This is a genomic window from Vibrio sp. R78045, assembly GCF_042466085.1.
GTDB classification, from domain to species: Bacteria; Pseudomonadota; Gammaproteobacteria; order Enterobacterales; family Vibrionaceae; genus Vibrio; species Vibrio cyclitrophicus.
In genome coordinates this window covers 57,672-170,750 of the sequence record NZ_JAXHBS010000004.1, presented here as the reverse complement: position 1 = coordinate 170,750, position 113,079 = coordinate 57,672, and the positions used below count along the sequence as shown (strand labels likewise).

At 40.7% G+C, this 113,079-nt stretch carries 135 protein-coding genes (2 of these 135 running past the window's edge); 94 read left to right on the top strand and 41 right to left on the bottom strand.

Translation table 11 applies throughout. The annotated features are described in order from the left end of the window. Positions 1–825 carry the 3' portion of a hypothetical protein gene (locus tag SJY39_RS01500; RefSeq protein ID WP_390241061.1) on the top strand. The gene continues 534 nt to the left of window position 1, outside the view, so only the last 825 of its 1,359 coding nucleotides appear in the window; its start codon lies off the left edge, out of view; the stop codon is at positions 823–825. 194 nt (positions 826–1,019) lie between these two features. Here SJY39_RS01500 and SJY39_RS01495 read toward each other — a convergent pair whose 3' ends face one another. Next, the gene (locus SJY39_RS01495; RefSeq protein WP_390241060.1) at positions 1,020–1,898 is read right to left on the bottom strand and encodes a DUF4942 domain-containing protein; all 879 of its coding nucleotides are present in this window, start codon (positions 1,896–1,898) and stop codon (positions 1,020–1,022) included. Between the two features lie 578 nt (positions 1,899–2,476). Between SJY39_RS01495 and SJY39_RS01490 the strand changes: the two genes are divergently transcribed. Beyond that, positions 2,477–2,989: a GIY-YIG nuclease family protein gene (locus tag SJY39_RS01490; RefSeq protein WP_390241058.1), complete on the top strand. Its 513-nt coding sequence runs from the start codon at positions 2,477–2,479 to the stop codon at positions 2,987–2,989. A gap of 54 nt (positions 2,990–3,043) precedes the next feature. Here SJY39_RS01490 and SJY39_RS01485 read toward each other — a convergent pair whose 3' ends face one another. Both SJY39_RS01485 and SJY39_RS01480 read right to left on the bottom strand, forming a co-directional pair. Continuing rightward, a complete protein-coding gene (locus SJY39_RS01485; protein WP_390241056.1) occupies positions 3,044–4,174 on the bottom strand; it encodes a hypothetical protein in 1,131 nt (376 codons plus the stop codon). Between the two features lie 45 nt (positions 4,175–4,219). Beyond that, positions 4,220–4,690 (bottom strand): hypothetical protein, encoded by a 471-nt coding sequence (locus SJY39_RS01480; protein WP_390241054.1) that lies wholly within the window; start codon positions 4,688–4,690, stop codon positions 4,220–4,222. Between the two features lie 217 nt (positions 4,691–4,907). Between SJY39_RS01480 and SJY39_RS01475 the strand changes: the two genes are divergently transcribed. From SJY39_RS01475 to SJY39_RS01460, 4 genes are all read left to right on the top strand, one after another. Next, on the top strand, positions 4,908–5,339 hold the full coding sequence (locus tag SJY39_RS01475; RefSeq protein WP_390241052.1) for a hypothetical protein: 432 nt from the start codon (positions 4,908–4,910) through the stop codon (positions 5,337–5,339). Positions 5,340–5,635: 296 nt separating this feature from the next. Further along, positions 5,636–6,766: a hypothetical protein gene (locus tag SJY39_RS01470; RefSeq protein ID WP_390241051.1), complete on the top strand. Its 1,131-nt coding sequence runs from the start codon at positions 5,636–5,638 to the stop codon at positions 6,764–6,766. A 106-nt stretch (positions 6,767–6,872) separates the two neighbouring features. Beyond that, the gene (locus SJY39_RS01465) at positions 6,873–7,232 is read left to right on the top strand and encodes a hypothetical protein (RefSeq protein ID WP_390241049.1); all 360 of its coding nucleotides are present in this window, start codon (positions 6,873–6,875) and stop codon (positions 7,230–7,232) included. Positions 7,233–7,362: 130 nt separating this feature from the next. Further along, positions 7,363–8,364 (top strand): tyrosine-type recombinase/integrase, encoded by a 1,002-nt coding sequence (locus tag SJY39_RS01460; protein WP_390241048.1) that lies wholly within the window; start codon positions 7,363–7,365, stop codon positions 8,362–8,364. A 3-nt stretch (positions 8,365–8,367) separates the two neighbouring features. Here the strand turns inward: SJY39_RS01460 and SJY39_RS01455 are convergent, their stop codons facing one another. The 3 genes from SJY39_RS01455 to SJY39_RS01445 form a co-directional block, all read right to left on the bottom strand. Then, complete coding sequence (locus SJY39_RS01455; protein WP_390241046.1) at positions 8,368–8,619, bottom strand: hypothetical protein; 252 nt, start codon at positions 8,617–8,619, stop codon at positions 8,368–8,370. A 207-nt stretch (positions 8,620–8,826) separates the two neighbouring features. Then, a complete protein-coding gene (locus SJY39_RS01450; RefSeq protein ID WP_390241045.1) occupies positions 8,827–9,627 on the bottom strand; it encodes a hypothetical protein in 801 nt (266 codons plus the stop codon). A 240-nt stretch (positions 9,628–9,867) separates the two neighbouring features. After that, positions 9,868–11,085 (bottom strand): gammaproteobacterial enzyme C- transmembrane domain protein, encoded by a 1,218-nt coding sequence (locus tag SJY39_RS01445; protein ID WP_390241043.1) that lies wholly within the window; start codon positions 11,083–11,085, stop codon positions 9,868–9,870. Positions 11,086–12,935: 1,850 nt separating this feature from the next. Between SJY39_RS01445 and SJY39_RS01440 the strand changes: the two genes are divergently transcribed. After that, a complete protein-coding gene (locus tag SJY39_RS01440; protein WP_390241042.1) occupies positions 12,936–14,876 on the top strand; it encodes a replication initiator protein RctB domain-containing protein in 1,941 nt (646 codons plus the stop codon). A gap of 22 nt (positions 14,877–14,898) precedes the next feature. Here SJY39_RS01440 and SJY39_RS01435 read toward each other — a convergent pair whose 3' ends face one another. The 8 genes from SJY39_RS01435 to SJY39_RS01400 form a co-directional block, all read right to left on the bottom strand. Further along, positions 14,899–15,840, bottom strand: a complete 942-nt coding sequence (locus SJY39_RS01435; RefSeq protein ID WP_390241040.1) for a DNA replication terminus site-binding protein — start codon at positions 15,838–15,840, stop codon at positions 14,899–14,901. Positions 15,841–15,844: 4 nt separating this feature from the next. Then, positions 15,845–17,164 carry a hypothetical protein gene (locus SJY39_RS01430; protein WP_390241038.1) on the bottom strand — a complete coding sequence of 440 codons (1,320 nt, stop codon included), beginning with the start codon at positions 17,162–17,164 and terminating at the stop codon, positions 15,845–15,847. Between the two features lie 226 nt (positions 17,165–17,390). Then, entirely contained in the window at positions 17,391–18,323 is a 933-nt protein-coding gene (locus SJY39_RS01425) for a hypothetical protein (protein ID WP_390241036.1), read from the bottom strand. 26 nt (positions 18,324–18,349) lie between these two features. After that, on the bottom strand, positions 18,350–18,856 hold the full coding sequence (locus SJY39_RS01420; protein ID WP_390241034.1) for a hypothetical protein: 507 nt from the start codon (positions 18,854–18,856) through the stop codon (positions 18,350–18,352). Next, a complete protein-coding gene (locus SJY39_RS01415; RefSeq protein ID WP_390241032.1) occupies positions 18,853–19,758 on the bottom strand; it encodes a hypothetical protein in 906 nt (301 codons plus the stop codon). Before SJY39_RS01415 ends, SJY39_RS01420 begins: the two co-directional genes overlap by 4 nt. Before the next feature lie 15 nt (positions 19,759–19,773). Beyond that, positions 19,774–21,339, bottom strand: coding sequence for a UvrD-helicase domain-containing protein (locus SJY39_RS01410; protein ID WP_390241030.1), 1,566 nt, complete (start codon positions 21,337–21,339; stop codon positions 19,774–19,776). A 155-nt stretch (positions 21,340–21,494) separates the two neighbouring features. Continuing rightward, positions 21,495–22,448: a hypothetical protein gene (locus SJY39_RS01405; RefSeq protein WP_390241028.1), complete on the bottom strand. Its 954-nt coding sequence runs from the start codon at positions 22,446–22,448 to the stop codon at positions 21,495–21,497. Further along, positions 22,445–24,346 (bottom strand): PD-(D/E)XK nuclease-like domain-containing protein, encoded by a 1,902-nt coding sequence (locus SJY39_RS01400; protein ID WP_390241026.1) that lies wholly within the window; start codon positions 24,344–24,346, stop codon positions 22,445–22,447. Before SJY39_RS01400 ends, SJY39_RS01405 begins: the two co-directional genes overlap by 4 nt. A 240-nt stretch (positions 24,347–24,586) precedes the next feature. Between SJY39_RS01400 and SJY39_RS01395 the strand changes: the two genes are divergently transcribed. The 3 genes from SJY39_RS01395 to SJY39_RS01385 are packed head-to-tail and all read left to right on the top strand — an operon-like array spanning position 24,587 to position 27,915. Then, positions 24,587–25,993, top strand: coding sequence for a ParA family protein (locus SJY39_RS01395; RefSeq protein ID WP_390241024.1), 1,407 nt, complete (start codon positions 24,587–24,589; stop codon positions 25,991–25,993). A gap of 1 nt (position 25,994) precedes the next feature. Continuing rightward, complete coding sequence (locus SJY39_RS01390) at positions 25,995–27,173, top strand: ParB/RepB/Spo0J family partition protein (protein ID WP_390241022.1); 1,179 nt, start codon at positions 25,995–25,997, stop codon at positions 27,171–27,173. A 10-nt stretch (positions 27,174–27,183) separates the two neighbouring features. Continuing rightward, positions 27,184–27,915, top strand: a complete 732-nt coding sequence (locus tag SJY39_RS01385) for a hypothetical protein (RefSeq protein ID WP_390241020.1) — start codon at positions 27,184–27,186, stop codon at positions 27,913–27,915. A gap of 552 nt (positions 27,916–28,467) precedes the next feature. On the opposite strand, the gene SJY39_RS01380 is transcribed toward SJY39_RS01385, so the two are convergent. The 5 genes from SJY39_RS01380 to SJY39_RS01360 all read right to left on the bottom strand — a co-directional run bounded on the left by SJY39_RS01380 (position 28,468) and on the right by SJY39_RS01360 (position 31,907). Further along, positions 28,468–29,100, bottom strand: a complete 633-nt coding sequence (locus SJY39_RS01380) for a hypothetical protein (protein WP_390241018.1) — start codon at positions 29,098–29,100, stop codon at positions 28,468–28,470. A gap of 29 nt (positions 29,101–29,129) precedes the next feature. Further along, positions 29,130–29,630, bottom strand: coding sequence for a hypothetical protein (locus tag SJY39_RS01375; RefSeq protein ID WP_390241016.1), 501 nt, complete (start codon positions 29,628–29,630; stop codon positions 29,130–29,132). A 55-nt stretch (positions 29,631–29,685) separates the two neighbouring features. Then, the gene (locus tag SJY39_RS01370; RefSeq protein ID WP_390241014.1) at positions 29,686–30,123 is read right to left on the bottom strand and encodes a hypothetical protein; all 438 of its coding nucleotides are present in this window, start codon (positions 30,121–30,123) and stop codon (positions 29,686–29,688) included. 282 nt (positions 30,124–30,405) lie between these two features. Then, complete coding sequence (locus SJY39_RS01365) at positions 30,406–30,711, bottom strand: hypothetical protein (RefSeq protein WP_390241012.1); 306 nt, start codon at positions 30,709–30,711, stop codon at positions 30,406–30,408. An 11-nt stretch (positions 30,712–30,722) separates the two neighbouring features. Then, the gene (locus tag SJY39_RS01360) at positions 30,723–31,907 is read right to left on the bottom strand and encodes a DNA sulfur modification protein DndB (protein WP_390241010.1); all 1,185 of its coding nucleotides are present in this window, start codon (positions 31,905–31,907) and stop codon (positions 30,723–30,725) included. Positions 31,908–32,070: 163 nt separating this feature from the next. Here SJY39_RS01360 and SJY39_RS01355 point away from each other — a divergent pair, with 163 nt between their 5' ends. From SJY39_RS01355 to SJY39_RS01295, 13 genes are all read left to right on the top strand, one after another. After that, positions 32,071–35,508 (top strand): hypothetical protein, encoded by a 3,438-nt coding sequence (locus SJY39_RS01355; RefSeq protein ID WP_390241008.1) that lies wholly within the window; start codon positions 32,071–32,073, stop codon positions 35,506–35,508. Between the two features lie 540 nt (positions 35,509–36,048). After that, positions 36,049–37,119 (top strand): hypothetical protein, encoded by a 1,071-nt coding sequence (locus SJY39_RS01350; protein WP_390241006.1) that lies wholly within the window; start codon positions 36,049–36,051, stop codon positions 37,117–37,119. A gap of 22 nt (positions 37,120–37,141) precedes the next feature. Next, a complete protein-coding gene (locus SJY39_RS01345; protein ID WP_390241004.1) occupies positions 37,142–38,389 on the top strand; it encodes a DUF1173 domain-containing protein in 1,248 nt (415 codons plus the stop codon). A 757-nt stretch (positions 38,390–39,146) separates the two neighbouring features. Further along, entirely contained in the window at positions 39,147–39,395 is a 249-nt protein-coding gene (locus SJY39_RS01340; protein ID WP_390241002.1) for a hypothetical protein, read from the top strand. A 21-nt stretch (positions 39,396–39,416) separates the two neighbouring features. Then, positions 39,417–39,548 carry a hypothetical protein gene (locus SJY39_RS01335; protein ID WP_390241000.1) on the top strand — a complete coding sequence of 44 codons (132 nt, stop codon included), beginning with the start codon at positions 39,417–39,419 and terminating at the stop codon, positions 39,546–39,548. Continuing rightward, entirely contained in the window at positions 39,549–39,794 is a 246-nt protein-coding gene (locus SJY39_RS01330) for a hypothetical protein (RefSeq protein ID WP_390240998.1), read from the top strand. Positions 39,795–39,801: 7 nt separating this feature from the next. After that, positions 39,802–40,041 (top strand): hypothetical protein, encoded by a 240-nt coding sequence (locus SJY39_RS01325; RefSeq protein ID WP_390240996.1) that lies wholly within the window; start codon positions 39,802–39,804, stop codon positions 40,039–40,041. A 254-nt stretch (positions 40,042–40,295) separates the two neighbouring features. Next, complete coding sequence (locus SJY39_RS01320; RefSeq protein ID WP_390240994.1) at positions 40,296–40,499, top strand: hypothetical protein; 204 nt, start codon at positions 40,296–40,298, stop codon at positions 40,497–40,499. 21 nt (positions 40,500–40,520) lie between these two features. Next, the gene (locus SJY39_RS01315; RefSeq protein WP_390240992.1) at positions 40,521–40,679 is read left to right on the top strand and encodes a hypothetical protein; all 159 of its coding nucleotides are present in this window, start codon (positions 40,521–40,523) and stop codon (positions 40,677–40,679) included. 361 nt (positions 40,680–41,040) lie between these two features. Further along, positions 41,041–41,226 (top strand): hypothetical protein, encoded by a 186-nt coding sequence (locus SJY39_RS01310; protein ID WP_390240990.1) that lies wholly within the window; start codon positions 41,041–41,043, stop codon positions 41,224–41,226. Between the two features lie 13 nt (positions 41,227–41,239). Beyond that, positions 41,240–41,440, top strand: coding sequence for a hypothetical protein (locus tag SJY39_RS01305; protein WP_390240988.1), 201 nt, complete (start codon positions 41,240–41,242; stop codon positions 41,438–41,440). A gap of 14 nt (positions 41,441–41,454) precedes the next feature. Continuing rightward, a complete protein-coding gene (locus tag SJY39_RS01300) occupies positions 41,455–41,661 on the top strand; it encodes a hypothetical protein (RefSeq protein ID WP_390240986.1) in 207 nt (68 codons plus the stop codon). Between the two features lie 56 nt (positions 41,662–41,717). Further along, positions 41,718–42,335 carry a hypothetical protein gene (locus tag SJY39_RS01295; RefSeq protein ID WP_390240984.1) on the top strand — a complete coding sequence of 206 codons (618 nt, stop codon included), beginning with the start codon at positions 41,718–41,720 and terminating at the stop codon, positions 42,333–42,335. A 190-nt stretch (positions 42,336–42,525) separates the two neighbouring features. On the opposite strand, the gene SJY39_RS01290 is transcribed toward SJY39_RS01295, so the two are convergent. The 5 genes from SJY39_RS01290 to SJY39_RS01270 form a co-directional block, all read right to left on the bottom strand. After that, a complete protein-coding gene (locus SJY39_RS01290) occupies positions 42,526–42,927 on the bottom strand; it encodes a hypothetical protein (RefSeq protein ID WP_390240982.1) in 402 nt (133 codons plus the stop codon). Then, complete coding sequence (locus SJY39_RS01285; protein ID WP_390240980.1) at positions 42,927–43,646, bottom strand: hypothetical protein; 720 nt, start codon at positions 43,644–43,646, stop codon at positions 42,927–42,929. Before SJY39_RS01285 ends, SJY39_RS01290 begins: the two co-directional genes overlap by 1 nt. Before the next feature lie 280 nt (positions 43,647–43,926). Next, positions 43,927–44,400: a hypothetical protein gene (locus tag SJY39_RS01280; RefSeq protein WP_390240978.1), complete on the bottom strand. Its 474-nt coding sequence runs from the start codon at positions 44,398–44,400 to the stop codon at positions 43,927–43,929. A gap of 44 nt (positions 44,401–44,444) precedes the next feature. Next, on the bottom strand, positions 44,445–44,777 hold the full coding sequence (locus SJY39_RS01275) for a hypothetical protein (protein WP_390240976.1): 333 nt from the start codon (positions 44,775–44,777) through the stop codon (positions 44,445–44,447). Positions 44,778–45,059: 282 nt separating this feature from the next. After that, on the bottom strand, positions 45,060–45,326 hold the full coding sequence (locus SJY39_RS01270; protein ID WP_390240974.1) for a hypothetical protein: 267 nt from the start codon (positions 45,324–45,326) through the stop codon (positions 45,060–45,062). An 88-nt stretch (positions 45,327–45,414) separates the two neighbouring features. Here SJY39_RS01270 and SJY39_RS01265 point away from each other — a divergent pair, with 88 nt between their 5' ends. Beyond that, on the top strand, positions 45,415–45,843 hold the full coding sequence (locus tag SJY39_RS01265) for a hypothetical protein (RefSeq protein ID WP_390240972.1): 429 nt from the start codon (positions 45,415–45,417) through the stop codon (positions 45,841–45,843). A 78-nt stretch (positions 45,844–45,921) separates the two neighbouring features. Next, positions 45,922–46,290 (top strand): hypothetical protein, encoded by a 369-nt coding sequence (locus SJY39_RS01260; RefSeq protein ID WP_390240970.1) that lies wholly within the window; start codon positions 45,922–45,924, stop codon positions 46,288–46,290. 20 nt (positions 46,291–46,310) lie between these two features. Here SJY39_RS01260 and SJY39_RS01255 read toward each other — a convergent pair whose 3' ends face one another. Together SJY39_RS01255 and SJY39_RS01250 are read right to left on the bottom strand one after the other, a co-directional pair. Next, positions 46,311–46,487, bottom strand: a complete 177-nt coding sequence (locus SJY39_RS01255) for a hypothetical protein (RefSeq protein WP_390240968.1) — start codon at positions 46,485–46,487, stop codon at positions 46,311–46,313. Between the two features lie 40 nt (positions 46,488–46,527). Next, positions 46,528–46,713 carry a hypothetical protein gene (locus tag SJY39_RS01250; RefSeq protein ID WP_390240966.1) on the bottom strand — a complete coding sequence of 62 codons (186 nt, stop codon included), beginning with the start codon at positions 46,711–46,713 and terminating at the stop codon, positions 46,528–46,530. A gap of 118 nt (positions 46,714–46,831) precedes the next feature. Here SJY39_RS01250 and SJY39_RS01245 point away from each other — a divergent pair, with 118 nt between their 5' ends. From SJY39_RS01245 to SJY39_RS01225, 5 genes are all read left to right on the top strand, one after another. Beyond that, on the top strand, positions 46,832–47,410 hold the full coding sequence (locus tag SJY39_RS01245) for a hypothetical protein (protein ID WP_390240964.1): 579 nt from the start codon (positions 46,832–46,834) through the stop codon (positions 47,408–47,410). Positions 47,411–47,485: 75 nt separating this feature from the next. Then, positions 47,486–48,184 (top strand): S24 family peptidase, encoded by a 699-nt coding sequence (locus SJY39_RS01240; RefSeq protein ID WP_390240962.1) that lies wholly within the window; start codon positions 47,486–47,488, stop codon positions 48,182–48,184. 257 nt (positions 48,185–48,441) lie between these two features. Further along, entirely contained in the window at positions 48,442–49,359 is a 918-nt protein-coding gene (locus SJY39_RS01235) for a hypothetical protein (RefSeq protein ID WP_390240960.1), read from the top strand. An 8-nt stretch (positions 49,360–49,367) separates the two neighbouring features. Beyond that, entirely contained in the window at positions 49,368–49,664 is a 297-nt protein-coding gene (locus SJY39_RS01230; protein ID WP_390240958.1) for a hypothetical protein, read from the top strand. Positions 49,665–49,676: 12 nt separating this feature from the next. Next, positions 49,677–50,957, top strand: coding sequence for a DUF4113 domain-containing protein (locus SJY39_RS01225; protein WP_390240956.1), 1,281 nt, complete (start codon positions 49,677–49,679; stop codon positions 50,955–50,957). A gap of 247 nt (positions 50,958–51,204) precedes the next feature. Here the strand turns inward: SJY39_RS01225 and SJY39_RS01220 are convergent, their stop codons facing one another. Both SJY39_RS01220 and SJY39_RS01215 read right to left on the bottom strand, forming a co-directional pair. Beyond that, positions 51,205–51,489 carry a hypothetical protein gene (locus SJY39_RS01220; RefSeq protein WP_390240954.1) on the bottom strand — a complete coding sequence of 95 codons (285 nt, stop codon included), beginning with the start codon at positions 51,487–51,489 and terminating at the stop codon, positions 51,205–51,207. Positions 51,490–51,499: 10 nt separating this feature from the next. Next, on the bottom strand, positions 51,500–51,688 hold the full coding sequence (locus tag SJY39_RS01215; RefSeq protein ID WP_390240952.1) for a hypothetical protein: 189 nt from the start codon (positions 51,686–51,688) through the stop codon (positions 51,500–51,502). Positions 51,689–51,951: 263 nt separating this feature from the next. Between SJY39_RS01215 and SJY39_RS01210 the strand changes: the two genes are divergently transcribed. The 3 genes from SJY39_RS01210 (at position 51,952) to SJY39_RS01200 (ending at position 53,012) form a co-directional block, all read left to right on the top strand. Continuing rightward, complete coding sequence (locus SJY39_RS01210; RefSeq protein ID WP_390240950.1) at positions 51,952–52,215, top strand: hypothetical protein; 264 nt, start codon at positions 51,952–51,954, stop codon at positions 52,213–52,215. 118 nt (positions 52,216–52,333) lie between these two features. Further along, positions 52,334–52,582, top strand: coding sequence for a hypothetical protein (locus SJY39_RS01205; protein WP_390240948.1), 249 nt, complete (start codon positions 52,334–52,336; stop codon positions 52,580–52,582). A 67-nt stretch (positions 52,583–52,649) separates the two neighbouring features. Further along, positions 52,650–53,012, top strand: a complete 363-nt coding sequence (locus SJY39_RS01200; RefSeq protein ID WP_390240946.1) for a hypothetical protein — start codon at positions 52,650–52,652, stop codon at positions 53,010–53,012. Here the strand turns inward: SJY39_RS01200 and SJY39_RS01195 are convergent. Continuing rightward, entirely contained in the window at positions 52,977–53,300 is a 324-nt protein-coding gene (locus SJY39_RS01195) for a hypothetical protein (protein ID WP_390240944.1), read from the bottom strand. The genes SJY39_RS01200 and SJY39_RS01195 overlap by 36 nt on opposite strands. Positions 53,301–53,403: 103 nt before the next feature. Between SJY39_RS01195 and SJY39_RS01190 the strand changes: the two genes are divergently transcribed. The 13 genes from SJY39_RS01190 to SJY39_RS01130 all read left to right on the top strand — a co-directional run bounded on the left by SJY39_RS01190 (position 53,404) and on the right by SJY39_RS01130 (position 61,831). After that, positions 53,404–53,871 (top strand): hypothetical protein, encoded by a 468-nt coding sequence (locus SJY39_RS01190; RefSeq protein WP_390240942.1) that lies wholly within the window; start codon positions 53,404–53,406, stop codon positions 53,869–53,871. Between the two features lie 55 nt (positions 53,872–53,926). Then, on the top strand, positions 53,927–54,724 hold the full coding sequence (locus SJY39_RS01185) for a hypothetical protein (RefSeq protein ID WP_390240940.1): 798 nt from the start codon (positions 53,927–53,929) through the stop codon (positions 54,722–54,724). Between the two features lie 40 nt (positions 54,725–54,764). Beyond that, positions 54,765–55,106 (top strand): hypothetical protein, encoded by a 342-nt coding sequence (locus tag SJY39_RS01180; RefSeq protein ID WP_390240938.1) that lies wholly within the window; start codon positions 54,765–54,767, stop codon positions 55,104–55,106. Between the two features lie 119 nt (positions 55,107–55,225). Beyond that, positions 55,226–55,540 (top strand): hypothetical protein, encoded by a 315-nt coding sequence (locus SJY39_RS01175; RefSeq protein ID WP_390240936.1) that lies wholly within the window; start codon positions 55,226–55,228, stop codon positions 55,538–55,540. Positions 55,541–55,681: 141 nt separating this feature from the next. Continuing rightward, positions 55,682–55,966: a hypothetical protein gene (locus SJY39_RS01170; RefSeq protein WP_390240934.1), complete on the top strand. Its 285-nt coding sequence runs from the start codon at positions 55,682–55,684 to the stop codon at positions 55,964–55,966. 45 nt (positions 55,967–56,011) lie between these two features. Next, a complete protein-coding gene (locus SJY39_RS01165; RefSeq protein WP_390240932.1) occupies positions 56,012–56,539 on the top strand; it encodes a hypothetical protein in 528 nt (175 codons plus the stop codon). Between the two features lie 313 nt (positions 56,540–56,852). Further along, positions 56,853–57,254 (top strand): hypothetical protein, encoded by a 402-nt coding sequence (locus SJY39_RS01160; RefSeq protein WP_390240930.1) that lies wholly within the window; start codon positions 56,853–56,855, stop codon positions 57,252–57,254. Positions 57,255–57,268: 14 nt separating this feature from the next. Beyond that, on the top strand, positions 57,269–57,556 hold the full coding sequence (locus SJY39_RS01155; RefSeq protein WP_390240928.1) for a hypothetical protein: 288 nt from the start codon (positions 57,269–57,271) through the stop codon (positions 57,554–57,556). A 19-nt stretch (positions 57,557–57,575) separates the two neighbouring features. Continuing rightward, complete coding sequence (locus SJY39_RS01150) at positions 57,576–57,800, top strand: hypothetical protein (RefSeq protein ID WP_390240926.1); 225 nt, start codon at positions 57,576–57,578, stop codon at positions 57,798–57,800. A gap of 164 nt (positions 57,801–57,964) precedes the next feature. Continuing rightward, complete coding sequence (locus tag SJY39_RS01145; RefSeq protein ID WP_390240924.1) at positions 57,965–58,849, top strand: ParA family protein; 885 nt, start codon at positions 57,965–57,967, stop codon at positions 58,847–58,849. A gap of 2 nt (positions 58,850–58,851) precedes the next feature. Then, positions 58,852–59,223, top strand: a complete 372-nt coding sequence (locus SJY39_RS01140; RefSeq protein ID WP_390240922.1) for a hypothetical protein — start codon at positions 58,852–58,854, stop codon at positions 59,221–59,223. 252 nt (positions 59,224–59,475) lie between these two features. Then, the gene (locus tag SJY39_RS01135) at positions 59,476–61,152 is read left to right on the top strand and encodes a methyl-accepting chemotaxis protein (protein ID WP_390240920.1); all 1,677 of its coding nucleotides are present in this window, start codon (positions 59,476–59,478) and stop codon (positions 61,150–61,152) included. Positions 61,153–61,216: 64 nt separating this feature from the next. After that, positions 61,217–61,831 (top strand): hypothetical protein, encoded by a 615-nt coding sequence (locus tag SJY39_RS01130; protein WP_390240918.1) that lies wholly within the window; start codon positions 61,217–61,219, stop codon positions 61,829–61,831. Between the two features lie 114 nt (positions 61,832–61,945). Here the strand turns inward: SJY39_RS01130 and SJY39_RS01125 are convergent, their stop codons facing one another. From SJY39_RS01125 to SJY39_RS01110, 4 genes are read right to left on the bottom strand one after another with little or no spacing between them, the layout of a single operon-like run. After that, a complete protein-coding gene (locus SJY39_RS01125; RefSeq protein WP_390240916.1) occupies positions 61,946–62,302 on the bottom strand; it encodes a hypothetical protein in 357 nt (118 codons plus the stop codon). A gap of 25 nt (positions 62,303–62,327) precedes the next feature. Then, positions 62,328–62,981 (bottom strand): hypothetical protein, encoded by a 654-nt coding sequence (locus SJY39_RS01120; protein ID WP_390240914.1) that lies wholly within the window; start codon positions 62,979–62,981, stop codon positions 62,328–62,330. After that, entirely contained in the window at positions 62,974–63,285 is a 312-nt protein-coding gene (locus tag SJY39_RS01115; protein ID WP_390240912.1) for a hypothetical protein, read from the bottom strand. The genes SJY39_RS01120 and SJY39_RS01115 overlap by 8 nt, the downstream gene beginning before the upstream one ends. A 53-nt stretch (positions 63,286–63,338) precedes the next feature. Beyond that, on the bottom strand, positions 63,339–64,946 hold the full coding sequence (locus tag SJY39_RS01110) for a DUF4942 domain-containing protein (RefSeq protein ID WP_390240910.1): 1,608 nt from the start codon (positions 64,944–64,946) through the stop codon (positions 63,339–63,341). Between the two features lie 115 nt (positions 64,947–65,061). Here SJY39_RS01110 and SJY39_RS01105 point away from each other — a divergent pair, with 115 nt between their 5' ends. The 42 genes from SJY39_RS01105 (at position 65,062) to SJY39_RS00900 (ending at position 95,334) form a co-directional block, all read left to right on the top strand. Continuing rightward, positions 65,062–65,493 carry a hypothetical protein gene (locus SJY39_RS01105; RefSeq protein WP_390240908.1) on the top strand — a complete coding sequence of 144 codons (432 nt, stop codon included), beginning with the start codon at positions 65,062–65,064 and terminating at the stop codon, positions 65,491–65,493. Positions 65,494–65,497: 4 nt separating this feature from the next. Then, a complete protein-coding gene (locus SJY39_RS01100) occupies positions 65,498–65,743 on the top strand; it encodes a hypothetical protein (protein WP_390240907.1) in 246 nt (81 codons plus the stop codon). A gap of 37 nt (positions 65,744–65,780) precedes the next feature. Then, the gene (locus tag SJY39_RS01095; RefSeq protein WP_390240906.1) at positions 65,781–66,233 is read left to right on the top strand and encodes a hypothetical protein; all 453 of its coding nucleotides are present in this window, start codon (positions 65,781–65,783) and stop codon (positions 66,231–66,233) included. 79 nt (positions 66,234–66,312) lie between these two features. Continuing rightward, positions 66,313–66,723 carry a hypothetical protein gene (locus SJY39_RS01090; RefSeq protein ID WP_390240904.1) on the top strand — a complete coding sequence of 137 codons (411 nt, stop codon included), beginning with the start codon at positions 66,313–66,315 and terminating at the stop codon, positions 66,721–66,723. Between the two features lie 319 nt (positions 66,724–67,042). After that, on the top strand, positions 67,043–67,408 hold the full coding sequence (locus SJY39_RS01085; RefSeq protein WP_390240902.1) for a hypothetical protein: 366 nt from the start codon (positions 67,043–67,045) through the stop codon (positions 67,406–67,408). Positions 67,409–67,478: 70 nt separating this feature from the next. Next, positions 67,479–67,964 carry a hypothetical protein gene (locus tag SJY39_RS01080; RefSeq protein WP_390240900.1) on the top strand — a complete coding sequence of 162 codons (486 nt, stop codon included), beginning with the start codon at positions 67,479–67,481 and terminating at the stop codon, positions 67,962–67,964. An 843-nt stretch (positions 67,965–68,807) separates the two neighbouring features. Beyond that, a complete protein-coding gene (locus SJY39_RS01075; RefSeq protein ID WP_390240898.1) occupies positions 68,808–69,077 on the top strand; it encodes a hypothetical protein in 270 nt (89 codons plus the stop codon). A 10-nt stretch (positions 69,078–69,087) separates the two neighbouring features. After that, positions 69,088–69,435: a hypothetical protein gene (locus SJY39_RS01070; protein ID WP_390240896.1), complete on the top strand. Its 348-nt coding sequence runs from the start codon at positions 69,088–69,090 to the stop codon at positions 69,433–69,435. 70 nt (positions 69,436–69,505) lie between these two features. Further along, positions 69,506–69,901: a hypothetical protein gene (locus tag SJY39_RS01065; RefSeq protein WP_390240894.1), complete on the top strand. Its 396-nt coding sequence runs from the start codon at positions 69,506–69,508 to the stop codon at positions 69,899–69,901. An 899-nt stretch (positions 69,902–70,800) separates the two neighbouring features. Further along, positions 70,801–70,974, top strand: coding sequence for a hypothetical protein (locus SJY39_RS01060; RefSeq protein WP_390240892.1), 174 nt, complete (start codon positions 70,801–70,803; stop codon positions 70,972–70,974). A gap of 212 nt (positions 70,975–71,186) precedes the next feature. After that, complete coding sequence (locus SJY39_RS01055) at positions 71,187–71,801, top strand: hypothetical protein (protein WP_390240890.1); 615 nt, start codon at positions 71,187–71,189, stop codon at positions 71,799–71,801. A 53-nt stretch (positions 71,802–71,854) separates the two neighbouring features. Continuing rightward, positions 71,855–72,058, top strand: coding sequence for a hypothetical protein (locus tag SJY39_RS01050; RefSeq protein ID WP_390240888.1), 204 nt, complete (start codon positions 71,855–71,857; stop codon positions 72,056–72,058). Between the two features lie 8 nt (positions 72,059–72,066). After that, positions 72,067–72,324, top strand: coding sequence for a hypothetical protein (locus SJY39_RS01045; RefSeq protein WP_390240886.1), 258 nt, complete (start codon positions 72,067–72,069; stop codon positions 72,322–72,324). Between the two features lie 251 nt (positions 72,325–72,575). Further along, positions 72,576–72,728, top strand: coding sequence for a hypothetical protein (locus SJY39_RS01040; RefSeq protein WP_390240884.1), 153 nt, complete (start codon positions 72,576–72,578; stop codon positions 72,726–72,728). After that, positions 72,721–72,981: a hypothetical protein gene (locus SJY39_RS01035; protein ID WP_390240882.1), complete on the top strand. Its 261-nt coding sequence runs from the start codon at positions 72,721–72,723 to the stop codon at positions 72,979–72,981. The genes SJY39_RS01040 and SJY39_RS01035 overlap by 8 nt, the downstream gene beginning before the upstream one ends. 375 nt (positions 72,982–73,356) lie before the next feature. Further along, the gene (locus tag SJY39_RS01030; RefSeq protein WP_390240880.1) at positions 73,357–73,992 is read left to right on the top strand and encodes a hypothetical protein; all 636 of its coding nucleotides are present in this window, start codon (positions 73,357–73,359) and stop codon (positions 73,990–73,992) included. 194 nt (positions 73,993–74,186) lie between these two features. Next, complete coding sequence (locus tag SJY39_RS01025) at positions 74,187–74,624, top strand: hypothetical protein (RefSeq protein WP_390240878.1); 438 nt, start codon at positions 74,187–74,189, stop codon at positions 74,622–74,624. A gap of 98 nt (positions 74,625–74,722) precedes the next feature. Next, positions 74,723–74,914 (top strand): hypothetical protein, encoded by a 192-nt coding sequence (locus SJY39_RS01020; RefSeq protein WP_390240876.1) that lies wholly within the window; start codon positions 74,723–74,725, stop codon positions 74,912–74,914. A 4-nt stretch (positions 74,915–74,918) separates the two neighbouring features. Further along, positions 74,919–75,587, top strand: a complete 669-nt coding sequence (locus SJY39_RS01015) for a helix-turn-helix domain-containing protein (RefSeq protein ID WP_390240874.1) — start codon at positions 74,919–74,921, stop codon at positions 75,585–75,587. An 86-nt stretch (positions 75,588–75,673) separates the two neighbouring features. Beyond that, positions 75,674–77,278, top strand: a complete 1,605-nt coding sequence (locus SJY39_RS01010; protein ID WP_390240872.1) for a hypothetical protein — start codon at positions 75,674–75,676, stop codon at positions 77,276–77,278. 220 nt (positions 77,279–77,498) lie between these two features. Beyond that, complete coding sequence (locus SJY39_RS01005) at positions 77,499–78,260, top strand: hypothetical protein (protein ID WP_390240871.1); 762 nt, start codon at positions 77,499–77,501, stop codon at positions 78,258–78,260. A 254-nt stretch (positions 78,261–78,514) separates the two neighbouring features. Continuing rightward, positions 78,515–78,832 (top strand): hypothetical protein, encoded by a 318-nt coding sequence (locus SJY39_RS01000; protein WP_390240869.1) that lies wholly within the window; start codon positions 78,515–78,517, stop codon positions 78,830–78,832. A 57-nt stretch (positions 78,833–78,889) separates the two neighbouring features. Continuing rightward, on the top strand, positions 78,890–79,399 hold the full coding sequence (locus tag SJY39_RS00995) for a hypothetical protein (protein WP_390240867.1): 510 nt from the start codon (positions 78,890–78,892) through the stop codon (positions 79,397–79,399). 65 nt (positions 79,400–79,464) lie between these two features. After that, positions 79,465–80,058, top strand: coding sequence for a hypothetical protein (locus SJY39_RS00990; protein WP_390240865.1), 594 nt, complete (start codon positions 79,465–79,467; stop codon positions 80,056–80,058). Positions 80,059–80,322: 264 nt separating this feature from the next. Beyond that, positions 80,323–81,123: a hypothetical protein gene (locus SJY39_RS00985; RefSeq protein WP_390240863.1), complete on the top strand. Its 801-nt coding sequence runs from the start codon at positions 80,323–80,325 to the stop codon at positions 81,121–81,123. Beyond that, a complete protein-coding gene (locus SJY39_RS00980; protein ID WP_390240862.1) occupies positions 81,123–81,395 on the top strand; it encodes a hypothetical protein in 273 nt (90 codons plus the stop codon). The genes SJY39_RS00985 and SJY39_RS00980 overlap by 1 nt, the downstream gene beginning before the upstream one ends. 5 nt (positions 81,396–81,400) lie before the next feature. Continuing rightward, on the top strand, positions 81,401–81,640 hold the full coding sequence (locus SJY39_RS00975) for a hypothetical protein (RefSeq protein ID WP_390240860.1): 240 nt from the start codon (positions 81,401–81,403) through the stop codon (positions 81,638–81,640). Positions 81,641–81,731: 91 nt separating this feature from the next. After that, complete coding sequence (locus SJY39_RS00970) at positions 81,732–81,866, top strand: hypothetical protein (protein ID WP_390240858.1); 135 nt, start codon at positions 81,732–81,734, stop codon at positions 81,864–81,866. Between the two features lie 278 nt (positions 81,867–82,144). Further along, on the top strand, positions 82,145–82,519 hold the full coding sequence (locus SJY39_RS00965; protein ID WP_390240856.1) for a hypothetical protein: 375 nt from the start codon (positions 82,145–82,147) through the stop codon (positions 82,517–82,519). Positions 82,520–82,581: 62 nt separating this feature from the next. Further along, positions 82,582–83,622 (top strand): hypothetical protein, encoded by a 1,041-nt coding sequence (locus SJY39_RS00960; protein ID WP_390240854.1) that lies wholly within the window; start codon positions 82,582–82,584, stop codon positions 83,620–83,622. 52 nt (positions 83,623–83,674) lie between these two features. Further along, the gene (locus SJY39_RS00955) at positions 83,675–83,929 is read left to right on the top strand and encodes a hypothetical protein (protein ID WP_390240852.1); all 255 of its coding nucleotides are present in this window, start codon (positions 83,675–83,677) and stop codon (positions 83,927–83,929) included. Between the two features lie 190 nt (positions 83,930–84,119). Then, positions 84,120–84,662, top strand: a complete 543-nt coding sequence (locus tag SJY39_RS00950; protein ID WP_390240851.1) for a hypothetical protein — start codon at positions 84,120–84,122, stop codon at positions 84,660–84,662. Positions 84,663–84,725: 63 nt separating this feature from the next. Next, complete coding sequence (locus SJY39_RS00945) at positions 84,726–85,001, top strand: hypothetical protein (protein ID WP_390240849.1); 276 nt, start codon at positions 84,726–84,728, stop codon at positions 84,999–85,001. 208 nt (positions 85,002–85,209) lie between these two features. Further along, positions 85,210–85,998, top strand: a complete 789-nt coding sequence (locus SJY39_RS00940) for a hypothetical protein (RefSeq protein WP_390240847.1) — start codon at positions 85,210–85,212, stop codon at positions 85,996–85,998. Between the two features lie 93 nt (positions 85,999–86,091). Further along, positions 86,092–86,739, top strand: a complete 648-nt coding sequence (locus SJY39_RS00935) for a hypothetical protein (RefSeq protein ID WP_390240845.1) — start codon at positions 86,092–86,094, stop codon at positions 86,737–86,739. Positions 86,740–86,749: 10 nt separating this feature from the next. After that, the gene (locus tag SJY39_RS00930; RefSeq protein WP_390240843.1) at positions 86,750–86,983 is read left to right on the top strand and encodes a hypothetical protein; all 234 of its coding nucleotides are present in this window, start codon (positions 86,750–86,752) and stop codon (positions 86,981–86,983) included. A gap of 245 nt (positions 86,984–87,228) precedes the next feature. Then, a complete protein-coding gene (locus tag SJY39_RS00925) occupies positions 87,229–88,182 on the top strand; it encodes a hypothetical protein (RefSeq protein ID WP_390240841.1) in 954 nt (317 codons plus the stop codon). 247 nt (positions 88,183–88,429) lie between these two features. Continuing rightward, on the top strand, positions 88,430–89,623 hold the full coding sequence (locus SJY39_RS00920) for an LPD29 domain-containing protein (RefSeq protein ID WP_390240839.1): 1,194 nt from the start codon (positions 88,430–88,432) through the stop codon (positions 89,621–89,623). Between the two features lie 329 nt (positions 89,624–89,952). Beyond that, on the top strand, positions 89,953–90,288 hold the full coding sequence (locus SJY39_RS00915) for a hypothetical protein (protein WP_390240837.1): 336 nt from the start codon (positions 89,953–89,955) through the stop codon (positions 90,286–90,288). A gap of 227 nt (positions 90,289–90,515) precedes the next feature. Beyond that, a complete protein-coding gene (locus SJY39_RS00910; protein ID WP_390240836.1) occupies positions 90,516–91,496 on the top strand; it encodes a DUF932 domain-containing protein in 981 nt (326 codons plus the stop codon). A gap of 321 nt (positions 91,497–91,817) precedes the next feature. After that, a complete protein-coding gene (locus SJY39_RS00905; RefSeq protein ID WP_390240834.1) occupies positions 91,818–92,888 on the top strand; it encodes a hypothetical protein in 1,071 nt (356 codons plus the stop codon). Between the two features lie 427 nt (positions 92,889–93,315). After that, the gene (locus tag SJY39_RS00900; RefSeq protein WP_390240832.1) at positions 93,316–95,334 is read left to right on the top strand and encodes a hypothetical protein; all 2,019 of its coding nucleotides are present in this window, start codon (positions 93,316–93,318) and stop codon (positions 95,332–95,334) included. A 43-nt stretch (positions 95,335–95,377) separates the two neighbouring features. On the opposite strand, the gene SJY39_RS00895 is transcribed toward SJY39_RS00900, so the two are convergent. The 5 genes from SJY39_RS00895 to SJY39_RS00875 are packed head-to-tail and all read right to left on the bottom strand — an operon-like array spanning position 95,378 to position 105,911. Continuing rightward, a complete protein-coding gene (locus SJY39_RS00895) occupies positions 95,378–101,821 on the bottom strand; it encodes a hypothetical protein (protein ID WP_390240830.1) in 6,444 nt (2,147 codons plus the stop codon). A 14-nt stretch (positions 101,822–101,835) separates the two neighbouring features. After that, positions 101,836–103,200 carry a hypothetical protein gene (locus tag SJY39_RS00890; protein ID WP_390240828.1) on the bottom strand — a complete coding sequence of 455 codons (1,365 nt, stop codon included), beginning with the start codon at positions 103,198–103,200 and terminating at the stop codon, positions 101,836–101,838. A 15-nt stretch (positions 103,201–103,215) separates the two neighbouring features. Then, entirely contained in the window at positions 103,216–104,337 is a 1,122-nt protein-coding gene (locus SJY39_RS00885) for a hypothetical protein (RefSeq protein WP_390240826.1), read from the bottom strand. Then, positions 104,330–105,349, bottom strand: coding sequence for a hypothetical protein (locus SJY39_RS00880; protein WP_390240824.1), 1,020 nt, complete (start codon positions 105,347–105,349; stop codon positions 104,330–104,332). Before SJY39_RS00880 ends, SJY39_RS00885 begins: the two co-directional genes overlap by 8 nt. Continuing rightward, positions 105,330–105,911: a hypothetical protein gene (locus SJY39_RS00875; RefSeq protein ID WP_390240822.1), complete on the bottom strand. Its 582-nt coding sequence runs from the start codon at positions 105,909–105,911 to the stop codon at positions 105,330–105,332. The genes SJY39_RS00880 and SJY39_RS00875 overlap by 20 nt, the downstream gene beginning before the upstream one ends. 60 nt (positions 105,912–105,971) lie before the next feature. Between SJY39_RS00875 and SJY39_RS00870 the strand changes: the two genes are divergently transcribed. Then, complete coding sequence (locus SJY39_RS00870) at positions 105,972–106,493, top strand: hypothetical protein (RefSeq protein ID WP_390240820.1); 522 nt, start codon at positions 105,972–105,974, stop codon at positions 106,491–106,493. Between the two features lie 157 nt (positions 106,494–106,650). Continuing rightward, a complete protein-coding gene (locus SJY39_RS00865) occupies positions 106,651–107,919 on the top strand; it encodes a hypothetical protein (protein ID WP_390240819.1) in 1,269 nt (422 codons plus the stop codon). A gap of 3 nt (positions 107,920–107,922) precedes the next feature. On the opposite strand, the gene SJY39_RS00860 is transcribed toward SJY39_RS00865, so the two are convergent. From SJY39_RS00860 to SJY39_RS00850, 3 genes are read right to left on the bottom strand one after another with little or no spacing between them, the layout of a single operon-like run. Then, positions 107,923–109,293: a toprim domain-containing protein gene (locus tag SJY39_RS00860; RefSeq protein ID WP_390240817.1), complete on the bottom strand. Its 1,371-nt coding sequence runs from the start codon at positions 109,291–109,293 to the stop codon at positions 107,923–107,925. After that, complete coding sequence (locus SJY39_RS00855) at positions 109,247–110,353, bottom strand: hypothetical protein (RefSeq protein WP_390240815.1); 1,107 nt, start codon at positions 110,351–110,353, stop codon at positions 109,247–109,249. The genes SJY39_RS00860 and SJY39_RS00855 overlap by 47 nt, the downstream gene beginning before the upstream one ends. Next, a complete protein-coding gene (locus SJY39_RS00850; protein ID WP_390240813.1) occupies positions 110,350–110,799 on the bottom strand; it encodes a hypothetical protein in 450 nt (149 codons plus the stop codon). The genes SJY39_RS00855 and SJY39_RS00850 overlap by 4 nt, the downstream gene beginning before the upstream one ends. Before the next feature lie 61 nt (positions 110,800–110,860). Here SJY39_RS00850 and SJY39_RS00845 point away from each other — a divergent pair, with 61 nt between their 5' ends. The 4 genes in view from SJY39_RS00845 to SJY39_RS00830 are tightly spaced (at most 18 nt apart) and all read left to right on the top strand, a layout consistent with a single transcriptional unit that may run on beyond the window. Continuing rightward, on the top strand, positions 110,861–111,157 hold the full coding sequence (locus SJY39_RS00845; RefSeq protein ID WP_390240812.1) for a hypothetical protein: 297 nt from the start codon (positions 110,861–110,863) through the stop codon (positions 111,155–111,157). A gap of 1 nt (position 111,158) precedes the next feature. After that, on the top strand, positions 111,159–112,277 hold the full coding sequence (locus tag SJY39_RS00840) for a hypothetical protein (RefSeq protein ID WP_390240810.1): 1,119 nt from the start codon (positions 111,159–111,161) through the stop codon (positions 112,275–112,277). Then, complete coding sequence (locus tag SJY39_RS00835; RefSeq protein ID WP_390240808.1) at positions 112,274–112,891, top strand: hypothetical protein; 618 nt, start codon at positions 112,274–112,276, stop codon at positions 112,889–112,891. The genes SJY39_RS00840 and SJY39_RS00835 overlap by 4 nt, the downstream gene beginning before the upstream one ends. A gap of 18 nt (positions 112,892–112,909) precedes the next feature. Beyond that, on the top strand, positions 112,910–113,079 hold the beginning of the coding sequence (locus SJY39_RS00830) for a hypothetical protein (protein WP_390240806.1). The gene runs 2,482 nt beyond the window's last position; the window shows 170 of its 2,652 coding nt (coding positions 1–170); it begins with the start codon at positions 112,910–112,912; its stop codon lies beyond the right edge, outside the window.

The window sequence follows — 113,079 nt, the reverse complement described above, 5'->3', positions numbered from 1 at the left end:
CTATTTGATGCAATAATCCCAAATTACAATGGTCTGCTGACAAGCAAAACCAAGGAACAAATCACATACTTAGTCGCACCTATCAGTGAAGCGGCAAGAAATGTAAAGCAACTTTCGGTATCAAGCATTGCACCTCAAGTAATTGAAACGCTAGCCATTGAAAGAAAACACAATGTTGACGGCCAAGATTACATTCAATCACCTAGTGACTTTGGTAAGATCTTTGAAACAGAGCCAGCCGATATTACATTTGATGACATTGTTAAAAGTGGCCGTGCTGTCGTATCCTTTGAAGAGCCTACAGAGCATTTGTTTACTTCGAACTCTAATAATGAACAGTCTAGTGAAAGTATACGTTCAAATGACCTAGAGGCTCTTCATATGCTTACGACGGGGAGTGGAGTGAGAAGAGTAAAGCCGTTTAACGAGATCGTTATCAACCAATCAAAATTTGAAAAAATGGCAGTCAGCTTGGATAAGTACGCAATTGGGTTAATTACACTCTTTGGCGATGGAACTCTATTATATGATCCAAAGGCTGAGTCACTGCCCATTAGTAATTTTGGAGGGGAGGATGCTGGTTCATTTGAAGACTTTGCACTGTCTTTGATAGAGAGAGGTATTGAGATTAAAGGGAGCGAACCAAGAACTGGTTTATCCTCTTTGCAAATGCATGATGCTAAAAACTATAAAGCGATGTGTGATGAATTAGGGGCGGCAATCACTCACAAGTTACAGCACACAGATTCAGTCACGGTAAGTGGAAATGGTCATGGCAGATTGAGTGCCGCAGTACGCAAGTTGGGTACTAAGAAAGAAGAGTAACAAGGGTAGGGGTTCTCGCTGAATATAAAAAAGGTTAGATGACATCTAACCTTTTTTTTTGCAATTCGATAATGTTAATTGGTCTTGTAACTAATTGGGTATGCAACACATGTTTCTAGTGTGGACTTTTAATCGCTGGTGGTTGCTAGAACGAAATAAGGATGCTGTTTAGTCTTCCAAAGGGCTCTTGCTTCTTATTGTGAGGGTAATGCATTTGCCTTGGCGAGTTGGCCATTAAGTAATGCGATCATTGAGTTAGGGAACAGTACATGAACCGTCTTCTTGCGGAAAAAACGAAACTCTATTCCGTGAGATTCGATCGAGCGAATGGCGTTGTAATCTTGGTCTGTATTTTCTAAAGATTGGCTGAGATGTTCCCAAATCTTGTTTGTTGAGACGCCAGTTTCATCAATCTGCCATCTGTTTACTAAGATCCAGCGCCAAACGACCGTAAGTAGCATTTCCAGTGACTCATGACTTTGAAGAGCGAACGAGTCACGATACTCACAGAACGAATTATCAATGATGATCTTATTACCAAATTTACGCTGTTCGTTAGATACATAGGTGGAGGACAATGAGGTGAACGTATCAAAGAGTGCGTCGAGTAAATCCGACTCACGGTTTTCGTACATTGACTGCAATGTAGCTTGAACGTTTTGTAAGGTGAATGGCTGAGGGTTCTCGCGACAAGCAGCTTCAAATTTTAGTTGCTGACTCTTTGACATGCTTTTGTATAAACCAAGTCGATTAAAGAGCATATCCCATAACTTTTCATCAACCACTTTGGTAATAATAGCTTTCAGGTCGCTTTCATTTTTATATTTAACCGAAGCTTCTTTAGGGCGAACACGGTTCTTTGTACTTTCACCCAGCGCGGTTGAAATGGAGTGGAAGACAGAATCGAAACAATCTAAGAAACCAGCGTTTTCGCTGGGCATGCCTAAATCGATTGAACAAGCCAATGCAGTAGCTTTTTTTTGAAGCAATACGGATTGTAAATTTAGCTCGATGAACTCAGTACGTTGACGAACTAGAGTATCAATCAATTTTTGTTCAACTAAGTTCGTCATGCAATAGATCCTTATTTTTTATATTGTCTAGAGTTCATCTGATTCAATTTTTATTAATCTGAATAGAGGAATACTGAGTCTTAATCATAGGGTCATGCGCCAATGAAGCCGAGCTTGTACCAGTGCAGGGTTTGGCGAGCGCTAATTGACTCGATCATTAAATGTCTCAATATACTCAATTGAATTTTTATTCATTAATAATAGCATATATCTGGTTGATTATGTGTTGAATTCTGCTAGATTGGCCAGTTATTAAATACGTTTACAGTACTGCGTATTATATATGTTATGGTAAATGCACAAAAATAAGCCAATATAATCAGTGCGTTACACCCTGCTTGTGATTTGTGTTAATCGTATTTAACCGTTTAACATAAATATCATAATATCCACTTATTGAATCTCCGATTCATGCATGGATATTCAGGCTTGAAAGATTGTGCAACGTGTTGGATGACAAATTACTAGGTAAATGATACGTTTGAAATCTGTATTTTTTTTCGAAAAATGTACCAGTGGCCAGTTGATCTCGTTTTTGAAATTGGCAGTTTTTTTGGTTTAGAGTTAGGAGAAAGTTTATGAGCGATGATTGGATTTACATTGGTGGTTACGAAGATAATCCCAATAAAGCTAAGATAGGAAAAACAACAAAGGGAATTGAACAAAGGCACACATCATCACAAGCAGATGATTACTCTATACACACAGCTTTCAATATCCATCGTGGCGATGTGCATGCGATTGAGAAAGGGTTGATTACCGAACTTGAAACTGTTGCTGAAAGGAGAAGACATGCAAGCACAGGTAACTTAACTGAAGTCTTCAACTTAACCCCTACCGAAATGGTAAGCGTTGTTGAAACGTATATAGAACAATATCATTCTGGCAGTGTTACCTATGAGAATCAGCTGCATGGAGATATGAGTCGATATGAACGCAATAACAATGATAAGAAATCACGAAGTTCTTACGTTACTGGTAATAATGAGCTGTATGAAACGGATTTAGGTAATGGCCATTTCCATGACCATGAACTTGATATGGAGGGTTATAGAGACGAAGATGGCAATGTCTATTGGAAAGATAGCTAACGACTCATTAATAATGGTCTAAGAGCGATTCCAGCATTTGAGCTAATTGCCCAATTACATTGATGTTCGGATCGCCTCTAAGACCTTACTGCACTCGACAAGAAACTTCTCTCTTTCTTTATCTCCCAAATTCAACCGTCCTTGCATGAGCGGTAGGCCAACAATCGGTTTTTTGTTCTGATTGAAGCAGTGTCTAAAAATCAGGTTATCTGACTCGTTTTCAAATCTTGTTACTCGCTCGCACGTCTTATCAAGTTCATTTTCATAAGCCCTATGTTTTGCCAACTCCATTTTTTGAATCCATGTCGACGGCATAAAATCAATGAGTAGATATTGGAAAACACCAGCAGCACTAAGCACTACGATAAACACCACTATCATCGTCACTAGCAGCGCTTCAACAAACATGAGGTGTTTGAATGAAAATAAAACAGAGCAACTTAAACCAATAGTGGTGATTGCCCCAAGTATCAGGTCTTCGATTTTTTTATGCGTTTCATACGACTTAAATATCTCATCGAGCGATTTGAGAGGCTTCTTAGGCATTGCTATTTTGGGTAAGACTATCGATTCAATGTCTTTACTTGAGTGGTCGGGTACATGCCCCCTTTTCACTCGCTCTTTATCATCTTTGCTTAGCGAATACTGGAATTCAGCAAGCGTCATTGAAAAGTGTTCATTGTCTTCGAATTTGAAACCCATTTTTTTAAAAAATCGTCGTCTTCCTAAGTACATTTCTTCTTTGGTTTTTAATGACAACGTATGGTCATTGCTTTCCTCATGAAAGGCTTTACCTTTGATTACAACGTCAGCCAAATCAAATAGATCACCACCAAGCTCGCGAAATTTGAGTTCCAGTATCTGAATGGTCAAATTGAACAGCAGTGTTCCCCACCCTTTCCTGTTGACCGCAGAATAAATCGAATTACCCTCAACATAATCGATATAGATATGATGCTGGCCGTTAACAATTGAATGTGTAAGCTCTAGTCGAATTTGAACATGCAATGAGCGAACCGAGTTGTACCGCTCTAAGTGAGGGTCAGAAACAAACAGAGAGGCTGTTGTGTCACCACTGTCAAATCCCACTGGGCTTGGCTGATGGTTCAATGTGTATGACACGCCAGCCCCAATCAACGTTGTCTCGAATTCATCCATACTTAAACTGTCGTGAGTATCGTTCATGCTTTTCCTTAGTCATGAGCTATGTGAAATGGGCAAGTCAGAAGACTATTTAATCGGCTTTTTAAGTGAGATCCCGACGTACTTTTCGTTAAAGTCCTCTCTCATATCACCTAAGATTTCATGGAGTTCACCAGCGATACGTCGAAGCTTGGGGTCTAGTCCTTTCTTAATCGAATGACAGCCCTGTATTTGATGGATTGCGCATTCTATCTTTGCTAACTGTCCTATTTCTTCTAGGTTTCGCTCGCGTAATTCATTGCGGCTTTGGTTAATGACGTATTCGGATTTTTTATAGAGTTTCCCTATTACCAACTCATTGTATGGAGGGAGCTCTCGCCAACCATTATTTCGAATAGCGTCAAATTCAGAGCTTGATATGTGTTGGTATTCTTTACGAAATTTGTAATCAGTTACGCCTAGAGTTATGGCGGCTTCTTTGTTTGAATTCGCGACTAGAATGACTATTGACGGTTGTCCTTTCTGGTATTCATTACCGTGATATATTTTATGGCTCATTTTCAGACCTCGTTCGCTTTGCTCTCAATTATCATAACCATTTAATTCTCAGATTCAATTAATAATTTCCATGGTTTGGAATGTCCGGTTTTATTATTAATCAATCACTTACCGGTCTTAACTTTGTTTTTTTAAAAAATTGCAATGAACGCTATTACTGTACTATAGTGTAGTTGATTTAAAAAACAGAAATGATAATGAATAGAGGGTGTGTATTTTGAAAGGAATTAATGTTTTAGCATTGGTTGTTACGGCTGCTTTGAGTACTGGTTGTGCGTCGAGTTTTAGTACTGTTGATGTGCAGTCAATCAATCCTGACTACCATGAATCGCCAGATAGTTTTATAGGTTCATATGAGTTCGAGATATCGAAAGGTCAAACAGTGTTTTTAAATAAATACGTTAGCCATGATGGTGAGCTATGTATTCAATATGTTGATAATGTGACTGGTGAGACTAGTGTTGTTACTAACGAATACGGGTTTGACTCCTACTCAGATACAGTAACTCATAAGATTTCCAGCTATTGTGAAAAAGACTTTAGTCTAAGTAACGATGAGCCGAAATTCGTCAAGCTGCTTGGCTTCGAAACCGTTCAAGCTGATGAGGTAAACTATGTTCAAATCCCCATTTTAAAAGATAGTCAGTAAACCATTTTAATTACTACTCAGAAATTCAATGCAATTCATTATCGTTTAATGAATTGCATTTTTTTTAGGCGATCCTACTCTTTTGCTCTTATTTTTATTCCCGTTAGAAGCTTAGAGACTACGACATCTCCCCGACTTAAACTTACAATCAGTCACCGTTTTAGCTTCCAATTTTTAGTGCATTAACTCAGTTAATAATTTGTCGGTGTTACTGTGAATACACCTTTGTTCATCACAATTCATTGTGTTAAAATGAATTCATTGTTGTTCAATGAATCGAAATGATTTGAGGTGTTATGAATATTATTGATCCGTGGTTTTATCGTAGACCAGAACTAACAAGGGCATATGGTACATTTTGCTCTGATACCCTGTTTTCTAGGATGGTTTTCTTAGGATCAAGACGTATTGGTAAAACGTCATTTTTTCTGCATGACCTAAGCCCGCATCTAATTTCACTCGGCATGACTCCAATTTACATATCAATGTGGGGAAATAAAAACTCTCCACATATGGAGTTCTTTGATCGTCTTACTGATGCCTTAGATGAACTCTCAAAAGAGGGAGCAGTATCAAGGTTGCTTAAGAGTCAAATACACAAACTGGCAGTTGGCAATCAAATTGCTAAGATGGAAGTTGAGTTTAGCCCCTCTCAAGCCTCTGACGTTGATTTGAGTAATATTAAGGTGTTACTAGATTCAGTAGTCGAAAAAGCTGGTGGCGCGAAAGTAGTATTGATTTTGGATGAGTTTCAACACCTAGTAACCTCTACTAAGTTTGAGAACTTTCAATATTCGTTAAGAACGCTTTTAGATACGCTCGGTACGCGCCTTACTGTCATTTATACAGGTTCTTCTCGTACTGGTATTAAAGCAGCGTTTGAAGACAAAAGTTTGCCATTCTACCAATCAGCTACAGTACAAGAGTTCCCAATGTTAGATGATGGATTTATCACGCATTGTACTGGCTTACTTAAGAATACGTATGGAATTGAAATCGACCGCCTTGCGCTTCTAGATTTTTGGATTGACACCGACCACTCACCTCATTGGACAATCAACCTAATGAGAGACATCGTCAATAAAAAGGTATTGGGGAATAGCTTTTCGTTAGCGTCCTCAATTGAGTTTATTCATGACGCTATGTGCGAGGAAGAAAGTCATACTGAATTGCTAAAAAGTATGTCTAAAACCGATAAGGCTGTTTATTTGTTGAAGTGTTCTGGTAAAGGAATCTATGCAATCCCCTCCTTTGAGTTTATCACTTCGGTTGGCGGTACAGCGACACGCAGTGCTGCCCAATCGTCAGAAAAAAAGCTATTGGATCGTGGTTTCATAAGTGCGTTACCGAATGGCAAAGTGATCAGCGAGATTTACGGTTTGAAAAACGCTGTACGTAAGGATTTGAACGTAGATAGCAGTTTCTAATAGAACTCAGGTCATAAGTTGCCATTCGCTGGCAACTTATTTCATTCTTGATATAGTTTATTTATAAATTACTAATGATAAGAGTTTGTTTGTGACAGTCGACAAGATGAATTGGAAGATATTCGTTGAGCCATATGATGCGAACGTGCAGTACAAACCATCACTCGATCAGCTCATTAAGTTAAACAATTCGAACAATCTTTCAGGTAATGAGAGACAATCATTAAAGCAAGCCTTTCTCTACTTCAATGAATTTGAATCAAGCCTGAAACAAAACATCTCCATTTCTGCTAACTCGATATCTGCTTTAGACCCATTGGCTGTCCACTACCATAGACACTCTTACGGGCAACCTCTTAATCGACTCGTTAAGCTTTGTGATTACCTAATTATAAACGAACTTGTCTCGTTGCCATTAGTGGAACAACAACAGTTAGAGGCGGTAAGATCTTTTCTGACACGTTAATGCGAACAAATATTTAACGACTAAGAGAATTAGTACTTTCATCATCATTTGTAAGTGCTAAAATGTATGTATATAAAAACAGTATTTTTTTAAAAAACGTTTTTCTCACCTCAAACCAAGAGTGTTGTTCATGACAAACTTAAGCCCAGTAAGTCAGCAATTAATTAGTCAGACACCGGTTTTAAAAACTGAGGTGATCAATACTCCCCCTACGTTGCGTTACATTAATAATCTTCGTTCAAAAAGCTCTCGCGTCACTATGGGTTATACACTTGATTGCTTTGCGCGTGAGCTGAATAGTTTCTACCTATCTAACGATGTCAATCTCGCCATACATAAGCACATAGATATTTCATGGCCACATATAGACAACTACGCAATATCCATGACTCTCAACAGGATGCATGAGTCTGGTATCAGTGCTGTTCGACTCAATACCTATTTAACTGCCATAAAGCAATCGGCAGTGTTTGCTTGTGATCTTGACTTAATCTCTACGAAAGAGCTTATGCGTATCAAAGAGATTAAGGCATTGAAAGGCTCACGTTTGTTCAAGGGACGACCTCTGAACATTGAGGAAGTGTCGATGTTATTTGTTGTCGACGCACCGACACCTACCCAATTACGAAACAATGCAATGTTTGCGATATTGACTGGTTGTGGTCTTCGGTGTTCTGAATTGATGGAATTGTCTGTGTCTTCTTTGCTTGAGGAATCGGGTGAATATTCTTTGAAAGTGCTTGGTAAGAATGACAAGGAACGTCTTGTACCTTTGAGTGATGATGTTTACTTTCATCTACTTACTTGGTGTAGGCTACGAGATGAGCACAATTTAGAAACGGACAGCTTATTCGTAACAATGCGTAAAGGCGGCAATCCCGAAAGCAAGGCGTTCAAAGCGCGTTCAAGTATCTTTAGAATTGTACGCCAGCGTTGCTTAGAAGTATTTGAGTTCAAGATTGCGCCTCACGACTTAAGGCGAACTATGGCTACACTGCTATACAAGTCAGGTGTAGAAGTTTCTGTGATTCAAGACCTAATGGGTCACTCTAATATCTCGACCACTCACCGCTATATCACAAAAGATAAACAGGTCTTTAAAGATGCAGTGGCCAACATTCGATTGAAGTAGTGGTTATGTCTTTTTTAAAAATAGTACGAGCTGTTCTAGTGATAAACCATCTTCACGTAGTTGTGACTCATATGACGCGATAGTTTCCGTTTTTTTCTGTTCAGCCAACCTATCTTGTTCTCTTTTTAATACCCTTTTCTCATTTATTCGATTTAGTCGAGTAACCAGTAGCTGAACTTCTTCTATTGATAAATTGGATTTTACAAAGGATGTTAGAAGACGTTCCTGTACTAGCGTTTTCCTGAATTCACTCATTTTGTATAACCTAGTCGTATGATTGGTTTAAGTATTGTACCTGTGTATATACTTACAAGCTCATATATTTAGAGCAACGGTTTTTTTATAAAATATTGAGCTGTTGATCTCATGTCTCGAAGTAAACAAGTAATCATCCAGCTATATATAGAAATTCGATATTAAAAAAGGCCAGCAAATTAGCTGGCCTTTTCATTATGATGAAGTCTAATACATTACTTGTACTTTGCTAACACGCCACATTAATGTGTATGTTCCTCGATGCGTGAAACAACCACTACCATTACCCGACGACTGTCTTTTCGATGTATATCTATCTACTGTATTACCATTACAACCATAGGCTATATTAGAAGATATCTTAGCTGAGCAAGCTGAAACAGCTCCGTTTTTCGCGCTACATCTCTCACTAGCGTTATAGAAATCTGGAACTTTTTTGGAGTGGCGAATTGTTAAGGTGTTTCCGTTATAGCTGTATTTATACGTGTTAGTATTGTTAAGTCGAACGTATTTTGGACGCATTTTACTTAGCGAAATAGGCAATACGAAAGCCAAGTCTCTAGCATTTGTATTAGTTCGGTCAGCAACTGTTATCCAAACATTCTTTTTAGGATAAACAATGGCTGGCGGCTTAGGCGTTGGTGCTGGCTCAGCGGCTTTTTTCAGTTCTGCACATAAAGTCTTGTAAGCTGGGTGGTTACAGTTAATGGTGGTGTTTGCCTGTTTTGGTGCGGAATTCTTAGGTTTGTTATAGGTAGGGTTTGAACCACTACGTGACCCAACAACATCATCATTAGGTACAGCCCGAACTGTGACAGGTGTTACTTTGTCTTTATGGCTGTTCATACCGCCATGATTGTTTTTGTTGGCAGGTTTTTTCTGCTGAAAATTCGTATTTTGACTAGTGCTTGAGTTCTCATCTGATTGATCTTGAGCACCAGCAAAAGCAGAGGGATTGAGAGTCAGCATAGAAGCAAGTATGGTACTAACTAGTGTAATTTTACGCATGTGCGATGTCCTTTCTCACTATTGGTGTGCGTGATGGTTAAAAGTGTTACAAAGACATTAATTACATAGTTATATACCTATATAGTCGCATATCAATGCCGTTGTGTATACGATTTTATCGTATGTGTTTTTTAAAAAAATACACATTCTTATCGTAAGTATTTTATAAACAAACCCGATTGTCAAATTTGAGACAAAAAAATGCCCCTGAATTTCAGAGGCTATATCAATGAGAATGGATTATTTACGCAATAATCTGACCAGTAAAAGAGCTGGCAGCAACCATAAAGGCATACTACCGCCACCCGAACCACCTTGAGATGGGGTTGTTGGTTCAGTCGGTTCAGTCGGATCGGTTGTTGGTGGAGTTACAACTTCATCAGTCCATTGAGTATTTAACGCCATCACATCCACACTAGCGTCTTGCACTTCATCACTACCGATCACAACAGCATAAACGCTTTGTACCGATTCATTAGCTTGTTCAAATAAAGGATGTAAATCAGTAAACGTGACTTCGATAGTTTGCGACTGTGTTTGTCCTGCATCAAAGGTAATGTTGATTGGCTCTAAGCTTGTATTACCAGAATTTACATAACCCCCTGCAATATACAGCTTCATTGTTTCTGCATTCGTTGTGTTCAGTCGCGTAGCTTGAAATGTGAAAACTTGGTTATCAATGTCTTCGCTAACTGCGACACTTACAGTTTGGTTGCCAACAGTAGCGGCATAATTGGCAGCAAGAGGCGCATAGTGATTTGTAAAGTTAACCATATTGGCATTTGCATCAGGGCAATCGCTGTCATCGCCTGTCATCGTAACGTCACTGAATGGGGTACTTGAAATTGATGTGTGCATTAATGATGAATAGCCATTACCGCAAACTTTACCGTAACCATCGGTACGGCCAAAACCATCATCATTGAAGTCATCAGAACTTTCGTGCTCACCACCAATGGTATGTAAGATTTCGTGTGTAAGTACGTAAGGTAATGCGGTTTGATCATCAGTACCAAGCATTACGCTATGCCCCATAGCGATTTTGCGTGTTCCTGTAGGATGAGTTGTGTAGTAACTTGAAAGCATCGCCTGTGCTAATGCAATAGCTGAACCTGTTTGCTCGAACACACCAACGGCCATGTCTCCAATATCCGTTTCAATATCAACACCAGAGCCCCCATCCCATTGCATGGTCGCTTGACCCCAACTAACAGTTTCACTACTGCCCCAACTGTTAGTGGAATACACACCAATTGGTTTGAGCGTTAAGTTTACGCCATGATCACTAAGTAAAGCATTTCCCAACTCTAGTGAACGGTAAAAACCGACTACCTCTGTAGAGACTTCGAAATTTGAATCTGAGTCGTAAGAGTCTGGGTAAAACAAGCTAACCTCAAATGTATTAGCAGTAGCTTGTGAAGCTAATAGAGCAAGACCGAATCCAAGTACCTTTTTCATGTGCAATCCTTTGTTTGATTATCTAACTGACACTTACAATATAGCGCGCTTGCTATTTTCAGTCAACAATTAAAATCAGCTTTATATTTCTTATGTGCTTTGACATTCCAACCTAACCTAGCAGCCCTCTCTTAGTTACACAATAGATTTAGGGTACGACATAAAACATCAGTGTCATATATGCGACACGTACCACCTCAATCCTCCAAAAGTCCCTTGCTAGAATCAGCTCTTTCTTTTTTTTGTTTTTTTTATTTTTCTGTTTTACGCGCTGCGCGGGTCTAGCAGAAGATAGGTGGAGGTTCAGCGAGTGACAAGGTAACTATACCCCTCGTTTTATGTCGTACCCTATTATGACTAGCAAATCGCTTGTTTCAGTGTCAACCTGTATGGATAAACAGAATCAGGCCGTTCGGCTTGTAGTACATCTGTAGTACCTAAGTAAAATCCGCTAGGGATTCTTACTATTATTTCTAACGAACCTTGCTGGTTTTCGAGTTGGCCAAATCGCCCTGTCAGGCAAATTTACTTTAATTCCAAACGAACTCCTGATTCCAAATAAAGGCAGGAAAGTAAACTTACTATTTTTCCCAACGAACCCTTACCTCACTGGTACTCTAGAGAGTTAATCTATTAGCGTTTTTCGAAAAAATCCCAAGTAAAGCACCTAGAGATTCTTACTTTAATTTCAAACGAACCCTAGTCATATGAGATGCGTTATCTCAAATAAAAGAGTCGGGAAATTTACTTTATTTCCAAACGAACCTAGAGCTCTACCGAACCAAATTGCCTTAATCAAGCCCTCGACTTTCTCTCTACAATTGAGTGATGCGTCTCAAAAAAAATGCTCTACACCAATGCTTAACAGACCAAAACGTTGATTCCTTGACCAAATAATCGAATGATTGGGTGACAATTAACCACTTCTTACGGTGTCACCAGCTGTTCTCCACTGATAAAGAGAGTGGTGCGCCCCCTCCTTTCAAGATGTACTGGACTTTACTTTCGGTATCTACTGGATCTTACTTTCGGGATGTACTGGATTTTACTTTCGGAAATCTACTGGATCTTACTTTCGGGCGATGTACTGGATTTTACTTTCGGTATCTACTGGATCTTACTTTCGGGGCGTACTGGATTTTACTTTCGGAAATCTACTGGATCTTACTTTCGGGCGATGTACTGGATTTTACTTTCGGGATGTACTGGATTTTACTTTCGGGATGTACTGGATCTTACTTTCGGGATACGCTGGATCTTACTTTCGGAGGTTTACAATAAGTCATTGAATTTAAACAGGTATTTATACCCTTAGTATTTACCCTCTAAATTCATGTTTAATCTATCCACAACACCTTAGACTTACCCACAGGCAAATATCAATAACATGTTTATAAGCTGTGCTTAATTCTGGACTTTACTTTCGGGATGTACTGGATCTTACTTTCGGCATCTCACCGGATCTTACTTTCGCAGATCACTGGATCTTATTTTCGGATTAGTTCAGATCTTACTTTCGAGTTTGACTGGTTTTTACTTTCGGATTTTCCCAGATCTTACTTTCGGTTTCGGCTGGGTTTTACTTAGGATTTATCTATTTATTTTCAATAACTTAAAAGTTATACATGTGTGCTATAAGTAGAGAATTGATAATCTATAAGTTGATAAATAGATAATAGGATAAGTAGATAAATTGTTTTTTTAAAAAACAGTAATAATAGGAATCTCTAATTCGATATTGATCAAATATTCTCAAAATGATCTTTATCTATCTAGGATTTAGAAGTACTATTATTCCAAGTAAAAGAATTTTTCTAAAAAACAAAACGAATCTGGTAGGTTTGATATCCATGGACAGTAAGATTTTCAATTTGCGTACAGCTGACCAAGGTTCGTTTATTTGGTATCCAGAGTCATTCGATTCTAGCAACACTGATTTTACTTCATTTTTTGCTTTAACCCCTAATCAGAAAGCGACCATATCTGCACTTGTGGAATGTGCTTCATTAAAGGATGAAGAGTCTACAGTCGACCTTTTGACCATCATGCAGAATCTCGACATTAAACTGCCAGCCTTTAATAGTCGCATTCGAGCTCTTGAAAAGATGAACATCATTAAGACTGTTCCCTTTGAGTTCTCTAACAAATCACTTCGTGGTCGAATTAAGTGCATTACCTTTAATCTGATTGAGGAAGTGTTTGAAGAGCTTGAGGAAAAAGGGCAAAACCGTAAGACCTACTATGCCGATAAGCGCTCATCAGCCGCTGCATTAGATAGAGTTTACAATGAGGCAGGATTTACTCGAAGACCCGACGCATTAACAGCGCAAATCGCTACCCCAACTGATACTCATTTAAGTCTAGTTGAACAAGCTGTTGCCCCTTTGAAGTCCAATCAATCCAAATTGGCCAAAGAAGTATGGGTTTCCGATGTGAACGATCAAGCGCATAAGTTGACCGTTGAGGTTCAGTCTCACAGTCGAGTTACCAACGTTGACGATCTAATGAATCAATACGCGATGTTAACTTTAACTCTCGAATATCATTCTTTAGATAGTGACTCTTACATTGCCAACGGTACTTTACCTGTCAATGCTACTCCGATTCATGTTGATGATATCGTGCGAATCAGGAAAAAATTCATTCGTAGTATTGGTAGTAATTACCGTGATGCTGTACGTGAGAGCATCATGGCCATGAAGCAAACAACCTATGACGTAATGGGTTTACAATCTTTGTTTGCTGATGGAGTCGAATTGAAACAAAAGTATATGAGCCGTCAGTTTCGTATTTTTGATCAATGCTCACCTCTATCTGATTACGCACCTAAATTGATCAGTAATACCGAAGTTGAGTTCGGTCGTGATGCTTCGATATACGTTGTAAAGTGGCCAGACGATGTCTTTGAACGACTGATTCATGGGGATATTGTTTTTGCTTTCCCTGCGAACAGTTTAAGTGTTCATACAATGATTTTTGTTTTGTACCTACGGTTTAGGGTTAAGCTTCGAAAGGTAACTTCGTTTTCAGAGTTACTGGAAAAGCTTCAAGATCAGATAGCTTCTGGTACAGATTCGCAGTCCTTTAGAGAGTCATTGAAAACTCACCTTTTAGATATGAACCGTTTGAATGATAAACATTTATTCTCTTCAATTGAGGGTAACGTACTGTCATTTAATATTTGGGGTTATCATGGGTCTGTAGATTTCAACGAGAAGTATATCCACGTTACAGTTGATCAAACTGAGCTGTTACTTTGTTGCGATATCGATCCTGAAACACAAGCTAATGGTAATAAGCAAATCGCCCCAACCAAGCATAACCGTTTATCGAATAAGTTAAGACCGTACTTACAGATCCACCAGCGAGTGACGAGTCGTTTAGCTGCGGATTTGAATTTTCGAGTTTCACGATATGCGTTCAGTTTTACGGTAGGCGAAAGAGGGTTTGAAGTTTCTCATTACTCGACAAAATCAGAACGTGACTCTGCTTTAGAGGTACTACAATCCAACCTTGAACTACCTCTTTCTACGTTCAATACGTTATTCGACCAACATTTAGAAAAAGTTGAGCTCTTACACATTCACGGTAAGGTTTTGACCAAGTCAAAATTTGCTCAAATTCGTGAGGCTTTACGTGCCATGTATGAAGTTTACGTTAAGCCTAGTGCTGTTCTTAACTCAATATCTCGTAAGAGTTCATTTCATGATGATGTATTCAATTTTATCAATGATGAAATTGAAGTACTACCACCGAGCTTCTACCTATCATTTTCTGACCATTTTGAATAAAAAAGCCTCCCAATTGGGAGGCTTATTCATTGTGCAAGAACATACCATATTCTTCTATGATTGGAATTCGCGACACTCTTTTAGTACCTTTGACCTTGGCCAATCGATCATAACCATTGAAGTCGCTAAGTGAATGGTATCGTTTTAGCGGCTGAGGCTTAACGACGAGTACAGGCACTGACGCACGTCTTGGTTGTTCTTGTAGTACCCTCCCCTCTTCATTCGGGTACGAGCATTTATATCTTGGATTTAATTTACTTGGTCTTATCCATGTAATAGCTGATTTAGTGTGCTGAGCTAATCGTTCCTCATCCATACTTATTAAGGTCATCAAATCTAAGTCTGGGTTGTTGCTTACCTTCCGTTCACATCGCAATTTTGCTATTGATAGCGCACGTTCATGATCAATGGTTTCCAGCTGATACCCTTGAGCAAGCCAACTGAATGTGATGTTTTCAACCGTTGGAGGCGCTAATGCAATGTGCCTTGTTACCGTTTTAGGAAGCACACCATTATAGGTGTTTGTGTAAAATTGCTGACGCAAGTAACTGGTGTCATACGTTCTAGAAAGCTCTAAAACAAATGAATTTTTCAGTCCGTTTATCTCTTCAATCAAACTGATTATTTCTGACTCAAGTTTCTCGCTACCGGTTATGTGAACGATTCCTACAACGCGACGAGCTGCCTTATGTGATAAGCCTACTTTTTTGTAGTTAAACTCTAGGCACTCTAGGTAAGCGTGTACCGCCTCCAAACCCTCTAACCTTTTCGGTGACAGTTCCTCAATCTCACTGTGAACCGTGTCATAACCATCCTCATCAATCTCAGGGACAGGGAGAATTGCCACCTCTGCATGGATTATACGGCCTCTCAGGACAAGCTTTCTTAATTCGCCTATCTTCTTGGCAATATGCGCCATCTCATGTCCCAGCTGTAATTGAGTGAGGATTGGTGATTCAGTCATTACACTACTCGTACTTGAATTCAATATCATTGGATAGACAGAACTTCATCCAATAATAGTTCTTAGGCTCGCTACGAATTGGAGCGTGTCTATCCATTAGAGGGTGAAGAAGATAGATAGCAAAGCTGCTAAATCCAAAAGCCTTTGCACTGTAATTCTCTTTACGGATCTTACCGTCTAACAGCGAGTATTTAGAGATCGGTTGGCCACTCTCATTAATCTCTTCTTCTGGTGAGAAATCGACCTTAGTTACGAGGTCGGTAATCAACGAAGAATGTTTGGTTAAATCAATTTTTGCCCAAGTGTGATTCATCGTTAAGACTTCGATTTCAAGCTTTCTGATCTTATCGAGCATATCTGCATCGCTGTGTAGATTCTCACCTGTCTTATAGAGATCGCTTAACGTTAACCCTAATGGGTACTCTGATAAATCTAACTCTTCAATTCGTTCATTGAATAAATCAGGGTATTCCGCTTTTAGAACTTGCCACAAGCCAAGGCTTTTCGGCATGCTGCCGTGTAGTAAGAATCGAGTGCCTTGTTTCGTTTTCACTTTTAGAAGTGGCTTGGATATATCAAAGCCAGTTGGTTCTTTACCTTGCGTTCGCTCTTCTATGACTTTTCTTCTTTCACCTTTATAACGAACCACATAGTTTTCACTCGAAGTAATGTCTGATGTTTTTGGCTTCTTGGTTTTGATGCGCTCTACTGTATAACCGTTCAAGTCCATCTGGCCGTTTGCATTTTCTACCAGCATTTGATCAATAGCTTTGTTCGGATACTCTACCGTGCTTACTGTAACGTTAGCATCTTTGTATTCATCTGCCGCTTGTTTAAAAAATGCAATGGCAGAGGGTTTCATTCTCGTAACTGATTTAGATTCGAGTTCGACCAACTTCGCACTGATGTTTCTGTAATTGGAAAACGAAACACCAAGAATGTCGCAAAAAGTGTTTCTGATTCGATTGGAGTTAGCCCAAGAAAGATCTTTCAATGACTCTTTCAGATCTTCCACTTCATGAACATTGTAGTCACTCTCAATGCTTGAGCACTCTTGCCAAACAACGGTTTTCGTTCGTTTACTCTCAGCGCAGTTAATATTCCATACTACGTTATTTTTTGACTTAAGGTACTTGGCCACAGAATCGCATGATTTAATTTTTTGTGGCGTTACGAAAGAGAACTCAGCAGTGAATACCGCCCTCTCCGCTTTCGATGGATTCTCACCATTCGTAATAAGGTACAGTCCGTTTGATGTTGGCATGAGTCGCTTACCGTTTGGAACGACACCAAACCTTGTCTTGTCAGCAATTAATATTTCCATGATTTGACCATTATTAGAGTTATATCACCATTATAGCGCAGTTCGTATTTATTTGTATATGTTTAATGTGAGAGCTGAAAAGTGTGAGTTGTTATTTGGTTACGACGTAACATTTAAAATGCTTACTGCCTTTCATCAAATAACATGCACAAAAAAAATGGCACGATAAAGAGTATCGTGCCATTTAGATTTGCTATTTTGTTTCAACGAATGGTGGCCAGTACTATTAGTCTTTTCTACTCACTCGATTCATTAAGTAGTGTGTATATGTCGCGTGGCGGTCTTTGAGTAAGTAGAAAATTGAATCTTGATTGTTCACTCTTGAAATGAACGACTCTTGAATCGACTTCGGCACTCTGACAACGCTAAGAGCTCGACGGATATCCTCATCAACTTCTTGGTCTTCTAGAACTGTTGATTCCGTAAGGCGATAAGGTGCAAATGCAGAAGTCAGTACCGCAAGAAAAGCAGCTGGTACGACAGACAATAATTCCTTAATTGTCTTTGCTTCGTTTGTTTGCTTCGAAGTTACTACATGAGCTTTTAGTAAAATCCAGAACGCCAAGACAGACCAAAACACTATTTCTAAAAGTGACCAATTCGATATATTGAAAAAGTGCTTTATTGAAACCATGTAGAAGTACTCGATCATTGTTCCAATATACGTCAAAGAAATCGGGCTCGTTGGTACACTCGCCCCACCGTGAAAGTCGAACCGCCAAACATTGGCAATCGTCATCATGTTGAAGTTGTTTGTGATAACTTCAAGAGCTGCATAAACCCCAATGACTAAAAACCACATCTTGGCTCGATTAGAGATAGATCCAAGAAACACGGCATGTTCGGTGTGGTAATCCTCGACAGAGAATGCCCCATACTCTCTTTTATGGCGCATCGCTATAATCGCGCCTAGTGAAACGAAGATAACGATTAAACCAGTTAAGCTAGTGAGTGACGCGAATAGACCTAGAGAGAAAGGCTTAAGGATAACTTCAAGCCAACCAATGGTTACTTGCTCGCTGTGAACTAGCGTGATCTCTTTGGTGTAAGAGAAAGTAATCAGGGCATTGATTTTTTCAAAAAACGCAACTGTCACGAAGACAATCAAAGCAACAACAAGCGAAGCACTGCGTTTCTTATTATGCATTTTCATTTCCATTCGTCCTGATTCCTTTTAGTGGTTATCTATGGCCTTAGCACACTAGCTTTTAGTAGGTTCAATGTGTCGGCTACCGTTTGCTCGTATTGAGTACTGTTCTTTGTCAGTTGAGTTACGACAAGCCTTAATAGTGGGTATCGTTCGCTGTTTTTAAACGTTATCGACTGACTCACATTAGAATTCGTTGTGTTCCCTTTCGAGTAAAAAGAGATAATGATATTCGTTGTTTGGTCTTCATTGACATTCACATAGAGAACCTTTGAATAGTTACCTACATCTGACCCTTTTATCTCTGTTGAGCTTCTAAGTCCCATTAGGGCTATCGCAAAATTTGCTAAATCAGATTCGACCAACTGGATGGTCAATTTCTGTGAATAATCAGCTGTTCTTAAAGAACCGCCCTGCCTCATCAATGGTGCAATTGTGACATTCACATTTTGAGTAACAACGTTTTTTGCCGCCTTGGGAATCCGTTGTAACTGTATGACAGCGGTCTTTGTATAACACTCTACTATCTCACCGAAATCACTCATACTTCACTCAAATCCAGTTTTTCATATGTCCAACGACTGTTGATTTCTTCTCTTAGTTTTTTCGTCAGAACTGTTTTTACTGTTGCGTTAATTGGTGGCTCTTCACTAAAAAAGTGCAGACACATTGGCTTATTCACTGTTAATGCAAATACCAACTGGGGCGCTAGTTCATTGAATATCACCCTGTCTACTTGAGAGCCAATATGGGATTGTTTCGTCACATATCTATGGTCGACAAATTCAACAATATCATTATCAGTTAAAATCGAGCTTGAGTATGGTGCATCGTTAGAACCCACGTTAACCATAATTACTAGTTCATTATCACTTGGCCATTCAAAGTAGAAAACCATACGTTTTCTTTTGTTGTTGATGAGCCTGTACGTGATGGCCACATTGCTTTCTGTTAAGTATTCATTAAAGAACCAATTTACAAATGGCTTGGCAGTTTCTACTAGCGCTGCGTACAGTTCATCAAAATCACTTGCTGTTCTCACTTCTCGTTTATTCTTTCGCGTTTGGGGTGAAGCAAATGACTCCCCTTTCTTTATTGCGTCAATCAAACCTTTCGTCTCAGCTGTGTAGCCGAGTTTATCTATCACAATAGTAGACAGTAACTCTCTTAGAACGGGCATGCAGTAATCATTTTCAAGCGCGACATTGAAAACAATTTCTTTACCATTTGCCTTACTACGTATCACTGGCTTAGACGGCAACCTGAATAGCTCATTTACAAGCTCTTGATTTAGTAAGCTTGTGTATTCAGGGTGTGTGATGCCCACTATCAAGTCATCCAGTACTTGTAAGTACAATTCTGGTATTGAGAGTAAATCACCATTGCTGTTTGATACCGATGAATCAGCAATATAATAACTAGTGACCTTACGTGCTTCTTTGTTCATTTACGTAACCTGTTCTTATGCAAGGAACGCATTCAACGCTTCTAGGGTTGGATTGCGCTTTGTACTCTTTTCTGTTGGTTTCTCATATGTTACCAGTGGTGATACCAACTTCCTAAGAGCTTTGCATTGTGACACATCTAGCTTCTTAATTACTCTCGTTAAAGCAACGTAAGCTAACTTTGATTCTGCTTGGTATTGAATTGGGTCTGACGTTGAAAGGAACTGGTCAAAGTCTCCCCCTAGCTTTACAAATGAAGCCTCTGCACCCTTTGATGAATGTGCGGTAGTTAGAATTTCGGTAGCTCTATTTCTATCCTGTTTTCTCACTTGTTCCATGGCCAAAGATAAGTTGTTAGTGCCGTGTAGCTCTACGGCTTTGACTAATGGAGCTAGATCGCCACCAATATCACTTTCTGTGTGCTCTTTCAGTTCTGACCAATCACTGAACACGGCCAATTCATCGCAATTTGGTGTATGACCACTTTTCAGTGCTTTGACGCCCTCGACAATCTTATGAAGCTGCTCAGCATCTTTTAGTAAGTATGGCTTATTACCATTCTTAAGTGATGTCATGAGCTCGCTAAAGAGAGCCGAGTTGGTTCTTGTTATGATCATACGACCTTTATCAGCAATGCTCTTGCTCGGATCAGTGATGATTTCAGATTCAAATGTCTGGTTGCCGACAAAGTTAACATTTGCATTCAATCGTGTGTTTAGCGTCTCGTTGGCTAGGTCTGCCACATTTTGGCCAAATCGATAGCATGTTGTTAGGTTAGCTTGATGATTAAATTCAAAGTTGGCCATTGCGTTATCTGCACCGCGCCATTCATAAATGGATTGCCATTTGTCTCCCACGATTGCCTTTTTACAATTGAGTATCAACTTAATGAGCTGTTGAGCAACGGGCGCTGTATCTTGACCCTCATCGAGCATACAAAATTCGTATGGCAGTTCAATCGTCTTATCTTCTAATCGTAGTACGAAGAGCTTTAGATACGCATCGTGTGTCGTCGGTACATTAGAGTTCACGTTAACCATGTCTGCCCATAGCGCTTGTGCGCCACGCATAACGTGATGTGAAATGTACGCTACTTGGTCTGGTTGTGTTCCAAACCGTTTGATTAAGTGAACATGTGATTCATTGATGTCACTGTCTTGTGACAGACAGTAATTCGATACCGTTCTCATTACGGCACTTGCGTACCCTTGAGCTGTGAGAGCCCCTTTTAGACATGTTGGCTTATAGTGCTCAATGAATGACTTGATCGTTAGCTTATGCTTCAATCTGTCTTTGTATTGCTTACCAATGTAACTGTAGGCCAAACCATGAGTTGTTGTGACATCAACGTAAGTTGGGAATGCTCGCTTTACCTCTTCCACGATAACTGAGTTATAAGCTAAATATAAGCCGCGACGATTAGGCATAATCAACGTAGATATGGCATTCATTGTGAACGTCTTACTTGCTCCTGCACCAGCTTCAATTCCCAATGTTTCGTCGTAGTTCATTGATGCAAACAATTCCAAGCAGTTGTCTTGTTGTTCACTGAGGTTCATGCCTTTGAATTTACGATTAATCATGTGTCTGACCTATTTTATCGTTTAGCCCCTAAACGCTAGATTGTTTCGGCCTAGCGTTTAGCCCCTAAATCCTAGTTTGTGTCACTACCGTTTAGCCCCTAAATGCTAGATATTGTTTCCTAGCGTTTAGCCCCTAAACGGTGCGTTGAACGTTATTATGAGTGGCTTGGTTCTGCCTCATGTTCAAGCTCAATTGCCTTATGCATAAGAGTATACTTTTTAGTAAGCGAGTCTTTTTCATGCTCATTGATGACATCATTATTTTCACCAATCTTATCGACCCATTCTGATAAACGTTCGGTCTTTACGTGATGCTCCACCAGCTCTGATTCGATTAACTCTTGGATTTCATCAGCATCATCTAATAGCCCTTTTACTAACTGAGACACTTCGATTTCTTGCTCGGCCAGATTAGAGGCTGATTGTTCAGTAATGGAGGTTTGTTCCATGTCAGCAGAAGTAGGGGATGCCAACTCATCGGATGCAGAATTGGTTTCCATCTTTTGGCTTAGTTGCTTGTTGACGGCTTTAATCTCATCGTGCGTTTCGTCTGTTTCAATTCCGTTCAATAGGTGAGAGAGACGACCAAATGCCACTTGCCTAATGGTGTGGTTGAATATCTGATTGTAGGGTCTAGATACCCAAGCTTCGTTAAGCGCACGGATGCTTGGGTCGATGTCTCCCATGCACACTTTTTCACTGATTACAGTACCGTCAGTTAATTGCACTTTAAGTTCAAAGTATAATCCTGATTCATCCTGAACATTCCAAAGAGGACGGGGTGACTGGTCTTCTCCAAGTTTGAACTTGTTGTTAACCAGTGACCAGTCACCGCTATAATCACTAGTTACATCTTTGACTGAATCGTGAGCGAGTAATACTAACTTCACCAATTTACCTGTTTGACTGATTCTTCCGTAAGTATCAAAGAATGAGTTGGCCGCTACGAACTCAGGATGTACTCCCCAGATATCAGCTTGCATTGTCAGCATAAAACAGGTTTCTACATCATTGCGGAAATGTATGTTGATGGTTCGACTTTTGGCCATGATTTTGGCGAAAGCCATGATTCGGTCAATGTAATTTTGGTCTAGCCATTTGCTGCTCATAATGACGCTCCATTAAATAATTGGTCTGGGTTAGGCAATGGTTTCGCTACTACTGGCGTCACGGTATTATTAATGTCAGGCTTTTCAACTTTATCGGACGGTCGCTGTTCACTCATATCAGTTAACGGTTCAATGCCTAGCTTGTCCTTTTCTTCTTTCCATTGTTGAAGTTCAATTTGAATCTCTTCAATTAGGGTGTTTTCGTATTTTCGTTGGTACACAGGAACACGAACACCTTTGATACCTTTGAACCCCTCGAACTCGCCCATTTCAAACCATTTATGAATGCGGCCAATAGCGCCATCTAGTAGTTCAGATGCTCGGTCAATATCTTCACGGTCAATGAATTCAATCACGCGAACTCGTACTGGCTTCGTATGGCTAGCCCCAAGCTTTGGTGCATCTTTCTCAACGACAATGAATATGAATTTGTTGAGTTTGTTTTCAACACCGTCATCAGCGTCATGCTTACCAATTTCGTTGAACCCGTTTTCATACATAGAATTTTGTAAATGAAAATTCATCGCTGCGCTGTCACGCTCTAAGCGGTCAAAATCAACAGTTCTCACAAATTTAATGTCAGTGATAACATTGAAATTTAGGTTCATGATGTCGCTTTTGCCTTTGCAGAGATCACCAAAAATAGGGTGATTCCAAAACATGGCAACTTCGAATATATTCCCCTCAGCAGTCAGCCACTTTCGGGCATCTTCATCAGCGTAAACCGCTTCTACTATTCTTTGCGCATGTACATACTGATCTGATGTAATGGTGATTTTCTTTTCACTTTCCGCTCGCTCTAGCTCCGCAGATTCAAGATGCTTTCGAAATAGCACAGGTTTCTTATAGGCAGCGGTAATTACTGCTAACACGTCTGACACTTCCCAAACGCCAGATTCTTTCTTGTTACCAAGATTTGGCAGTTTGTTGATTAGGTGAGGTGCTACGTCGATATCAATAGAACCCATTTGCTTAAGCGTTTTAATTTGATCAACCATCGAAGATTTCGAATCAATCTGAAAGGTTTCATCTTTCTGCGCCATCACGTATTTTTTAACGGCTTGCTTCTTACTGGTCGCAGTGAAATAGGGCGTCTTTAACATTGATGGTAATTTTTCAACTTGGTCATTCTCTTCTAAAGCGTGAAACTTGATATCTTGCTCAGTAATGACTTTGTTAAGGATTCTTGCCTTATCTCTAAAGGTAGATGCGTCATTCCATTTTTTAGAAAAATCGCCACTTATCCAATGTGCCATGTTGTCTTTGAACAGTGTGTATCGTTCAGTTACTGGAACGTTGAACTCAGTATCATCACTTAAGCTTGTGTCGATTGGTTTAAGAAAGGTTGAGATGAAATCATTGATACATTTCTTAATATTACGCTTACTGATTTCGCCAACTCGGTACTCTTTTGGTAGGTCATCAAAGCTAATGCTCTCATCAACCTCAGCGACTTGTTTGCTATTAAACTGCGTTACCTGACTCGCTACATCATTAGCGATTTCTTTATGTTGCTCGTTGTGCTGAACGATGAACTTTTTCAGGCTATCACTATTCGTAAAATAGAACGGGTTGTCTTGGTGCATTTTGTCGAAATCAGTTTGAATGAAGTATCGCTTCTTAAACTCTGCTTTTTCTAACGTCAAACAGTGGAGCAATGTGCCATCTTTAATCGCATCAGATTGTTCGGATGCTGGTTTGCGGTTCTCTGGGTCTTGTTTGTACTCAAAATCTTTACCGCTTTTAAGGGCAGGTTCTAGCTGATGCTTACTATGTGCAGGAATCGAAAAATACTGTTCATCGCTCATATCTGCGATAAAGCCACCAGCCGTAGCAAGAATGGGATTCAGGTTTAGGCTTTCTAATAGTGAAGCAGATGTTTGTTGGTTGATGTTCATAATTTTGAAACCTCGATTAATGTTTAACTGACACTAACAATATAGCGCCTTTAAATAGAGGTTACAACTATTATTTTTTGTGATCTTGTTCGTTTATTAATCGCCTAGTAATCACTTATAGCATTAACTTACTGTTTTATAATGTTTTGTGTTGTTATATGTGCGTGCGTTGCTTTTCGTTGTTACATCGTAATTTAGTTGATACACTTTTTAAAGTCGCAAACATCAAGGATACATGCAATGTCAATGCTTACTGTCGTCAAAGAGTTAACTGGGTTAAGACTCATGACACCGAATGATACCTATCGTCAATTACAACGAATCAAAGTTTCTTTTCGTGGAATCATCGATAAGAAAAAGGAAACGGATCGCATCATTAGTGGTGGTGAAGACCAGATTGATTTATCCGCTCCATTGATGTGCAGTAACGGCAAGCGGCTTCGTACTTACACCAAAGTTGAAATTGAGAAAGATTTGTTTGGTGGTGCGGCAGTTCGTAATTTGGCTGACCAGATGGATAAGCACGGCATCGGTGGTGTTTACAAAGATGGTAAGAGTACTATTTGGCGTGTATCACAAGTTGAGCGAAATGAGATTGCACAAAAAATCTGTAATACCTTTCACCCTAAAGTTCGTCATGAGTGCGAGAAGATTCAGATCTTCTTAGTGAATAACTTGAAAGGGGGGGGAGGTAAGTCGACTTTCACTGTGAACATGGGCGCGGCACTCGCATTAACAGCTACGGCTACAAATGAAAGTATTCGAGTCGCTATTATTGATTTAGACCCACAAGGCTCTAGTACCGATACCTTGCTTCCTCACCTTGATGAATTGAATCCAGATGCTTTATCCGTTGGCGACTTGTTGATGCACAACTTTTCTCCATTAACCTTTGAGGGAGATGAGACGTACAGCAGTGTATGTAAGGATTCATTCTTACCAACAAACATTCCAAACTTGTCAATTTTGCCAGCTCGTACCCGTGATGCCTCTTTTGACTATCACTCGAAGAACGCTTCAATTGAAGCGGTTAAACGTGGTGAGCAATACAACACGGCTGAATTGCTAGCGCCTATTATTGAGAGCGTTAAAGATGACTTTGATATCATCCTGATTGATACACCTCCCCAGCTTAGCGAATCGAGCTTTGGTGCTCATTTCATTGCGACTAGCAGTATCATTCCTTTGAAAGCTGCCCAGAACGATCGCGATAGTACAGCTAAGTATGCAGACCAGTTGCCTGATCTTTATCAGAACATGTACAAAAATGGCCATCAGGGTTACGACTCCGTCAGCCTTGTACTGATGAGTCATATGGAAACGTCGCGCTCAGAAGCCCAGTTTGACGCTGATTTACGTTCTTTGCTGCATGAGGTTATGTTAACCCCATTTAAGCATAGTGAGGCCATTAAGGTCTGTTCAGATACGTTTAAGACCATCTATGATATTTCAGGGTCTGAGTACTCGCGAGTAGATAAAGAATCAGGTTCGAAAAACTTCGGTACGAAAGAGCAACTAGTGAAAGCTCAAGATAATGGCCTTATGATTGCGCGTGAGTTGATGAGTAAAATTGACCAAACTTGGGCAAACCAAAGAGCCGCAGCTGGCGTTAAGTCAGGTTATGAATTGGATATGGAAGAACTCTAAAATGGTAAAAAGAACAGTTGCGCCACCCTTTTCAGGAATGAACCCATTAAGCCAAAATTCTCCCAAGGAGGCTATCAAAAAAGAGCGTCCTGCATTACCTAACTCTGCGAAGTCGAATTCGAGGCAAATTGATACCTCAGAGCTATCCAGTAAGCTTGAATCTCAATTGGATGACTTAGGGGGGCTTGATGCGCTTGAGGGGGAACTCGAAACGAATACGTTGACCCATGAGCTGGGTAAAGCTTCTCAAGATGGCGTGACCTCTCTTACGATTACTCATGATGGTGAAGATGTCCATTTTGAATACGAAGAGATCGAGCCAGAAGACATTGAAACCCTCACATTCCCTGATGAGAAGAATGAACGTATTCAACGCTGGTTGACGCCTTTTGTTTTGCGAGCTCTTATTCAGAAGATTAAGAAAACAGGGCAGATATACCCAGCGCTTGGCTACCGACTTAATGGCAAAATTTACATCATTGATGGCTCACGACGTCGCAAGTCTTGTATTTATGCGCATCGTCCGTTCAAAGTGTATGTGTCGGACATTAAGTTTGACGAATCACTGTGTGATGCACTCAGCCAAGATGCAAACGAACATGCTACACCGTCACTTATTGAAAAGGGACAACGTTGGACTGATATGCATGCCAGTTCGGGTTTGTCTCAAGCTCAGTTTGCAAAAGCGGAATCCATAAACCCAGCAACACTAAGTACAGCGTTAAAGGGTGCAAGACTCCCAATTTCTATTATCGATCTGTTTCCATCACCACCCGATATTGGGGCAGGGGTGATCACTAAGCTCGATAAGAGTTTGTCTGGGTTAAGTGCCGACACCGTTAAGTCATTGGTTGCTGCATTTTCCAAGAAAATGGAAGCTACTGATTTTCAGTCCGATGATGGTCTGGTTAGAAATCAACAAGCACTAAGTTTATTTAACCAAGTCGTGGAAAGTGTCATCAATCCTAAAGGGTCTACACCTGTATACAAGGTTAACGAATCTTTTGGTAACTCAGTGACGAAAGGCAAATTTCAGATCAGTGACAAGGGTAAAGCATCTATAACGATGACCAACCCAAGCAAAACCAATGTTTATGATCTTCTAAACCTCTTGGCTAATGAGTACTTGTCTGACAACCCAGACTTGATAGAGATGATTCAGAAAAAGAACAAATCTTAAGGGTGCTTTGATGGGGAAATTTACAGACTCATTCAAAGCCGCAGTTGAGAAAGATGCTGATTGGCTTTGTCGATTGGCTTTTGAAATGGCGACCAGCTCGGCTTCGCCATTTCTGGTTGAATCGGAAGTACGTTCAAGCTACCTGTTGAATCTGAACTGGAATCATAGGCTCAATACTAGCAAAGGTGGGGTAAAGGATGGCCGTCCTTTCGTTGAACTTGCTCTTTATAAAGCTTTGTCCCACGGTTCGTTAACTCATGGTTACGACTACACAGAGAAAGCAGGAGAGGGGGAGGGGTTTGTTAAACTTGTTAGTCGACCGTATTTTGAAGTGTTGGCTTGTTTAATTGCCCATGAGGTTGCTCATGCCGTCACATTCTACGCAGCGCGTCGAGAGCCGCTGTTTGGTGGTGGCGATGACCATGGTGATGTTTGGCATCGAATGTATCGGTATTTACGTGCCAACCTTATGTTTATTGTGAGTCATACGTCAGTTCAATCAATCGAACAATGGTCAGAGGTTTATCAAAGCGTTTTAGATGGGCTACCATGTTTAAGAGACGAGTTAACTGAGGGGGCAGATCGCACCTATGTTAATGAGTCTGGTATTGAGGTTGAGTATGGGGATATGAAGAGCATTGGACTTTTCATTGAAAACGCTTGGAATAGCGACCGTGATTCAGACCTTACTTTGCTATCTAATATCAGCGTTGAACTTATGAGCGAGCATTATACTCCATGACCAAAACTCTTGCTGCGAACTCGCAGCATCCAATATATCGATTTTTACGACAGTTACCTAAAGCCCCGTTCCCACCAGTTAACAACTATCCGAACAGTAAACGTAAGCATTAAAAAACCGAGCTCTGAGCTCGGTTTTTTGTTGGCTTTTGTAGGGAACAATAAATATTTAGACTAAGCGGATTCCCACTTCCATTCTCCACCAAACTTTCTAGTTACCGCAGCTTTTGCAGATCTAACTTGAGAATAGTTTCGGGGAAACCAACCGTCGTAACTTTGAGTTCCATTACTTCTGTTGGCTGGATCAATTGTCAACCTCCACTCACTACCCATGTAGGTAAGGTAAAGAGTTTCACCATTAAGCTGCTGTGTCTTCAAAGCTTGATTTGACAATGTTTCAATCCTAAATGTGAGAAGTTCTAAATTATACTGTTCAGCTTTATTCTTGAATGTCTGACGACACTTTCATTTAACTAGCTGCTCAAATAGAGTGCCATTCCTAGTACTGACAAGGCCATACCAGTAAGCCCTACGCAGCGCATCATCCATTCCATTATACTGTCCTTTGGCTTTCTACTAGTTGTTTCTGTAGTTGCTTCTCGTGTTCTTTTTGCAAGCTAGGTTGGTTGGCCAATTTAAGATTGTCCAAGTCTTGTAGTCCACATTCTACCCTATATGCTTGGTAATTATGGTCTTTGTCTAGCCCAATAACTTTTACAAACACAGTAGCTTTAACTAACTCGGTTGTCGCAATTATTAGCCTAACATCTATCTCTCTTGAATCACCATCTTTAAAAACAATGGCATCAGCAAAATCAATTTTGTTTGGGGTTGCAAGATTGTAGGGGTCGCCTCTATCTGATTGCGCAGTACCGAACACTTCAAGTTTTTCCACAAGAAAATTATGTTGCCCACTATGTTTGATGACAAGTTTGGCATTGGCTACTGACTTATTAGCAACATCTCGTTTGATGAATTTGAGCTGAGCGTACAGTTTGTGTTTTCTTTCACTCTCAAAGTTGGCCATTGTCATATTGAGCGACTTTTCAGCGCTCTTTTTGTTGCTAAATGCGATGTAAGCTGAAATTCCAGATATCACCGCTGATATTACAGCAACAATTACCGCTCCCATCATTATTAGTTCTTTCGTTTGCCATACGACTTCTTTTGCTGTTTCTTGATCCAATTTAACTACTCCTTTTTTTGAAAAATGGGTTATGTGTATTCTGGCATTACGCAATACGTATCGATAGCCACAGGAAAACCGACCTTAAGCATATCTAAGTTTTCTTTGGGTATTACGGTGACTTTGTATGTTGTCGCATTGATAGCTTGCGCAATGATGTAGGTGTATATTTCATCAACGTCATAGTCGCTGTATCTTTCCTTGATAGTAGGGTGAGCTTCAACAGTGATGCGCGGTAGAGTCTTCTCTGGGCATTCCATAACTGGTATTGATACACCATTAGTGTCATATATAACAGCTTGATATAGTTTTTTGCTAACCACATCTTTATAACTTCTAGATACACTGTTTATGCTGTCTCTTTCCTCAATTTGAATGAAGCTTTGCGGTGTCTCTTGGTTAAACCCCAGCATACGGCTTAAGAAGTGATTTTCATCGACAAGGTCAAAGTACACAATTGCTACAGGTGCGACCAAGGCTAAACAAAATAAGCTTATAATCAACTTGATAGTATGTTGTTTGTTTTTCATCTAAATTCCTTTTCCAATTATATCTAGTGTTTAGGGGCTAAATGCTTTGCTTAGTCTAATAAGCGGCTACAGCCCATGACTCAAATCCCTCTGTTACAGGGAAGCACTGTTCTAGTACTTCTGGTACTTGTTCAATCGATGCTTTGTACACCTTTTCTGCCATGGCTGATGCATCAGTTATTACATAGTGGTTATCTGCTACGGAGAATGTAATCTTCACATCCTCACACCCGTAGCACTCTTTATTACCAATTCTTGAGCAAGTAATTTGTAAGCTAAGCTCTGAGAAGTGAGACAGGCCATTAATGCGGCTATCAAGGTAGTCAATGCATTCGTCTTTGGTCGTTAGGATATGGCCACTGACATCACCGAGTGGATCGTTTTCACCTAGTGATTGTTTAAAGACGTTCCAATTATCTGATTGCATTAGAACGTCTTGCGCCAATTCCACCAGCTTTAGTCTTTCGATTTCAATTGCTACTTGTCCGTGCATACTCATACCTATCGTCTTACGAGCCAGTGAATTAGGCGTTTCGTGGTTTTGTTGCAATCGAAAATTTTAGCTAAGTTCACCGCCAATACTTCCGATTCAATATTTGTAATACTGCACTGGCCGAGAATCCAGTTCTTGTTATGGCTTTTGGCGTACTGGACATTTTTGGCTAGCATCAGGCAGTGATTGATTAAATTACCTTTGTTCCCATTTTCCCGAAGAATTGCTTTAACGATTTCAAACTTATTCATATAGATACTCATATCATAACACTCTCATTTTTTAGAAAAACCTTAAAGTGATTGCGTGTCGGTTGGACACCCCAACCAAGTCACCGTCATGAGCGTCACCAGATGCTATCCAGCTCGCCTTGAGTGCTTCATCTAATACTTCGGTTTCACTAGAGGCTACAGTGATGTTGTATTGCTCAGAGTTGATGACGGTTAATATGTGCTGATGCAGTTCCTTTTCAATCGTCTTCACTTCAACCATTCCAACAAACTTTGAATCAGTAGCGCTTGCTATTGCTCTTCGCACGATACTCATCGCATAGGGACATCGTAGAGCTTTTAAATCCATGGTTTCCATTCATTCCCCCCTTACACCAAAGACTTGCTTAGTGGCAGTCGTAGAGTGCTACACATGACTCGCGCAAGCCTTTGCTCTGACCCCTTGATGATGGTTAATTTAGATTCGATGTTCTGGTAAATCTTCTGCTTAATCCAAAGCTCATCGTGGCGATTGTCTAGAGGTAGGGCGCTAAGTTTCGCTAGTGGTGCGGCATCAAATTCAATGTCATCACCATCAGCAGCATTCACCGTCGCGTCATCGAGTAGGGCGTTGCCTAAATACGCTAACGCTTTGAAGCCAATGGCGCAGCAAGACACGTTGTTATCTAGTTGGGCTTTCCACTCTTTTTTCTGACCAATTGATTGAATGGCTTCGAATGGCAAATGCTTATAGAGCTCTACGATGTAGCGAGCGATTTCCATTAGGTAGTAGTCGTACTTATCTTGGTCTTTGAACAGCTCATTAACTTCCGACTTCGAAGAGCCGATGAAGATGCTGACGAAATCCGCTACGTTAGCAAAGTTGAATAGCTGGCCATGTTTGATCTTTTGTGTCGCGACTGCGTCACTGAAAGGTACGCCCATTGCGGTTGTTACCTTGACGAGCTCTTTGGAAAAGATATTTATCTTTTGTTCGTTATCGAAGTAGATGCTTTGGCTAGGGGTAGGCCTTTTTAATTTGAAATGGTAGTCGGAAAAGATCTGCCGTACTTTTACTTCGCTTTCTTTAACTGTATTCGTGTCGACAATTAACACTTTGACGTCGATGTGGTGGTCTTTGATGTGCTCTTTAATCGCCATGGCCAGCTCTATTCCAGATTTTCGACCTTGACCGTCGATAAGTAGGCGGTCTGTAGTCGCTGGAACAGTTACGTAAGTCGCTGTCGCTCCATTCAAACAATCCACATTTGGTATGGCTTTCACCATTGTACCGTTGGCTACGACGAGACACAGAGAGGGGAAGACCGTGTTATCGCGTTCAACAAGGTAATCACGAATTCCATGAACGCGAGGCTTATCCGCATCACGTTGCAAACGTTCAAGTTCCTGAATGTCTTCATTCTCGATTTGTAAGTACTCACAGCACTGTTGGTACGTTAGCTTGGTCAGGTATGTATTACCAATTCCCTCTGTTCCTTGAAGAGCAATAAAAGTTAAATCACTGCTAGCGGTGATCTTGTGTTGGCTTAGGTTGAATTGTGGTGATGCGCCCATGATGATTCCTTAAATGCTTAGTTGTTTAACTGACAGACTCATAGTAACTGAACAAATATAAAACATCAACATTTTAGCGCGGTTTGTTTATTTTACATATATTATTGCAATCGTTGTGGTTTCCATTTAATGTTTATTTATCACTTGGAGCGAGTAACATTTTATGGAATTTTTCAACCTAGATAGTCACCAGTCATCATTAGCTAGAGAAGCTTATGACCTGTCTGAAACATTGATTACCGAGCTTATGGACATCCTTTGTGCTGGGTTTTGCATACAGATCGGACTATCTGGTGGTAAAGACAGTTCCACAGTCACTAACGCGAGCGTCGAAGCAATGCGACGTTGTATTGAGAGTGGTTTGATTGAGCGCTCACGGCCATTGGTTGTGATTACGGTAGACACTCTATTAGAGCCAGCGTCTGTACAGATGTACTTACCTGTTGTTCATGCTGACATTCAATCCAAGTGCGATGAGCATGGTATTAACCTACATCTTGAAATGGTCAGCCCTCCTATCCACCAGCAATTGATGATCCTTTTTGCTGGGACTCAAAAGCTCTTCGCGAGCGCTGCATCGGGCAGAAATGCCGATTGTAGTGTGGTATTTAAGATCGATACAGCACGTAAATCACTCGCAAAGATTAAATCGTCGTTGCCAAGCCACTACAAAAGCTCTCCGTGGGTGTCCATCTCAGGTTCTAGAACGGAAGAATCTCAACGTCGTCACATGAACATGGTTAAACAAAATGTTGCTAATCGTGACTCACAAAACTTGATCGATGAATTGAAACGTGACGGTATGAAATCAAGTGGTAAGGTGTATAAGTTCGCCCCAATAGGCCATTGGACAACACCAGAAGTCATCAATTACCTTAATCACGCTGGCAGCAATCCCGTTGCTCGCACTATCCCAAATCAGAGAATCAGTGCGTATAGCAAAAGCTTTGGTTTGTTGTTGGCCATCTATGGAGAGGGCAGTAACGACGCATGCGATCTTAACAGCGGCTCAGATGGTGCAGCCAATGGTTGTAACGGTACGGCTAGATTTGGCTGTATAACGTGCGGTTTAGTTAAGGTGGATCATTCTGGTGAGCAAATGCAGCAATACCCGCGATGGTCGCGCTTTGGGGATGCTAGCTTAAGACTACGTGATTTCTTTATTCGTACCTCGCTCGATGTTAAGTACCGCGCTTATCATCCTAGAGCGATTTGTAGTACAACATCCAACGTTTACTTGCAGCCTAATGTGCTCAAGGCGAGAACCCTAGAAAAACTGGTCTATTTTGGCGCACAGATCAGCGAAGACTCTAAAGCGGTTCATGACGAATTCAACAAGTGTCTTGAGTCGGGCGATGTCGATAGTGATATTGGTGTTCAAGACATCATGAATGACCCCACGTTATCAAGCGATGTGAAAGAAGAATATAAGAATGCTTATATCGCTCGCTTGTCTGAAAAGCCGATGTATGAGCTTTTTTCTAAAAAACACGCAGTCCTACTTTCTTATTTGTGGGTTCTTCATGGTGTCGATACAGCACCATATAGACCGATTGCTATCTTGAATAACGTCATTCAAGGGAAGCGCATTCCATACCCAAAAACCAACAATGAAATTAATGCCCTACGTACAGCTCAAGGTATGCTGCCTTGGGATCATAAAGACGTGATCAACACTGAGATACCCGAAGCACGTTTGTACCAACTTTTCACGCCACCGGTTACATCTTTCTCAGAGCTAAAAGCAACGCATGGTGATGATTTATCAGAGGCGCATTTGTCTCAATTATTGCCAATCAATCTGACCGATTACTGGAAAGAGCATAACAAACCATTCGTGTTTGATTCGATGGGTATAAAACTATCTAGGCTCAGTTCTCAGCCTTTGCGTACACGTAAGATCAAAGTCGCCTATTCTCACTGTCCGAAAACCAACGTTGAAACGTTAAAGACGACTTGTGTAGCAACCAACAAGGTTTTGAAGTTTGAAAAGGGCTCGCCAGCGTATATTGAAATCATGGAATTGGTTCAAGCTAAAATGGATGCGGCTTTAGAAATGGAAGCCAAGAAACACAACGGATCGGTTGAGGGGCTTAAGGAAGAATATTCTACCTCTTCTGAAACCTTTGAAGTAACAGGGCAAATATCGCAACAATATTGCTCGATTTTTAAGAGTCGTTATTTGGGCGTTAACACAAAAGCGCGTAAAGCCCCTGAATCCACGCTAAGGTTTTCTAGACGTAAGCGCACAGCGACTAAATCGGGTCAATTCCAAGTTGGCCGCTCTTCACTGAAAGACTACACTCCACGATTAACCACGAAATTGAGCAGTATGTACGAAAGGTCAATTCAGTATTGGCTACCTGATCTACAGCAAATAACAGCTTACCAATTTGATGTCGCTAATTATTCCACTGCCGATGTTGAATTTTCGGTTAAACAGCCTAGTTTCTCGTTTACTAATCAATTTGAAGATTGGGTAAATGTAGGGTGGAACGAGCTGGTTCTAGAGCATGACTTGTTCATCCAAGAGTCAAAAAGATTGGGGCTTCATGCTAGGCGCTATTCTGGTACTGAACCTTGTCATAAGCTATTACAATGCACAGGGTTAACCATCTCTCCAGACTTTGCGCAATACATTCAGACAACCTTAGCAAGAACAGAAACGTTTGAGTCTTGTAAGCTTCATTCATTAGCATCACGCACACCAGAGCAAATCGATCAGGCTTATGGAGTCATTTCGATGGCTGAACACCGCAGCCAAAAGGCCAATCAATTACTTGCTGTTCGTTTTATTCGTAGCCAAACTCGACGCGAGATATTTCAACTCACTTCATTGAAGAACGCAGAGCTAAGAGGGCATAGCTTGTCTGTGGCGGCATTAAGGCTCAATGAGTTTCTTGGCCATTATGTAGAGTGTACTGAGTCGCTACTCGCTCTCAAATTGGTAAACGCAGTCAATAAAAAAGAGAACGCTTTAATAGAGAGTCTTGAAATGTGGTTAAGGGAGTTTAGCCCGATTCTAACCTCACCAAAAAAAGCGATATCGCTACTGTTGACTGACCATGAGTTAGAAAGCATTAACGATGATTTTGATGCAGTAAAGCTATTCAGTGAATCTTACGCTCGACAGGTCAGTGATTGCGTCGATCACATTGAGTATCTTTTTTCTAGTAAAGAAAAAGAGATTGGGCATTTGCAGTCATTATGTAGAAAAAAAGAGAATATCTTTGAAGACGACTTGAAGAATTTGGAAGTGGTGGATGATAGTCAATTTATGGAGTTTGGTGGATGGTTGAAGTCGAGAAAAGCAGCTGGAAATGCGTACCTTATTGCGCACGGATTACTTAAAATATTGGCCTACAGCTATGGCCATTATGCTTCTCAATCTGTTTCGGTCGAATGCTTGAATAGAGTTAAAACGGTCTACCACACTTTGGATTTTAAATGCCACTCGGTGAAATACTCATTGCAGAATCGCAGTGTGACAGCCACTTGCATTAGTCTGTTGTCGCCTACAGCCAAGGCAAACAAGGCAGCTCGCTTGAGCGAAAAAAAGGCAAATGAGCTCTCAAAACTTCGTCAATTAGCAAATGTATAGAGCTGTCTTATAGATGATACTACATACATCTTGTACTTGTTGTTAATGTGATTAAGGTCATATTAATGGAGTTATAATGCCACATTGATAAATGGAAATTGCAAATTTTCGTGGTAATATTGTGACATATATTATTTATGTACACATATCAGCCTACTTCTAATCATTAGTCGTGGGTTTTTTTTGTCTATGATTTTTAATAAATCGTAGTTTTTTAAAAAAACGAGTCTCAATTTATTCACTGCACTTATGTTTTTTGGAAAAGTAATGTTGCCTGAATGTCTTTTTTTTAAAAAAAGCCTATGATGTACATATATAATTAAAAACTAATATGACCGTTCCGCTCCAAATGTCCGAATGCTGTTAACATTCTTACTAATGAGATCTTTATTCTAAAGTGGACTGGAACAATTGTCATACGCACACAGAGTTTGTATCTTTACTTAGCCCCATTAACCACAGTTTTAATTAACATTGGGCTTGCTGTATCTGGTTTATAAACCAAATGTGTTATCAAATTTAGTCGCAACGGGGGCGTTTATGAGCCAATCAAAACCACGAAACCTAGATAAAGAACAATTTGTTGCTGGCACGTTTGAGTCTTTCGTAAGGCAGCAAGCATTGCTGATGCTTGAGCAACCTAAGACCTCTGTTAGAAAGTTGCCGACTAACTCTCAAAAAGAGCTTGGCGGTTATGCATTAACAGAACAAATTGCTTCGTTGCCAGTCTTTCTTAAAGAGTCTTTGGAAAGTAAAAAGAACCCGTTAACTGATCAAGAAATATTGAAAAAGTACGACTTTGATAGAAAGTTGGATTACATCGATATTGAAAACCGAGACAATGAGTTTGATCTTGATCGTGCGGTTGAGATTGCTTTAGCTGACCCGTCGCCAGAGCTTGGTTATCTGCGTAACCTTGCAGATGACGGTAGTCGTTACGATTTGAATATCGCCATGCGAGAGCATTTAAGCAAAAGCGTTAAACAAGAAATAAGTAGCACTATTTCTGGGATGGCACTGAACACTTGCTTTAATAACCCTGAGTTCAATCTGAACGATTTAGTTTTGCAGCATGAAAAGAGTGTTGTAGAGCCACTTAATGAAATGGTGAAGTTTCAAAATGACCTCCCTGTTAAATTGGCCAGCTTTCATGACGTTAAAAAAGACATTCTACAAGATTACAGCAACATGGAGTTTTTGACTCAGCATGGCGCTGCGCTTGCTAAGAGTGATTGTACGCCAAAATCGTTAGGTGCTTTGTGCGAGTCGATCAGAGAGTCAAATATGGAGATACCGAAGAGCCTTTCTAATCTTCATTTTGCTTCAATGAGCGAGTTGCTTGATAGCCCCGTTGGTATGCATTATATGCAGTCTGCATTACCTAGTAATGAGATGGACTTAGCCGCAGTTTTTGCAAGAGAGCGAATTGCGTTTACTTCCGATGATTTCAAGTCGGAGATGTTCATGGAGAAGTCTGAAATTGTTGATTTCAGCATTAAAGATCATATGGATTCAGTTATGGAGAAAGCTCAGGATAAACCACAGCAGAGTTTAGCCGACCTCCTAAAGTCTAGTTCAATGGACTCACCATCTGATTCACCAAGCATCTAAAAACTAAAGGGGAGGCTTTTCAATGAATATCTATATCGTTGATAAATCTTCCCCTTTTGATAAGTCCCACCCGATATCCAATCCATCCATTTTATTAGAGAAAAATAGGCGCTCTGCCGAAAGCCAATCATTTCTTGCTCAAATTCGTGAAAGCAAACAAGAACTGAGATGTGCTTGCGTTCCTGATAAACCAGCTCGAATGTTCATTCGATTTTGCCACGACTACTACACGTTAGTTAACCATGCCGCTGAGGGAGTTCACTCAGACAGTTGTGAGCTTTTTAGTGAAGTTCATGGATTTTCTGAGCGTACTAGCAATTCTACAAGTCACGTCGATGATGAAGATTCTACAGTGGAACATTTCATCTTACACAAGAACGTGAATGATGATGAGAACGCCCCCAAAAAGGTTGTCTCAAATACTCCTAGAGCCTCAACGGGTAAACGTGAAAACTCTATTGATAAGCTGGTACGATACTTAACCAAGGCAAGCTTTGAGAACTGCTATTACAAGGGAAAGAAGCAGTCAACGATGCAAGCCTTAAACCACCTAATTAAGCCGAGTAGGGACATTAGATTTGGTAATACGAATTTAGGTCAATGGATCTTCTATGGTGAAAAGGGATACAGGTTTGCAATCACCTCTTTGAGTAGGGCAGTAAAGAACAACAATTGGAATGGCGCTGGCCGACCTCACGCGCTGATCTTTTTAGTCGCTAGTCAGCTTGAAACGACGGACGATTGCGTTATCGCTGATGGTGTTAAATATTCGGTAAACAAAATCTATCGTACTGGACGTAAAACAAAAGCCCCAGTGCTTATAGTCCTATCTTTAGCTGTGAACCCCCTTACTAAAGAGTTTGAGGTGTATAACGCATACATCAAACCCGTTTTATCCACCAGCCATTTAATGCCCGTAGATAGCCATCTAGAGCGCGTGGTGGCACAAGGGCTAATCGACCGAATAGAGAGTGCAAGCGATTCGTTCCGTTGGTCATTACAAAAACCGTTGTTTTCGAAAGCTGACCGAAGTAATTCAGTAAGTGTTCTACCTGATTTTATTCTACGTAGTAAGAACAAAAACAAGGTGGTTAACTATGTGGAGGTCATTGAAGTCATGGGCTGTTTGGATGACCCTGAGTATGTGAAAAGGAAAGCTCGCTTAACGCCTATGATGCTTGAAGCATGGAGAGCTAATAGGCTAGTTCAGGTAGACCCAACCGATCCAGATGACTTGGAATCGTTTTTTCTAGAGCACGACAACCTTTAATTTATGGCTGTTGAAAGTCGGCACTTAATCAATCAGATTTAGTGTTTTTCTGAAAAATATCCCACGAAGAAAAGATCGAATAGGGTTTGCCGCTCTACACGGCACACCCTATTCTGAGAATCAGACTTTGAAATCTGACTCTCCACTTGAAAGCCCCGAACCCAAACAAACAGATGAAACTAGCAAACGATGTTTGTAAGTTTTGGTGACTTTTGCCTTTGTGTAGAATTGCTAAAAAACAAAAGCGATAACGTCTACTTGGGTTCTCAATCCTAATAGATTCTACAACGCATGAAGTGTCACACACCTTGTAGAGCAATTGGCTAAAGCGATACCTTTTAGTAGGTAACTAGCCCACCAGCAAAGCTTCACCAATTTGCAAAATCATTATATGCACTGAAAAATTTAATGTCAAAACTCAGTCAGCATGTTCGACCGCAAGGTTTGTGTTTTATCTATAGTTAGCATCATGGGCATGATTCTACTGATTTTATGCATGTAACTTCCCAGCTTTTCTCTTTCTGATCAACGGAAAAGGTATCTGCGTCTGCTTTTGGCATTCGCACTTGTAAATGTCCAAAACGATTAATCTTCAAAATTACATTCTCCCTTATTGCTTCTGTTCCCTCATAAATTAATGTTGCGGAACATTAATCAGTTGCTGTATTATAAGGTCGGTTTAACCGACTATTCAAGTCGTATCTGAATTATAAATTTTGAAAATATATGTAAGTATTATGCCTACTAAGGAACGTATATGCATGATTGGGAATTAGAGTTTTCTTCATCTGAGTCTTTGTTTGAAGCTCTGAAAGAGTCGCGCATTGCACTGGTGAAAGAGCGCTCTAAGAACGCTTACATTCGCGTAACAGGAAAATCCATAGCTGATATTCAGTTTGATGGCATTCAGGATATGTTGTCTGAACTTGGTCGAGAAAGCGGATCAATTCAAGTCGAATTGATTGAGCAATATGCTGACAAACTTACTAGAGATATTAAGTGTTAAAAAGGGTGTTGGGATTTTCTTATGGAGCATTTTTTTAAAAAACGCCCTGACTGCTCTCAAAATACAGAGCACGAAGAATCATACGATGCAGCAGATACTCGTATTTGCGCAGATTGTGGCTTACAAACCACCTACAAATTAGCGGATAATTAGATGCAAACTGCAACGATCAGTGAAATCAATAAAGGGATGTTTTTTAGTCACGACGCATTTATCAACCAACCAAACATAGGTAAGTGTAAATTGGTCGCTATACATAACTACGATAAAAGTACAGCTCAAAAATATGAGGGTTACGACGACAGTACTCTTGTTTCGCTCAGACCATTAATTGGTGAATCTCAGATTCAAATCATGATTGATAATCATACCGTCTTTGAAGTCACTCCAACCAAGTAGGTAAGATATGCCTAATTTCTTGATCAAAATGACCATTGATGATGATGGTGAGGCAATTGACGTTGAGGATCAAAAATGGTGCTTATCCTCTCCAGCCAGTAATGACGCTGGGCGTGTGTTATGCACTCATGCAGTTCTTGATATAGACACCAACGCTATATGGGAAGATAAAACCGTGGTTCGTGGGGGTATTACATGCGAAAAATGTATAGCTATTGTTAGAGCATTTAAAGCAGTCAAATTGTAGGGGATATTGTGTTTTTTGTATTTTTTGATTGGAAAGTTAAGATTGGGATAATTATCACTATTGCTCTTATGTTAGGGAGCGTTATTAGTTTCATTATTGCGTGGACAGCACCAGTCCCAACGGATGCTTTATCAGCCGTAACCAAGTATTTGAATTATCGTTGGTTTGCATTCTTTTTTGTCAGTACATTGTCTATTGGTTCGGCAACAATGATGTATCACGATAGAACACTAAGACGTTGTTAAGGGCAAAGTATGTCATACGATTTCTATGATGGTAATGATGATCCTAAGCTTCATGAAAGCGATGTGAGTTCGCTTGAAGAATCGGAAAGTTTTGGGGCTGTGGAATGTTCCTTTGGTTGCGGATTCTGGCGCGGTGGCAACTTAAATGATTACCAATGCCCAGACTGCGGTGGTGAGTGCCACGAACTCAATGAAGACCACTTTGAAGATTAAACCGATTAGGAGGAAATAAGTGTGAATGGAGTTTCTGAACGAACAATCAACTGGCTAGCCGTGTTCGGCATTATTGCTCTATCTGTGTTAGCTGTAATATTCAACGAACAGATTTTTAGCATACTTGTTCTTGAACAGACCATCGAGTTTGTTAGTAAGTTCACTATCAACTCTAACTAGAGATAAAGAATCGGCAGAAGTGCTTTACATCAAACTAGGATAGCGAATTAAACCGCGCAAGAAATGGAAGAAGACAACTCAGCAATCATTATCAAGTAACGAGAGGAAATGGCATGATAAAAAAAATGTGGCTGTTTGAATTGGGCATGTTGGTTTGGCTTGGCCTTGTTATTTACGGTTTTTCTACAGTTTGGACGTTACCACTTGTATTATTAGTTACCGTTTTGACTTTAGTTATGAATGTCTATGCGTACCGCAAAAATAAACAGAACGACTCATAGGGGGAAATAATTCTATGGCATATGGTAAAGCAATATTCACAACAGATGGTCGTTTTCATTGGGTTAACACCGATATGTAAATGGCACTTTCATTAAAAACTTGCGACCTAGAGCTTGAATGGTTCGTTGCTGAGTTGTTCTACCCAGACTTTCCAGATTACGACATGTCGATCCACTCTCAACAAATCGAGTCGCTACTTTCAAAGCCCGACGAACTAGTTCGTTTAGAAATTACCGACCAATTACGTTCACTTATCGAATCTTAGAGAAAAATAGAATATGACTACAGAACCGATTAAGTTTGAAATCATTATTGACGATAGCAATTTCGAACTCCCTCGCGTTATGGCAACCTACCCTGATGGGCATAGATCAATTTGGGGCGATCCAAATAATTTACGTGGCGCTAAAATGATTTTAAGCAAATACGCCAAGAAACACGGCATGACTAAAGCAAAGGACGGTCTTTCGGCTGAATAATGGGGAAATTAAGCATGGTAGTACAGTTGAAGTCAGATAATGTCGGGGGCTATAAAGTCTTTATAAGTGGCACTAACTTTGGTTCATTTGACCAAATTAACGGCAACGATATGCCATTTTGCTATTTCCCAAAATTAACTGATCGCATGACAGGAGATCATTGGGTTGTGGTCGGCCATGCCTTAAATAACATTAACCGAGAATTTAATAAATCAGCGTAAGTGGGGGGATTACTATGGAAACGTTGGTCACAAAGCTAGGAAATAGTTCGCTCTATATGAGCCAGTACATCAAAAACGGTATCCCTATTCAACTTGGGCTAAAAGTAAAAAGCAATCGCATACCAGATGGACTAGAAAATGTTCCGACCATCACTACGGATACAGCGTGGGTAGTGACTGGTTGGTATGTCGAAAATGACGCAGAAACATACGTCCATTGCCTAGCCATCCATGATGGTGATGAACACGAACAACTAGCTATTTTCCCTGACTACTCCACAGGTGAAACAGACTTGTATTCATTATCAGAGGAAGCGGTCGATTGGATCACCGAAAATGGATCATGTTTCTTTGGTCAGCCAGTATGTCTAAATTCTACTTCTAGGCATTTTGAAGAATACCAGAAAGCTGAGTTCGCCATTCTTAGTGTAGAGGGTAATGAATTAAATGAATTTAACGACAGTTCTAAAGGTGATTGCAACTGGTTATGGCATAACGAGAAAGATTGGGTCTTGGTAGGGCTCAATGCAAATAAACCACTTTCAAAAGCAGATTCTGAATCAATCTTATTTCCAGACGGAGTTGTTTCAAATGAGTTTAATAACCTCAGTGTAATTGCTGCATACACAACCCTGTTGGCCGTGCAATTTTCAGAAATTCAGGCAATCAAATAACTAGGAAAACGATGAATAAAACCATGCTAAGTAATTTGATTGTTGTTACAGAGAATGGTGTTGAATATCCATTTAAAATTATTGATGAAAATGGGAATAAATAGTTGTATGTGAACGTACCTTGGGATGACGTGAGAGAAAAGGCTCTTCAAAGTTAGTCTGTAGGTGATCTAGAAATGCTAAAGGAAATCTATTTTTCCAAGAACAAATCATGACTGAATTCCATCATTAATATCGCCTCTAAGCCATCAGATGGTATTTCTATGGCTACAGGCTTACCGATGTATAGGTGAGCATGCTTAAGGCGGTCTAGTAGGCCGTGCTGCGCTTTTTCACCAAGCCACATCCTCGCTCGATAATCGATAATGAACTCCCCCCAGACAATCCACAAATGAGTTGGAAAACTTGAACCATTTAAAGCCGATACTGATCCTATAAAAGATTGAAACTCTTGCTCATGTCTAGTCAGAACCTTAGCGGCTAAACGCACGAAGCCGTCACATTCAACGGGGCAATCATCGAGTTTTGTCAATTCATCAACTATTTGGTGAAACTGGTTATCTCTCTGCAACTCTAACTCACAGGTGTTCACTATTTATTCCTTTGACTTAGCATGCCAATCTCTAAAAGGTTTTTGGTAATGTCATTGCTTAACTGGGCTAGTCTCTCAACTTCATCAATAAAGGTTTGAGCTTCCTCTGAAAAGCTAAAATTCAACCGAGTTTTAAGAACTTCTATCAAGGCGTCGTCGGTCAGCTCTTTAGGTGGGTAAAAGTGGGGGTCGTAACCGTCCTCTTCTAGTGAGCCACGATACACACGAAATTCGGCAGGGATAATCACAAACTGTAAAGTATCTATTCCTGAATAGTCTATCTCTCGTACTAGCAGAGTAAAAGCATCATGGTCTAGCCTTGCTTTATCCAGTAAATTGCTAAAGTAAGCTGGTACTTGTTTTTCTGGATGTAGTTTCTCCCAGCCCTCATCATGAAATGAATACTGATAGAACAGCAATGAGGCTTTGCTCTTTATACCAAGTCGCTTGTGAACTCGGCACACTACATTGTGGTTATGAGCCTTTAGCTCTGTAATTTGTCTCTTCCGCTGACTTTCGGCTCTTTTCTCTTTCTCTTTTTGGTGAACGTACTTTTCTTTGCTGCTTCGGATGATAGAAACCGCGTCTCTGAGAGTTTGAATTTCTTCTTTGGTTAAAAGCTGCGTATCGGCTGTGTAGGTTAATAGCTCTGTTTGAATGGCGTTCGCTGCTGTTGTGAGCTTTGATTGTTTCTTCTTTAGGTTGTCAGCTTTGCTCATGTTACATACGCCTTTCGGATAATTGATACGTTAGTTCGGGATCTGTTTTTTAGAAAAATCTTAGCTGTACTACTTTTTTGATTTTCGTTTGTGTCGGTCACAGATGGTAATGTTTAGCTCTTCGACTTCGCACGGTAACTCAAATTCTTCTCCCATGCGTTCGCAATACGGCTCTGAATACTTAGAGCTATAAACCCGACCTATTCTTTCTTCTGTGTACTTTAGATGTGTACAGTTGGCACACGATTTGTGTTCTATCGTTCGAATGTTGGATGGTGGTTTAAGACTCACACTTGCCCCCTTGTTCGTCGAATAAATCGAGATCATAAGCAATTTGTATGAACAGGTCAGACAAAGTGTAATCACCTGATTCGTGTTTCCAGTTAGGGTCGCTTAAAGCCTCTATGCCTTGTGATAAGCCATCTGTCATATCAGAGAAAGAACCTCTCGCCAATTCAAAGAGCGTCTTCAACTCTTGTCTTGATGGCTCATATTCGAGATTGTGAGCTAGCTTATTGCGCATTTTGTTTATTGCGTTCATCGTTGTTTGCTGAGGCTTAGTCAGAACTCCAATCTCTAGACACAATCCAACGAGACTTGAGAATTTGAGCTTATCAGCGTAGTTTCCTAAGCCGTTGTCATGTTTCCTTACCACCTTTTTCATTAATGATTCTAGAACTAAGTGGCCAACGATAAAGCCAGATAGGAAGTCTGAGCGTTCAATCGTATGAAACAAATAATCATCTAATTTCAATATCTTTTCCAGTAACTAAATTGCTTGTTTGTTAGAGTCGGTTGCTACGATGATTTCTTTAGGCGCTTAAAGGTTTGCGCTAGTTTTTCAGCGCTTTTGTAATCAAGTCCTCTTTTGCCAAACAACCATATACCTTTGCTTACTGTATAAGTAGAAGAAACAGCAAAACCAATATCGCCAGTTACACCATGCTTCGCCAAATAAGTAAGTAAATTGCTATCAGAAACCAACGAACCATTTGAGAGATGCATCTGCTCATAGACGGCTTCTAGAACGTCTTCATTAGCTACGTGGATACCAACTTTCTCGAAGTCTTGAGTTATCAATCTACCGCTCTTACCGCAATGTTCTTCTAGGTTCATTACCTTTTCAGTCATTTCCAAACTCTTATATGTGGTTTAACAGGCACTGCCAATGTCCTAAGCCGTTATTATGCTTCCCATAAGCTTAATTGGTTGGAGTCAGTTTCTGTGATTTGTTTTAAGACGTTTTACGGCACTTGAGACAAAGACAGCTAACAACAATAGACACGCACCAATCCACTCCCAGTAGCTCGATATCAATCGTAATATGGTACTGACTCTCACCTCTCCGTTTACTATCCATTCTAACATTTGGAGTCCTTTCATCTCTTTGTATTGGGTTAGGCTTTCGGCAATTTATTCGGGCTTTTCATTTGTTAATTGGCTGTAGAAATGTCTAACCGAGGGCTTTAGTTCTACCCATTCAGTGATGCGGTATTCAGTGTCTTTTTTCTCTACTGTTACGCCAAGCACTTGCCCGTCCACCAGCTTCTTTAGGGTGTCGTTCACAGTAGCTTTGGGTAAACCTGTTGCCTTTGTGATATTAACAAGGGTTGGTGAGTCCAAGGCATCAAGAGCGCCTAGAACTATCCACACTCGGTTTAAATGGTTCTTAGGGAACATATTTTGTCTTCTATGCACTTGCCGATAATGTTATATTTTAGGTCGGTTTAATCGACCATTCAAGAGTTTTGATTGTTAGGATTTATTTGTGAGTTTAATAACTTCAATTTTAGAATATGTGGCCAGATACCAAGCTGTATCAATTGATCATCTGACCCAAATTGATTGCGTTAAAATGGATGCTAAACAGGTGCATTGGGCATCTGAGTTCTTTGTCGAGTCTCGTTGTTTCTCTAACGCGCTGAACATGAGCGTGGTGGACGAATGCGATGTGGTTGTAGGTTATGTGTATTCGCCTGATGTTGGGATTGCCGTGGAACATGCTTGGAACGCTGAGGGTAGTGTTCATTATGATTTAACGTCGCAACTTTTTTGGGGTAGCGATGGTGATGACATGTATGTTCAACTTTTACGCTTAACCGCTAATGAAGCGATGTCATTTTTTGAATCGAATAAGGGAGTCGATCACATGGCATTGAGAAATTCGCCTAAGTATAAGTATCTATTTGGTAGATAACCAAGAGACGCACCTTAAGCATCGAGGGGGAAGATCTGGTGTAAGAAAAACTGCCCTTGATTCACAATGGAGAAAATAATGAGCAGTGAATTTAAAACGGGTGGTTTACAGTATATCTCACGCCAATTAACCAACAAGTACGATGTTTCGGTGATGGCTTTGATATTGATTGATGCGGTTCAAGATGGGAAAACAAACTTAGAAGTTGCGAAAATGTTCGGTGTAAAAACCAACAGTAAAGATGACTTTCAGTTCATCAGCGATCTGATTAAGAATACAAACAAAAAAACGACATTGCCTGTCTTTCAAACTACCGCTCTATCTCACGAGGATTATGAAGAGATGGGAATCGCATATATTTCAGGTCGTCGTCAAAGTTGGCTGTCGCTAACTAAGTATGGTAAAGCCATTCTGAAAGATATTAACAATATGCTTTACAGTAAGTAGTGTTCGGGCTCTTTTTGGGATTATATTCTTTCCATAACTGGCATTAAAAAACTACCAGTTTGCCCTTGCAGCCAAGCTCTATGAAATTTTGATTTAGCGACCATTTTTCTAAAAAATCGAGGCAAGCCTTGTCGTCCTTTACTTGCCTCATTATAGGCATACATTCGAATTGGTTCTAAACTAGTTCTATCTATCACAGCCGCCACCTTATAGATTTTCTAATGCTCCTAACAGGATTTACGTTTTTGGAGTTGAGATTAAAATAGCTTTTTCATCCTGATATTCCCAGAAATATTTATGGGTACAAAATGTTCCGTCTAGATGTTCCACCGTACCGCTAGAGCCATGATTACATCTAATCCTTAACTGCTCTCCGAACATTTCAATGACTGAGCCATCTGGCCAAGATTCACCATGTTTCATGTTATTCCTTTACTGACTAATTTCATTGAAAACGATCCAATTACTAAATAGTAAACGATAATATTCATATTCAAAAGCTTATGTGGTCAATTGATGGCAAGAGCGAGGTAAACTGCTAATGGACAAATACGCATATGGAGCAACTTGGACGAAGCATGAGGGCTTTATTAAAGTAAGAACGTACCGAGCGTTTTGCGCATGCCGCCTACTCGACTTTAGCGATGATGTTACATTTTTTTCAAGAAACCGTGAGACTTTAACTTATAATTTGGATGGAAATAGACGACAACTTACACCTGATTTCAAAGTACATTACAAGGACTCAGAATTCTATCTTCACACTTATCGTCAACAACTTACTCAGCCTCAAATTTTGTGCTTAAGCCAGCAACACTCAATTAAATTTTGGAAACACGATTGGATTGTAAATCACCCTCAAGTAAAAAACGTTGATCTCTTGAGACGTTATCATCGCGGGTTAATGTTTCCAGATTTTGGTCAGACATTAACTATCCCAGACTTACCATACGTGCCTCTCACAGCCCAAAACCTTTGTGAAGAACTAGGGTATGAAATTGGTGAAGCCAACAAATTATTGTTGCAGCTTTCAGCTTACAAAAAGTTGCGCTTCGATGTTAATCAGCCCTACACAAACAATACTGAGTTTCATAAGATCCCGTACAAAGAACAATCATAGACTTCCAAGTAAACTTTCCAAAACTCTATGTATAAATTATACTGAGTATATGTACAGTATTTTTGATTGTTTTTTATGCAAATATCGGTCAGTTGTGGAATAACTGGTTTTGAAAACCCTACGTTACCGTTTCGACAAGAACTAATATCTCTAACTCAACTTTTTGTTCACTCCCCAGCATCATCGCGCATTGTCGTTTGTCCTGAGCGCTATGCAGATCTAGGGATAGAAAAGGGTGACTGGCTGTTGGTTGATGCCTCTTTGACTCCAAGCATGACTGATTTGGTCTTGGTTAGCTGTATCGATGACTTGAGCGTGGTTTCGTGGTCGGTTTCGCGTCAACACTTCTCCAAGTGGGAGGATGATGCGGTGCTGGTTGGTGTGGTCACATTATCGATTCACCATTTTAGGCCGCCCTCACGATTGCCAGATCATGAATCACTTTCTGATCTAGATCTGCATAGTCTTTTGGTTACTCAAGAGTATTCGACTTTATTTTTGAGGGCTGACGGTTGTTCAATGCTTCCATTTGTCCATAACGGTGACATCTTGATCTTAGAGCGTCACTTAGACGTAGCAGAGCATGATGCAGTCGTGTTAGCCCTCAATCACGATTTAGTGATGAAACGGGTAGATAGAAGCCGCTCGATGCTTTACTCAGACAATCCGAAATACCCACCATACATTGTTGGCGAAAGCGATTATTTACGACTCCATGGCGTTGTTAGTCGTTCTATGAGGCTTCATAGGAATTTTGGATTTCGAAGTGACTGAAAAATGCGATTAATAATTATCTTGGCTAATACAACGTTTCCTATGTTATTAACTTCTAATTGGCCGTCATATCGCTAGCTATATGACCGTTGTATATATGTACAGTTATGCGACAATTGATCTGAATAAACTGCGCTTATTCAGTAATCATAGCTATCAATATGTGGCGCACCAGAAAGGCAAAATACTAAGGGTAAACGCATGAAATATTCCAAGGTTAAATTTGAATTTATTCTTCTATCTGGTGAGAACTAGATATGTTCGTACAAATTGGTGTGTGGGGAAGCAAGCGATTGGCTCAGTTTATTATGGAGCGCAGTTATCCACAAAACTGGCTTTATGGTGTTGACGATCTATCAAAGAAGAAAATTCAAGCGCTTCATCCAGTTTCGATCAAAAAAGATTTTCAAGAGCAGATTGGCAGCATAATGCCGAAAATGACACGGTATTATGATATCCCTAATACAAGTGCTCTATCAGTACATTCGAGGTTCGATTTAGAACCGTATAAAAATAGAATGACTGAGCTCTTAAAGCCATATATGGATGAAAGCATAGGGGCAGAGGCTCGGTTTGGCGATCAAGAAGACATCCAGTGCTATCCCTACCTATCACATCCAAGTAGTGACTATTTTACGACACACAATCTTTACTCTAACTATGCCTGTGAGGACTTTTTACGGCTTCTCCATAGGCAACTTAAAAACTACGACAGTAGCGATTGTTATATGACGCAAATTCGCGCCTATGACCCGAACTTTGATATTTGTTACCAAAACATTTCAGTCAAAAATCCAAGTGCTTTAAAGGATAAAGTCAGCGATGAGCCGTGTGAGATACAGCAATCATGGTTAGGCCAGTATCAATATGGTTATGCGTTATATGAGTTGGAGCGAGAACTAGGAGATGGAGCGCTGCAAGGAGCAGGGTTTAGTGAGCCAGATAGTACAGTAACACCAGCCGAAATGAATAAGCTGATTGTGGCTGGTATTGTTGATAAGCAATTGATTAGTCAAATGCAGCTTCATCACAACATTCTCTGGAATGAAGCTTTCGACCCGAACCATGTGTCATTTATGTATGATTTACTTGGTATCAGAGCAAGGCAAAATTTTCATATTACTCACTCAAACAACGTCCAATTATTGGATTTTGATTGGGATAGCTTGGCATAGGGAACATTATGACAACCCAGACATATCGTTATTTTATCTTTGCAGGTGAAAAGTTCTACCCAAGCGGTGGTGCTAGTGACTTGATCGGAGGTGAGTTCCATTTAGAGGATGCGAAATCTGTAGCCAAATCCTTAATTGGTAGAGAACTTAAAACAATTGATAATGACGATGAACTACTACCAGAAGATTCTGAGGGTAATGTCAAAATTGATTGGTCGCATGTTCTCGATATAGTAACAGGTCAAATTATCGCGACCTATGGACAACAGCCTTTAGGTTCTTCTACTAAAATTCTTTTTGATTGATCGGAAATTATCTTGTACGCATTAATTGACGGGAGTCGTTTTTACGCTGAGTCCAGCGTGATTTACAAACCCGAATTTGTAGGTAAGCCAATACTGGTCGCAGCTGGTCAGGGGATAAGCATTGCTAGCAACCGTCGATCAAGCGAATTAAAAATACCCAAGTTCACTCCCATTTGGGACGTATCCGCTAAAATTGAGCAATTTGGTGGGTCGATTTTCAAGAGTAACTTTAATACTTTGGGCGTTATTTCAGACAGGTTCATGTTATCGCTAGAAAGGCAAATGATAGGCTCTCGCTGTATGCGTTACTCGGTCGATGAATCGTTCATAGATGTATCGCATTTGTTTGCCATGGGCGTAGATCTCGATAAGCACTTACACAATGTTCGCAAGACGATCTACAAGGAAACAGGGGTTGCGACAGGGGTTGGGGTAGGGATTAGTCTAACACTCGCTAAGGCTGCATCATGGTGCGCAAAAAACGTAAAAGGGTATAAAGGGCAATGTTCCATTTTAAACTCACAGACAGCTGACGAGATCTTAGCTTTAATGCCTGTTGGTGAAGTATGGAATATCGGCAAGCAGTACAACAAGCATTTGTTTCATGAGGGGATTACTACAGCTTTACAGTTGAAAAATCGTGATCCTAAAGTGTATAAGAAGAGGTACGGCATAAATTTGGCCAATGTCATCCTTGAGCTGAACGGTGTCACGGTACTCGACTTTGACACTATCAGGGAAAAGAAAAAGCAGATCTGGTCTACCAGCTCTTATCGTGACCGTTTGAGAAACATATCAACGTTGAGAGGGGAGCTTGCTCACCATACCTCAGAGGTAATGCAGAAGATCAGGCAGCAGAAAACGGAAGCTTTAAACTTGAATTTCTTCGTTTCTACCTCTCGATTCGATGCAGGGCAAAGTTACCAACAAAGTCAGACCGTTCAATTTGAACAGGGTGTAACGGATACCGGTTACGCTCTTCAATCTATGAGCTCTGTTTTAGAAAAGCTGATACCACCAGACATGCTTGCTTGTCCGATTTATAAGGTAGGGGTAGGCTCGACGTCGTTGGTTGATTCTGAGGTTAAGCAGTGGGAGTTATTCAATAATTTTGATAATAAAGAGCCTTTGAACAAGGCACTTGATCAATTGAATGCTCGATTTGGCAAAGGAACTGTTAAGTTCGGCTCGCAATCTCGAATTTACAACGAGAAACATGGCCAAGTTAAATTGGAAGTGCTTGAAGATTACTATACAAACGTGAATCAGATGCTGTCTGTTAAGTGTTGTTGAGAGATAATTAAGCCAGAAGTGGGGGCAGTTTTAAGGGGCGTATGTTCCTGTTTTGTTTATAAATCAATCAAACAGATTCTTAAACATGCCTTTTTCTAGCTACAGGTTGACCGACTGCAAAGCTTTTCCTTATAATCAAATGGTGTGGGCGGTGTGCCTCTGTTGCTTGTTTAACTGACATTTTATGAGTTTTGATTGTTCATAGCCCACACAACCTTTCTCGGCTTCACTGCAATGACCACCAGCACTACTCATCTGCATTTTCAGTTAAAAATTTTATCGCTGCTTTTTTGCATTTCTCGCAAATCTCATTATTTACATCAACTTGCTTAACCCAATCTAGATCGGCTTGATTGATACACCACAATTGACGATCCACACCACAAAACACTTTGCTGTTATCAGGGGTGGCTAAGTGAATTTTACCTTCAAACTTTGACGTTAGAGTATCTTGCCTTGGGACATACACATCAACGGATTTGTTACCGTCGCTAACAGACATTCTATTTCGATGATACCCAACAATATCCATGAGTCGTTTCCTAATTAGCCTCAAGCGCCAAGCTTAAAGGCAATCCTTTATGTTGTTGTTTTTCTGAAAAACTAACATCTTCCGAATATTCTTCTCTGAGCTGATTTAAAGGGCTCATTTCTTCGAACTCAAAATACAAAAACATGAGTAACGCACCAAGACAGACCATTGCAATGTCACGAAGTTTAAATCTTTCCATCATCATCCCTTATACGATGCGAGTAATCCTAAGCCAACAACTATAAAAAAGGCTAGGGCGATACCCATTGGAGAGGTGACTAAGGCATCAATCCACTCAGGTCGCTCAACAAACTTTAATGTACTTGTATTCATCATAATCTCTCAACTTTCACTCACGAAGTATATCAAAATACTGGTTAGATACACATTGATTGGGCGGTTAAACCGACTTATCATATACGTTAAATCAATTAGTGTGTTTATGCAATGAGGTGTAAAACAATGGATTTAATACATGAAATTTGGGGTTTTGTTTTAACGTACCCAGTGACGGTCTTTTTACTTATTCCAGTGATCTACGTTTTTTCATTTGCCGTCTATCCCGACGAGGAAGTACCAGAGCCCTCAAACATGGACATTGACCGTGTAGGCATTAGCTACGCAAATCGCAACAATGAAGAGCAAGCTGATAGGCGCAAGTCGTTCCGTCGCTTTGGAATTTTATTTGTTCTGTTAAGCTTCATTCTGATCCTCTATACAGCGTAGATGCTAAGTCGTTGACTACCACATGATATTGAAGTGGTGGTTAATTACTAAATGTCATCAACTGTTGATGTATACATTGAAATGGATTCGTAAAAACAACCATACAAGGAAAAAAACAATGAAATTGAAACTACTCGTACTGTCGATCTCTATGTGTTCGTCACTCTCTGCGTCTGCGATGACAGAAGAAGAGTGTAAAGGGCAAGCGATGACGGCAGTTAACATTCAAGAAATGATTGATGATGGCGTAATTTCGCCTGACTCTGTGTACTCTGACAACCTCAAGAAAGCGCTACGACTTCTTGAGACTGGTGAATACTGCAAAGCACGAAAGATCGTCCTTAATTTGAACAATCCAAGCTCATAATTTAGCCTTGTTTTTCAAAAAAATGACGCTTATCATTCAAGCGGTGATTTAAATTCAAGGGGCTAAAATGGTGTTCAACAAATTGGCGATGCTATTATTCATCGATGCGTATCTAGATACTTATGAAGTGATCAACTCTACTGTTTTGGATTATCATTTTGGGGTAAAGCGTTCTACGTTTACATCTCTTATAAATGAGTATAAATCCAGAAGACCGAGCATGATTCGACATGAGTTCAACGCGAACGGTTACGTAAAATCCCATATTTTTGAACGACAATTCAGCCCCGACACGCCATCCAGCGCAATTCTAGAGGCTTATCACGTCTTTACTGGTATCCCTTTAAAAACCGTAAGGCAGATTAAAGAAACTGATCCTTGTGACTACCCTGATTTATCCCCGATCTTGAATAAGAGTTTCGTTGATTAGCAGTCGCTTATCTTTAATGGCTATAAGAGCAAAACCAATTCGCTCGCTCTTAGAAATAACAGTGGCTTTATCGTTCTTACTTAACTCTAACTCGATACACTGGTCTAGCGTAAGTTGATTGTCATAGATGACGGGATCTACTGGCTTAAACCACTTACGTATAGTGATTTTCTCTTCGTCTTTTGTGACTTTTACATCTTCGAAAACACAATCCTCAGTACATTCGGGCTCACTCTTTAGTGCAATGTAACTTCGCGACCCAGAAAGGTGCATGTAAGTGCCGATCATATTATCCCTTTATATTGATATATAAATCATATACGATTATAACACGCACATTTCATCGTGAGAATTTTTTGTGAAATCCATATTGTCTCTAGCATTGCTTAGCATGAGTTCAGCTAGCTATGCGCTTAGTTGGGAAAGGTTAGATCTTCAAGATGATAGCTTTGTCGTAACTAGTCAAAACCACGATACGAGCAAATCCGCTGGTAAGGTAGCAGTGTCCGTGAATAGGAACACTGACACTTCGTGCGGCCTTGGACTCTCTTTAACTAACTTAACTAATTTGGAGTTAATACACTCTCAAGCTCCTAGTGACTTTAGGCAGTGTGACGTATCAACATCTCTTGGGAACGGTATTTACAATTGCCACATTCAGACGGTTGCCTCAGCTAACGCTCAGTTCATCTCGCTAAACTCAATCGAAAGTACTGATACATATATTGTCGATTCATTGATGTATGCCCGTACCTTAACTGTCTCTGTAGGAAAAGAGAGCGGTAAGTCAGTTACTTATGAGTTATCTGGTCTAAGAGCGCAAATTGGCGATCTTTATAATTGGTGCAAAAACGAATAACGAAGCAGAGGTGTCATATCGGTATGCTTTTAGGAGTAGTGTCAGTGTGAGTGTTATGGATATATACAGCCGCAGTTTTATGGCGACAGGTGTGATTCAAAACCACGAAGTTCATGATCTTCATGACCAATCTCTGATTGTTGGTTGGTGTCATCTACCTGTGAGAAAATCCTTTGCACACCGATGGGTTGAGTATTCGAAACACCAAATGACAAGAGGGTTTGTCCGTAATCACTCCGCAAAAAATTTCATTTCAAATGGCACAGTCAATCATCATAAATTACCTGTTGGGGTTTGCAGCAGTCAGATTGATAACTACGTTTTTTGGAAAAACGTTGCTCGGTCTGAATTGTTGCTTATGCATATCGCCAAACATCGTCGTGATGACTTAAAAAAGACGGAGTCGGTTTCTATAGGAAGCCTGATGAATAAAGAGCTCAATCTGAATAACCAGCTATACCAACACCAACAAAACTTCCTACAAGCCCAGCATTTTGCTCGAACTAAGAAAGGGTTACTTCTTAACTTGTCGAGTCATATCGCTTGGCGTCAATTTAATCACAGCATCCCTGATTCATCTATTGATCGGAAACGGTCAACTCACTATTTACACCGAGCGATTAAGCGCTTCGATTCCAGATGTACCCCCCCATTTTCATTCTCAGATAATGACAACACTGAACGGTCTTTCGTCAAACTTGTTGAGTATGTGCGTCTAGTCGTCATTGAATTTGTGATACCTGAAATGCTTAAGGGCAATAATTATCCAGCAGTTCAATTTCTTATCTGCTTTCCTGATTCAAGCAAGTCTATCTACCTCAGAAAACCAGAACCTCACCGAATTGCTGTTTGAGTAATGAGTGAGATTGAACAGAACCAATTAAAGGAACTTAATGATGAGCGAACATATAGTCATAAATTTAGATGAAACCTTGTTTGTACCTGAATGCGATCTAACGCTATTGCAAATGGTAAAGAAGCATGGCGGTTATCCATGGCCAAGCGAAGCAACGTGCGTCACGCAAGAGTGTGATGGGGCAATATTATGGTGGTCAGCGCCCGTTATTGAAGTCGTTGAAGCAAGAAAATCAGCTGACATTAGCGATGGGTTAATCCCCCTCTTAGGTATTGGCGACCAAGTCAGTGTTGAGTACTACCAGATCGACGGTAAGGAAGTCGTCGCTCTTGATTGGAAAGAGTCTGTCGTTACCCTTGAGCAGTATGAGTCGAAATAAAATAAGTCATGTGTTTGCCATTAGCCATGCACATCGTTTTTTCAAAAAATAAATGAACGCATGCAAGTGCGAGAGCGATGCCAAAGCAGTGTAATTGGCATTCAGAAATTGGGGGAAACATGGATCTTCTTGAGCTAGATGAACTAAAGAAACAATGTCTACTTGCGGCAATTAAAGGGTACACAGCAAGTGGTTTAACACCTGAAAAAGCAAGCAAAAATTCTATTAAGTTAGTTCGCTGTATTTCAAGTGAGCTTTGCTATCAGCCTGATACTATTTCTATCGAGAAGCAAAGTAAGATACAACAACTTGAGGGTAAAATCGGAAGAAAGCTTGATGACACTGAAAGATATCGAATTGAAAAAGCGTTCGATCTTGGTATGTCTATAGAAGAGTTTTTCAAAGAAAACCCAAGCTTCCTCAATGTATGTTAATGGGTATCTTACTCAATTAAGTGCGCCCTAATCTCATCGGATTTCTGCTTGAACATTGTCAGCACATAAATATTGAACCTTGTAATTATGCTGTTTTTATATACAGTAAATGTCGTATTCAAAAAAAGGGAACTTTAAGCAATGAATAAAGCAATGTTACTAGTAATTGGTCTTTCTGTTGGCTTCGGGACGGGGTATTTGGCGTTCAATAAAGAAGAAGAAAAAGTTTTGACGCTGACTCTAAGTGGTGTTGATAGCATGCAGCCAGATCAGGTTCGCGAGATACTTTCAAACAAGGGTTGCGTTAAAATTACTTACCAAACTATTCAATGCTCAACAATTGTAGAGAAGCAAGATTCATTGTCTGAGTTAATTCGAAGCCGTGAGCTCGTTGGTACATGGTCTTATGAAGAGTTAAAAGGGTAGCCAACATCAAATATGTTCAATACTAAGCATAAGGAAAAATTGTTCATGGATCTGAACAAACTAAAAGAGTCTCCATTTGGTGTAAAGCAAGCTAGCATTTTACTACTGTCTATCATTGTCGTAAATTTTGGTCTTTTTAAGTTCGGTAATGTCACTATATCAAAAGCAATGCAGCAAGAGCTTGTACATATTGTCGAACTAACTGATCAGAAATCACCACCAATAACTAGCCAGTCGCCTTTTACAATGAAGCTTAATGACATAGATGAATTGTCTCGGTCTGTCTTGAAAGCGAAATTATATATGATTATGAACAGTCCAGATACAACCGAGTTGGAAGAATATGAAGTTGCTGAAATGGAGAGGAATTTTCGTGCGGCTCACGACAACTTAATACTATCTCTTAGGCATCAGCAAGACCTAAAGCGAAACATAATCAATGTGGCTATGTGGTTCACTCTTATTCTAGGTTTATGTTACCTCTCTTCAATATTGAACTTTTCATTTGTTGCTAAGAATCCTGTGGCTATTTTCTCTATCATCATGAGTATAAGACTGCTTCTCATATCTTAAAGCTCCTATAGGAAAGCGGCATTTTTGTTGTGAAGCTAATCAAAACCACTTAGTCGTCGCCAATTCAAATCTAAGGGGAAATTCGTGTTTAACCAATTTTTTAACTTAATTGGAAACTACTCAATGGGAGAGTTTTACGTATTCATTTTTTATTTGTTGGGGGGCTCGTTTATGGGAGCTGCATTTTTAGAACTCTTCACTACTAGCACTAGAGCCAAGGCTCAAAAATACATAATTACAGGGGCTTGTTTTATTTGGTCACTATGTCTGATTCTTGTACTACCCCGTTTTATTAATTTATCAGAGATATGAAATGAAATTGAAAAGTTTATTGATGTTAGCTCTGGTTCAGCCTCTTTTGAGTGCTTGTGACCTTATTGATGATTATAGCGAAATGGTAAGCGCACAAATGGCTGACATTACTATCTACATCCCGCCTGTCACTGAGCTACAGATTGATGCTGGTGAAATTGGTTATGTTCATGGATTCGAAGAATGTCCAGACGAGTCTGTAAATTGGCTGTTTGGAAGCTCTCAATCTGTGGCAAGCAATAATTGCATTAAAATAACTCCAGAAACAGAAAGCATCAAAGTGCGAGTTACGAACGACCAAGTTAACTTAATTGAAACATGGGGTGTTTCTAGATCTGATGACGCAGTTTCACTAATTAGACCGAACGGCTTCAAAGTCCTTGAACCATCTAACCAATCGTAGGGAGAAAATCGCAAATGAACATATTCGAAATGAGAGATGCAGCTAAACTTAATCAAGCTGTGAAAGATGCAAAAGAAGATAAGAAAACCTGTATTCTCAGTCTTCATTCCAAAGAAAATAGCCCCCTATATTTCATTAATGGCGAGTCGGTTAGCAAAGAAGACTTTATCTTGAGATCTGGGCTTGAGCACATGCTCGATGAGCAAACTAAAGTAAAATGTACTCAATGTGGAGTGACGGCAAGCCCTGACCACTATAAACAACCATGTTGGGCAAAACAGTGCCAAGGTATCTTTTTCTAAGTTAAGTAGGTAAACCCTTATGATCAAGCCGTCAAAGTCTATTTGGATCGAAATCTTACATGCTATTCCTGATGACGAGGAAATGGGAGTCTGTGAGTTTAACGTTCTTCATTCTGCTTATGATAGAGGCTACGAGAACGGTCAGTGCGGCTTTGATTCACCCGTTGAAAAAGTATTTCGTAATCCACGCGAAGCAATTCGTATTGCTTATAAGTTTGGCCTCACACACGGCAGAGACAGCTAGGGGGGGGAAGTCGCCCTTAGTAGTAAGTCCACCCACGTAAAGCAGTATTTTGCGCTCCGCGATTCATAATCGCATCTGTTTTTTAAAAAAACCTTTAATCCTTGCCTCTATTCGTCTATTTTATCGGTATTACCCCTGTATTACCGATAAAATGGTTGTCTATTATGAATCCATGGAAAACGAAAATTGTTGCGATTGCTAACCAAAAGGGTGGCGTTGGCAAGTCAACGACGTGCTTAAACTTAGGACACATTCTGTCAAAAGTGGGAAAAAAGGTACTTTATATAGACCTAGACCCTCAAGCTAATGGAACTCAGATCTTATCCGCTGGTAAAGAGTTTGAAACTGATACTATTTGCGATCTTTATATTCCTCCTTATGGTAAGAATGAAACATCGACTCTCAAATCACTAATTCTGCCCGTCGAACAAAGGACTAGGTCAAATAAACGTATGAATGCGCCTACTTTGGAGCGTATCGAAAACTATGACTTTGTACCGTCCAGCATTTTACTTTCAAGCATCATTGAGCAAAGTCTCACATTGCTTCGTCGTGAATCGATCCTAGATAACAAAATCAAAGAATTAGGAAATGAATACGATTTTATACTCTTAGATTGCCCTCCTAACCTTTCCTTAACGACGATTAACGCGATAGTGGCTGCCGATCGATACATGGTTGTTGTCGACCGTGGCGCTTTTAGTATGAATGGAATAAAGCAACTTCTGAGTGCAATGAGCCAAGTGAAAGGTGTGCCGATTTCTCAGCTTCCGTTTAACATCGTCCAAAACCGTTACCGCAGTGGCCATAAAGTGAATGAAAAGTTTGATGTCTGGCTAAACAGTGTGGCCAGCCATGTTTTTGAGTCGCGCATTCGTCAGATGCAAGACGTAGAGAACGCCATGGCTGAATGGACACTGGTCATGCACCATAAACCCTCTTCACTGATAAAAAATGACTACGTTCGTGTCGCTCAAGAGTTATTTAACCATTTAAAAAACGATTTGATTAGAGAGCACCAAGAAAATGCGTTGTCGGGGAGTCATTAATAATGATCAATTCAGAAAAGGGAATTCTTGACGGCTTACTTGATGACAATGCTCAAGCGGCCAAAGTACCTCACTTAAGCACAGTCAATCAGTCACTGAATCACAAAGCAAACAAGACAACAGATGATAAGGGTAAGAGGCTTATACCCTTGAGTTTTCGTTTAACCAATCAGCCACTCAGACACCCAAGGTTCACAAATCTCTTATCTTACGTGCAGGATAAATCACGAAAAGAGGTAACTCTTGGATTGATGATGTCAGCCATGGCAGATGTTGGAAACGAGCTACATCTAGCCAATGGCGCTCTTACTCAAGAACAAGAGGTCTTGGATGCGGCTTTTGCCATCCTTGTTGAGCGAATGCGAGATATCTAAACCCATAAACCCATAAACCAGTAATAAGGAACATTAGTATATGGAATCTACCCCCGTCACTTTACTTCTAATCGGAACAGCCAGTTTGGTTGCGTTTGTGATTTGTTTTTTGAAAAAACGGTCACGTCCATCTAATACAATCGCTTCAAGAAACTCGAAATTTCTGATGAGGATGGAAGACCCCGACTTAACTATTAGTCAGATCATTGACTGCAAAGACGATGTTCAAACCAATAGGCGAGGTACATAGTTATGGTCAAGTTCAACACGCACAACCTTTCACTTAAAGTTTCATTGGTTGTTCCTGTTTTAGTGGGGGCAATTGCTGTTCTAGTAACCACACTGGTCAATATCATTCAATCCGATACGATTCACGAATTGAACCGCTATCAAACCCAAGTTCTACAGAAAGACATAGATAGCCTAAATGAAGCGTATCGTGACATCTATCAAATTGAGTCTTCGGGTCTTAGCCTACTCCTAGCGGTTAAAGACCATCACTTGTTTGGCATAAATGAGTCAGAAATCGATTCAATACGCACGGTATTTATCTATGAATCGTCAAAAACGGTTTTGCGCTTCAAAAGCCTTTTGCACGATGAGTCACCATTAAACCAACAAGAACGCGAGATCGTCAAACAGGTGGCTGATCTAAGTTTGGAATGGATTAATACCTACCGAAAATTATTCGACGCCCCACAAAATGCTGAATCTACCCATAACATTCACTTTAAGCTATTAACTGAATCGGTTGGGAACATGCGAGGCATGATCAAGATCATTGAAGATAAGTTGAATACAGCACGGCTTGAATCGTTATCTATGAGTCAGTCTTTGGTAACGTCAAACACCATTGTCACTGAGGTAGGCGCGGCTCTAGTCATTCTCTCAGCGTTGCTTGTTGTGCTTTATAACCAATTGTTTGTGATTCGCCCAATTGGACAGCTCAGCAATGCTTTGAAAGGCATCGCAAGCCAAGATGCAGACTTATCGAAACGGCTTAAGGTTAATGGCAACAATGAGCTTGGCCAAATCAGTGATTCGTTTAACACGTTTGCTCAGCGTGTTGACTCAACGATGTTCCAAGTGGTGGCCGCATCAAACCACATTCGTTCAGAAATGAATGACATTCAATCGTTAACGCATAGTGTGACTGAGTTTTCTTCGCAGCAAGTGACAGAAAGTGAAGTGGTCGCAGCCGCTGTTCACCAATTACAAGCCACCAGCGATCCTGTTAGCACTCACGCGAGCGATGCAGCTGAACAGAGCGCTCAAGTTACAAAGGCAACACAATCAGCCAACTCGAACGTAAAGGAGGCTGTGAGCTCGATACGAGAACTCTCAAGCAATGTTGGTGACACAAGTGACGTTCTTAATAATTTGGATAAGGAAGTATCAAATATATGCAGCATCCTTTCTCAGATTAAAGGTATCGCTGAACAAACCAATTTGCTCGCACTGAACGCAGCAATTGAAGCCGCTAGAGCAGGGGAACAAGGTCGAGGTTTTGCAGTGGTCGCAGATGAGGTACGCGCACTAGCAAGTAAAACCGCAGACTCGACCAACCAAATAGAAGAGATGATCACCAATTTGGAAGCTGGAACGCATTCAGCAGTCCAAGTCATGCAAGTGAGTTTGGCGTCGGGTGATAAGTCGATTAAGTGTGCTGACTCTGTATCAGAATCGTTGGGGCGTATTCTATCCCTGATGGACACCATGAATGATATGAATACAGAAATTGCCACGGCAGCAAGCCAGCAAAGCACAGTGTCGCAAGATGTGAGCCAACACGCTGAGGCAATAAATGAGAGTACTGCATCTATGACTAAGCTCGCCATTCAAGCTGAAAGTTCATGTGATTCACTGTCGGAGCAATGCAACTCTCTTGATGAACTTGTTGGTCAGTTTAGGCTATCTAAGTACTCATAGTTTTTTTGAACAACGCACTTGATAACAGCGACTTCAAGTTATTAGGTTTATAAGGGAGTGAATAATGCAAAATGAATTGCTTCATGACTACGCAAAAGATTATATATCTAAAGGTTTTGCTTGTGACTATGACGGATCTATAAATAGCTTGATTCCATCAATAGTGATCTATGGTGATGACAAACAGTGTATAGAAATTATGGTTGGCACTTTAGCGATGCAGGACTTTGCAAGGCGAGTAATCAAACTGCTTAAAATGTCGTTTATATATCGTCTTTTTGCTCACAACGATTATGGTAATCAATCTATTTTTGTTGAATCACTTCTACCTTTAGAGGACATGCGAGACGCTTGCCGTTACATAACTTTAAAAGGGGAAGAAATTCTTGAACAAGAATATGATGAAGAGGCCACCAGTCCAGAACACTTTGCGGTAGCGGCAACACTTATCGCTCACTATGGCTGCGCTACTGGTCTAAATGAAAGTGATGCGATTGAGTTAGAGATGCACTCAATACGCGAGGGATCAGGTCATTTTAAAGATGCTGATGAGAGATTTGAGCAATGGATACCAAGTTGCCCAGAAAGTATGATGAAGACGTTAAGATTATTTGTAGGTAGTACGAATGGATTAGGCAACGTAAATTGCCATTATGCTAAGTACAAAATCGTGAAATGACATTAATTTTTTAAGTACTCTTAAATAATTAATGGAACATAAAAAATTAAACAAATACTAACTATTGTCGGAGGTCGACCAATACCCTCCGACAGATTCGTTACGATAGTTTAATTACTCTGCCTCACCAAGTGAATGAGATTTCGCTAAGCTATTTTCAGAGGCCGCTCTAACAAAATGGTTTGCGTCGTTCAGTAGCTCTAATTTCTGTTGCTCGTTGCAGTATTGAAACAAATTACTAGCAACATATAACTTGGTTGCAATTGAAAGCTGATGAAATGCAGCTGTTATCGGATGCCATGAGTAATAGAGCTGTAGTGCTTCGCATACGGTATTTTCTCTCACTGATTGAGCGGTGAATGACTCGTTCACGGTTTCAAGTGGGCTCAGAGCTTCGATATAGAGGAAAAATTCAGTAGTCCACGACTCTTCATACGCCTGAGTTCTCGACACATCGTTTGTGCTTGTCATGATAAATCCTTTTTTCAGAAAAACGCTAGGCTGCGTTAACAGTTAATGTTGGTTTGGGTTCGAATGTACCTAGCCAGTAATTGGACTGAACAAGGGTTTGGCTCTTTAATTGGTAAAGTACATGATCCAGTTCTTTACGCATGCGCTTTGTTCCGTTACGTCTGCGTATTTCTACCCATTTTTTTGAGGTGTTCATTCTTATAGATCTGTATGCAAGAGCAGCAGCATATCTAAGCGCTTGTTCGCTTTCTGGAACTTCTTGTGAAACTTCCCAAGCGGCCAACCGCAAGGCGCTCTCAAAGCAAGCGTATCGAACGTTAGAGAAGATTCTGGCAGGGTTAACCCAGTGCTCTTTGAGTGTCAGCACATAGCACGTTCTGTACGCTTCAAAGCAACCGCTTTCGCCCCAGTCACCCAGTGCTCTGCCGAGCTCAAGTGAATCGTTGGTGAGTTCACAACCGACATAACCGATCACTTTGTAATAGTCAGCAATACGACGAATGAGAAACAGGGCGGCTCTTTCTCGATCACTTAGGTTATCTTTATCCAAAAACGAAAACGCCTGACGCGCATAAGCCTTATCAAGTACGGGTAGGTTGGGGTGCGCTCCTAACGGCTCTGAGTCGATGCCATTGGGTTGCGGCTTGAATTTGTATTTATCCTCGGCTGACTTATGCATGGGCGCATCCTCGCTTTGCACTAAGGATTCTTGCTTTGCGCTCTGCAATTCTTTGTAGAATACGCTTCTTGGCTTCGTGTGGGGTGTTGCTGTTATCGAGTATTTGAACCCCCATCTTAAGTTGAAAAAACAGGTCGGTTTCCCACTCATTAAGAACTTGGAAGTTACCCCCCATAAAAGCAGGTAACTTGCGTTCTCTTCGGCTCGCTCGATTGCCGATCAAAGCAATGAGGCGATAAGCCCTTGTTAGACCAATGGCATTTACAAAATCAATGGCCTTTTGTTCTGATGCTAAATATTTCATGCGCTATATCTCCGTTTAACTGACATTATCAATATAGCGCACTTTAATTTAATTTACAACTTATACCCCAAGGCTGGAAAGCTGTTATTACTCAACTTAGTGATGCTGTGAAATGATTGTTGTGCCACGTCTAAAGGAATGTCCAGCTCTTCGCTCGCGTGACTTGCGTTTTTGATCCAACCTTTTAAGCGCCCGAATTCAACGTTCAACTTACAGATAAAAGATTGGTTGAGTTGGAAGTGAAGTGTTCCTTTCGTGAAACCAGTCACAGTGAAAAGTACCTGTTCGCTTTTGGTATCATGATTGTAAAAGGTAAATGCATTCTTCTTTCTAGATGCCCATTCGTATTCCTCAGCCCGTTGAGACTTGTCAGTGTCGAAGCCGAGTGAGTGCGCCACAATCAGTAGATCATTAAGAAAATTGATCGCACTTTTGCTAAGACTGTCCGATCGATAAATACCCCCAAAATTTTCAAGCACAATTCGATAATCAAGCTTGAGCTTCATCTCATTAGAATCGCTTTTTATGTAGCGCCAGTTTTCAGTTGAAAACGTGTTTTGGTTGGATTTATAAGCCTGTACGTTGACACTCTCAATCATGTTTTCAAAAACATCCACCAGCTGTACGCTTTGATTTTCACTGGCTAACTTTATTGCCCAGAGTGCCGTTTCATGCGCCATACCATTTGAAAACTCTAGGCATGTATTGTTTGTGAGTTTGTTTAACATGATCTCACGCTGCTTACTGCAAATCCGCTTTGTGATGCATTCAAACTCAGCAAACAACGCAGACCAATAAGCATTCTTGAAGTTGTTTATTTGGCGTTTTAAGCGGTCTTTAACCGCACTGGTATTGACGTTCAGTTCACGTAAGATCTTTGCATCAATCTCACTCATAGACTTGTAGGTTGCAAAAAGGGTATCCATACGATTGTTGTACGAGTTAGACAAGGCAACGATGAGATCTTGTTTATCGGAAATGGCATTTTTCGCAACTTCGCTGGCTCTCTCTAAGCATGCAGAACGCACGTAGTAATCACTGGTTTCTGTCTCATTCAGATCTAATTGAAAGTTTTCAGAGAACCAGAGGTCAAATGGTTGCACTGTCTGTTGAATGGAATCCGTCATTGAACGGTTTTTTCGAAAAACGCCAAGCTTTACACGTATCAACTCAACACTTGAACCGTCATGTAGTTGATGCTTGCTCAATACATTGGCTCTTGCTCTTCGTTGGGTTACTGCATCTTGAACTGGTTCGTTCAAATCAAAAAAGCCACTTGGCAAAACAAGATAGATTAGAGATGCATGCGCCTCTTTTAGTATCTTAGTGACCCATGCTTCCGATTCAGCGACAGGCGGCTTAGAAAAGACTAAATCAACGGGTTTATCGATCAAGGTGGTTTGATGTAAGTCATTACCGAGTAGAAAGCTATCAGTGTCCATCGCATGAATCAGGGTACTGTCTTTTTCTATTACGTAGCGTCTACCTTTACTTGCAACTAGCTGCGCGATTGACCCACATCCAGTACCGATATCAAGGGTAATCGGATTTTCGACTTGGTATGATTTCAAATCCTCCAACAGATTATTGATCAAAGATTGTGAGAGGTGATGTGTGTGTTCTGATTGATCGTATCCCGATACGTCACTTAAGTTGCCCATGAACTTACCTTATTGCTAACTGACATTTGATATAAACAATATAGCGCGGTTAATTAACTTGTGCAAACATTATTGTTGGTGTAGATTGAATGAAAATGTAGAGCTAAGGACTCTTATGAATTGGATGAATCTTGGATACCGTTACTGTTTAACCAGTTCTGGCCAGCCATACAAGACAGAGAAGACCGCAAGCCGTTCGGCACACGCATCCGTCGGAGTTATTTGTGAGTATGACGATGGTTACGCAGTGCGTATAGGTACGGAAATGACAGAGGAAGAAGCCGATTATTTCATAGAGTGCTACATACCTTTTAAGAAACAAAATCAAGTGTATGCAGAGGGTGTATACGAAGCGCACCGAAAGCCTTGGCCGATTGAACAGCCCGACTTATGCAGTAAGTACAGTCAAGCTAGATCAGTCTTGAAGTTGAACTACTGGCAAATGAGCTACGAGCAAGTTAAGCAGCATCGCGAATTTCGAACGATGACTCACAAATACTGGCAGAACGCTCGAATTAAACATGGACTACCAATCGACACGGAGTGAATTTATGGACAAATCAACGCATACTCACACTAAATTGTTAACGGCATATGCGAATGTAATGCCACCCGCATTTTTTGAAAAAATGGGCAAGTTGCAGCTTGCTTCACTGCATGCGGCTATGAATCTAGGTAACAATGCTCAAATTGAAGCCCAGCAAGCGGTTACAGACCACATCAACAACAGCGTGAATCAATTAGACAGTTATGATAAAAAGCAACTGCAAAAGGCATTGAGCGAATTGCTAGAGTAAACTGGCACACATAAGAGCTAATATTTCAGGTGAATAAATGAGCAATACATACAAGGCTTACGCAAGTGATCACGGTGACTTTATAACGCTTGTGTATCCGAATGGCCGAGAAGAGCATCACGAACTCTATCATGAGGGCAACCGAGTAATCTTTGAAGCCTTACCCTATGCCCAAAATGATGAGCGACTGCCTTTTCTATGGGATGCATTAGAACGCCTGAATGAAGAGCTTTATGGAACTGATGAGCTGTCGAAACCATTTCCTGATTTAAACAAAGATTGTGTTCAAAGAGTTATCCAACTTAATAAAACTGTGAAAAACCGAGCAGGAGAGTTATTCCCAGAGGGTACGCTTATGGTTATCACCCAGCGGCATAAGCGCGACAAAGAAGTGACTATAAGACCTCTCAATGGTTCAATTCGAGTCAGTGAGGATGATTGTGACTTTATTGGCGATAAAAGTCTCATTGGTCTATCTGAGCAGCAATAAAATTCAACACTAAAGGCTCATTTGTTGATGAGCCCCGTTTCGATTCTGATGAAAATCAATCTTAAAAAGGAATGAAGTAATGATGTGGATCTTATTCTTACTATTGGTTTGGTATTTACTCTTCAAATCAAAAAAGAGCAATTCAAACGCCACCAGCCCACGTACAGAAAAGATTGAAATGGATTGGTCAAAGTATCGTAATAATCGCTTTATAATGGGGATTGCAGTTTATGTACCAGTACAACTTGCTATGTTGATTCTCTCATTTTTTATCAATTGGGTTATACCGATAGGTGAGTGGTGCGTCATCACACCAGAGAATCAATCTTCACCATTAATGCTTGATCTTGAATTAACGAACTGTAACTTAAAACAATATGCATACATTCTTAGAGCGAGCATTGTTATCTCTTTAGTGATTGGCATGTTTGGTGTGATGTTTCCAAGTAAGGTTTCAAACTTCTTAAACAAACACAGAAAAAGTTCATAAATCCTACCGCGCAAGCTTGGTGAAATTGGTCTGTATAGAAACAAACTCCGTTTCAACAAAGACCATTTTTCAGAAAAATAACTTTGATCTTAATATCAGTCAGTTAGACTAGTTTAGACCTGTTACTTATCTCGATGCGCGTACCTCAACCATTTAAAATTTTCCTAGCAGCCATCATTAAACCTTTTTTATTCTAATCACTGATAAAGGGTTCTAATTCAACCGTTTAAATACTCAATATCGTTAGTAACACCTTGCTCCTTATGTCTAACTGCGCTATAATGTACATGTCAGTTAAACAAAGCAACAGGTGATTTCTATGAACGAAACTTTCAAAACATTAATTCAAGACCCAGAAGTAGTCGCATCAATGATTACTGGTTTTACTTCAATGCTTACAGCTCTAGTGCCAACAGTCGTTGTTTACCAAATCTCTAAGCGTTTCCTTGGTAACAAGCGTTATATCCGCATGGCTGTTTACGCAATGCGTGAGATTCAGGTACTACGCGCTCTAGTGGCTGAACTATCACAAGATGATAGCGATATTCGCAAAGCTCGTAAGACCATTTTTCAAGAGCAGCAATTGAAAACTGAGAACAGGTTTACACCTAAGCAGCTAGAGCAGAAGCTAGCAAGCTACGAAGAAAAACTAGATGAGTCGCTATCCTCGATTGATTCCATCTAACCAAGAACAAGGCTCATGTATTGAGCCTTTTTTTTGAAAAACGACAACCAAGACCAAACAAGGAACAGTTATGACAGAACAAAGCACTCCACTTTCACCTATTCAAGAGAGCATCAAACGACGTCTCATTTTGTCGTGTGTGAATCATGGTACTTATACACCCAGTGATAACGTAAAGACTTCATTGCATTGCGCGTTACTGTTGGACGGCAAGCCGTTATTACTTACCGGTTACTCAGACTGCAATGAATCGATTAACCAAGCGAACCAGTTAAAAGAGAGCCAAGAGTTCAATAAAATGCTGACTCAGGTTGGATTGAATGGTGAACTAAGTATAGACACAGTCAATGGCGCTGAACTGGATTGGAAGCCCGTTCATAAGTGTTTAGTCAAAAGTAAATCTGGAACGTTTGAAGAAGCTACAGGCAAATCCGAGCTGATAGCGATACTGGTAGGGGAGCATTATCAAAAACTGATTTCGTTATCTGGAATGATGTGTGTTTCAACGGAAACGGCTCAAATCCTCGAACCAAACACACCCGACCTAAATCCTTAGAGCGAGTTACAAACAAGCATGACCATGCAGCCCCGATTTAAGCGTAGGCGCTGCATGAGCACGGCATTCTTACCAATCAACTTTCTACGCTCTAATTTCCTCTAACCTACTTAGGTTGCATCTGGAAGATATCTGGAAAGACAATCAGAGTCAGGCATTAACCTGTTTTCCAGAAAATTACCATTTAGCGCGTTTTACGCAATATCTCAGAGTTGATCCATACCTCTTTCCAGAACTGGTATTAAGTTCTTAATGCCTATTCAGCACCACCAGCTATGAGTTGGTCATAGTCACCAGTTGATGTTTTCCAAATTTACTAACGTGTGTTAGATACTTTTCCTACACCAACCTGTCATGGTATCGGTGTCTGTTAAGTTCGCTGATAGGGGGTACTTGGTATCCCCTCCTTGAAAGAGCCAACGGTAAGCGGTCTGCGAGTCATATCAATTTTTTGTTGTGCAAATATTAATCACAGTTGATTTATAAACTATAAAGCGTTAGTTTTATATCTCAGTTAGTCACTGTGTTAGTGTTTTTTGATTGTATCTATCCTTGCTAATTAAAAGCCTAGAAACTTATCCCTTTCTAGGCTTTTTTATTTCTGAAAGTTCGCATCTGTTTTTTAGAAAAACGGTTGTATCACTTGATGAATTATATTAGTGTAAATCTTCATATGTTCATAACTCCATGTGAAAGCGTCATCAACTAAGTAAGACCTTCTTTGCCTAGCTAATTAGCTAGGCTTTTTTTTGATAAAATTCAAATTTTTAACATTAAATATGTTCCACACCTCCTTTAAGTGCGCTATAATGACACTGTCAGTTAAATTTAAAGGTAATAAGCATGAGCGTATTTAAACCAAGTGAAATTTTAGAAACCCTACCAAACATAGACTGTACTTTTTCTATGTCGCCCCTAAATAGTGACGAACGCCCTGTCGCAATTCCTAAACCTAAATCTCTAACATTAGAGGTTGTGTATTGGCCTGTAGTGGGTTCAAAAAAACTCGCTCATTTTTCAGCAAAAGCCCATGAAGCAACGAATCAATCACTTTCTGATTTACAGCGACTAGCATTGAAATGCTCTAACGTGTCGCTCGTAAACGTGATTTAGGGGGGCTGAAATGTCTAAGCTAGTACGAGTAACACACGTTCGCCTACAGTATGCATTGCCGTTAATGCTTGCACGATTGATTGAGCAAAGTGTTGATCTAAGAAATAAAGACGAAGTGGTGTCTTGTTTCAATAAAGAATGTGCAGAAGATGAATTGTTTAAGTCAATCGCAATTTATTGTTTTGAGCATTATGGTAGCCTCGCGAACAGTGCCAAAAATCAAACCTATTACAATGGTTATGTTATTACATTGAATTTATTGTTTAATGAGTATGTCGTTTCTCACCCTAATATTGCTGCTAATGTCATGTCCACGCCAGATTTAAACGAAGCATGGTTTTTTGCTCACAATGGATAATTTAACATTTACATTATCTGTAAATGTGCGCTATAATGACACTGTCAGTTAATCAAAGAGAAGCAATCAAATGTCTAAAATTGTACGTGTTTGGAAAACTAATCCACTCAATCATAAGCCATTAAACGGACTGTGTGACCACCCAGATACCATAATGGATCTACTTGGTACAGTTCCTTGTATTATTAATAACATTCAAGTAAATGACGTAATTCCTGAAAATGTTTTTGCTTCTATGTCTGAGCAATATGGTTATCCAATCAACAAGTTTGATGGTGTGATTGATGGTGGGATCTATAAACCAAATAACGGTTCGAACGTGGAAGATCCCGACCCAGACCTTTATCCATTGGCTTGTTACGAGGATGCAGCTGGTGGCAAGTACTACGTTTACCTGTACTCAATTGTCGGTTACGTAGCTCCAAAAGGGCAAGTGAGTTGTAATTTTGTGACTCGGCTTGACTAATTATTTTGTAGGGGTATTGAATACCCCTACAAATTAACTATCATTGCAGTTGTGTTTTTTAGAAAAACTTGGTTATTATTATGTCACGTAGAGTTGGTTCGTTAAACGGTAATTGGTTTGTTTCAAAATTGCTTGATGAAAAGCTGAATACGCAGCAAGTGATCATCAACTCAATTGAGAAGACAGTCTTCTGTCTAGAGCCGAACAAGCCCTTTACAGGCACAGTGAGCCAACTTACAGAGAAATTAAACGCATTGTATATTTGTTACTACACGATGCCAGTTACGAAGATTAGGGATTTACAAGACTATTTTTATCTGAGCCCCCAACGGGAACACTCAAAAGATTTGGTAGCTTAGATAAAAAATGACTTCGCAGCTTCGCTATCCCGAAGCAACAAAGCCCTCCAGATGGATTTGGAGGCAACCATTTAACAAGGTGTCGTTGGCCGAACGCTTGGACATCTTGAACAGTTTTGCTCGCTTTAACTGACAATTTAAAGCAGAAAGACCCCTAAGCGATTAGGGGCAACCATTTAACAAGGTGTCGCTGGCCGAACGCTTGGACATCTTGAACAGTTTTGCTCGCTTTAACTGACAATTTAAAGCAGAAAGACCCCTAAGCGATTAGGGGCAACCATTTAACAAGGTGTCGCTGGCCGAACGCTTGGACATCTTGAACAGTTTTGCTCGCTTTAACTGACAATTTAAAGCAGAAAGACCTCTAAGCGATTAGAGGCAACCATTTAGCAAGGTGTCGCTGGCCGAACGCTTGGACATCTTGAACAGTTTTGCTCGCTTTAACTGACAATTTAAAGCAGAAAGACCCCTAAGCGATTAGGGGCAACCCTTTTAACTGAAATTGTATATCTCAACCGTTTAACGAAAAGGAATATTCAAATGGATAGTATGAGAGCGCTTATTGTAAGAGATCCTAATGCAGCACCAAAAAAAGAAGAAGTGAAAGCCAACGACTATCGTAAGCGAAATGCTAGTGTCGCTTTGGAGCAACTTCGCGAGTGCAAAGAGCTCGGCCTGACACTAGAAGAGTACCAAGCGTTAGTAGTTAACTAAAACAGATTACATTTGCATAGACCTCCATTTGCCTCATTCCCCAATGAGGCGTTTATTTGCAAATAAGACCTTTCTTTTTTCCTCATTATTGAACCTGTTCGGTATTAAAAGTCCACAAATATACTTACGTATTTAAAGCGCTCAGACATGTAAAACTATAACCAATTGCGCTATAATGTACCTGTCAGTTAAATTTAGTCGAGGCACATATTATGGGTTTACATTCATTCACAACAGTAAAAAAGCAGTGCATTCCAAATGGGCATAAAGCTGTTAAACCACTTTACTTACTTCACCCTTGCGGCAACGTTGTAACAGGCTCTTACAATGGCTATGGGCGTTTTTCTCATATTGGTGATATTTTTGAGTACGTCGCTTTAGAGTGCTTTCCTGAATTGCGTGAGCAGGATGATCAATTGCTTAGAGAGATAGGTGTTACAATTTTCTCAGAGAGCATTCAACGCGATGTAGCCGATGACGATAAGGCTGAGATTTTCAGATCAGATGATGGCGCATGTTATGTGAATGGCATGAAGTCTAGAGCTGAGTCATGGCTCTTCAATCGTCAGGGTGTCGAGTTTGAACATGGTTCACTTATTGAGGTAGACGCTCGAAACTGGACAGACTTAACCACTAATACAGATGGTAAGACTTTCACTCTTGATGCCACGCTATGGCCGTTTGTTCCAAAGTTTAGCCAGTCTATAGATGACAAGTATGAAGACCATACAGTAGCGCTAATGTGTCCATACCAAGGTTTATCTTATCCCCAAGAGATGGAAGAGGGCGGCACAGATAGCAACGGTTTTTCGTTATTACTATCTTAATCTCGATTGGCAGTGTTGAGCTGCCAAACCTTTAATTTAAGGAGTTTGCTTTTATGGCCAGTTGTTGTGATGTTGCTGTGACCCGATTCATTTTAGTTACCGCCTTTGGTTTCTTGGGTGAGCAACATGGAGAAGACTTCGCGAGACGGTTAATATGCGAAGCTGGGATCTCATTGGATAATAAAGATGACGCCAAGATAATTGCAGATCTAGGCGATGAATTTCTAAAAATGGTTAAAGCGCTAACTCGCGCATAGGTGGGAAAATGAAAAAGTCTGATTTCGTATTGCTGGGTAAATCATTCGCTAAAACAAGTATTGCTTTAGCTAACTCTCAATCCACGACCGCTATTCGTGAGTGTATGATTGACCTCAATGAAGCATTGGTGAGCTCAGGGTATTCAGATCAACAAATCCTCTTGATTAGCGAGTCTTATAACTCTGCAATTGAGGCTCATGAGCAATCACTAAAGTCACCACATCAGGTTGCTTACGAAAACCACAGTAAAGACGCTTTAGGTTAGCGTCACTTTTATCTAATAAGACACTCTTTTTTATCTACAAAGTGAGCCTGTTCTTGGCTTAAGTCAATTCAATAAATACGCATATCCTCGTTTTCCTGAAAAACACGGTACTACCCATGTAGTACCCCTATCCAGCTGAATTTAGAATTCAATTATCATTTCATATCTGTATAATAAATATACCAAACGAGTAGAATATTAATGCAGTGTGCGCTATAATGTAATGGTCAGTTAAACATGAGGCTCAAGTTATGAAAAACTCTAAAAATTCGACCGATTCAAAACAACATTTTGTTGAAGTATGCGCTCATTGCCTTGGTGGTATTTGTGTTTCTGGTTGTGTAACAGATCCCAAGCGTGTCTCTATCCCTGTAAAGCAAGTAGGGGCTAACAAGAATGCTTAATGTGTTAGTTATCGTATTTACTGTATGTCTAGTGTCTACATGCAGTAATCAAGAGGCAGCAACCCACCAGCGCGAGAACCTAGATGAAGTGTTTACGTCATTGCAAACCGCTAACCCTTGGGCAAGTCAGTTTTGTGTACGTGGTGCAGCACTTGAAATGGTTGGGAGACATCAAGAGGCAGATCAATACCAACGCGACTTTGGTAACTGCATTGAATTATTACTAACTCAGTTAGACATCAATAAGGGTTAACTAGAATGGAATCAAACTCAGTAAAGATGATCAGCCTAAACAGCTCTAGAAACCCCGACATCGGATCGGATAAATTCATTGCGGTAACTTCTATAGTGCCAATGTATTTATTACTTCTTAACCAGCTGCGAAACTCTCAACGCTCAACCTGTCCAACGAGAGTTAAGTTAAACAACAAACGTCGACATGCTTTGATTTTGCTTCGACGCGCAGCTAAGCAGCATCTAGACGGTCGCACACTTCCATTGCTAGTTAGTAAGGGCGTGAGGCAAAAGGATAGAGCATCATCGTTTGGCTACAACATACATGGATAATTTAACTTGGGGCGATGACGCCCCTTTTTTATTTTTTAGAAAAATGGACTTAAGGTGATATATGAAAGTGATGTCTTTTTTGAGTGGTGTAACCCTCTTTGCTTTTGGGATTGGGGCGACTCTAGGTTATCAAAAGTATCAGGCTTTTCAGAAACAAGAAGAGAGTAAGATAATCGCCTCATACAGCGACTTCGAAAATCTGATCGATGAAATGTATAAATCGAAAGAATCGTCGCTGCATTATTTAGATCTTCCTAAAGAACAACGTTGTCTTGTTGAATTTGGCTGGGGTCTTAATCGCCCAATCTTAAAGGATGGCTATCAAAGAGATTCATTATTCGATTCGCCTAGTGAATTCGTTTCAGAATTCTATAAATCGATCATCAAAACGGGTATTGAGATGTCATTCAATACTTATAAATCAAAAAATACCGAGGGCATCAATTGGTGTTATGGAGCATTTCAAAACGTAAGTGATAAAGATTTTGAGCACACCCGAAACCAATGCGTCGATAACTTAAAAACGGGTCAGTTTGGAGATTTCAACAACTTCAATTATGGCTCGCTGACGACTGCCGATTACTTCACGATTTTTTCTATCTTAAATTCGAACTATCGGGATCAGCTCCCCCTAGAAAACCATCAGTTAGACAGTATGCAAAAAAACTGTACAAAGGCTGACTTAGTAAAAAGTTGAAGCGATATGCATGGCATTTATTTCGTTGTATAAATGCCATAACATCAAAATAAATACATGTAAAAATAACATAAATGCGCTATAATGACATGGTCAGTTAAGCGAATTTGGAGAAACACCATGCCAGTTATTTTTATTCTTTGTGCCTTTGCATTTTGTATGCAATTACAACATTTTGTCTATTAGGGGGTTGTATGTATTCCTCTAATTTCAAGAACCGATCAATTGAACCGTTTACTCGCGTGAAAGTGTACCGCAATCTTCTTAATGGTCTTTTCTCATTACAAGTATTCCAATCTAAGCACCCTCTAAACAATAAGGTCGCTTGCCACTTTTCAAGCGTCACGATTTCTGTAAAAGAAAATCCTATCAAGATCTCTCAATCTGGCCAGCTCCGCGCTAGACGTCAAAAAACTCGGAATGTTCATGCTTATTTGATTGGCCGCATCCATGGTGTTTCAAAAAAAGTGGATTTGAGTAAAGGGATAAAACTCAGTTATATCCCGTTTGTCGATGACACGTTTGTTAAGGCGAATTCTGATCGTGAAGAGTGGACACCGAACGATTGTAAATTTTTGCATTTCGAAGACGGCAAAGCGTATGCATTTATGGATGAGAATATTTTCATTTAGTGATGCTAACCAGTCAGTCGAGTGGTGAGCAATGGCGTAGTTTCTCACCACATATCAAATGTTACATGGTCACTATTTTTTAGAAAAATGAGGCAGTTATGACATTAGAAGAAGCTAAGAAAAAGCTCATAGAATCCGAGCAGGGTTATGGTGGATACGAATCAATAAAGACTTGGGAAGAGTTGGCTGAGAAAGCCAGCTTTGAGCAAGGCGAAGCTCTTTTTAACGCTGATAAATTAGGCGATCTCAAAATCCTCGCGTTAAGCAAGACTGAATCCCTAGAGAGCTAAGAAGATGATTGATTTCAAAGGACAGAAAATCGGGTGGACTGATCTCAGCAATCGTTTTGACATACCGATTTCAACACTTGTAAATCGTTATGAGTCGGGTTTGCGTGATGAGGAATTGGTTAGCAATACCCATCAAGGATGTGGCAATAAACGCGCTTCCAACAAATTAACTGAAAGTGATGTCAGAGAGATAAAGATCAAACTTCAAACCGCCAAACTGACTCAGAGTTCAATAGCAAAACAGTACAACGTTCATCCAAGCCATATCTCAGATATTAAACGTGGCAAAAGATGGGCTGACATTGAGACGGGAGATTCAAGAATGACGACAACCAACATTGCAGTAACTATTGAGATTCAGGCCGATATTGAACGCACCCAATCTGAAACAAGCATTAATAAGATCGCAGCTATCACGCAGAACCTTGTTAATGAAGCGGTTTCAACAGGTGCATTTAACGAGCAGGGGTTAGCTGTTCAAAGTGTATCAATGGAAAACCCAACCATTGGGATTAATCACGCTTTCTACACAGCATGCAAAGAGGCTCTTTCAGAGGGAAACAGCTTGCCAAATTCACTGAGCTATAAGGGTGAAGTATTCAATTACACCCAGTACATGTTGATCCTAACGGAGCAGCAGCACATTGAACTAAACCGAATTTGTTTTTCATAAAAACCATTGATAACCGCTCGGTAGTACAACGGTACTACCCATTAAAATCAGGTAGTACAAAGGTAATACCTTACTGTGAGCAGCCTATGAAACCTCTTGTAATTCTCAGCCCAACCCACCAGCAACGTGATGATTTGACGTTAGTCCGTGATCTGTATGATAACCCGTTCTTTGATTGTCTAAGGGGCAATGAGCTGGTGGATGTGGCTGTATTGTCATACTCCCACGGTCTGGTTGATGGAGACGCGATTTTTGAGAGGCACGATGTAGCGACGTTCGATGTGTCTAACCCAGCAGTGCAACCGATCATTAATTTCATTAAGAATAAGGCGCTCAGCTTTATCCGAGATATACCGATTGAAAGGGACGTTTACGTATTTCTAGATCAGCCACATAAAGCGCTATGGGACGCGCTCATGGCCAGCCCAGCTTTTGCCGAACAGGTCAAAAAGTGCAACAACATTTATGTGTGTGAGTCGTCTCAGTCTGAGATTTCACTTAACCGGTATCTTCGCGTGTTGAAGCGCATCACGACGCCTACCTTGAGTAAACCTGTATTCATGAGGTCAGGCATCTGTAACCCGCCAGAGCTCGCTTATGTCGACGCTGGATGCCATGTAGGGACATCGTTGTATTACTGTAACCCAAGCAAACCCAGCAAGTTGCTCGATGGTCTTTTAAACGCTACGCACTCGAAACGGTTGTTCATCGATAACGGGCTCATCAGTTTGGCCAACAAAGGTAAGTCGTTTGATCTCGAATCTGTGTTTGAGCAGTACGAAACCATCATAGAGTCATTAACTGAATCGCAAGCAGCAAACGTAACCATCGTTATCCCAGACAGCCCATTTTGTGAAATAGAAGCTCTAGAGATAGTAGAACGTTTCAAAAACCGTATTCTTGCTCTCTGTGAGCGCTGTGACGTGGTTTTGCCGATACACAGGTCAAATGATATGGGTAATCTGGCTTTAAAGCTCATGAAGCCTCTGAACTATGATTCTCGTATCCGTTTAGGAGTGCCGTGCCTAAAGAACAAAAATCTTAATCTGGCTTTAGACATTGAGCAGATCGAGCAGCTTTTTGAAGTGACTAACCCAATCACTCAGCAACCCATGTTTAAGAAAGTGCATTTCTTCGGTTTAACGGATGCCACCTATCGCCACAAATTAACGCAGAGATTGAATCTAGCGAACATTTACGATCTGGATGTCCAACTAGACGGATGTAGAACCACGGCACTGTTTAGCGCTGGCGCGAAAGGGCAGCAATTAGCCCATCAAATTGCGAGAGAGCATGAAGCAGAACAGGCAATGAAAGCTAAGGTATGCCGTGAGCACAATTACTACCAAGAAAGCATCAACCCGAATACGAGCCCATTAGTCACAGAATCGCTTTACGATCTGCTTAACGAAGATGACATTTTTAAATTCTTCGAAGTGTTTGACCAATGTTTAGAAAATCACCCAATGCTAATCACTGGTATTACTCCTGAATCGCATACGCCCAGCGAAGCCCTTGAGGTATCTTGGAACTTAGTCACTCCCAGCATTGACAGAATTCTGTTTGAGTCGCTAAAGCGCCTGAACTGGCGACAACATTTTGATGGTATCGAAGTTACTGTGATGAAAGGAAGTGACGCACGATATCAGAGCATCTACGAGATGTATAAGCATGAAAATCAAGCGGCATAAGGCGCGTACCATTTTTCCAAAAAACGCAACCAACCAGCTCGGTAGTACCTTTGTGCTACCGCCTTTTAAATCCAATAAGACAAGTCCTTTTTATTCTCATGATTGAGCTTAAACCTCGATTAAATCAAGCGATTTAATTCCTATAATCGCAAAAAGAGTGGTACTAAAAATCACACATCTGCGCTATAATGACACTGTCAGTTAAACAGGAGCACAGACCATGTATTCACGTAACCCATCATTCACCTTAGAGTTCAAAACGGACGAAGAGAAAGCGAAAGAAGCGGCAGAGAAAGCCCTTTTAACTCGCGCCATCATTCTTTGCTACAAGCTGGTTAACACGGTTTACTCAGCGAGCTTTGAAAAGTCACTAACAAAGCCGCTTACATTGCATACCGATTTTCAGAATGACAATGGTGTATTGTTTGCTGATAAATCACAGCGCAATTACAAATCGTCATTCAAGAACTTCGTTAAAGAATCGAGCAGCAAGGAAGATCTGACATCGTACCTAGAAGCGATTGAAAAGCACTTTAAAATCCCCCTTAAGGCATCGGATCGAAAAGGCCAGATGAAGACGCTCAGTTCTACTGAAAGCTATGAGATCCAACAGTTAATTTTCAAGCTAACCCCACTTAAGCGCGTGTATCAATTTCAACGCATCAGTTTTGATTTTGGTGAGATCATCTATGAAGCAAAATTGTACATTCTTACTCGTACTTGCTGGTTAAACGGCTTGGAAAATAAAGACTTTCACAGAATTTTCAAGCACCTACTTTTGAGTGAACCTAAGAAATACTTTGAGCAGGGTTATCCAGTCGATGTATTTGATTCAGTTCAGATTGATATCAGCGTACATAAGAACCGTTACATTAGCATCCTTAAGAGCTGGCTCAATATTTGGTGTTTTCGATCTGACAAGAACCTTGAGCCCCATGAAATAGAGCTTGCAACGGGGCGTACCAACATGCTGATCCCGTAACCCATCCTAACAACCACCAGCTCAATTTAAGTTGGTGGTTTTTTAGGAAAACGGTCTGAACATGACGGGTCGGTAGTACCTCAGTAATACCCCTTTTTAAACCAATAAGACAAGCCTCTTTTTATTCTCATGATTGAGATTAATTCGCTTTAAAATCAAACACTTTATTCGCTTTTAATTTCCTGCGTTACCTACAAAAACCCCACCAACTGCGCTATAATGACACTGTCAGTTAAACAAGTTCAGAGGTCATTATGATTACAACTCAAGAAAAAGCTCAGCTTCAAAACTTCCTTTCAGTTAGCGCACAGCAACACATTCAGATGCAGGGTGAGGTTCGCGTTCAATGGGGTCGAGAAGACAAGGTGATTGATGGTTCACTTCAATCCGTTCAAGTCATGAAAGACGTGGTAGAACACGCCCCAGTCGCGCCTATGGCAAAAACGCTTGGCATGGTTGTTCAGTCAGGTAAGTACTCGCTTGAAGACGTTAAAACTCAGGTTCAGGAATTAAATGAAGATGAGAAAGACGTTATGACTAACGTGATCAACCACCTTGAAATGTACCTGTAAATTAATTTGAGCAAGCAATCTTAGCTTGCTCGTTTTTTTGAAAAATGGAGTATGACAATGCGTAGAATGAATGATTTAACTCAAGAGCTAGTTGCACCATACGAGAGTTGGATACCAATGTCGGTTGTAGATCCTCGCGTGTATGCAGAGGACTTAAATGGCGTTATGGATTACAACTCTAAAACTTGCGCGATAAAGACCCATACGGGCGATATGACACTGGCTTATTACAACCTAAATACTGATAGTTGGTTTTGCATTGTTGATGAGACGTTTATTGATGCAAAGGATGTCGAGTTATGGACACACATCAGCGGTGAACCTGTTCAAATCAACAGACTAAAGGACTTTCTAGAAAAAGAATTGAACCTAGTGATATCTCTAGTGAAGTCGACCCACACAGACAATAAAACATTATGGGATTACAAACTCGAATCAATCGACTCAACAAGTACGGGACACAGCTTGCCGACTAAATTAGGCACGGTGTTGGCTCTTGATGACCTGATGAACCTTTTGTTTATTCAGTACTTGAATAGACCTCACAGCGAAGCCCCTAGTTACTAGGGTGGTTGGATAGGGCATGGCGGTGATATCACTCATCGCCTACATCATTTGAAAAGGGAAAGACTATGGGCGGTCGATTTATTCGATATTTACAAAGAAACAACCCAACGCATGACGAGTTGCTGATTGAGTTTCGAGATCAACAAAACTCTTGTGGGGGTATTCGTGGATATTCAGGCTCACTAGCTGAAAAGAGTTACTTACAAATTTTAGACAGTGAAGTGTTTGAGAACGAAGAAGCAGCGGAAGATGCTTTGAACAACAACAGCAAGTTTGATCCTGCGTGGGCTATCCCATACAAAGCGGAAGTCCAGATCCCCAAGGCGAATAAGCTAAAAGGTATTGAAGCACTCGACAAGGCCAACCAAGGCTATGAAGAGGCAAAAAGTAAGATGGTCATTGCTATTCGTTCTGCCAAGTCTAAAACCGTGTCATGCCGAAAGTGCAAGCATCGTGTAGACCGCAACAAAGTCACTAAGGTTAATTGTCCAGTGTGTGACATCATTGTTGATGGCATTCTTTCAGCGACACAAACAAAGGTCATTGTTACCAAGCGTAAGAAGATCGCAGATGCTAAAGATAAACTACACGCCCTTAGAGCCGAAACAAAGGCCGCACAAGGAATTAACTACATCGTTGGTGGTTGGTGCTCTGATTGAATCCTAACCCATGAAAGCGGTGATATGATCACCGCTACCTAAAGCGGCCTACGTGGGTATTACCACGGTATTACCTTGCATTATCGGCAACGGCTAAAGCCGATTTTTATCCAATAAGACAAACCCTTTCTTATTCTCATAATTGAGAGTATTCACCTTTAAAATCAAGAGCTTTATTGTGCTCGTTAGCCCCTTATAACCTGTACATATCGCCCCAACTGCGCTAAAATGACACTGTCAGTTAATCATTTGCGGAGCAACAAAATGGAAATCACAACTCAAGTAATTCAAGACGCTTTTAACGGCTTATTCCAGATGAGCAAGGAAGAGCTAAACGCGACGTTCCCGACCCCAGTTGTTGAATTTATCGTTAGAAACATGGGCAACGAGAAGTTTAGCGATGGCATGTTTATGGGCAGAGTAGAAGACTTTGAATTCTACTACGCGACTCGCGATAAAATTCAAAACGCTATCAACAGCCGTGACGGTCAAATCCCTCAAACGAATGACCTTGTTTATTTCATCGATAACCTTTACGGAGGGCTAAAGAAAGCCGCCCTAAAAGGTACGCATACCTCACATGATCCTGATGAAATGTCACTCATTTCCTACGTAGCGTGGGCGTGGGTAAATGCCGATGATTCAGTAAGTTTTGAGCACTCAGGGCTATCGCACTACACGCCAAAGGCCGAACTTAAGTCACTAGGTCAGTCGACAACAAGAGTCCAATACCCAGACCGCTACGGCTTCCGTGCTCACTGTGCGTATTATGCTGATGTGCAAATCAACACTTGGGTACATCCAAACGTAGACATTGAGCAACTAGCTCAGCATGAACTTACGATCTTTAAGAACTATGAAGATCTGAATTTTTCGGAAAAATGCCCAGTAGAGCAACCGCTAGCATCGGATACGTTCTATCAATTCATGGCCGAATTCGGCAGTGAGTTTAACGGTGGTGATGACTATCAACTGGGGCGCATGGGTTCACGCTTCGAAACCTTGTTTGAGTTGATGACCCTTATCAAGTCAGTAAAGAACGAATCAAAGCAGCTGGTGGCTTAATGGAAGTCCCACCACCTCTAAACGTGGAGATCGCACCACTCTCACAGCTTAAAAAAGGCGTGAGAGTGAAGATCCGCTATTTCTTCAAAGACGTGTACCCAGACCATAGAGGCGAGGTTCACAAGGTTCAAAATATCAATGGCCGCGATTACGTGAGAGTCATTACAGGCAGGGACAGACGTACCAATAAGCCCAGAATTAAGCAATTCCCTCTATCGGCAATTGCTCTCGATGAATCAGTACAACCAAACATGAGTCAAAAAGGAGTTTGAACATTATGGATATGGAATCAATAGCCATTGTTGCCTTGTTAATTTGCGCAATATGGGCAGTGATAGGGGGGATATTTTACGGCTACCTAATGAGCCTTGTGCTTATTCTTAACGGAGCTTTTGGGTTTACTCATACCCCTCAGATAAGCATTAACCAAGCGCTATTTCGTGGGGTGTTCGTGCTGTGTGAATTTTACGATTTGTTAGTGAACCTCAAGGAGTTCGAGGCACAACGGAACGGTTAACAGTCCAAAGGCTATTTTTTAAAAAAACGGATAAGCCAATCACGGTAGTACCTTTGTATTACCGTTATAAAAAATTACGGTAGGGCAGATCATGTTTAAGTCAGCAGAACAAAAAGCGCTAGAGAAGTTGGCGCAGTCATATCGCAACAAAGATAAACGGCTCTCATGGGAAACGTGCCTTAAGAAAGCGAAGCAAAGGCAGCGAACCTTTAACGGCAACCGCTAAGCAGCAGGGTAGTACAAAGGTGCTACCCAAAACCACAGAGCAGCCCTAATGCTTAGGGCTCTATTTCACCAATAAGACATCCCTTTTTTAATCATTTTATTGAAATGAGTCACGCTCTTGTCAATTGCATAAGTCCTTGTTTCCAATTGTTTTCACTGCCAGTGCGAACCAGTTCAAAATCTCAACAATCCTATTTAAAACGCCCCCAATTCAACTGAATTAATAATTCAGTTGCGCTATAATGTAACTGTCAGTTAAACAATAGCACAGAGGTTTTTATGAGCTCACGTAACAAGCAAGATATTCAACTTATTTTCAAACACACGCACCGCGATTACCGTGGATTTCAATTTGGCGAAATCATGTACGGTCATCCAGAGAAAGGCACGGTGATCGGCTCAATCGAATTGATGCCAGAATCAGTATTTCAATCGAAACTGGCTATCGCGAAACGAGCAGAATTGCGCGAACAACGTGATGAGAAGCTAAAGCCAATTCTTGAAGAGTTTGGGATCGCAGCCGTGTTAAAACACAGTGCTCAATTCCGTGACACGCTGGAAGAGGTTCGCATACACCTTTTACCTTGTGTAGAGCGCAGCAAGCGAGCTCTGTTATTACAAAGCATTAAGTGTGCTGACATTACTTGGCTTTAGGTTATCACCCGTTACAGGCTCATAGAGACGCTATGAGCCACAACCAAATTAAGGATTGAACTATGAAATTGGGCGCAAATTTTGTTGTTTCTTGGGGCGATGAGGGGCAAGGCGATGAAGAGTATGCAGAATGCTGCTTGGATTTGTCAGTTGCTTTGTCGCATCATGGCAAATTGGACGCATCGAAAGTGATGATCACTAACTGTCAGCCGCTAGACGTGGATAGCTCATACATAAAGCAAGAGCGAGTAGAGTTTTCGATATTCAATAAGTATTACACTTTGGAAGCCGAGCAAGGTACGTTAACCAAGAAAGGTATAGAGACGCTTCAAAAGTGCTTTGATACGACTCCATTACTGACACTGGGTAAAAACCAAATGTCGCCCCACCATCCGTACAGTGACCTTTTGGACGTGAACCGCTTAGAGTATTTCAACACGTCTAAAGCTCCGCTACTGTTTAATCTTTCTTTCGTTAAAAATGTCCACCATGACGACAGCACAGGAAGAACAACCGTTTTCGCTTGTGATGATTGCTGTAAGGCGAACCCAGTCATTGAGGGGTATATCACGGACTACGACGAGAACCCGTATCAATTAAAGTTCGAGGCAAAATGCTCGATTGGTAGCTGCCTTGGCCGAACGTGCTCGACTCATCGTTTATTACTCCCAACAGAAACTTTTGATCAATGGCAATCTGACGTCATGGTGTGCGGTTCTACTGAGTGGCGTTGGCGCGGTGATCGTCAAACGCTGATAGCCGAATACTACAATGGACTAGAGTGGATTAAAGACGACACCCCACCAGCCGCGATGATGCTTGCTTTGCACCGATTAAAGCCTCACAACCTCATCAATAGACCCCCTATGACGGGGTATATTGAATCGCTATCAGCTCCCGAAATGATTGAACAGGTTAAGAACGCGCAAATCATGTTCAATAGACTGAAAGATTTCGATACAGAGTGCCGTGAGAATTTGGCGCAAGAGCTCGCCCAAATACGCAAGGCGGTCGCAACAATCTCATTATCAGAGCGCAATCACATACCCGTATCATTGTTTACGTCTGTTTTTGAATCTTACTTTGTCACACTGGCTAATTAAGTCGGTCAAACGGGCGTTTTTTTGAAAAACGCCCACTAATTAGGAAGTTACAATGAAAATTTTAGATACTACGATGGTTGTTAGAGTGCTGGTGGATGATTCTGTTACTGATGACCAATTAGAGGCCATTCAAGGGGCTTTACACAGTGGCAGCGAATCGGTGATCAGTGCTGATACGAAACTAAACTACATGGAAGCGATAAAGGAACACGTAGAAGTGGAAAGCAAACCGTTGAGCCAGTTGATCAAAGGGGCTGATATGTGGTCGCCTGACAAAAAAAGTGGCTACCATATTCACCATGCCTAATCCTTGAGTCACCTAGTTCGCTAGGTGACTTTTTTTAGCTAATAAGACCATTCTTTTTTATCATTTTATTGAATTAAGTTGATGTTTTGTCAACTGATTTACTTCACTTTATCTCTTTCGGTTAACTGCAAAAATCACCAATCTGCGCTATAATATACAGGTCAGTTAAACAGAAGAGTAAGGAACTATCATGACCACATCAAATATGAACATCGCTACATCACTCAGAGCTCTACTAGCTGAATGGATCGAGCAAGAAGAAGAGATGAAAGTTTTGGCAGCGAAAAAGCCTGAATACCGCTCTCACTTCCTTGGAGCAGAAACAGGCATGATGCGTCATCGTTTCGAGCTTGAAGTTTTGATGTCTCACCTTGGCATGCAAGAATCCCAACCGTCTACGCTTGATGGTGAAGCCGTTACCATTGACTCAGCGAACCTAGTATCAGATATCGTGCAAGCGACCAAGCAGCATATACCGATGGTTAATAAGTGTGAGAGTCCAGATCAGCAATTAGATTCAGTCTTGGTTACAGGTCATATGTTTCATGAGATCATGAATAATTTACCTGCTTATATTACTCAGGATTCGATTGATTCGTTTGTATTCGATGCTCGCCAAATATCAGCCACAGATAATATTTATGGTCAGAAACTGGTGGCTATTGTCGGTGAAGACAAAGCGAATGAATCTTTCAATAAGCAAGTTCAGTTCTATAACGAGTGTTTCAGGTAGTACCGTAGTCATACCGCCCTAGTGAAAGGCTAGGGCATTTTCTAGAAAAACGAGGTTAAGCAGATGAAAAATATGAACATTACCCTGTTTAAATCAGTTAACGGAATACTGAAACCGCTGTCTAATCGCGATGCATGGCGACTGTCAGACGTAAAAGAAGTCATTGAACTGGCTACGATGTGGCGCGACCACGGCAATGATACGGTCGATTATTGCTTTGTTGGATTAGGGCTCACTCTGTCAGTTGAAACCGTTTACCAGAACAGACAGGCACTAAAACAAGGTCACACGACCCTCATGCAGTTATTTGCTGCAACTGATTGGGAATGCGTAGCCTAATCTAACCACCATTGGCATGCTCATCACTTGAGTATGCCACCAGCCCCTTTTTATCTAATAAGACAATCCTTTTTTATCATTTTATTGATTTAAGTCACTGTTCTGTCAACACTTTTAATTACATCAAAACCCATCATTAAGGTGGTTATACTTGCCGAGCTGCGCTATAATGACACTGTCAGTTAAACAATAGCACTAAGGAATCACCATGAAAATTGAACAAGCACTTATCAACTACTACTCTCAGCTTCCAAAGCTGGCCACCATTCACGGTTTCGTTGCCGCTTACGTGCCAATCACAACCGCTGATTATGTTGGTTACGCTTGCTTATACCGTTCTGGCTCTGTGTGGACTAAGGCAATGTTCAATGAATCAGAAGTTGTGGCATTCAAGGACAGTGATCAAACTCTGTCAGCAGCTCGCGCAGCCGTAAAGCAATACCCATCATATGGCGTCACCCAATTAAACCACCCGATTGACCAAAAGCCATTAAGTAGCCAGCTCTATGTTATGACAGGCTTCAATTACAATTGTGATTGGAAAGACTTGATCCATGAAAATGTGCGAGTTGGCTTTGTCCACAAGAAGAGTCAGCAAGTGGTGATCTTCCACGAAGATGATCTATTTCGTCACGCTCAAACAAGAGTTACGATTTTTGGCTCTGACTTCAATATTGATGGCGTTAAAGAGGATGCCATTAACGATATGATATCCAATCCGATCTATGGCTTTGCACCTCAATCATTAGTGGATACGGGCTTAAAATGTGTTGAGTCGAAAGACCATGCAAAATCACTAGCCAATGAAATTAAAAATCACTATCGCCTAAAGCATCGCTTAGAAACGAAGTTCGACAATATTAACTTTGAGCAAGATCTGGACACTGATGATATTCCTTTTGAGTTGGAAGCTGATGCCCATCAGCCAACCGAAAACGAAATGATTGCCGTGATGTTTAAAATGGACGAAACCAGCAACTATATAGAGATCATCTAAACCCTATCTGTGCCGCTTCAATGAGGCGGCAAGATTGAGCGATTTTTCAAAAAAATATGTTGAGCTTTGCTGGTGGAAAGCTAAGGAATAGTAATGAGTTACATTGTCACGCGAAAGACCGTTATCACCGAACCCGTACCTTATGAGTCAGCTCAAGCGATTCGATTTGATAGTGGGTTGCACCTTGAATCATTCGGGACACTTCTCATCGTCTCATTCAATACGCACGTTGAGAACTTAGAAACACAATTCAAGTCAGCACTGGCTTACATCATCTATGACCCGTCAGGCTCACACGGTGGCGAGAACCTGATCGAACACATCAAACCTTATGGCTCAGATGTAAGGTCACTAGAGCAGTTTAATGAATCGGTACTGCCTAAAGTGCTCAAGAGCCTCCACGGTCATTTTCAGGTAATGGGACGCCCAGAGGGTGAATTAATCCTTAATGCCATGTTCGACTATATGCGAAGCCCTAACGGTTTACCCGTCGAGCACACACGCACCAATTTAAACATTCGTAAGAATGACCCTAACAGAACTTGGGACAGGATACCGGTTGCTGTAAGTACGGGGTTTGATGGCTTAACCGTATCTGTCGATGGATACGAGACGTTAACAGGAGACGCCCCAATATTCTTAGAACATTATCAAGGTGTTTTGAGGCTGTTGGTATGGGCTGACCCAGAGCAGGAAGACCACACACACCTGATCAATCTGAAACCTAACCAACAAGGATGAGGGGAAACTAATGCTTATCACTATCACGAAACACCCGTTAAAAACCAAGATGGTCGCGCCAAAGCAGATCACCGACGATGAGCGTCAGTTGATTTCGTATGTTGTTGCTACGTTCTCATTTCTGTTGAGCCGTGGTGAAACAACGCTGATGAACTTTGCCAACCTCATCGGTAATCACTCAGAAGACGAACGCGCTCAAGACGTGGCCAGCCAAATGCGAAGCATTGCGACAAAGTACGCCTAGCCGTTTTACTCATCATACTGCAACTTAGCGGCTCACTGCCTTGTGGGTCGCGCCATCAACCACCAGCCCTTTTATTGCAAATAAGACATAGTCTATTTATCAATTTTCTGATTTAAGGCTCTAAATAGTCAAGTCATTTAGTTTTGCGTCATGCCTCTAATACTCGTGGATTCAGAATCAAACACTGGCATTATTGCGCTATAATGTAAGCCTGTCAGTTAAGTTATAGAGTAAGAGAGTAACCAATGAGCCATTCAACATTTCAAGCACCGATATACAGCCAGAATGTAACCCTATTCCCAGAGCAGCACCAGAAAGGCAACCAGCCACTATCAAGGTTTAGCTGGGTTACATTGCCTCAATCTTTCTATAGCCAACAGTTTGCATCAACTCACTCATTGACCAGCTATACAGCCCCTGTTGATTCGCTTGAGCGTAAGAACTTGCCAGAGGGCGTGAAGTGGTGTGCAAAACAACATTGGGCGTATTTCACCAACTCAGCCAAGATGATGCTATTGGAGTACTTGGAGACGAAAAACGAGCTAGATGAGATCAAGCGTCGATGGCCAGATGATACGGTTAAGATCACTCACTTTGAATACATGGTTTCTGAGTACCTGAAAGAGTTTAAGTTTTGCTGCCTTGCGCGTAGAGAGCAAAGAGGGTTGATTAAATCAGGGCAGCTACCATCACGTATTCAAAAGCGAGTGGATTGGTTCAGATCTCTACAAACGTTCGTCCATTCCGCACCGCACAGTCATGACATGCTTGAAACACAGATTGGCGAATACCTAAATACAAATTTGCGCGAGTTGTCTGTTATGTATAACGGCAGTACAAACGCTGGCTCGTTTGATGGGTACTCGATTGATGAACGCTTTGAAATGATTGAAAGGGTACTGATGACCTATGCTTGCGAACAGCGTAACCCAGACCATGTACCAGATGATCACCAAGGCGAGTTTAAAGATGGCCTTGAGTTGTTGGGTATTTGGGAGCGTTGGATTTGCGCGAGTTTTTTCAAACTCAATAATGAGGGGGAAACCCAGCTGTCGACGTTAACCCCACTTTTCACTGATTTTTCAGAAAAACATGGATGCCATGAGGGATTGAAGTTACTCGGAACGATGATCAAGCTTGGCAATGCAATTGAATTCGATGAAAACGACGACTCATTTGGTTGGGGTGTGGACTACTAACCCAATTCAGGGCGGCTCTTACACTCAAAGAGTCGCCCACATACCGCAAAAACCCAGACCCTCTTTTTATCCAATAAGACACTTCTTTTTTTCTCATTTTATTGAATGAAGTCGGGGGCTTGTCAACTGATTTAATTCTCTCTATTTTCCTGAAAAACATTACAAACCATATACTTAGATAATCAACTGCGCTATAATGACACTGTCAGTTAAGCAATAGCACATTCATTTTTAAGAGGGTATCACCATGACAGTTCAAGCAAGCAAAAACTTCAAAGGTAACATTGTTCGCGGTATGTGGATTGAGCAATCACTGTATAACAACGGTCTAGGCGTCATCGTTGCAACTTACAATCTCGATGCAGATGATTGTGAGACTATGGCTGGTGGTGTCATGGCTTCTGGTGGTGGTGAGGTCGATATCGTGTATTTGAACGGTAAGTTCTCACGTCGTCACCCTGAGTGCTTATTGCGCTCTGGAATTCAAACAGGCGTGATTGAGGGTAAGGAACTAGCAAGCGAAGAGAAGATCGCTGAGCTGCTAGCCAATCACGAACTATACACACGCACTGAGCAAGCTAAAAAAGATGCAGAAGATAATGCATTCAATGAAGCTGTAGAGGCGATGAGTGTAAATCCTGAGTACTCGCACCTAGCAAACGCTGAACGCTACTGTGGTGCGCCTACCGTGGCTAAAAACGTGCGTAAACACCTAAAGAAACATTTCCCTAGTCATAAGTTTTCAGTGCGTAGCCGTGGCTATGACTGCATCGATGTTTCTTGGGAAGACGGAGCAATGGCAACGGACGTACAAAAGGTTGTTGATGAGTTCACCGCTGGCCACTTCTGCGGCATGGAAGACATCTATAAAGACGGTACAAGCCCATTTACTCACCTTTTCGGTAAAGTGAAATACATGTTCACGCACCGCTCTTTCAGTGACTCAGTGATTGAGCAGACTATTGCAGAGGTAACAAAGGGCGACCCACTAGAGGGAACAATCTCGCTAGAGGATTACAAGCGAGGCGGCTTGATTACAAAAGTACTTCAAAAGAGCGCAAGCGTTGACGATGTAGGTTTGGTGATTGGTCGCGCACTGACTTCTAAGAGCTTCTACACTAAGCCAGAACCAAAAGCGAAGAAGAGCAAAGCAACGGCACAAAAAGCCGCTATTGCTCAACCAACGGGTACAGAGGTAACAAACCCATACGACCTACCACTGAGCCAAGTACAGGAAACAACGCACACCAAGAAGAACAAACAGATCTTTGTTGTGTCCATGGTTGAGCGTCTAGCGCGTGAAACGTTCTTGATTCTAAAGGCACAAGCTAAGAACTTGAAAGGATATTACTCTAGCTACTCAAAAGGCGAAGCAATTGCTGGCTTCATTTTCCCAGATGAAGAATCAGCAATGGAGTTCATCAAAACCGCCCACGCATAAACAGATCCCAAACGAAGAAACCCAGCCGTTGAGCTGGGTTTTTTTATGAAGACTTTTGTTGCGAATATGAAGACTAACGATGCAAAAACGCTTATGCAGTCTTTTGATGCAAATATGAAGTCTTTCGATGCAGAGCCGTAGCTGGTGGCCAACATGCTTTTTCATCCAATAAGACAAGCCTCTTTTATCTCAAATGATTGATAAAGTCCTGCCCAAAAGTCAAAACCTTTAATCCTCATCAGTCACTGATTAACGTGAACCTAGACAGGTAACGCACTTGAATCTGCGCTATAATGACACTGTCAGGTAAACAATCTCGGAGAGAACCCATGAGCTTAAAAGAAATTCGTAAACAACAAATTCTAGATGATGGTATTCAGTCGGTTGAGCACAAGGGCTTTACTGTCATGATCTCAAGCGTTCGAGGAAGCGCTATGGAAGTCACAGTGATGCGTATGCTTGAAGAGTCCAGCGATGCCGCGCATGTCCTACTGCTTAGCTCGATGTGCCACTCTTTGGAAGATGTAAGGGCAGAAGTGAAAGACACTGTGAATGATTACTCTCATACAGCCAAACAGATTCAGGCGCTCCACGATAACGGTATGGATATGACCAACCAAGATAACCAGTTCACCGCACAGCAGATCATCGACAAAGCTGCTTAATCTATCGCACTGCCGACCCATGGCAGTGCTCCCCCTTTTTAAACGAATAAGACACCCTCTCTTTTTATTCTCATCATTGAGTAAGTCCTGCGCCAAATGCAAGTATTACGTTAACCCTATTCGATACATACCCACTGTTTGAAGACCGTTTTTCAGAAAAACAAAACTCAAAATTAACTCTCCCTTAATTAAGAAAATAGTGGAATTAATAAGCCAACAGCGCTATAATGACACTGTCAGTTAAACAAACCAACTTAATAAGTGAGAGCACTATGTACCATCCAACTATTCTTGATGTAAAACAGCCTGTACCGTCATTCAACAACATCGCGACTGAATCAAACTGGCGCGACCTGATTGTAGACGACCGTACAGACAGCAACATTTTCTTTGATGTTGATATCCAACCTTTGTCTTTGTGGACACCAGAGGGTATGACGGACAACGGTGAGCAAGTTGTGATCAACAAGTCTGATGATCACGTTATCAAAACACACGGCAAAGATTACGCGCTTCTTAAAAACGCTGATGCTTTTGATTCTATTCAGCAATCAATTAATAACCTAGCGGCTAAAGGTCATTTAAATCTAGATGGTTGTTTCATTAAAGATGCGGTAGTCCAAAAGGGCGGTAAAGTAATTCGTCAATATTTCTTTCCTGCACACCGCGTTACAGTAGGCGAGGGCGACAGCGTTATTTTGCGCCTTGTGGTAATTAACTCTTATGACGGTAGCTGTAATTTTCAAGTTCAAGCTGGTGGCTTTCGTATTGTCTGCACTAACGGATTAGTGACAGGTGAGAAATTCCTATCATTAAATGCTCGCCATAGCGGAAATATGGATTTACAGCTTATGACGCAAAAAGTGGAAACGACTGTAAATAGCTTTTCTGAAATGGGACTTTACTGGAAGAACCTAATTGAAACACCACTAGAAGATAAACACGCAGACCGTATCATTACGGCTATCTCTACCGACAAGGACAAAGTAAGCCTTAATAAATTCGATATGTTTGACCGTCTATACACTGAACACAAAAAAGATATGGGCGCGAACTATTGGGCAATGTATAACACCCTTACAGCTTATTCGACTCATTACAAAGTACAGGACAAGAATATTGCTAACCTTGAAAATGTTCGCCTTGGTCGTGAGCAAGAGGTAAGCGTTTTTCTGAAAAACAAACTTTGGGAAGTCGCAACAGCTTAATAAATACCATCACCATAAAGGGACTCGATTGAGTCCCTTTTTTTGTTTTTGATATTTTCCTTTTTTTCGCCCGTCAGATTCCATGCGATTTTTTATCCAATAAGACATTTCCTTTTTTTCAAAGAAGATACATTGCTTTTTTATTCTCATTATTGAATGAAGTCGGGCTCGAAAGTCAAAGGAATTCGATATTCCATTTGGCATCGTTTTTTAGAAAAACGGTTCTAAATAAAAGGACGGAAATTGTTGCTTAAATCGAAGAAACCGCGCTATAATGACACTGTCAGTTAAACAAAGCATCTTAATTTAAGGAAACACATTATGAATACTCAAAACATCACTCCAATGACTAAAGCAAACGTTAAAGAAATCAGCTCTGAATTAAAAGCGCAAGGCATCGCGTGTTCACGTCCTGATGGTCTTCGCCTTTCTCTAGCTGCTATGTTTGTTATTGAGGGCTTCAACTACCGCGCAGAAGACCCGAAACATATTGAGCAACTTGTTATTGCATTCGCTAACGGTTCTCGCCCAGCGCCATTTATTGTGCAACCGCACGAAACTGATAACGGCACTCGTTACGGTGTTATTGGTGGACACCACACACGCAAAGCAATTCAAGTTCTAACAGAACTAAATAACAACTGTGAGCTTAAAGGTACTATTCAATACGGTGAAGTTGAATTTACTAAAGAAATGCTTAAGCCATTTAAAACAGACGCGATTTATAATGCCGAGGCTGTTTTTCCAAAAAATGCTAATGAAGCGAAAATCATGGCGTTTAACCATAACCAAGGCAAGAAACCGTCAGTAATTGAAAATGCTCGTTTCTTCAAAGGTCTATTAGATGATGGTATGGATCTGGCTGAAATTGTTGCTCAAACAGGTAACAGCAAGTCAGTAATCTGTAATACTGTTAAGCTACTGGACGGTGACAATGAATTACTGAACTTGGTTGAGACTGGCGCAATTAGCGCAACCAAGGCGCGTACATTCATTAATAAACACGGAGCTGAAAAAGCTACTGAATGGGCTAAGGCTGAGATTAACCTTAAGAATGGCGTTACTGTTCCTGCTGATGATAATAACGCAGAGACGACCACTCAGGAGCAATCAGAGGTTATTACTGGTGATGTTGTGACAACTGAGAATACCACTCGACTAGCTGCTAAAAATCACGCTGTTGAGTCTGGTTTAAAAACTCGCAAATTAACTGAGAGCAAAGTTAAGGAACTTGAAGTACTAATTACCCAAATCGCTAAACGTATGAATGAAAGCGGTGTTGTGGAGCTTCCAGAGGCTTTACAAGGAAAAGTTGTTAAGCTGTCAGCTGAGATTTCAGCAATTGACGAACACAACAACAAGGTAATTCAACAGGCTGCTAACCTGTCATAATAACCAATATCTCAATAAGCCCTCACCAATAGGTGGGGGCTTTTTTGTGCCTGTTGTTTTTTTAAAAAACACGTCAGATTTGAATTAAAGTATTTGACCTCGTTTTTTTATCAAATAAGACAAACTTCTTTTTTTATCTAATAAGACATATTTCGTATAAAAACTCGACTCACGGTTTTAATACAAAAGTTTGCAATCTTGTTAAAAGTATGATAAATTCCATTTATAAATTAATCTAATAGTGATTTATAAAATAATTATTAAATATTTATAATTGTTCTAATAGAAGTAGAGCTTTAGCCAAAATAGCCCTCAGTTTCATTCTTTTAATCTTCATTAAACATTTCTTAAGAATCTTTAAAGCCGTTCATTTACTAATCGAATCTGTGTTATAATTAGACTAGTTAAATCTGAGCGAGATATCATTGTGATTAGTCCATTAGACTTAGTTCATTCAAATAGCCAAAAAATCTTTAAATCTGAAATCGTTTCTCCAAATGCAACCTTTCAGCGTGTTCAATTTGGTGTGTATGCAACAATACTAAAATCGGGTCTTTTCAATTCAAACTGCCTTACTTATCCAGAGTTGATTGAAAATATCCCCACCCAATATTACCCATGCCCTACTCATATGGTTGACACTTTTACATTATCTACAATGATGATGCAGAAGACATACAAGGAATATATTAATCATATCGATTTGGGTTTATGCGAAAGTGATGAGAAAAATCTATTAGACTTGTTTAAGATGCTTCCGCTTACCCAAGAACAATGTAATATGTTTTTGGTTAACACTAATGTTATTGAGATGCCTATTTCAGCAGATGGAATAGTGTATCTTCTAGAAAAGGTAACTAAAAAAAGCATCAGTAAATCTCCAATCAGTTTGTATGATGCAATTTCTGATACCTCTACAACACGACACAAAAGAAATAGTAAACCTAGTGTTTTTATAATTACGAATGAACAATTTTCTTCTTACTCATTAAAGAGTCATTTTGCTAAAGTGATAAGAGCTGTTCGTGGTATGAATATTCAATTTGGTTTTGTTGTACCAAGTTTACTTTGTGCTGAAATGCCTTTGATGCAAAAAAAGGTTAATAAGTTCACCCCTGCTATGTTGTCATCAATTTTGTCATCTAGAGCAGAATATGAATACTTATCTGATAAAATAGTTGTGGCTGGTAAGGTTGATGATTCTGAATTCATAAAGCTATTGTCATTACTAGTTAAAAAAACTAGCCCATTGCCTTTGTCTAAATTACTGCCATTTTTCATTCAACTTTTCGAATACAAAACATTCAGTTCTAAATCAAGAAAAAGACTGTCTAAGAAGAAATTTTCATTAGATGATATTTCTAAAGATTTTGATGTCAGTATTGTTTCTAAAGAAATTCTAGTGTCTGTAATTGCATTGTCTGATGTTCTTACAATTAAAGATATTAATGGCGAGTCTGTAATTTCAATCAAAGATGATTTTAAGGATACGGATTATTTTGATAGAGAGTCTTATTGGTATGATGTTTTCCTATCATATCTAGCTAGCAATGTTGGCCATGAATACTCACTTGATGGGTGTATTAAGTTTTACGTTGAATTCATGAAAGACTCTTTTGAACGAGTGATAAATGAACCAAATGGTTTCTTTAATTCTATAGGTGATGAATTTTCAGTGGACGATGACAATGTCATTTTTCAAGAAAATAGGTCAGGTGAGTTTATTCAACCAGATCTCGATATTGTTACTGATGAAATTACGTATAAGCTTTCAGCTAAAGATGAACTAGAAAACTTAGGGTTAAGTAACTTTTCAGTATATGAAGAGGCTTTCAATGATGCATGGAAACCCAAAAAAGGTTCTAAAGTTAAGAGGCTTAATGCATTAGACCTTTATTACAATGAAGATTACATAAAAGATTTTACAGAGTGGATGACTCATTCTAGACCTAAGAGCGCACTAAACTTATTAAGAACTGATATCGAAACATCTACTAAGAATTTAATCTCTCAAAAAAAGCGTTTAGCATATATTGAAAGTAACTCTGACCAAACTGATGAAGACTCTCGAATCACTGCAATTGAAAATACAGGTAATCGCATTTCTCAATGGCAGCACCGAATTGATAGAAACAATGAGGTGATTGAGTGTGTACTTAGTTCTGAGCTTTCTACCTCGTTAGAGGAATTAGATAATGAGCTATTGGAACTTTACGCTAAAAGGAAATCTCTTCGTATAAAAACAAAAGAGTTTGAATGTTCCAAGATAATTCATGACTATATTCTAAGTAAGGGGCGTAAGGCGAATAGAGAGGAACTTATGGCTTATATAGAAGATTATCTGAACTCTTTGTCATTAACGACAACAAAGGACGGTAGCGTTATCTACAGGACGCTTTATAACATGTATACCTATCATCCATTTAACGTTTTATTTTCTGAATAAAAAAAGGGCTACTTAGGTAGCCCTTTTTCATTTCTCTCTAGTATTATACGCTTGGTTCTACTGACTCATGTTCTTGATTCGCATGCATCCTCGTATAAGCTTCATAATCATCAGGTCTATATTCGCTATTGTGTTCTTCATTATTAATGTTTGTCTGATTGTTTAGAGAATTCACATAAGCAATATCTTCTTTAAATGTTTCAGCGAAAGACTTTTCTGGTAACTCTCTCTCTGCAACATCAAGTAACCCCTCTAAATCAAGGTTGCCTAAAGCATGCTGTGTAGATGCCTCTAGCATTGGATGTGGCTTTTCGTTAATCAAAGTACCAAAGATGTACTTCTGTACCGCAGCCTTAGACATATCGGCTTTTAAGCGTTGCAAACCTACTGCGATCGTTCCAGAAATTCTCGCGCCAGATGTTATAGAGGCAACATTTGCAACGTTGTTTACTGCTACTTCCATTTTGGCAGGATTAGTAAATAGAGGCTCACCGTTCTCAGCGAGGGATTGTGCAATCGCTGATTGTAAGAGTCTGCGATCTTCATGCTTCCATTGCTTGTAACTGTAGTTATGCATATCGTCACCGTATTTTTCTTTGAGTGATTTATACAAATCATTAGCAAGGTCATAAGCAGATTTAGCTTTCGGTTCATTCGAGTCAGTAACTTGTTGGTCTTCTCTCTGAGGCGTGGTCTGATCTTGAGTGACCTGTTTATTCACTGGGCTATCTGCAACCTTTGTTTCTTGGCCATCAGCCTCTGTTTTTTGAGTTTGACTTGTTTCTAGTGGCTCGTTGCTAACATTACTTACAGGGCGCTCTTGTGGAGTTTGAACATTTGGGTTTGGTTGTGTTGGATTGACGATTGAATTTAATTCACTCGGTGTTCTTTGAGGTACTTTCGCTGTTTCAGGTTGCCCGATAGACCTATTTGCTAAGACGCTATCCATAACATCAACTTTGTTCTTAACTTCATCAACTTTTTTGCGTATACCTTGAAGTTCTGCACGTAGCTCGGTTGCTTTTATAATCTGTCCTTGGTGGAAAGTACTTAATGTGTTTGTTGGTTCGAATGTTGTACCAGCAACTGCTATCTCAACTTTATTGTTCCAATCATTGTGAATAGAAAATCCACTCTTAGTTCCATTTGTTTCAACTGACTCTTGAGACAGATCGTTAAATTGAATCTTACTCTTCTCAGAGTTAGTTGATTTTGATTCGGTATCCGCGACAGGCGACTCCGCTACGGGTTCAGCGGCTGGCTGCTCGGTTTCCGCGACAGGCGACTCCGCTACAGGTTCAGCGGCTGGCTGCTCGGTTTCCGCGACAGGCGACTCCGCTACGGGTTCAGCGGCTGACTGCTCGGTTTCCGCGACAGGTGACTCAGTTACGGGTTCAGAGGCTGGTTGCTCGGTATCCGCGACAGGCGACTCAGTTACGGGTTCAGAGGCTGGTTGCTCGGTATCCGCGACAGGCGATTCGTTCTGAGGTTCAGCGGCTGGCTGCTCGGTTTCCGCGACAGGCGACTCCGCTACAGGTTCAGCGGCTGGCTGCTCGGTTTCCGCGACAGGCGACTCCGCTACGGGTTCAGCGGCTGACTGCTCGGTTTCCGCGACAGGTGACTCAGTTACGGGTTCAGAGGCTGGTTGCTCGGTATCCGCGACAGGCGACTCAGTTACGGGTTCAGAGGCTGGTTGCTCGGTATCCGCGACAGGCGATTCGTTCTGAGGTTCAGCGGCTGACAGCTCGGTTTCTGCGACAGGCGACTCCGCTACGGGTTCAGCGGCTGGCTGCTCGGTTTCCGCGACAGGCGACTCCGCTACAGGTTCAGCGGCTGACTGCTCGGTTTCCGCGACAGGTGACTCAGTTACGGGTTCAGAGGCTGGTTGCTCGGTTTCCGCGACAGGCGATTCGTTCTGAGGTTCAGCGGCTGACAGCTCGGTTTCTGCGACAGGCGACTCCGCTACGGGTTCAGCGGCTGGTTGCTCGGTATCCGCGACAGGCGATTCAGCTACGGGTTCAGCGGCTGACAGCTCGGTATCCGCGACAGGCGATTCAGCTACGGGTTTAGCGGCTGACTGCTCGGTTTCCGCGACAGGTGACTCAGTTACGGGTTCAGACGCTGGTTGCTCGGTTTCCGCGACAGGTGACTCAGTTACGGGTTCAGAGGCTGGTTGCTCGGTATCCGCGACAGGCGATTCGTTCTGAGGTTCAGCGGCTGACAGCTCGGTTTCTGCGACAGGCGACTCCGCTACGGGTTCAGCGGCTGGCTGCTCGGTTTCCGCGACAGGCGACTCCGCTACAGGTTCAGCGGCTGGCTGCTCGGTATCCGCGACAGGAGACTCCGCTACAGGTTCAGCGGTTGACTGCTCGGTTTCCGCGACAGGTGACTCAGTTACGGGTTCAGCGGCTGGCTGCTCGGTTTCCGCGACAGGTGACTCAGTTACGGGTTCAGAGGCTGGTTGCTCGGTATCCGCGACAGGCGATTCGTTCTGAGGTTCAGCGGCTGACAGCTCGGTTTCTGCGACAGACGACTCCGCTACGGGTTCAGCGGCTGGTTGCTCGGTATCCGCGACAGGCGATTCGTTCTGAGGTTCAGCGGCTGACAGCTCGGTTTCTGCGACAGACGACTCCGCTACGGGTTCAGCGGCTGACTGCTCGGTATCCGCGACAGGCGATTCAGCTACGGGTTCAGCGGCTGGTTGATCGACATCTGCGACAGGCGATTCAGCTACGGGTTTAGCGGCTGACTGCTCGGTTTCCGCGACAGGCGACTCAGCTACGGGTTCAGCGGCTGACTGCTCGGTTTCCGCGACAGGTGACTCAGTTACAGGTTCAGAGGCTGGTTGCTCGGCATCTGCGACAGGTGATTCAGTTACGGGTTCAGCGGCTGACTGCTCGGTTTCAGATATCGGCAATTCGTTTATAGTAATGTCAGGTGTTTGTTCCGCTTTCGCATCAATTTTGGCGTTACCGGTTTCTAATGCTAATTGTGAAAACGTTTTGTTAATCTGTTCTAAATTAACGTTAATGTCTCCAAGATCGGCAACTGTATAACCCTTAGTTTGATTGTCCTGAACTGAGTACGAATCCTTAATTTCTTTAAAGTTAGTAAGACTTTCTTGTTCAAAAATACTTATAGCGGCATTAAATTCATTTGTTCTTTGAACGTCAATGTTTCTAAGTAGTTCAGTTTTTTGCTCATCAAGAGGAGAAATATCTTTCTGCTCCTTAATGACCTTTAAACTTGAGTTGATATCAACAATCCAATCTCTATAAACCTGTCTGTCTTCCTTACTCATTTTTCCGATATCAAGTGAGATGAATTCGTTTAGATTCCGCTCCATTGAACTAAATACTCTTGGTGTGTTAAATGCTGTGGCCATAGCTTCACCAAGCTCTTTTGAATCAAGAATTGTTGACTTGTCATCTTCCTGAGTGGAAAGATTTGTTTCTTGGGCAGACGTTTGCTGGTCTGAATCCGCTATAGGCTGCTCAGATTGGGGCTCAGGGGCTGTCTGCTCGGTATCCGCGACAGGTGTCTCCGCTACTGGTTCAGCGGTTGACTGCTCGGTATCCGCGACAGGCGACTCCGCTACGGGTTCAGCGGCTGGCTGCTCGGTATCTGCGACAGGCGAATCCGCTACGGGTTCAGCAGCTGGTTGATCGGCATCTGCGACAGGAGGCTCTGCTACGGGTTCAGAGGCTGGCTGCTCGGTATCTGCGACAGGCGACTCCGCTACGGGTTCAGCGGTTGGCTGCTCGGTATCCGCGACAGGCGACTCCGCTACTGGTTCAGCGGCTGGCTTCTCAGTATCCGTGATAGGCTTCTCTGTTTTAGTTTCTGATTTTACGTCAGTTTCAATAGGTTCAATATTCGGCAGGGTATCGACTTGTTTCGTCAACTCTACAAGTTCGTTTGAAAGTGACTCCATAAGAGTCAGATAGTTATCAACTCGAATCATTGCTTTATCTGAGGTACTGCTACTTAATCTTTCAATTTTTGATTCTAGGTGTTCTATTTCTGTCTGCACATCGACAATTGAACGGAATGATTGAGTTGGAATTGATGTTTCATGACGGTCAACAGGAGCAATTGAGTCAATATTTACAGAATCTCTAGTAGGTATTTCATTTGTTTCATTTGTTACTTTTTGACTCGATTTTTGGACTGGGCTCTCAACAGCTCTTTGAGGTTTATCTGAAAATGAGATATTCATTTCACGGCCTGTTTTTATTACCTGTGCATATGATTGATAATCGATACTTGTTGAATTGTGTTTTTTGAAAAAATCGTATGAGTTTAAAAGCGGCTGTTTAATATCATGAAAATCTTTAAAATCAGTACGACCTAGTTTTACATCACTAGGTATCCAGCGGTAATCATGTTGAGTGTCCACGCTCCACTTTGGAGACACTTTTGTACGTAGAGCAGTAGTGACAATATCTTCTAAATAATCTCCTGATAGCTTGCTAGCTTTCTGAGTAGCGTCTTGCTCTGAATCACCTTGTTCAATGAAATTCGATTTTAATGCCGCTTTGAGGTCATCTATGTCAGAGTATTTATTCTCTCTTTGCGCTTTAGAAAAATCCGTTCCATAAACATTGCTGAAATCTACCATAACAGAGGGTAAATCAATGGCAGATTCGAATTTAACCGCGATTTTTTTCCCTGCATTCTCTAGCTTAACGACTTTATTTGTAGAGAGATCTGTGTATTCAATTGCGGGGTAGTCTCGCTCTTGTTGTTTGCTGTTGTACATATCATTATCAGCAACATTAATAATAGGTGTCGTTGGGTGTTTCTTAATTATTTGTCTAATTACATGGTTGATGTTTCCTACGTCTAGAGCACAGATAACAGCTGCATCGATAGATCGCTCTTTCATTGAGTGATAAGAAATCAAACCATTTGCAATCCCCTCATTTGTTAGGATTACACTTGCCGTTGATGGATCACCAATAGCGTAGAACGCGAACTTTTTATGGCCATCACCAAGGCCACTAAAGAGCTTGTCTAAATATTTTTTGGATTGCCCTAAATCATCGATCTCAATTTTTTCAGGAAGTATTTTTTGAAACCCCTGTGAAACATCAAGATTTCTGTCTTCGGTAAGGCTGTCATCAAGAGGCATGAACACGGTTTTGTTTTTGGATATTCTCATGCCTGTTAGATGTTCAAACGCTTCTTCTTTTAGACCTTTTTTGTCCCAATATGAGCCGTTTAGTTGGTCAACATCTGTAATTTCCTCGGCAGATAAGTATTCGGACTTGGCATTTTCAAGATCAATGACGTTTTGCTGCCTGATTTCTTCCTCTGTTTTTGCCAAGTACTCTGCTCGTTCAATTTCCCTTTCTCTGAAACTGGCAAGAGCTTCTTCGTTGAAGAGGATGCTAGGCACGCTACCGTCTTTAAGAAACTGAACGTACTCATTTTGTGATTGAAAATTAGTAGGGTCTTGAAACATCGGGTTGAACCATATCGAATCAACAGAAGTTTCATTTCCAGAGAACTTATGAATATTTACAAGAACAGAATGTTGAACACGACTTTGCTCATCTTCTTTCATGTAAGCACTGAAAGCACCGCGAATTGGTTTCTTACTGTTATACGTCGCTTTTTTGGCAACATTTGTTTTTAGGCGCTCCGCATCTTGATTGTCGGGTGTGATGTCGATTAGTTTTAGCATTTCGACCGCATCAATGTTTGCTGCCTTGGCGTATCCGTCCAGATGACCAATGTTCATTTCAATCAACATCTTTAGGTATTCTTTAGGATCAGTAGTACCAAATTTTTGTTGCAAAAACGCAAGGCGAGAATCATCGCTATACATGTACTCGGAAGTGAATTCTTGCTGATTAGCAATTGGATTTTCTTTACTAAACATAATGCCTTTTTCAAGGCTAGCTCTGTAGCTTCTACCAAGCCTAATTGCATCGGCTTTTGACCTAGTACCTAATTGATCCATCGATTGAAGTTCATCAACACACTTAGAAATTAGGGTGTCGGCAAATTCAATAGTGGCTTTGTAATCAAACTCAGGATTATTTGGATCAAATCGCTCGCGCCACATGCTGTTGATTTTCTTATGTACCTCATTGATTTTTTGATTTTTTACTTCTCTCGAATCTTTGGACTTCCCAATAGAAACCATCGACTGATGTAGTCTTGTCATTGATGTGTTGAAAGGATGCTGGGGTGGGATTACGGCAGCACTAGCGTATCTGATAGCTGAAACACTTATATTTCGAATAAGGTCTATCTGTGGTGGACGATTTAGCTTGTGTAAACGGTCGCCCAACTGTTGAGCGGTAAGAGCAAAGTTCTCTTTATACTGACCTCGGTATTTAGTTTTTTCGCCAATATATGGCAATTTTACAGTGCTCTCCGAGTCGAACTGCGACGGCATATGTAGCATTTGACCAGTACCTGTCAGAACTGGCGTCAAAAGATCTATGGTTGGGTGTTGTGAGTTTTCCGTAATCATTTGAATTTCCTTATCTAAACAATGGTAATGGCATGCTCTTGTAGGTGCGAGGGAAGTTGGTTTATTGATGCATGAGTAACGCCCACAATCGTCTGTAAATTATTGATGGCTTGACTAATGTTTTTTAAATGTTCTTGGGTATTGATAGCTCCATACAAAACAGCACTAGCAAATTGGTTCTGCATAAATTCTTCGTCTGTTATCTCTTTCTCATCCAGATTTATTAATCGATTACCCGTGTAGCGAAAGTAACTGTGGTTGATTACTAAGCAGTGCTGACCTTGTTGGAAGATCTTAATGAAGTGAGCAAGTAAGATGTCACTGATGAATCTCATACATCTATTCTTAGGTACAGATAGGATTAGAGATCTGTTTTCACTGATAGCCTTTTCAACTTCTTCACGAATATTGTTCATTTCGCCTGATATTGGTGTCTTAACGGGTGACACAATGACATCAGACTGTGACTTTATGACCTCTAGAAATATAATTTTCACGCCATCATTTCTAATATTGCTTTTGGTTCGGCAATGAGTCACATCAGTCTTGTTAGGGATAAAAATGTTCAAAAAATGACATGTATCGTTAGAACTAGAAACTGCTTTAAATCTGTTATCAAGTTGCTTCAGTGCAAATGCCAATTTTGGCGATTGTTTAGGGTTAATCGATGTTTCGCAATATGCTCGTTCATGCTCAAACGCTTGAATAGATCTTATTTGGTTGTTTTTTGGGTCTAGTTCAAAACGAATGAAAGACGCATTTACACTTTTTGTGTACTCAAAAATTGGTAGTAGTGGTGCGAAAATATCTTCAAGCACTAGTGACGGGTCGGCATTTTGAGTATGAATATTGGCGAGATTTGTCTTTGTATGTTCGACACTTGCACCAATCAAATAGAATGACGTAGTAAGGCTTTCTAAGGTTTCCTTTAAGGGTGATGCAGTAAGGTTATCAACACTGTTATTAAGCGCGTCGTTAAGTTCGTTAAGTTCATTTTTGTTAGTGACAGCAATAATCAACTCGGATTTTATGGTGTACAGGCTAATCCCGAACTCAGTGCAGTATTCGATTAATTCAGGATTGGTTTCTAGTGCTGCATGCACCGTCAATCCAAGTGTGTCGTCTATGTATGGGATACCTTTATGTAAACAGTAGGCCGCCATCCGTGTTTCATGCCGAATAAAGTCCAATTCGTATACTTCGTCACAAGTGATATTTTCAGAAGTACCATTAGGCAGGGGGCAATTTTTACGAGCTAATATTTCAGCTATAGGTAACAATGAAAATCTTGAATAGCAAAGCATAGGCCAATCAAATGACGGAGCACCGTTAAATACAGTAGCGTAAGCACATGTTTGTTCTTTTAGTTGAGAACCCATCTCGACGTTCCTTTTCTAAGTGTTCATTTCCATTGAAGTGCTAGTCGTCTTTTTCATTACATTGTTCAAAATGTCTTTCATTTGGTCGACCATCGTAGACATACTTTCCTTGATTGATTTCATGTCAATCTTCACGCCAAACTTATCCATAACTCCATTTAGTTCGGGCGTTTTATTACCTAAATTCGATAGCATTTCATCAACATGCCCCATGTCTTTTAGTAACGATTCACCTTTCGGAGTGTTATTTTTTGACTTAGCAAAGAAAGACCTACTTTCTTTCGACATGGATTGGTTTAAGGAAATGAGATCTTTAGAAAGTGTTTTAAAGAGTTCGTCAGCGACCCCTTTACTGTTACAGACATTTGAATCTGCAATGTTATTAATCGTTTGATTAATCTTTTGGCATTGCTCAGGGATTGTAAGAGGGGTACTTGTTGGGTTCATCCATACATTTACTGGACTTGTTAGTGGCTTGGTTACTGATTTGGGCTCTTTCTTTCTTGAAAGAAATGAGGTGATACCACTAACAAGGGCATGGCCAGCAGTTGCAGTACCAGCGATGGTTCTTTGGTCTGTAGTTTTCTCTTCACTATTAGGCTGTGTCGTTTGACCTTGAGGGCTTGTGTTTTCAGGTTTCTTAGGCGTTTCTGGTTTTTTTTGTTCAGGGCTTTTATTTTGAAGTGATTGAATAAGAGCGTTTTGTATATTTAAGAACTGATTCTCAAGTTCTTGCAAACGCTCTCTTTCGGTTGAAATGTTTTTCTCAAATTCACTAATTTCAACTTCGACTAACTTGGTCGGTGTACCGTTTACTTTGGCCGATATATTAGAATGCTCATTAGTAAAAGCACGGCTCTGTTTTTCAGAAAAATCATGACTAGTGATGTTGTCTTGTTTTTGTTCTTCGACCAAACGGCAATATGTTGAGGCGAGCCCTGTTGTATGGTCAACAACTTTAATGTTGGGTTCGATAGAATGACTACCATCGCTAATCAAAGATTGAAGCTGTGTCTGGAAATCATTCATTTTCGATTGTTCGTTCATGATTGATTTCATGACGGTACTGGCATCTTCGCCTGAAACACTCAGAACTTGATGGAATCCCTTTGTTGTATCGATGTTTTTATTACTCATGACCATTCCTTAGTTCTTTAAGTTTCAGTGCGTTAATGCTCAAATGGTTGATGTTTTTTTTCAAACTAACCATGCTGGAATTAAGCTGCTTCGCAGTAAAAATTGCTTGATGTCTCTCTGCCATAGTCGACATTGTGGCCTTGTTAAGTGTCTCGATTCGCTTGACATGCGCCTCCATCGAACCGTCGTCAATTACAGCACCATCAATTGCCAGATCACCTTTAACAGTTCGTCGGGATAATGAGTCCTCAATGTACGAACGGTAAAGCAGGGACTTTCTAAGTCGGTCAACTTCATGAGCACCGTTTGGAAGTTTGTATTGAATGATCTCTGACGCACTCTTGGTGTTAGCTCCCATACCGAAAATGCTATCAACGGAAACCATCGTTGAGTCGTATTCTTCGGGGGTAATAATGGAATATGCGCTTAGTATTGTGCTCGATGACTCGATTTGCTTTGCCATTGTCTCTATGTACTGTCTGTCACTGTTTGGTTGGCTAGACATAGAACTATTTTGGATAACATAGTTATTAAAAGAGTTGTCTACTGGAAAAGTACCACCAAGTGCGAACGATATAAGTGAGTAGGTTGATGATGCTCTCTCAAGGATGTTGTCGCACTGATATGAAGCGCTTTGTTCTTTGGCTTTGTTGATTGCTCCACAGATAAGTTTTTTCGCGTTATCCATGGTGTACCTGTCTTCTGAGTATCTATTTTTGGTTTCAGAAATAGCCGTTGTCTTACCCTGAATAATTGTTGAAGTACGAGCATCACCAAGCAAGACATCTTCCATAGATAGATAGTGGTCTTGGGCAATTTGCATTCCGCGCTCCATTAATCTTTCTGCGTGTAAGATTGCCTCTTTCGCCTGTTTTAACCACCAGTTACCGTCTCTCATTGGATCATTAATGAACCAGATCGGTGAGTAGAATGCTTTAACTGGAAAAGTAAAACTCAGCACACCGATTACCGCGAGGCCGAGTAGCGTATTCTTAAACTTCGGTTTCAACATTGATACTCGGCTCTTGTTGGTCAAGATCAGGAATTTGATGCCCGATATTGATATGAAGTAAACGATTTGGGTTTTGTAGGGTTCTCATGGAAGCTTTGACAATGTCGACAACAACAACGTCCTCATCGAGCTTCACTAACATTGTTCCAAAGGCTAAGCGTGTATGTGATTGTTCTTTCCAATTGAACAAGGCACTTCTTGTAGCTGCATAGAGTAAGAAGTTCATCAACTGATCTGTTGCTGGGGTTAATCTTGGGTGGTTAAGTTGATAGTAATCTTCGATCACTTTCTTTTGTTCGTGACTTGCTGTTGCCTCATCGTAGATATCGTATAGCTCTGGGGTGATCTGGTCGTGTATGTCTACGACTACAATGCTGGAAATGTACGAATTAAATGCCAGTGCTAGATGCTGCATTTGAAACACAATGTCAGCCAGTAAATACCCAGATGAGAGAGCTTGTTCAGTAGATAAGCCTGAATACTTAAGTGTATTTCTTGGAACACTGAAATCTAAGCAAATCGTGTCAATATATCCAGTAATGATGTTATTTAACTTTGACATTTTGCAATCTTACACGTAATTTAATTTAATAAATTATAGCGTATGTGAATTATAAAACAAATGACAAATATAGCACCGTCTTTGACCCCCCTCTATAAACCAGCTGTATACGCCCAGTTGTGTACACGGCCTGATATTTCTCTTTATGTCGCACTTCAAAAGGACATTACCTTATCAAGCCGAACATTCACCTTATCACCGAACCTTTCAGGCTTTTTTGGTTTTACTGTGGAAAACAATCAAGTTTTTGTTGGTATCCCTGATTGCTTATGGGACTTACTCTCAGGTCTAAATTTTCAAACTTTTTCTACCGATTTCAATTATCTGAATCTTTACTATCAGGTAGATGAAGAGAGTGTAAACAAAATACGAACAGCTACGGGCTTCGAAGATAAATTGCATTTGTCATCAGCAGAATTACAACTACGCATACCTGTTAGACCATCCAACATTAAAACCATCAAAGGCTCAGTAGTCCTCCACTTAGTTCATATGGATTCCAATCTAGTCGCGCTAGAGGGGGAGGGGCAGACCATCTCTATTTCTAAAAAATTATCGGAGGATCTATTAAATGGATCATAGCGAAATGCCTAGCAATAAAGGTATCCATAAGCCAAGCAAGTTGACCTCTTATCTTAAGGGGGCGTTGCTTCTCTCTGTTGGGCTCTATATTGGCCACAATTATTCAACATTGGTTAGCAATCCTCTAAGCGCGACAGATCAAGCGCTAGTGCATCAAATGGAAGCAGGGTTTACTTATCTCGACAACTCGACGGATGCAAATGAGCAACAACTGAAAGTAGAACCTGTTTTTAATGAGTTATCCATTACACGGAAGCTTCAAAAAGAGTTTGGTGAACACGTTTTTCTAAAAAAAATCAGCAATTCGAACTTGTACTTAGCTGTCATTGATTCAAAGAGTTTTTATGTAGACAGTACGGGTACATATTTGCTCAATGGTCAACTGCTAGATATCGATAAAAAAGTTGTCGTCTCAAATATTATTCAGGCTGAGCTTTCAAATTTAAGTAGCATGACGAATGCTGTGACAAATTCAGTTTTGCCTAGTACATCATCATTCATCGAAAGTGATGGGGTGGCTAAATCTGACAAGGTTTCTTTCGTTGGTACGAAAAACCATAAAAGAGAAGATTTAGTCAAAAATGAATCTACCGTTGTCAATACGGGCAAAATCAATGCAGTGGCTTCAAGTACGCAGGTGACTGGAAATGTGAGGGAATCAAAACAGGTTGAAATTTCGAGTAAGGTGATATCACCACCAGCACCCTACAACATCACAACCATGCCGATTTCAATAGGCGAGGATAAGCCTTTAGCACCGAATTTGGTTGAACAAGCAAAGAACCTAAACCTCTTTTCTAGTCAGTTCAAATCAGAGTGTTTCAACTTGGTAATGGAAGCTGAGTCATTTGTTGAAATGTATCATATGTTCAATGCAATGCCTGTAGCTGAATCTAAAAACAACGATGTTAAAAAGGCATGTGGCATCCTCATGGCTGGTAAGCACATCTCGGTAATTCCTGATGAGTCATTGGTTGTTTATGAAGCTCCCAATTCTAAACGCAGCATTACTATTGTCTCTGATTATACTTGCCCATTTTGTAAAAGAGCTCACAACGAAATACCGAAGTATTTAGAGAATGGTGTAACTGTACGTGTGTTCCCGTATGGAAGATATTCTTATCGTGCGGAGGATGGAAGTGGAACAATTTTTTCTCAAAATATGGATATCTTAACTTGCCAAAACGCTGAGGGTCGGGTTCGAGCAATGGATGAATTGACTAATAACCCTAGAAAATTCTCAACAACATTGCTTCAAGGGTACGCCCCTGTAACGGATGAGTGCCGTAAGCAAACCTACATTTACAAAGTATTAGGTGATGTACTTGTACGTAAAGAAACGCCTTTGATTATCTCAGACAAGGGGGATGTGGCTAGCGGTTATATCCCATACGGATCACTCCTATCGAAATGGGATATGCTTTAGTTACTAGTTTTTGAATTCTATAGAGTCAAGAAGTCCGTTATTGATTTCTTGGCTTTTTTTGTTTTTAGAGGGGTTATCTAATTCAAGGTGTGTAAGGCTGTCTGTAAGAGACACACCGCTATCTAAAGCTTTTTCAAGTGTTGCGTCTAACCCTTGCGATGTTAATGCGGGAAAATGCTTCTCAGCGATGTTTAACGTATTACTAATAATCGGTTGATTTAGTTGGTTGCCATTATAGAAGTGCTTTGCATACCGAGCGCCAGAAGACTCTAATATAGCTGGCGATGAGTCTGAGGATAAGCTTAACAACACCGCGCACTCATTGGCTGGTGGTAAAGTTGTTCGAGTAGGGCAATGCTCATTAGCTGATGCTATAAGGGTGTGTCCATTTTCAAACGTTACAATATTTGTATCATTATACTTTGTCACAAGAGAGGATTGATTGTGGATTTGTATCATTCTCTCTAAAGGCGAAAATGGGGCTGCTAAGTTATGAATAGCGTAGTGTGGTGCATTGCCGTTAAATTCGAGGTGGTGATCAATGTCAATCTGATCACCATTAGTGGTGTATTCATTAATTATTTTTTCAGAAAATGCAGGAAGCTTAGAGAAATCTGTACGGGTGTAGGATAGGCGACCATTAATGAAAGCGTCCTGTAAATGATCCGCAACGTTAAGTGAACGCCCCTCTAGTGATTTATTAGCAATGATTTGCTTTGTAACTATTGGGCTTGGTCTACCCATATTGGTAGCTTCACCAAAACTACTAGGAACATTGCAACGATAATGAACTCCATTTCTTTCAAAGGTTCTACTGGTTACATTGTTAACCCTACCTATATTAGCGAACTGTTTAGCTAGTTCTATTCCTGTTGTCGTTTGATAGTGTCCAGAGTTACCCTTTCCATTATGTCTCAAATGCAAGTTGGCCACCTTTACAAGAGCGCCTTTAAGAGCATTTCTCTCATCAAATTCAAATTGTCTTTTATTGAATCTATTTAAACTGACCAGAACACCGCTTTTGGTAAGATCGCTAAAGATACAGCGTCGATGTTCTGAGTTAGGGGTCAGTGACTTAATGTGCTCAGCAATTAGATTTCCTTGTGGATCAGGGTCTGTTGCAACAATGATGTTCTTGCCATTAAGTTTAGAGATCGCATCAATAGCTTGAGTTTGAATGGGAACTAGATGGATCTTGTTTTCATGGAATTTGTAATCGTATAAGTGGCCACTAGTTGCCAACACTTGCGTATTAGCAACTAGTTCGTCTAGGTGTGCTTGCAAAATTCTGCCGATATGACGACTTTCTACAATCACATAGTTCACGTTACCAGCTCCACTCAACTTCGTTATCACTTGACGAATTCGAGTCATTAGTAGAACTTCCAGATTGCTGACTTGCTCTACTTTCAGTTTTGGTGTCCTCGTAGTAATTGGTGTGGACACTGCATTGTTCAGCTTTAAAGATTCCATCCATATGTCCGTAGCAAGTTTCTTCAACATCAATGCAAGCTCCGATACTTTGAGAGCTATGACCTGTCGATGTATCAGTAACACGGCACAGTCGATTGTATTGCGTTTCTGGTGTCGGCAGACGGCTACATTCAACTACTCTTGTTTTCATGTTTATTCCTGAACCAGACTTAATGAAACATGCGTTATCAATTCTGTTGTTAGCGGATAAACCTTTACAAGATGACGTGGTAGGTACTGGAATGCCGTCAGGGTATCGTTGAATCTCATTGCTTCTTTCAACACGTTTATACCCATCGACACAAATTTCGTAGTCTACAGTTGGTCTGTCACAGGCAACCGCTCTCCAATTATTCGAGAACACACTACCGTCTTTTAAATAGCATGTGTTTGGCGAACTCGCTTCTAAATCGGCTATTGAACAAGGTACTGTGATTGAATTTCCTTGAGAGTTTTGCGTGTAGCACATTTCGTCTTGTGGTGGTGTCGATGTGTCAGGTGTAGAAGAGTCTGGAATTGTAGGGGGCTTAGGTTGGCCACTTGTTCCTGTTCCATTGTTCGGCTTATTTAAGTCACCACCAATGTTTATATCTTCAAAAGCATCGTCAGGAATCGCGTCATTAATGTCATCAATGACTTTATCAATGGTTTTCTCTTTAACTTTTTTAATTTCAGAACATACTTGGCCGACTAACCCAGCGGCTATATCACCTAAACTTGGTAGTCCTATCAAATCAAAGTCCATTGAGCATGATGCCATTGGGTTAAACCATGATGAGGGGTTGCCTGAATCGTCATCTAGGTTACAACTAAGATCAAGCGTTGGTGATGGCAGTGTTACGGTTACTGAGTTACATGAATTTGATGGCTCAATACTCCAATTCTCAGATGCATTCGCTGTATTCGATAACCCAACAATTGATGCCAATATCGATGAAATTATGATCGGTCGTAAACTCATACAACTCTCCCTGTAATGGTTTGAATAATTGCAATTTGGTTAACTGCTTCAATCCTCATAACGATTGTTTTGGCGGCAATCACACTGTTATCACGTTGAAGCTCGATATTGTCATAAGCCGAGCTATACACTTCATACGCAAACGAATAAATTGCGTTACCCCATTCGTTACTGTTGAATCCGCACCATGCCAAAGCGCAAACACTGTCTTTAAATGGTAAATAAGCAATTAAGCCAATTAGATCAGAAAGGGCTTGTTCAGTTTTTTCGCTTAGAGGGTATTTGCAGACTGACGGTAAGGTATTGAAAATTTTTGTAATACCACTAATAGATTCGTCAATTGTCCAAGACTCTTTGGCTTCCAAATCGCTCCACATAGCACGGACTTGTGGGCTAAATTGCATGATATGGCTATCCCTGAACTCATTAAATCCCGTCTTATCCATTTGCTATTGCCGTAGTTTATTTATAATATGGATACGATAGTATTTTAAAAGGGTTAGTTCAATGGAATTTACTGAATCTTTATTAAATAGATCCTTGCAAACAGACATGAATGACACGCTTGCAATGTCTAACAGTAGAAGAAATCCAGAGTCCGTAATGAGCCTTGATGAATTTTTCACTGACCTTAATCTCTTTCATGCGCAGTCAATACAAACCGACTTAATGACGGCATTAATCAACAATTACGAACCTGTGTTTACTGTTGGTGAGGTGGCGGTGCAACTCGAAGAGACAATGGACTCATTGGAATCAAACGTACCTACTCAAGAAACGAGCATGGACATGCAAGGGTATTAATATGATGCATATGTTTTTTAGAAAAACGGCCATATCTATTGCGATTAGTTCATCTGTATTTAGTTTTAATGCTAATGCGGTTGTGTGTGTGGACGCCATTGGTAATTCGTTGCAAATGGAAGAAATGGCCTCTAGTGCGGCTAGGTGGATTGAAGAAAAAGCAAGCTGGGCAAGCCAGTTAGCTCAAGATAAAGCGTTAAGTGTATATGAAAATATGCAGTCTGATCTAAGAGCAAGTAACGAGATTTCAGCTGTTACCACATCTGTTTCTTCCACATCAAATGCGCATGCAGAAGAGCGCTATTTAACTTCTCCAAGTGCCTGTAAATCAGTGCGTGGTGCTAAAGCACTGATTGAATCTTGGGCGTCTAATTGTGGTGCTTCATCATCGTCTGAATTGGATGTTGAAAATCATATAAATGCAAAGATTATCGACTGTCAAAATGGCTCAGGTTTACACTGTGATGCGTTAAAGAACAAGCGAAATGCAATAACCAACCGCCTTGTTTCAGCAGTCGAAAATCAAGATGGAGAAGACCTTGCTCTAATGCTTGATGGAGGCGTGGTACTAGGTGTTGGAACTGGGGTGATGACCCCTGCAAATCAGCAAGCCCATGATGACGCATTAGCGCTTATTTTAGGTGTTGATGATACGCAATCACTACCTAGAACACTTGATGGTTCGTTGGCGACATCTAATGACCCTAACGCAGTGAAAAGAACCACCGAATGGGCTGCAAAACGTACAGTTGAATCTATAGCAAATAAAGCTCTGATTGATGTTAACAATTTGTATAAACATACGAATGGAAAGCAATCAATTATGGCTCAACTGGAAGAGCAAGTTAAGTATTACAACAGTGAAGAGTTTTTGAAACTCTTAACCAATACAAATGACAAATCAAACTTACCTAGTGATTGGGGTACGATGCATCCAGAAGCTAAGTTTGAGTACCTTAAAACCGTACCTGATGATCAGAAAATAGTATCGAGCGAACAAGTCAAAAGAATGCATGCTGAAATGATGAGTTTACAGCTGATACTCACATTTCTAAACACAAAGACAAACGTTACTTCAACCAGTCTAATCGCTTTACAAAATAAGGTGCTAATCAAATGACGGGCTCGCCTTTAGATCTTTTCTTTAGGTTCTTGGTTGAGTCGGAAATACCCTCACTTTACTTTCTTATAGAGCAAACCTTTCTTGCTCTTGGTGCTGTGATTTTTGTCCAATGTGTTATCGAACTGAAAAACGTTAAGCAGCTAACTGGCATTTATTCTCAAATGACATTTCAGTTGGCTGATGTCTCTCCAGCTAGTATCGCGGCTAAATTCATTTCTTCCGTTTTCCTAATGTCGTATGGAGCTGGCCAAGCGTTAATTGCCAATTCTGTGTTTATCAATTCTCACTTTGATAAATATTCAATCGAGATGTTTAAGTCCATTTCTTGTGCAAGTGGCGCAGTATCTGGTTGCTTACATTATGAGCTTGGTATCTACACTGATTCGTCTTGGCAAACTCAGGTCATTAATGCCAACTTTTTTAATGTGTGGACAAGCATATTAATGCTTGCAGGGGCGATTGCTTATGGACGAGGTTGGATTGGCGTATCTCGGTTTAACTCACAGGGGGTCGGTGGCAAACCACCACCAACATTAGGCGGTGCAGCTTTACAAATCATACTTGGTGCAATGTGTATGCATCCTATTGAGCTTTGGGAATTGCTCACTTAATTTGCATAAGGAAATGCTATGTCTGATCCTACATCACTATTTGACCCACTAAATGATGCCCTATCATTTTTGTCCGATCCATCAACCATTCACTGGCAAGCTTTGTTCTTTGGCGAATGGGTCTATGGAGTCTTTGATTCAGAATACCCAATAAACTATCCAATCTCGGCAGTAATGGTGAGCTTAGC

Excerpts from the sequence above, each read along its gene's own strand:
- SJY39_RS01495 (WP_390241060.1), bottom strand. The coding sequence starts at position 1,898 with ATGACGAACTTAGTTGAACAAAAATTGATTGATACTCTAGTTCGTCAA.
- SJY39_RS01490 (WP_390241058.1), top strand. The coding sequence starts at position 2,477 with ATGAGCGATGATTGGATTTACATTGGTGGTTACGAAGATAATCCCAAT.
- SJY39_RS01485 (WP_390241056.1), bottom strand. The coding sequence starts at position 4,174 with ATGAACGATACTCACGACAGTTTAAGTATGGATGAATTCGAGACAACG.
- SJY39_RS01480 (WP_390241054.1), bottom strand. The coding sequence starts at position 4,690 with ATGAGCCATAAAATATATCACGGTAATGAATACCAGAAAGGACAACCG.
- SJY39_RS01470 (WP_390241051.1), top strand. The coding sequence starts at position 5,636 with ATGAATATTATTGATCCGTGGTTTTATCGTAGACCAGAACTAACAAGG.
- SJY39_RS01465 (WP_390241049.1), top strand. The coding sequence starts at position 6,873 with ATGAATTGGAAGATATTCGTTGAGCCATATGATGCGAACGTGCAGTAC.
- SJY39_RS01460 (WP_390241048.1), top strand. The coding sequence starts at position 7,363 with ATGACAAACTTAAGCCCAGTAAGTCAGCAATTAATTAGTCAGACACCG.
- SJY39_RS01455 (WP_390241046.1), bottom strand. The coding sequence starts at position 8,619 with ATGAGTGAATTCAGGAAAACGCTAGTACAGGAACGTCTTCTAACATCC.
- SJY39_RS01450 (WP_390241045.1), bottom strand. The coding sequence starts at position 9,627 with ATGCGTAAAATTACACTAGTTAGTACCATACTTGCTTCTATGCTGACT.
- SJY39_RS01445 (WP_390241043.1), bottom strand. The coding sequence starts at position 11,085 with ATGAAAAAGGTACTTGGATTCGGTCTTGCTCTATTAGCTTCACAAGCT.
- SJY39_RS01440 (WP_390241042.1), top strand. The coding sequence starts at position 12,936 with ATGGACAGTAAGATTTTCAATTTGCGTACAGCTGACCAAGGTTCGTTT.
- SJY39_RS01435 (WP_390241040.1), bottom strand. The coding sequence starts at position 15,840 with ATGACTGAATCACCAATCCTCACTCAATTACAGCTGGGACATGAGATG.
- SJY39_RS01430 (WP_390241038.1), bottom strand. The coding sequence starts at position 17,164 with ATGGAAATATTAATTGCTGACAAGACAAGGTTTGGTGTCGTTCCAAAC.
- SJY39_RS01425 (WP_390241036.1), bottom strand. The coding sequence starts at position 18,323 with ATGGAAATGAAAATGCATAATAAGAAACGCAGTGCTTCGCTTGTTGTT.
- SJY39_RS01420 (WP_390241034.1), bottom strand. The coding sequence starts at position 18,856 with ATGAGTGATTTCGGTGAGATAGTAGAGTGTTATACAAAGACCGCTGTC.
- SJY39_RS01415 (WP_390241032.1), bottom strand. The coding sequence starts at position 19,758 with ATGAACAAAGAAGCACGTAAGGTCACTAGTTATTATATTGCTGATTCA.
- SJY39_RS01410 (WP_390241030.1), bottom strand. The coding sequence starts at position 21,339 with ATGATTAATCGTAAATTCAAAGGCATGAACCTCAGTGAACAACAAGAC.
- SJY39_RS01405 (WP_390241028.1), bottom strand. The coding sequence starts at position 22,448 with ATGAGCAGCAAATGGCTAGACCAAAATTACATTGACCGAATCATGGCT.
- SJY39_RS01400 (WP_390241026.1), bottom strand. The coding sequence starts at position 24,346 with ATGAACATCAACCAACAAACATCTGCTTCACTATTAGAAAGCCTAAAC.
- SJY39_RS01395 (WP_390241024.1), top strand. The coding sequence starts at position 24,587 with ATGTCAATGCTTACTGTCGTCAAAGAGTTAACTGGGTTAAGACTCATG.
- SJY39_RS01390 (WP_390241022.1), top strand. The coding sequence starts at position 25,995 with ATGGTAAAAAGAACAGTTGCGCCACCCTTTTCAGGAATGAACCCATTA.
- SJY39_RS01385 (WP_390241020.1), top strand. The coding sequence starts at position 27,184 with ATGGGGAAATTTACAGACTCATTCAAAGCCGCAGTTGAGAAAGATGCT.
- SJY39_RS01375 (WP_390241016.1), bottom strand. The coding sequence starts at position 29,630 with ATGAAAAACAAACAACATACTATCAAGTTGATTATAAGCTTATTTTGT.
- SJY39_RS01370 (WP_390241014.1), bottom strand. The coding sequence starts at position 30,123 with ATGCACGGACAAGTAGCAATTGAAATCGAAAGACTAAAGCTGGTGGAA.
- SJY39_RS01365 (WP_390241012.1), bottom strand. The coding sequence starts at position 30,711 with ATGGAAACCATGGATTTAAAAGCTCTACGATGTCCCTATGCGATGAGT.
- SJY39_RS01360 (WP_390241010.1), bottom strand. The coding sequence starts at position 31,907 with ATGGGCGCATCACCACAATTCAACCTAAGCCAACACAAGATCACCGCT.
- SJY39_RS01355 (WP_390241008.1), top strand. The coding sequence starts at position 32,071 with ATGGAATTTTTCAACCTAGATAGTCACCAGTCATCATTAGCTAGAGAA.
- SJY39_RS01350 (WP_390241006.1), top strand. The coding sequence starts at position 36,049 with ATGAGCCAATCAAAACCACGAAACCTAGATAAAGAACAATTTGTTGCT.
- SJY39_RS01345 (WP_390241004.1), top strand. The coding sequence starts at position 37,142 with ATGAATATCTATATCGTTGATAAATCTTCCCCTTTTGATAAGTCCCAC.
- SJY39_RS01340 (WP_390241002.1), top strand. The coding sequence starts at position 39,147 with ATGCATGATTGGGAATTAGAGTTTTCTTCATCTGAGTCTTTGTTTGAA.
- SJY39_RS01335 (WP_390241000.1), top strand. The coding sequence starts at position 39,417 with ATGGAGCATTTTTTTAAAAAACGCCCTGACTGCTCTCAAAATACAGAG.
- SJY39_RS01330 (WP_390240998.1), top strand. The coding sequence starts at position 39,549 with ATGCAAACTGCAACGATCAGTGAAATCAATAAAGGGATGTTTTTTAGT.
- SJY39_RS01325 (WP_390240996.1), top strand. The coding sequence starts at position 39,802 with ATGCCTAATTTCTTGATCAAAATGACCATTGATGATGATGGTGAGGCA.
- SJY39_RS01320 (WP_390240994.1), top strand. The coding sequence starts at position 40,296 with ATGTCATACGATTTCTATGATGGTAATGATGATCCTAAGCTTCATGAA.
- SJY39_RS01310 (WP_390240990.1), top strand. The coding sequence starts at position 41,041 with ATGGCACTTTCATTAAAAACTTGCGACCTAGAGCTTGAATGGTTCGTT.
- SJY39_RS01305 (WP_390240988.1), top strand. The coding sequence starts at position 41,240 with ATGACTACAGAACCGATTAAGTTTGAAATCATTATTGACGATAGCAAT.
- SJY39_RS01300 (WP_390240986.1), top strand. The coding sequence starts at position 41,455 with ATGGTAGTACAGTTGAAGTCAGATAATGTCGGGGGCTATAAAGTCTTT.
- SJY39_RS01295 (WP_390240984.1), top strand. The coding sequence starts at position 41,718 with ATGAGCCAGTACATCAAAAACGGTATCCCTATTCAACTTGGGCTAAAA.
- SJY39_RS01285 (WP_390240980.1), bottom strand. The coding sequence starts at position 43,646 with ATGAGCAAAGCTGACAACCTAAAGAAGAAACAATCAAAGCTCACAACA.
- SJY39_RS01275 (WP_390240976.1), bottom strand. The coding sequence starts at position 44,777 with ATGACTGAAAAGGTAATGAACCTAGAAGAACATTGCGGTAAGAGCGGT.
- SJY39_RS01270 (WP_390240974.1), bottom strand. The coding sequence starts at position 45,326 with ATGTTCCCTAAGAACCATTTAAACCGAGTGTGGATAGTTCTAGGCGCT.
- SJY39_RS01260 (WP_390240970.1), top strand. The coding sequence starts at position 45,922 with ATGAGCAGTGAATTTAAAACGGGTGGTTTACAGTATATCTCACGCCAA.
- SJY39_RS01250 (WP_390240966.1), bottom strand. The coding sequence starts at position 46,713 with ATGAAACATGGTGAATCTTGGCCAGATGGCTCAGTCATTGAAATGTTC.
- SJY39_RS01245 (WP_390240964.1), top strand. The coding sequence starts at position 46,832 with ATGGACAAATACGCATATGGAGCAACTTGGACGAAGCATGAGGGCTTT.
- SJY39_RS01240 (WP_390240962.1), top strand. The coding sequence starts at position 47,486 with ATGCAAATATCGGTCAGTTGTGGAATAACTGGTTTTGAAAACCCTACG.
- SJY39_RS01235 (WP_390240960.1), top strand. The coding sequence starts at position 48,442 with ATGTTCGTACAAATTGGTGTGTGGGGAAGCAAGCGATTGGCTCAGTTT.
- SJY39_RS01230 (WP_390240958.1), top strand. The coding sequence starts at position 49,368 with ATGACAACCCAGACATATCGTTATTTTATCTTTGCAGGTGAAAAGTTC.
- SJY39_RS01220 (WP_390240954.1), bottom strand. The coding sequence starts at position 51,489 with ATGGATATTGTTGGGTATCATCGAAATAGAATGTCTGTTAGCGACGGT.
- SJY39_RS01215 (WP_390240952.1), bottom strand. The coding sequence starts at position 51,688 with ATGGAAAGATTTAAACTTCGTGACATTGCAATGGTCTGTCTTGGTGCG.
- SJY39_RS01210 (WP_390240950.1), top strand. The coding sequence starts at position 51,952 with ATGGATTTAATACATGAAATTTGGGGTTTTGTTTTAACGTACCCAGTG.
- SJY39_RS01205 (WP_390240948.1), top strand. The coding sequence starts at position 52,334 with ATGAAATTGAAACTACTCGTACTGTCGATCTCTATGTGTTCGTCACTC.
- SJY39_RS01200 (WP_390240946.1), top strand. The coding sequence starts at position 52,650 with ATGGTGTTCAACAAATTGGCGATGCTATTATTCATCGATGCGTATCTA.
- SJY39_RS01195 (WP_390240944.1), bottom strand. The coding sequence starts at position 53,300 with ATGATCGGCACTTACATGCACCTTTCTGGGTCGCGAAGTTACATTGCA.
- SJY39_RS01190 (WP_390240942.1), top strand. The coding sequence starts at position 53,404 with ATGAGTTCAGCTAGCTATGCGCTTAGTTGGGAAAGGTTAGATCTTCAA.
- SJY39_RS01185 (WP_390240940.1), top strand. The coding sequence starts at position 53,927 with ATGGATATATACAGCCGCAGTTTTATGGCGACAGGTGTGATTCAAAAC.
- SJY39_RS01180 (WP_390240938.1), top strand. The coding sequence starts at position 54,765 with ATGATGAGCGAACATATAGTCATAAATTTAGATGAAACCTTGTTTGTA.
- SJY39_RS01175 (WP_390240936.1), top strand. The coding sequence starts at position 55,226 with ATGGATCTTCTTGAGCTAGATGAACTAAAGAAACAATGTCTACTTGCG.
- SJY39_RS01170 (WP_390240934.1), top strand. The coding sequence starts at position 55,682 with ATGAATAAAGCAATGTTACTAGTAATTGGTCTTTCTGTTGGCTTCGGG.
- SJY39_RS01165 (WP_390240932.1), top strand. The coding sequence starts at position 56,012 with ATGGATCTGAACAAACTAAAAGAGTCTCCATTTGGTGTAAAGCAAGCT.
- SJY39_RS01160 (WP_390240930.1), top strand. The coding sequence starts at position 56,853 with ATGAAATTGAAAAGTTTATTGATGTTAGCTCTGGTTCAGCCTCTTTTG.
- SJY39_RS01155 (WP_390240928.1), top strand. The coding sequence starts at position 57,269 with ATGAACATATTCGAAATGAGAGATGCAGCTAAACTTAATCAAGCTGTG.
- SJY39_RS01150 (WP_390240926.1), top strand. The coding sequence starts at position 57,576 with ATGATCAAGCCGTCAAAGTCTATTTGGATCGAAATCTTACATGCTATT.
- SJY39_RS01145 (WP_390240924.1), top strand. The coding sequence starts at position 57,965 with ATGAATCCATGGAAAACGAAAATTGTTGCGATTGCTAACCAAAAGGGT.
- SJY39_RS01140 (WP_390240922.1), top strand. The coding sequence starts at position 58,852 with ATGATCAATTCAGAAAAGGGAATTCTTGACGGCTTACTTGATGACAAT.
- SJY39_RS01135 (WP_390240920.1), top strand. The coding sequence starts at position 59,476 with ATGGTCAAGTTCAACACGCACAACCTTTCACTTAAAGTTTCATTGGTT.
- SJY39_RS01130 (WP_390240918.1), top strand. The coding sequence starts at position 61,217 with ATGCAAAATGAATTGCTTCATGACTACGCAAAAGATTATATATCTAAA.
- SJY39_RS01125 (WP_390240916.1), bottom strand. The coding sequence starts at position 62,302 with ATGACAAGCACAAACGATGTGTCGAGAACTCAGGCGTATGAAGAGTCG.
- SJY39_RS01120 (WP_390240914.1), bottom strand. The coding sequence starts at position 62,981 with ATGCATAAGTCAGCCGAGGATAAATACAAATTCAAGCCGCAACCCAAT.
- SJY39_RS01115 (WP_390240912.1), bottom strand. The coding sequence starts at position 63,285 with ATGAAATATTTAGCATCAGAACAAAAGGCCATTGATTTTGTAAATGCC.
- SJY39_RS01110 (WP_390240910.1), bottom strand. The coding sequence starts at position 64,946 with ATGGGCAACTTAAGTGACGTATCGGGATACGATCAATCAGAACACACA.
- SJY39_RS01105 (WP_390240908.1), top strand. The coding sequence starts at position 65,062 with ATGAATTGGATGAATCTTGGATACCGTTACTGTTTAACCAGTTCTGGC.
- SJY39_RS01100 (WP_390240907.1), top strand. The coding sequence starts at position 65,498 with ATGGACAAATCAACGCATACTCACACTAAATTGTTAACGGCATATGCG.
- SJY39_RS01095 (WP_390240906.1), top strand. The coding sequence starts at position 65,781 with ATGAGCAATACATACAAGGCTTACGCAAGTGATCACGGTGACTTTATA.
- SJY39_RS01090 (WP_390240904.1), top strand. The coding sequence starts at position 66,313 with ATGATGTGGATCTTATTCTTACTATTGGTTTGGTATTTACTCTTCAAA.
- SJY39_RS01085 (WP_390240902.1), top strand. The coding sequence starts at position 67,043 with ATGAACGAAACTTTCAAAACATTAATTCAAGACCCAGAAGTAGTCGCA.
- SJY39_RS01080 (WP_390240900.1), top strand. The coding sequence starts at position 67,479 with ATGACAGAACAAAGCACTCCACTTTCACCTATTCAAGAGAGCATCAAA.
- SJY39_RS01075 (WP_390240898.1), top strand. The coding sequence starts at position 68,808 with ATGAGCGTATTTAAACCAAGTGAAATTTTAGAAACCCTACCAAACATA.
- SJY39_RS01070 (WP_390240896.1), top strand. The coding sequence starts at position 69,088 with ATGTCTAAGCTAGTACGAGTAACACACGTTCGCCTACAGTATGCATTG.
- SJY39_RS01065 (WP_390240894.1), top strand. The coding sequence starts at position 69,506 with ATGTCTAAAATTGTACGTGTTTGGAAAACTAATCCACTCAATCATAAG.
- SJY39_RS01060 (WP_390240892.1), top strand. The coding sequence starts at position 70,801 with ATGGATAGTATGAGAGCGCTTATTGTAAGAGATCCTAATGCAGCACCA.
- SJY39_RS01055 (WP_390240890.1), top strand. The coding sequence starts at position 71,187 with ATGGGTTTACATTCATTCACAACAGTAAAAAAGCAGTGCATTCCAAAT.
- SJY39_RS01050 (WP_390240888.1), top strand. The coding sequence starts at position 71,855 with ATGGCCAGTTGTTGTGATGTTGCTGTGACCCGATTCATTTTAGTTACC.
- SJY39_RS01045 (WP_390240886.1), top strand. The coding sequence starts at position 72,067 with ATGAAAAAGTCTGATTTCGTATTGCTGGGTAAATCATTCGCTAAAACA.
- SJY39_RS01040 (WP_390240884.1), top strand. The coding sequence starts at position 72,576 with ATGAAAAACTCTAAAAATTCGACCGATTCAAAACAACATTTTGTTGAA.
- SJY39_RS01035 (WP_390240882.1), top strand. The coding sequence starts at position 72,721 with ATGCTTAATGTGTTAGTTATCGTATTTACTGTATGTCTAGTGTCTACA.
- SJY39_RS01030 (WP_390240880.1), top strand. The coding sequence starts at position 73,357 with ATGAAAGTGATGTCTTTTTTGAGTGGTGTAACCCTCTTTGCTTTTGGG.
- SJY39_RS01025 (WP_390240878.1), top strand. The coding sequence starts at position 74,187 with ATGTATTCCTCTAATTTCAAGAACCGATCAATTGAACCGTTTACTCGC.
- SJY39_RS01020 (WP_390240876.1), top strand. The coding sequence starts at position 74,723 with ATGACATTAGAAGAAGCTAAGAAAAAGCTCATAGAATCCGAGCAGGGT.
- SJY39_RS01015 (WP_390240874.1), top strand. The coding sequence starts at position 74,919 with ATGATTGATTTCAAAGGACAGAAAATCGGGTGGACTGATCTCAGCAAT.
- SJY39_RS01010 (WP_390240872.1), top strand. The coding sequence starts at position 75,674 with ATGAAACCTCTTGTAATTCTCAGCCCAACCCACCAGCAACGTGATGAT.
- SJY39_RS01005 (WP_390240871.1), top strand. The coding sequence starts at position 77,499 with ATGTATTCACGTAACCCATCATTCACCTTAGAGTTCAAAACGGACGAA.
- SJY39_RS01000 (WP_390240869.1), top strand. The coding sequence starts at position 78,515 with ATGATTACAACTCAAGAAAAAGCTCAGCTTCAAAACTTCCTTTCAGTT.
- SJY39_RS00995 (WP_390240867.1), top strand. The coding sequence starts at position 78,890 with ATGCGTAGAATGAATGATTTAACTCAAGAGCTAGTTGCACCATACGAG.
- SJY39_RS00990 (WP_390240865.1), top strand. The coding sequence starts at position 79,465 with ATGGGCGGTCGATTTATTCGATATTTACAAAGAAACAACCCAACGCAT.
- SJY39_RS00985 (WP_390240863.1), top strand. The coding sequence starts at position 80,323 with ATGGAAATCACAACTCAAGTAATTCAAGACGCTTTTAACGGCTTATTC.
- SJY39_RS00980 (WP_390240862.1), top strand. The coding sequence starts at position 81,123 with ATGGAAGTCCCACCACCTCTAAACGTGGAGATCGCACCACTCTCACAG.
- SJY39_RS00975 (WP_390240860.1), top strand. The coding sequence starts at position 81,401 with ATGGATATGGAATCAATAGCCATTGTTGCCTTGTTAATTTGCGCAATA.
- SJY39_RS00970 (WP_390240858.1), top strand. The coding sequence starts at position 81,732 with ATGTTTAAGTCAGCAGAACAAAAAGCGCTAGAGAAGTTGGCGCAGTCA.
- SJY39_RS00965 (WP_390240856.1), top strand. The coding sequence starts at position 82,145 with ATGAGCTCACGTAACAAGCAAGATATTCAACTTATTTTCAAACACACG.
- SJY39_RS00960 (WP_390240854.1), top strand. The coding sequence starts at position 82,582 with ATGAAATTGGGCGCAAATTTTGTTGTTTCTTGGGGCGATGAGGGGCAA.
- SJY39_RS00955 (WP_390240852.1), top strand. The coding sequence starts at position 83,675 with ATGAAAATTTTAGATACTACGATGGTTGTTAGAGTGCTGGTGGATGAT.
- SJY39_RS00950 (WP_390240851.1), top strand. The coding sequence starts at position 84,120 with ATGACCACATCAAATATGAACATCGCTACATCACTCAGAGCTCTACTA.
- SJY39_RS00945 (WP_390240849.1), top strand. The coding sequence starts at position 84,726 with ATGAAAAATATGAACATTACCCTGTTTAAATCAGTTAACGGAATACTG.
- SJY39_RS00940 (WP_390240847.1), top strand. The coding sequence starts at position 85,210 with ATGAAAATTGAACAAGCACTTATCAACTACTACTCTCAGCTTCCAAAG.
- SJY39_RS00935 (WP_390240845.1), top strand. The coding sequence starts at position 86,092 with ATGAGTTACATTGTCACGCGAAAGACCGTTATCACCGAACCCGTACCT.
- SJY39_RS00930 (WP_390240843.1), top strand. The coding sequence starts at position 86,750 with ATGCTTATCACTATCACGAAACACCCGTTAAAAACCAAGATGGTCGCG.
- SJY39_RS00925 (WP_390240841.1), top strand. The coding sequence starts at position 87,229 with ATGAGCCATTCAACATTTCAAGCACCGATATACAGCCAGAATGTAACC.
- SJY39_RS00920 (WP_390240839.1), top strand. The coding sequence starts at position 88,430 with ATGACAGTTCAAGCAAGCAAAAACTTCAAAGGTAACATTGTTCGCGGT.
- SJY39_RS00915 (WP_390240837.1), top strand. The coding sequence starts at position 89,953 with ATGAGCTTAAAAGAAATTCGTAAACAACAAATTCTAGATGATGGTATT.
- SJY39_RS00910 (WP_390240836.1), top strand. The coding sequence starts at position 90,516 with ATGACACTGTCAGTTAAACAAACCAACTTAATAAGTGAGAGCACTATG.
- SJY39_RS00905 (WP_390240834.1), top strand. The coding sequence starts at position 91,818 with ATGAATACTCAAAACATCACTCCAATGACTAAAGCAAACGTTAAAGAA.
- SJY39_RS00895 (WP_390240830.1), bottom strand. The coding sequence starts at position 101,821 with ATGATTACGGAAAACTCACAACACCCAACCATAGATCTTTTGACGCCA.
- SJY39_RS00890 (WP_390240828.1), bottom strand. The coding sequence starts at position 103,200 with ATGGGTTCTCAACTAAAAGAACAAACATGTGCTTACGCTACTGTATTT.
- SJY39_RS00885 (WP_390240826.1), bottom strand. The coding sequence starts at position 104,337 with ATGAGTAATAAAAACATCGATACAACAAAGGGATTCCATCAAGTTCTG.
- SJY39_RS00880 (WP_390240824.1), bottom strand. The coding sequence starts at position 105,349 with ATGTTGAAACCGAAGTTTAAGAATACGCTACTCGGCCTCGCGGTAATC.
- SJY39_RS00875 (WP_390240822.1), bottom strand. The coding sequence starts at position 105,911 with ATGTCAAAGTTAAATAACATCATTACTGGATATATTGACACGATTTGC.
- SJY39_RS00870 (WP_390240820.1), top strand. The coding sequence starts at position 105,972 with ATGACAAATATAGCACCGTCTTTGACCCCCCTCTATAAACCAGCTGTA.
- SJY39_RS00865 (WP_390240819.1), top strand. The coding sequence starts at position 106,651 with ATGGAAGCAGGGTTTACTTATCTCGACAACTCGACGGATGCAAATGAG.
- SJY39_RS00860 (WP_390240817.1), bottom strand. The coding sequence starts at position 109,293 with ATGACTCGAATTCGTCAAGTGATAACGAAGTTGAGTGGAGCTGGTAAC.
- SJY39_RS00855 (WP_390240815.1), bottom strand. The coding sequence starts at position 110,353 with ATGAGTTTACGACCGATCATAATTTCATCGATATTGGCATCAATTGTT.
- SJY39_RS00850 (WP_390240813.1), bottom strand. The coding sequence starts at position 110,799 with ATGGATAAGACGGGATTTAATGAGTTCAGGGATAGCCATATCATGCAA.
- SJY39_RS00845 (WP_390240812.1), top strand. The coding sequence starts at position 110,861 with ATGGAATTTACTGAATCTTTATTAAATAGATCCTTGCAAACAGACATG.
- SJY39_RS00840 (WP_390240810.1), top strand. The coding sequence starts at position 111,159 with ATGATGCATATGTTTTTTAGAAAAACGGCCATATCTATTGCGATTAGT.
- SJY39_RS00835 (WP_390240808.1), top strand. The coding sequence starts at position 112,274 with ATGACGGGCTCGCCTTTAGATCTTTTCTTTAGGTTCTTGGTTGAGTCG.